Annotated in this window: 129 protein-coding genes and 1 tRNA gene (1 of these 130 running past the window's edge); 77 read left to right on the top strand and 53 right to left on the bottom strand. The window is 72.0% G+C overall.

Annotated features, from left to right (window positions below):
• The first annotated feature begins 19 nt into the window (after positions 1-19).
• From F0L17_RS14670 to F0L17_RS14635, 9 genes are all read left to right on the top strand, one after another.
• Positions 20-796 carry a hypothetical protein gene (locus F0L17_RS14670; RefSeq protein ID WP_155071431.1) on the top strand — a complete coding sequence of 259 codons (777 nt, stop codon included), beginning with the start codon at positions 20-22 and terminating at the stop codon, positions 794-796.
• Positions 793-1,218, top strand: a complete 426-nt coding sequence (locus tag F0L17_RS14665; RefSeq protein ID WP_155071430.1) for a hypothetical protein — start codon at positions 793-795, stop codon at positions 1,216-1,218. The genes F0L17_RS14670 and F0L17_RS14665 overlap by 4 nt, the downstream gene beginning before the upstream one ends.
• Positions 1,215-2,120 carry a hypothetical protein gene (locus tag F0L17_RS14660; RefSeq protein ID WP_155071429.1) on the top strand — a complete coding sequence of 302 codons (906 nt, stop codon included), beginning with the start codon at positions 1,215-1,217 and terminating at the stop codon, positions 2,118-2,120. Before F0L17_RS14665 ends, F0L17_RS14660 begins: the two co-directional genes overlap by 4 nt.
• Entirely contained in the window at positions 2,117-2,308 is a 192-nt protein-coding gene (locus F0L17_RS14655; protein ID WP_162466207.1) for a hypothetical protein, read from the top strand. Before F0L17_RS14660 ends, F0L17_RS14655 begins: the two co-directional genes overlap by 4 nt.
• A gap of 72 nt (positions 2,309-2,380) precedes the next feature.
• Complete coding sequence (locus F0L17_RS14650) at positions 2,381-2,731, top strand: hypothetical protein (protein WP_155071427.1); 351 nt, start codon at positions 2,381-2,383, stop codon at positions 2,729-2,731.
• A 210-nt stretch (positions 2,732-2,941) separates the two neighbouring features.
• On the top strand, positions 2,942-3,433 hold the full coding sequence (locus F0L17_RS14645; protein ID WP_155071426.1) for a hypothetical protein: 492 nt from the start codon (positions 2,942-2,944) through the stop codon (positions 3,431-3,433).
• Positions 3,434-3,745: 312 nt separating this feature from the next.
• Positions 3,746-4,066 (top strand): hypothetical protein, encoded by a 321-nt coding sequence (locus F0L17_RS14640; protein WP_155071425.1) that lies wholly within the window; start codon positions 3,746-3,748, stop codon positions 4,064-4,066.
• A 159-nt stretch (positions 4,067-4,225) separates the two neighbouring features.
• Complete coding sequence (locus F0L17_RS26835; RefSeq protein ID WP_162466206.1) at positions 4,226-4,486, top strand: hypothetical protein; 261 nt, start codon at positions 4,226-4,228, stop codon at positions 4,484-4,486.
• A 92-nt stretch (positions 4,487-4,578) separates the two neighbouring features.
• Positions 4,579-5,106, top strand: a complete 528-nt coding sequence (locus tag F0L17_RS14635) for a WhiB family transcriptional regulator (RefSeq protein ID WP_162466205.1) — start codon at positions 4,579-4,581, stop codon at positions 5,104-5,106.
• A 154-nt stretch (positions 5,107-5,260) separates the two neighbouring features.
• Here the strand turns inward: F0L17_RS14635 and F0L17_RS14630 are convergent, their stop codons facing one another.
• On the bottom strand, positions 5,261-6,040 hold the full coding sequence (locus F0L17_RS14630; protein ID WP_155071423.1) for a GntR family transcriptional regulator: 780 nt from the start codon (positions 6,038-6,040) through the stop codon (positions 5,261-5,263).
• 363 nt (positions 6,041-6,403) lie between these two features.
• On the opposite strand from F0L17_RS14630, the gene F0L17_RS14625 reads away from it, so the two are divergent.
• The 58 genes from F0L17_RS14625 to F0L17_RS14340 all read left to right on the top strand — a co-directional run bounded on the left by F0L17_RS14625 (position 6,404) and on the right by F0L17_RS14340 (position 57,386).
• Positions 6,404-6,580: a hypothetical protein gene (locus F0L17_RS14625; RefSeq protein WP_155071422.1), complete on the top strand. Its 177-nt coding sequence runs from the start codon at positions 6,404-6,406 to the stop codon at positions 6,578-6,580.
• A gap of 144 nt (positions 6,581-6,724) precedes the next feature.
• Positions 6,725-6,895 (top strand): hypothetical protein, encoded by a 171-nt coding sequence (locus F0L17_RS14620; RefSeq protein ID WP_155071421.1) that lies wholly within the window; start codon positions 6,725-6,727, stop codon positions 6,893-6,895.
• 217 nt (positions 6,896-7,112) lie between these two features.
• Positions 7,113-7,331, top strand: a complete 219-nt coding sequence (locus tag F0L17_RS14615; RefSeq protein WP_238420978.1) for a hypothetical protein — start codon at positions 7,113-7,115, stop codon at positions 7,329-7,331.
• A gap of 85 nt (positions 7,332-7,416) precedes the next feature.
• Positions 7,417-7,875 carry a hypothetical protein gene (locus tag F0L17_RS14610; protein ID WP_155071419.1) on the top strand — a complete coding sequence of 153 codons (459 nt, stop codon included), beginning with the start codon at positions 7,417-7,419 and terminating at the stop codon, positions 7,873-7,875.
• A gap of 159 nt (positions 7,876-8,034) precedes the next feature.
• A complete protein-coding gene (locus tag F0L17_RS14605) occupies positions 8,035-8,217 on the top strand; it encodes a hypothetical protein (protein WP_155071418.1) in 183 nt (60 codons plus the stop codon).
• A 26-nt stretch (positions 8,218-8,243) separates the two neighbouring features.
• Positions 8,244-8,411, top strand: a complete 168-nt coding sequence (locus tag F0L17_RS14600) for a hypothetical protein (RefSeq protein WP_155071417.1) — start codon at positions 8,244-8,246, stop codon at positions 8,409-8,411.
• 45 nt (positions 8,412-8,456) lie between these two features.
• Positions 8,457-8,774, top strand: coding sequence for a hypothetical protein (locus F0L17_RS14595; RefSeq protein WP_238419384.1), 318 nt, complete (start codon positions 8,457-8,459; stop codon positions 8,772-8,774).
• Between the two features lie 51 nt (positions 8,775-8,825).
• Entirely contained in the window at positions 8,826-10,565 is a 1,740-nt protein-coding gene (locus tag F0L17_RS27605; RefSeq protein WP_238419383.1) for a DUF2637 domain-containing protein, read from the top strand.
• 326 nt (positions 10,566-10,891) lie between these two features.
• Complete coding sequence (locus F0L17_RS14585) at positions 10,892-11,332, top strand: hypothetical protein (RefSeq protein ID WP_155071416.1); 441 nt, start codon at positions 10,892-10,894, stop codon at positions 11,330-11,332.
• Complete coding sequence (locus tag F0L17_RS14580) at positions 11,329-11,676, top strand: hypothetical protein (RefSeq protein ID WP_202917880.1); 348 nt, start codon at positions 11,329-11,331, stop codon at positions 11,674-11,676. The genes F0L17_RS14585 and F0L17_RS14580 overlap by 4 nt, the downstream gene beginning before the upstream one ends.
• 91 nt (positions 11,677-11,767) lie before the next feature.
• Positions 11,768-13,753 (top strand): hypothetical protein, encoded by a 1,986-nt coding sequence (locus tag F0L17_RS14575; protein WP_155071415.1) that lies wholly within the window; start codon positions 11,768-11,770, stop codon positions 13,751-13,753.
• A 12-nt stretch (positions 13,754-13,765) separates the two neighbouring features.
• Complete coding sequence (locus tag F0L17_RS14570) at positions 13,766-14,185, top strand: conjugal transfer protein TraB (protein ID WP_155071414.1); 420 nt, start codon at positions 13,766-13,768, stop codon at positions 14,183-14,185.
• A gap of 173 nt (positions 14,186-14,358) precedes the next feature.
• Positions 14,359-16,452 carry a chromosome segregation protein ParM gene (locus F0L17_RS28075; protein ID WP_162466204.1) on the top strand — a complete coding sequence of 698 codons (2,094 nt, stop codon included), beginning with the start codon at positions 14,359-14,361 and terminating at the stop codon, positions 16,450-16,452.
• Positions 16,453-16,567: 115 nt separating this feature from the next.
• Positions 16,568-16,807 (top strand): hypothetical protein, encoded by a 240-nt coding sequence (locus tag F0L17_RS14560; RefSeq protein WP_155071413.1) that lies wholly within the window; start codon positions 16,568-16,570, stop codon positions 16,805-16,807.
• Between the two features lie 160 nt (positions 16,808-16,967).
• Positions 16,968-17,579 (top strand): ParB/RepB/Spo0J family partition protein, encoded by a 612-nt coding sequence (locus F0L17_RS14555; RefSeq protein ID WP_155071412.1) that lies wholly within the window; start codon positions 16,968-16,970, stop codon positions 17,577-17,579.
• Between the two features lie 12 nt (positions 17,580-17,591).
• A complete protein-coding gene (locus F0L17_RS14550; protein ID WP_155071411.1) occupies positions 17,592-17,993 on the top strand; it encodes a hypothetical protein in 402 nt (133 codons plus the stop codon).
• A gap of 6 nt (positions 17,994-17,999) precedes the next feature.
• On the top strand, positions 18,000-19,412 hold the full coding sequence (locus F0L17_RS14545; protein ID WP_155071410.1) for a phage terminase large subunit: 1,413 nt from the start codon (positions 18,000-18,002) through the stop codon (positions 19,410-19,412).
• Complete coding sequence (locus tag F0L17_RS14540) at positions 19,409-19,750, top strand: hypothetical protein (RefSeq protein WP_155071409.1); 342 nt, start codon at positions 19,409-19,411, stop codon at positions 19,748-19,750. Before F0L17_RS14545 ends, F0L17_RS14540 begins: the two co-directional genes overlap by 4 nt.
• A gap of 94 nt (positions 19,751-19,844) precedes the next feature.
• Positions 19,845-20,216: a hypothetical protein gene (locus F0L17_RS14535; RefSeq protein ID WP_155071408.1), complete on the top strand. Its 372-nt coding sequence runs from the start codon at positions 19,845-19,847 to the stop codon at positions 20,214-20,216.
• 166 nt (positions 20,217-20,382) lie between these two features.
• The gene (locus F0L17_RS14530) at positions 20,383-20,880 is read left to right on the top strand and encodes a hypothetical protein (protein ID WP_155071407.1); all 498 of its coding nucleotides are present in this window, start codon (positions 20,383-20,385) and stop codon (positions 20,878-20,880) included.
• A gap of 77 nt (positions 20,881-20,957) precedes the next feature.
• A complete protein-coding gene (locus F0L17_RS14525; RefSeq protein ID WP_155071406.1) occupies positions 20,958-21,098 on the top strand; it encodes a hypothetical protein in 141 nt (46 codons plus the stop codon).
• Between the two features lie 255 nt (positions 21,099-21,353).
• Positions 21,354-21,653, top strand: a complete 300-nt coding sequence (locus tag F0L17_RS14520) for a hypothetical protein (RefSeq protein ID WP_155071405.1) — start codon at positions 21,354-21,356, stop codon at positions 21,651-21,653.
• Complete coding sequence (locus F0L17_RS14515) at positions 21,650-22,498, top strand: hypothetical protein (protein ID WP_155071404.1); 849 nt, start codon at positions 21,650-21,652, stop codon at positions 22,496-22,498. Before F0L17_RS14520 ends, F0L17_RS14515 begins: the two co-directional genes overlap by 4 nt.
• Positions 22,488-22,895 (top strand): hypothetical protein, encoded by a 408-nt coding sequence (locus F0L17_RS14510; RefSeq protein ID WP_155071403.1) that lies wholly within the window; start codon positions 22,488-22,490, stop codon positions 22,893-22,895. The genes F0L17_RS14515 and F0L17_RS14510 overlap by 11 nt, the downstream gene beginning before the upstream one ends.
• Before the next feature lie 425 nt (positions 22,896-23,320).
• Positions 23,321-23,659 (top strand): DUF1360 domain-containing protein, encoded by a 339-nt coding sequence (locus tag F0L17_RS14505; RefSeq protein WP_162466203.1) that lies wholly within the window; start codon positions 23,321-23,323, stop codon positions 23,657-23,659.
• A complete protein-coding gene (locus tag F0L17_RS14500; protein WP_162466202.1) occupies positions 23,656-25,347 on the top strand; it encodes a hypothetical protein in 1,692 nt (563 codons plus the stop codon). Before F0L17_RS14505 ends, F0L17_RS14500 begins: the two co-directional genes overlap by 4 nt.
• On the top strand, positions 25,344-25,529 hold the full coding sequence (locus F0L17_RS14495; RefSeq protein WP_155071401.1) for a hypothetical protein: 186 nt from the start codon (positions 25,344-25,346) through the stop codon (positions 25,527-25,529). The genes F0L17_RS14500 and F0L17_RS14495 overlap by 4 nt, the downstream gene beginning before the upstream one ends.
• Positions 25,522-28,665 carry a phage head morphogenesis protein gene (locus tag F0L17_RS14490; RefSeq protein ID WP_338018086.1) on the top strand — a complete coding sequence of 1,048 codons (3,144 nt, stop codon included), beginning with the start codon at positions 25,522-25,524 and terminating at the stop codon, positions 28,663-28,665. The genes F0L17_RS14495 and F0L17_RS14490 overlap by 8 nt, the downstream gene beginning before the upstream one ends.
• Position 28,666: 1 nt before the next feature.
• On the top strand, positions 28,667-28,852 hold the full coding sequence (locus F0L17_RS14485) for a hypothetical protein (RefSeq protein ID WP_155071400.1): 186 nt from the start codon (positions 28,667-28,669) through the stop codon (positions 28,850-28,852).
• 155 nt (positions 28,853-29,007) lie between these two features.
• Complete coding sequence (locus F0L17_RS14480) at positions 29,008-30,669, top strand: major capsid protein (protein WP_155071399.1); 1,662 nt, start codon at positions 29,008-29,010, stop codon at positions 30,667-30,669.
• 78 nt (positions 30,670-30,747) lie between these two features.
• On the top strand, positions 30,748-31,575 hold the full coding sequence (locus F0L17_RS14475) for a cupin (RefSeq protein WP_162466201.1): 828 nt from the start codon (positions 30,748-30,750) through the stop codon (positions 31,573-31,575).
• Positions 31,569-31,979, top strand: a complete 411-nt coding sequence (locus F0L17_RS14470) for a hypothetical protein (protein ID WP_155071398.1) — start codon at positions 31,569-31,571, stop codon at positions 31,977-31,979. The genes F0L17_RS14475 and F0L17_RS14470 overlap by 7 nt, the downstream gene beginning before the upstream one ends.
• Before the next feature lie 3 nt (positions 31,980-31,982).
• Entirely contained in the window at positions 31,983-32,693 is a 711-nt protein-coding gene (locus F0L17_RS14465) for a hypothetical protein (RefSeq protein WP_155071397.1), read from the top strand.
• Entirely contained in the window at positions 32,690-33,439 is a 750-nt protein-coding gene (locus tag F0L17_RS14460; RefSeq protein ID WP_238419382.1) for a hypothetical protein, read from the top strand. Before F0L17_RS14465 ends, F0L17_RS14460 begins: the two co-directional genes overlap by 4 nt.
• Positions 33,440-33,482: 43 nt before the next feature.
• Entirely contained in the window at positions 33,483-36,623 is a 3,141-nt protein-coding gene (locus F0L17_RS14455; RefSeq protein ID WP_155071396.1) for a hypothetical protein, read from the top strand.
• Positions 36,624-36,682: 59 nt separating this feature from the next.
• Positions 36,683-37,372 (top strand): hypothetical protein, encoded by a 690-nt coding sequence (locus F0L17_RS14450; protein ID WP_155071395.1) that lies wholly within the window; start codon positions 36,683-36,685, stop codon positions 37,370-37,372.
• Between the two features lies 1 nt (position 37,373).
• Positions 37,374-38,015 carry a hypothetical protein gene (locus F0L17_RS14445; RefSeq protein WP_155071394.1) on the top strand — a complete coding sequence of 214 codons (642 nt, stop codon included), beginning with the start codon at positions 37,374-37,376 and terminating at the stop codon, positions 38,013-38,015.
• Positions 38,012-38,506 (top strand): hypothetical protein, encoded by a 495-nt coding sequence (locus tag F0L17_RS14440; protein WP_155071393.1) that lies wholly within the window; start codon positions 38,012-38,014, stop codon positions 38,504-38,506. Before F0L17_RS14445 ends, F0L17_RS14440 begins: the two co-directional genes overlap by 4 nt.
• Complete coding sequence (locus tag F0L17_RS14435; protein WP_155071392.1) at positions 38,506-38,979, top strand: hypothetical protein; 474 nt, start codon at positions 38,506-38,508, stop codon at positions 38,977-38,979. The genes F0L17_RS14440 and F0L17_RS14435 overlap by 1 nt, the downstream gene beginning before the upstream one ends.
• A 14-nt stretch (positions 38,980-38,993) precedes the next feature.
• Positions 38,994-40,982, top strand: a complete 1,989-nt coding sequence (locus F0L17_RS28070; protein ID WP_162466200.1) for a glycosyltransferase — start codon at positions 38,994-38,996, stop codon at positions 40,980-40,982.
• Between the two features lie 97 nt (positions 40,983-41,079).
• Positions 41,080-41,781 (top strand): hypothetical protein, encoded by a 702-nt coding sequence (locus tag F0L17_RS14425; protein WP_202917879.1) that lies wholly within the window; start codon positions 41,080-41,082, stop codon positions 41,779-41,781.
• Positions 41,782-41,783: 2 nt separating this feature from the next.
• Entirely contained in the window at positions 41,784-42,491 is a 708-nt protein-coding gene (locus F0L17_RS14420; protein WP_155071390.1) for a hypothetical protein, read from the top strand.
• Positions 42,491-43,297, top strand: a complete 807-nt coding sequence (locus tag F0L17_RS14415) for a hypothetical protein (RefSeq protein WP_238419380.1) — start codon at positions 42,491-42,493, stop codon at positions 43,295-43,297. Before F0L17_RS14420 ends, F0L17_RS14415 begins: the two co-directional genes overlap by 1 nt.
• Complete coding sequence (locus F0L17_RS14410; protein ID WP_162466199.1) at positions 43,288-43,878, top strand: hypothetical protein; 591 nt, start codon at positions 43,288-43,290, stop codon at positions 43,876-43,878. Before F0L17_RS14415 ends, F0L17_RS14410 begins: the two co-directional genes overlap by 10 nt.
• Positions 43,875-44,258, top strand: a complete 384-nt coding sequence (locus tag F0L17_RS14405) for a hypothetical protein (RefSeq protein ID WP_238419378.1) — start codon at positions 43,875-43,877, stop codon at positions 44,256-44,258. Before F0L17_RS14410 ends, F0L17_RS14405 begins: the two co-directional genes overlap by 4 nt.
• 178 nt (positions 44,259-44,436) lie before the next feature.
• Complete coding sequence (locus F0L17_RS14400; protein ID WP_162466198.1) at positions 44,437-44,871, top strand: hypothetical protein; 435 nt, start codon at positions 44,437-44,439, stop codon at positions 44,869-44,871.
• A 279-nt stretch (positions 44,872-45,150) separates the two neighbouring features.
• Positions 45,151-48,183, top strand: coding sequence for a hypothetical protein (locus F0L17_RS14395; RefSeq protein WP_155071389.1), 3,033 nt, complete (start codon positions 45,151-45,153; stop codon positions 48,181-48,183).
• A 103-nt stretch (positions 48,184-48,286) separates the two neighbouring features.
• A complete protein-coding gene (locus F0L17_RS14390) occupies positions 48,287-49,612 on the top strand; it encodes a hypothetical protein (RefSeq protein WP_155071388.1) in 1,326 nt (441 codons plus the stop codon).
• A gap of 57 nt (positions 49,613-49,669) precedes the next feature.
• Entirely contained in the window at positions 49,670-51,364 is a 1,695-nt protein-coding gene (locus F0L17_RS14385; protein WP_155071387.1) for a poly-gamma-glutamate hydrolase family protein, read from the top strand.
• 221 nt (positions 51,365-51,585) lie between these two features.
• Positions 51,586-51,846 (top strand): hypothetical protein, encoded by a 261-nt coding sequence (locus tag F0L17_RS14380; protein WP_155071386.1) that lies wholly within the window; start codon positions 51,586-51,588, stop codon positions 51,844-51,846.
• Positions 51,847-51,940: 94 nt separating this feature from the next.
• Entirely contained in the window at positions 51,941-52,657 is a 717-nt protein-coding gene (locus F0L17_RS14375; RefSeq protein WP_338018261.1) for a glycine-rich domain-containing protein, read from the top strand.
• Between the two features lie 18 nt (positions 52,658-52,675).
• Positions 52,676-53,812: a hypothetical protein gene (locus F0L17_RS14370; RefSeq protein ID WP_155071384.1), complete on the top strand. Its 1,137-nt coding sequence runs from the start codon at positions 52,676-52,678 to the stop codon at positions 53,810-53,812.
• Between the two features lie 8 nt (positions 53,813-53,820).
• On the top strand, positions 53,821-54,123 hold the full coding sequence (locus F0L17_RS14365) for a hypothetical protein (RefSeq protein ID WP_155071383.1): 303 nt from the start codon (positions 53,821-53,823) through the stop codon (positions 54,121-54,123).
• Positions 54,123-55,190 carry an N-acetylmuramoyl-L-alanine amidase gene (locus F0L17_RS14360; RefSeq protein WP_155071382.1) on the top strand — a complete coding sequence of 356 codons (1,068 nt, stop codon included), beginning with the start codon at positions 54,123-54,125 and terminating at the stop codon, positions 55,188-55,190. The genes F0L17_RS14365 and F0L17_RS14360 overlap by 1 nt, the downstream gene beginning before the upstream one ends.
• 24 nt (positions 55,191-55,214) lie before the next feature.
• Positions 55,215-55,589: a hypothetical protein gene (locus F0L17_RS14355; protein WP_202917878.1), complete on the top strand. Its 375-nt coding sequence runs from the start codon at positions 55,215-55,217 to the stop codon at positions 55,587-55,589.
• Positions 55,586-55,888 (top strand): hypothetical protein, encoded by a 303-nt coding sequence (locus tag F0L17_RS14350; protein WP_155071381.1) that lies wholly within the window; start codon positions 55,586-55,588, stop codon positions 55,886-55,888. Before F0L17_RS14355 ends, F0L17_RS14350 begins: the two co-directional genes overlap by 4 nt.
• A gap of 114 nt (positions 55,889-56,002) precedes the next feature.
• Positions 56,003-56,908: a tyrosine-type recombinase/integrase gene (locus F0L17_RS14345; protein ID WP_162466197.1), complete on the top strand. Its 906-nt coding sequence runs from the start codon at positions 56,003-56,005 to the stop codon at positions 56,906-56,908.
• 172 nt (positions 56,909-57,080) lie between these two features.
• On the top strand, positions 57,081-57,386 hold the full coding sequence (locus F0L17_RS14340; RefSeq protein ID WP_155071379.1) for a hypothetical protein: 306 nt from the start codon (positions 57,081-57,083) through the stop codon (positions 57,384-57,386).
• Positions 57,387-57,655: 269 nt separating this feature from the next.
• Here F0L17_RS14340 and F0L17_RS14335 read toward each other — a convergent pair whose 3' ends face one another.
• Positions 57,656-57,919 (bottom strand): GntR family transcriptional regulator, encoded by a 264-nt coding sequence (locus tag F0L17_RS14335; RefSeq protein WP_238419376.1) that lies wholly within the window; start codon positions 57,917-57,919, stop codon positions 57,656-57,658.
• A gap of 177 nt (positions 57,920-58,096) precedes the next feature.
• Here F0L17_RS14335 and F0L17_RS28525 point away from each other — a divergent pair, with 177 nt between their 5' ends.
• Positions 58,097-58,672, top strand: coding sequence for a DUF6415 family natural product biosynthesis protein (locus F0L17_RS28525; protein WP_420802418.1), 576 nt, complete (start codon positions 58,097-58,099; stop codon positions 58,670-58,672).
• A gap of 390 nt (positions 58,673-59,062) precedes the next feature.
• A complete protein-coding gene (locus F0L17_RS14325; protein ID WP_162466196.1) occupies positions 59,063-59,596 on the top strand; it encodes a tyrosine-type recombinase/integrase in 534 nt (177 codons plus the stop codon).
• Between the two features lie 109 nt (positions 59,597-59,705).
• Here F0L17_RS14325 and F0L17_RS14320 read toward each other — a convergent pair whose 3' ends face one another.
• The 26 genes from F0L17_RS14320 to F0L17_RS14195 all read right to left on the bottom strand — a co-directional run bounded on the left by F0L17_RS14320 (position 59,706) and on the right by F0L17_RS14195 (position 75,228).
• Positions 59,706-60,074 (bottom strand): VVA0879 family protein, encoded by a 369-nt coding sequence (locus tag F0L17_RS14320; protein WP_155071375.1) that lies wholly within the window; start codon positions 60,072-60,074, stop codon positions 59,706-59,708.
• Between the two features lie 69 nt (positions 60,075-60,143).
• Entirely contained in the window at positions 60,144-60,515 is a 372-nt protein-coding gene (locus F0L17_RS14315; protein ID WP_155071374.1) for a hypothetical protein, read from the bottom strand.
• Positions 60,515-60,868, bottom strand: a complete 354-nt coding sequence (locus F0L17_RS14310; RefSeq protein WP_155071373.1) for a hypothetical protein — start codon at positions 60,866-60,868, stop codon at positions 60,515-60,517. Before F0L17_RS14310 ends, F0L17_RS14315 begins: the two co-directional genes overlap by 1 nt.
• Before the next feature lie 103 nt (positions 60,869-60,971).
• Positions 60,972-61,160: a hypothetical protein gene (locus F0L17_RS14305; RefSeq protein WP_155071372.1), complete on the bottom strand. Its 189-nt coding sequence runs from the start codon at positions 61,158-61,160 to the stop codon at positions 60,972-60,974.
• The gene (locus tag F0L17_RS14300) at positions 61,157-61,615 is read right to left on the bottom strand and encodes a hypothetical protein (protein ID WP_155071371.1); all 459 of its coding nucleotides are present in this window, start codon (positions 61,613-61,615) and stop codon (positions 61,157-61,159) included. Before F0L17_RS14300 ends, F0L17_RS14305 begins: the two co-directional genes overlap by 4 nt.
• On the bottom strand, positions 61,612-62,391 hold the full coding sequence (locus F0L17_RS14295) for a hypothetical protein (protein WP_155071370.1): 780 nt from the start codon (positions 62,389-62,391) through the stop codon (positions 61,612-61,614). The genes F0L17_RS14300 and F0L17_RS14295 overlap by 4 nt, the downstream gene beginning before the upstream one ends.
• Entirely contained in the window at positions 62,388-62,834 is a 447-nt protein-coding gene (locus F0L17_RS14290) for a MazG-like family protein (RefSeq protein WP_338018085.1), read from the bottom strand. Before F0L17_RS14290 ends, F0L17_RS14295 begins: the two co-directional genes overlap by 4 nt.
• Positions 62,831-63,232: a hypothetical protein gene (locus F0L17_RS14285; protein ID WP_155071369.1), complete on the bottom strand. Its 402-nt coding sequence runs from the start codon at positions 63,230-63,232 to the stop codon at positions 62,831-62,833. The genes F0L17_RS14290 and F0L17_RS14285 overlap by 4 nt, the downstream gene beginning before the upstream one ends.
• 84 nt (positions 63,233-63,316) lie before the next feature.
• Positions 63,317-63,922, bottom strand: coding sequence for a hypothetical protein (locus F0L17_RS14280; RefSeq protein WP_155071368.1), 606 nt, complete (start codon positions 63,920-63,922; stop codon positions 63,317-63,319).
• Complete coding sequence (locus F0L17_RS14275; RefSeq protein WP_155071367.1) at positions 63,919-64,302, bottom strand: hypothetical protein; 384 nt, start codon at positions 64,300-64,302, stop codon at positions 63,919-63,921. Before F0L17_RS14275 ends, F0L17_RS14280 begins: the two co-directional genes overlap by 4 nt.
• Positions 64,303-64,366: 64 nt before the next feature.
• Positions 64,367-64,726 (bottom strand): hypothetical protein, encoded by a 360-nt coding sequence (locus F0L17_RS14270; RefSeq protein ID WP_155071366.1) that lies wholly within the window; start codon positions 64,724-64,726, stop codon positions 64,367-64,369.
• A 205-nt stretch (positions 64,727-64,931) separates the two neighbouring features.
• Positions 64,932-65,645, bottom strand: a complete 714-nt coding sequence (locus F0L17_RS14265; protein ID WP_155071365.1) for a hypothetical protein — start codon at positions 65,643-65,645, stop codon at positions 64,932-64,934.
• Positions 65,646-65,796: 151 nt separating this feature from the next.
• Entirely contained in the window at positions 65,797-66,261 is a 465-nt protein-coding gene (locus tag F0L17_RS14260; RefSeq protein ID WP_155071364.1) for a hypothetical protein, read from the bottom strand.
• A 95-nt stretch (positions 66,262-66,356) separates the two neighbouring features.
• Positions 66,357-66,758, bottom strand: a complete 402-nt coding sequence (locus tag F0L17_RS14255) for a hypothetical protein (protein WP_155071363.1) — start codon at positions 66,756-66,758, stop codon at positions 66,357-66,359.
• Positions 66,759-66,836: 78 nt separating this feature from the next.
• Positions 66,837-67,355 (bottom strand): helix-turn-helix domain-containing protein, encoded by a 519-nt coding sequence (locus tag F0L17_RS14250; protein ID WP_155071362.1) that lies wholly within the window; start codon positions 67,353-67,355, stop codon positions 66,837-66,839.
• Positions 67,356-67,447: 92 nt separating this feature from the next.
• The gene (locus F0L17_RS14245; RefSeq protein WP_155071361.1) at positions 67,448-68,257 is read right to left on the bottom strand and encodes a hypothetical protein; all 810 of its coding nucleotides are present in this window, start codon (positions 68,255-68,257) and stop codon (positions 67,448-67,450) included.
• Positions 68,254-68,556: a GIY-YIG nuclease family protein gene (locus tag F0L17_RS14240; RefSeq protein ID WP_155071360.1), complete on the bottom strand. Its 303-nt coding sequence runs from the start codon at positions 68,554-68,556 to the stop codon at positions 68,254-68,256. Before F0L17_RS14240 ends, F0L17_RS14245 begins: the two co-directional genes overlap by 4 nt.
• Positions 68,557-69,506: 950 nt before the next feature.
• Complete coding sequence (locus F0L17_RS14235; RefSeq protein ID WP_155071359.1) at positions 69,507-70,025, bottom strand: hypothetical protein; 519 nt, start codon at positions 70,023-70,025, stop codon at positions 69,507-69,509.
• A complete protein-coding gene (locus F0L17_RS14230; RefSeq protein ID WP_155071358.1) occupies positions 70,022-70,996 on the bottom strand; it encodes a DNA cytosine methyltransferase in 975 nt (324 codons plus the stop codon). Before F0L17_RS14230 ends, F0L17_RS14235 begins: the two co-directional genes overlap by 4 nt.
• Positions 70,993-71,364, bottom strand: a complete 372-nt coding sequence (locus F0L17_RS14225; protein WP_155071357.1) for a hypothetical protein — start codon at positions 71,362-71,364, stop codon at positions 70,993-70,995. Before F0L17_RS14225 ends, F0L17_RS14230 begins: the two co-directional genes overlap by 4 nt.
• A gap of 164 nt (positions 71,365-71,528) precedes the next feature.
• Positions 71,529-72,263, bottom strand: a complete 735-nt coding sequence (locus F0L17_RS14220; protein ID WP_238419375.1) for an exonuclease domain-containing protein — start codon at positions 72,261-72,263, stop codon at positions 71,529-71,531.
• Complete coding sequence (locus F0L17_RS14215) at positions 72,260-72,766, bottom strand: hypothetical protein (protein WP_155071356.1); 507 nt, start codon at positions 72,764-72,766, stop codon at positions 72,260-72,262. The genes F0L17_RS14220 and F0L17_RS14215 overlap by 4 nt, the downstream gene beginning before the upstream one ends.
• Positions 72,767-72,830: 64 nt before the next feature.
• The gene (locus tag F0L17_RS14210; RefSeq protein WP_155071355.1) at positions 72,831-73,943 is read right to left on the bottom strand and encodes a Rad52/Rad22 family DNA repair protein; all 1,113 of its coding nucleotides are present in this window, start codon (positions 73,941-73,943) and stop codon (positions 72,831-72,833) included.
• Entirely contained in the window at positions 73,940-74,563 is a 624-nt protein-coding gene (locus tag F0L17_RS14205; protein ID WP_155071354.1) for a hypothetical protein, read from the bottom strand. Before F0L17_RS14205 ends, F0L17_RS14210 begins: the two co-directional genes overlap by 4 nt.
• Positions 74,560-74,934, bottom strand: coding sequence for a hypothetical protein (locus tag F0L17_RS14200; protein ID WP_155071353.1), 375 nt, complete (start codon positions 74,932-74,934; stop codon positions 74,560-74,562). The genes F0L17_RS14205 and F0L17_RS14200 overlap by 4 nt, the downstream gene beginning before the upstream one ends.
• 87 nt (positions 74,935-75,021) lie before the next feature.
• Positions 75,022-75,228: a helix-turn-helix domain-containing protein gene (locus F0L17_RS14195; protein ID WP_155071352.1), complete on the bottom strand. Its 207-nt coding sequence runs from the start codon at positions 75,226-75,228 to the stop codon at positions 75,022-75,024.
• Positions 75,229-75,429: 201 nt separating this feature from the next.
• On the opposite strand from F0L17_RS14195, the gene F0L17_RS14190 reads away from it, so the two are divergent.
• Positions 75,430-76,089: a hypothetical protein gene (locus F0L17_RS14190; protein ID WP_155071351.1), complete on the top strand. Its 660-nt coding sequence runs from the start codon at positions 75,430-75,432 to the stop codon at positions 76,087-76,089.
• Positions 76,086-77,402, top strand: coding sequence for a tyrosine-type recombinase/integrase (locus F0L17_RS14185; RefSeq protein WP_155071350.1), 1,317 nt, complete (start codon positions 76,086-76,088; stop codon positions 77,400-77,402). The genes F0L17_RS14190 and F0L17_RS14185 overlap by 4 nt, the downstream gene beginning before the upstream one ends.
• Before the next feature lie 96 nt (positions 77,403-77,498).
• On the opposite strand, the gene F0L17_RS14180 is transcribed toward F0L17_RS14185, so the two are convergent.
• The 4 genes from F0L17_RS14180 to F0L17_RS14165 all read right to left on the bottom strand — a co-directional run bounded on the left by F0L17_RS14180 (position 77,499) and on the right by F0L17_RS14165 (position 80,388).
• Entirely contained in the window at positions 77,499-78,410 is a 912-nt protein-coding gene (locus F0L17_RS14180) for a hypothetical protein (protein ID WP_155071349.1), read from the bottom strand.
• A gap of 81 nt (positions 78,411-78,491) precedes the next feature.
• Complete coding sequence (locus F0L17_RS14175) at positions 78,492-79,526, bottom strand: helix-turn-helix domain-containing protein (RefSeq protein WP_155071348.1); 1,035 nt, start codon at positions 79,524-79,526, stop codon at positions 78,492-78,494.
• Positions 79,527-79,563: 37 nt separating this feature from the next.
• Positions 79,564-80,070, bottom strand: a complete 507-nt coding sequence (locus tag F0L17_RS14170; RefSeq protein WP_155071347.1) for a MerR family transcriptional regulator — start codon at positions 80,068-80,070, stop codon at positions 79,564-79,566.
• Between the two features lie 69 nt (positions 80,071-80,139).
• Positions 80,140-80,388, bottom strand: coding sequence for a hypothetical protein (locus F0L17_RS14165; protein WP_155071346.1), 249 nt, complete (start codon positions 80,386-80,388; stop codon positions 80,140-80,142).
• A gap of 141 nt (positions 80,389-80,529) precedes the next feature.
• On the opposite strand from F0L17_RS14165, the gene F0L17_RS14160 reads away from it, so the two are divergent.
• Positions 80,530-80,703, top strand: a complete 174-nt coding sequence (locus tag F0L17_RS14160) for a hypothetical protein (RefSeq protein WP_155071345.1) — start codon at positions 80,530-80,532, stop codon at positions 80,701-80,703.
• 72 nt (positions 80,704-80,775) lie between these two features.
• Here the strand turns inward: F0L17_RS14160 and F0L17_RS14155 are convergent, their stop codons facing one another.
• From F0L17_RS14155 to topA, 6 genes are all read right to left on the bottom strand, one after another.
• Positions 80,776-81,393: a hypothetical protein gene (locus F0L17_RS14155; protein ID WP_155071344.1), complete on the bottom strand. Its 618-nt coding sequence runs from the start codon at positions 81,391-81,393 to the stop codon at positions 80,776-80,778.
• Between the two features lie 383 nt (positions 81,394-81,776).
• Positions 81,777-81,850, bottom strand: a tRNA-Thr gene (locus F0L17_RS14150).
• A 77-nt stretch (positions 81,851-81,927) separates the two neighbouring features.
• On the bottom strand, positions 81,928-83,529 hold the full coding sequence (locus F0L17_RS14145; RefSeq protein ID WP_155071343.1) for an alpha/beta hydrolase: 1,602 nt from the start codon (positions 83,527-83,529) through the stop codon (positions 81,928-81,930).
• A gap of 120 nt (positions 83,530-83,649) precedes the next feature.
• Entirely contained in the window at positions 83,650-84,858 is a 1,209-nt protein-coding gene (locus F0L17_RS14140) for a DNA polymerase III subunit delta' (RefSeq protein WP_155071342.1), read from the bottom strand.
• Between the two features lie 109 nt (positions 84,859-84,967).
• Positions 84,968-88,261, bottom strand: a complete 3,294-nt coding sequence (gene tmk, locus F0L17_RS14135) for a dTMP kinase (RefSeq protein WP_155071341.1) — start codon at positions 88,259-88,261, stop codon at positions 84,968-84,970.
• A gap of 133 nt (positions 88,262-88,394) precedes the next feature.
• The gene (gene topA / locus F0L17_RS14130) at positions 88,395-91,301 is read right to left on the bottom strand and encodes a type I DNA topoisomerase (protein ID WP_155073638.1); all 2,907 of its coding nucleotides are present in this window, start codon (positions 91,299-91,301) and stop codon (positions 88,395-88,397) included.
• A 307-nt stretch (positions 91,302-91,608) separates the two neighbouring features.
• Here topA and F0L17_RS14125 point away from each other — a divergent pair, with 307 nt between their 5' ends.
• Both F0L17_RS14125 and F0L17_RS14120 read left to right on the top strand, forming a co-directional pair.
• Positions 91,609-92,007, top strand: a complete 399-nt coding sequence (locus tag F0L17_RS14125; protein ID WP_155071340.1) for a TM2 domain-containing protein — start codon at positions 91,609-91,611, stop codon at positions 92,005-92,007.
• A gap of 7 nt (positions 92,008-92,014) precedes the next feature.
• Entirely contained in the window at positions 92,015-92,539 is a 525-nt protein-coding gene (locus F0L17_RS14120; protein ID WP_162466195.1) for a DUF2752 domain-containing protein, read from the top strand.
• A 133-nt stretch (positions 92,540-92,672) separates the two neighbouring features.
• Here F0L17_RS14120 and F0L17_RS14115 read toward each other — a convergent pair whose 3' ends face one another.
• The 6 genes from F0L17_RS14115 to bldG form a co-directional block, all read right to left on the bottom strand.
• Positions 92,673-92,870 carry a hypothetical protein gene (locus tag F0L17_RS14115; RefSeq protein WP_155071339.1) on the bottom strand — a complete coding sequence of 66 codons (198 nt, stop codon included), beginning with the start codon at positions 92,868-92,870 and terminating at the stop codon, positions 92,673-92,675.
• A 164-nt stretch (positions 92,871-93,034) separates the two neighbouring features.
• The gene (locus F0L17_RS14110) at positions 93,035-94,639 is read right to left on the bottom strand and encodes a DUF7059 domain-containing protein (RefSeq protein WP_162466194.1); all 1,605 of its coding nucleotides are present in this window, start codon (positions 94,637-94,639) and stop codon (positions 93,035-93,037) included.
• Between the two features lie 84 nt (positions 94,640-94,723).
• The gene (locus tag F0L17_RS14105; RefSeq protein ID WP_155071338.1) at positions 94,724-95,317 is read right to left on the bottom strand and encodes a small secreted protein; all 594 of its coding nucleotides are present in this window, start codon (positions 95,315-95,317) and stop codon (positions 94,724-94,726) included.
• Between the two features lie 171 nt (positions 95,318-95,488).
• Positions 95,489-97,933 (bottom strand): sodium-translocating pyrophosphatase, encoded by a 2,445-nt coding sequence (locus F0L17_RS14100; RefSeq protein ID WP_155071337.1) that lies wholly within the window; start codon positions 97,931-97,933, stop codon positions 95,489-95,491.
• Between the two features lie 352 nt (positions 97,934-98,285).
• Positions 98,286-98,717 carry an ATP-binding protein gene (locus F0L17_RS14095; protein WP_155071336.1) on the bottom strand — a complete coding sequence of 144 codons (432 nt, stop codon included), beginning with the start codon at positions 98,715-98,717 and terminating at the stop codon, positions 98,286-98,288.
• Between the two features lie 142 nt (positions 98,718-98,859).
• Positions 98,860-99,201, bottom strand: a complete 342-nt coding sequence (bldG, locus tag F0L17_RS14090) for an anti-sigma factor antagonist BldG (protein WP_093657489.1) — start codon at positions 99,199-99,201, stop codon at positions 98,860-98,862.
• A gap of 156 nt (positions 99,202-99,357) precedes the next feature.
• Here bldG and F0L17_RS14085 point away from each other — a divergent pair, with 156 nt between their 5' ends.
• On the top strand, positions 99,358-101,823 hold the full coding sequence (locus F0L17_RS14085; RefSeq protein ID WP_155073634.1) for a DEAD/DEAH box helicase: 2,466 nt from the start codon (positions 99,358-99,360) through the stop codon (positions 101,821-101,823).
• Here the strand turns inward: F0L17_RS14085 and F0L17_RS14080 are convergent.
• From F0L17_RS14080 to ssd, 7 genes are all read right to left on the bottom strand, one after another.
• Entirely contained in the window at positions 101,747-102,172 is a 426-nt protein-coding gene (locus F0L17_RS14080; protein ID WP_155071335.1) for an Rv3654c family TadE-like protein, read from the bottom strand. The genes F0L17_RS14085 and F0L17_RS14080 overlap by 77 nt on opposite strands.
• On the bottom strand, positions 102,156-102,470 hold the full coding sequence (locus F0L17_RS14075; protein WP_238420976.1) for a TadE family type IV pilus minor pilin: 315 nt from the start codon (positions 102,468-102,470) through the stop codon (positions 102,156-102,158). Before F0L17_RS14075 ends, F0L17_RS14080 begins: the two co-directional genes overlap by 17 nt.
• 64 nt (positions 102,471-102,534) lie before the next feature.
• Positions 102,535-102,744, bottom strand: a complete 210-nt coding sequence (locus tag F0L17_RS14070; RefSeq protein ID WP_162466193.1) for a DUF4244 domain-containing protein — start codon at positions 102,742-102,744, stop codon at positions 102,535-102,537.
• A gap of 196 nt (positions 102,745-102,940) precedes the next feature.
• Entirely contained in the window at positions 102,941-103,360 is a 420-nt protein-coding gene (locus tag F0L17_RS28325) for a type II secretion system F family protein (RefSeq protein ID WP_338018084.1), read from the bottom strand.
• Positions 103,361-103,812: 452 nt separating this feature from the next.
• Complete coding sequence (locus tag F0L17_RS14060) at positions 103,813-104,676, bottom strand: type II secretion system F family protein (protein ID WP_238420579.1); 864 nt, start codon at positions 104,674-104,676, stop codon at positions 103,813-103,815.
• 125 nt (positions 104,677-104,801) lie between these two features.
• Positions 104,802-106,001, bottom strand: a complete 1,200-nt coding sequence (locus tag F0L17_RS14055) for a TadA family conjugal transfer-associated ATPase (RefSeq protein WP_338018259.1) — start codon at positions 105,999-106,001, stop codon at positions 104,802-104,804.
• 152 nt (positions 106,002-106,153) lie between these two features.
• Positions 106,154-107,257, bottom strand: a complete 1,104-nt coding sequence (gene ssd, locus F0L17_RS14050) for a septum site-determining protein Ssd (RefSeq protein ID WP_162466192.1) — start codon at positions 107,255-107,257, stop codon at positions 106,154-106,156.
• A 440-nt stretch (positions 107,258-107,697) separates the two neighbouring features.
• Between ssd and F0L17_RS14045 the strand changes: the two genes are divergently transcribed.
• On the top strand, positions 107,698-108,552 hold the full coding sequence (locus F0L17_RS14045) for an HAD family hydrolase (RefSeq protein ID WP_155071331.1): 855 nt from the start codon (positions 107,698-107,700) through the stop codon (positions 108,550-108,552).
• Positions 108,553-109,056: 504 nt separating this feature from the next.
• Here the strand turns inward: F0L17_RS14045 and F0L17_RS14040 are convergent.
• The gene (locus F0L17_RS14040; protein ID WP_155071330.1) at positions 109,057-109,911 is read right to left on the bottom strand and encodes a Fic family protein; all 855 of its coding nucleotides are present in this window, start codon (positions 109,909-109,911) and stop codon (positions 109,057-109,059) included.
• A 105-nt stretch (positions 109,912-110,016) separates the two neighbouring features.
• Between F0L17_RS14040 and F0L17_RS14035 the strand changes: the two genes are divergently transcribed.
• Positions 110,017-111,018 (top strand): ATP-binding protein, encoded by a 1,002-nt coding sequence (locus F0L17_RS14035; protein ID WP_155071329.1) that lies wholly within the window; start codon positions 110,017-110,019, stop codon positions 111,016-111,018.
• Between the two features lie 90 nt (positions 111,019-111,108).
• On the opposite strand, the gene F0L17_RS14030 is transcribed toward F0L17_RS14035, so the two are convergent.
• Positions 111,109-111,983: the 3' portion of a polysaccharide deacetylase family protein gene (locus tag F0L17_RS14030; protein ID WP_155071328.1), read on the bottom strand. 373 nt of this gene lie beyond the right edge of the window; the window shows 875 of its 1,248 coding nt (coding positions 374-1,248); its start codon lies off the right edge, out of view; the stop codon is at positions 111,109-111,111.

Raw genomic sequence — 111,983 nt, 5'->3', positions numbered from 1 at the left:
ACCCGAAGGAGCCCCGCCCGTGACCCTCCCCGCCGCCGCCCCGCTGCGCCACGGCTACAGCCTGGCCGACCTCGACCGCCTCGCCCGCGCCGTGACCACCAGCAACCTCGTCTGGTGGGCCGCTGGCGACCGCGACGACCTGTACGCCGCCGCCTGGCACGGCATCGTCGAACACCTCTACACCGCCGACGAGAAGCCGTCCCGCGCCGACCTCAGAAATGCCGGCCTGAGCGCGCTGGAATACGACACTCGCGACACCATGCGCCACCGCGGCGCCATCCACGACGGCCGCACCGGACAGCGGTACGCCGCCTACTGGGAGTGGGCCGGCCGCGCCACACCCGGCCCCGAGGCCACCGTCATCGACCGGCACGCGCTCCACCAGATCTGGCCCCGGCTCTCCCCCCGACACCGCCAAATCCTGACAGCGCTCGCGGCCACCGACGACCACACCCAGGCCGCCGCCGCGCTCAACCTGGCGGCCGGCACCTACAGATCCCACCTGTTCGCCGCACGCCGCACGTTCCTCGCCCTGTGGCACCAGGGCGAGACCCCGTCCCGGCTGTGGCGCAACGACCAGCGCGCAGCCCGCTCCGGAGACGGGCCCCGGGGCAGCCGCCGACTGACCGTCTCCCAGGTGGAGGCGTACCGGCGGCGCTGCCTGGCCGGGGAGCCGCGGGACGCCCTCGCCGCCGAGGCAGGCGTCCACGTCAAAACCCTCAACGCCCTGCTGCGCGGCCGGTCCAAGCCGGCCCCCGACACCCGCCCGGCCCGCACCCAGGAGGTGGCGGCATGACGTACCACCAGCGCAGGGAGCAAGCCGCCGCCGAGGCCACGGCGTTCCTCCGCGAGAACGACGACCGCACCTCCGCCGAGCGGGCCGCCATCGACGCGATCGACCAGCGCATGTGGATCCTGTGGCACGCCAACAACCGGGACCTGGGCGTGATCCTCGTCCTCTCCCGCGCCGGCCTCCTGCGCGACCCCGCCGACGAGGCACGCCGGGCGCAGGCGGACTTGGTGATGGGGCGTGCCGCCGCCCGTGAGCACCGCGCCGACCGGATCGCCGCCGGACGGTACTGCGCCCTGATCGAGGAGGCCGCGGACCGGCTGGAGGCGGGTGAGGACCCCGCGCTGATCGCCACCCGGATGCGGGCCGCACGGAACGAGATCGACCGCCGCCGCGAGAAGGACCGACGAGACGAGGAGCAGCCGTGACCGCCCACCCGACCCCCAGCACCCCCGAGGAGCCCGCAGGCGGCCCGCTGGGCGCCGAACAGCCCGCCCCGGCCCCCGAGTTCGAACCGGCCCGTCCCGGCGCCTCAGACGGGCGGACAGCGACTTCACCGACACCGCTGGAGGAACCGACGATGACCGACCACGACGCACTGCCTGCGGTCCCCTGCCTCGACTGGGGCCTGGACCGGCCCCACGACGCGCACACCTGGACCGCCCCTGGTGGAGAGACGGCCCGCTGCCCCGGCTGGATGCCCGGCGACGGCACCCGGCCCGAGCCCGCCGCGGCCGAGCCCGTCTGCTGCTGTGGCGAGCCGAGCACCCCGCACGTCGTACACCGCACCGATGGCCCGTGCGACGCTGGACACTGGTTCGACGGGGCCGAGAACGTCTGCGCCCGCTGCGGGATCAGCCACACCGAGTGGCAGGCAGCCGGAGCCCCTGTGTGCCCGGTCTACCAAGCGATCGTGGAAGACGGACAGAAGGGTCCCACCGCCCCGGCCGACGAGGACCGTCGCCAGCAGTACGCCCGCGCCCTCGGAGGGTTCCTCCCCGCTGGCGCACCGCTGATCGACGCCGTGATGGCCGTGGCCGACGCCGAGACCGCCCAGCTCCGCCAGCAACTCGCCGACGCCCGCGCCGAGATCGACTGGATGAAGCGCTTTGTGGCCGCGTCCAGCGAGCCCGGCCACGCAGTCCGCCTGGCCGCCCTGCGCGAGGCCGCCCTCGACCGCGTCCGCGCCCTCCACCAGCCAGTCGAGTACCGCGGTCACGCCATCTGCGCTCACTGCTCCGGCTGGGGCGGTGACAGCACCGACAACATCCCCGAACTCCATCCCTGCGCCACCATCCGCGCCCTCGACACCGACAGGAGCCGGTCGTGACCAACCGCTACCCGCACCGGATCCGCCTGCACGGCGGTCGGAACACCCACGCCGCCGAGCAGCTCGCTGTCTCCGGCGACCTGCTGACCGCCTGCAACTACGACGCCGGGGCCGTCTACCACCGCATGCCGCCGACGGCCGTCGTCACCTGCCGCGCCTGTCGGCGAGTCCTCGACCGCCAGCAGTAGCCCCTCGCCCGGCCGCCCCACCGGCCGGGCCCCGCGCCGCCAGATCCCGCACGACAGCACCGAGGAGCCACCATGGACACCGCCCCCGCCGAACACGTCTGGGAGGACGCGCGGGAGAACCGCAAGCGCTGCACCGGCTGCGGCCTGGTCGCTGTCCGACACCTCGTCGGCGGAGGCCCCCGCTGGTGGGTGGAGTGGATCCGCGACGGGCGAACCTGGAGCCAACTCGACGGCGAGCAGGCTCCGGCCTGCACGCCCGCGCCGCGGGAGGGGAACCGCCCGGTCGACGCGGCCGTGCGGCCGGTCGTGGTCCCCTACACCTGCTCGGCCGGCAGCCCCCGCTGCGGGAAGAAAGCGAGACTGTTCCCCTGCGGCTGGCGCTGCCACGACCACCGGCCGGGGCGCCCCAGAGAGGACGAGTGAGGGGCCGCCGTTGACGGGGGCACCCTACACAACGCCGCGCAAGTGCCTCCACATACTTGCACAGCTTTCAACAACTCGCTACGGTTCACGTACTCGGAGTCACTTACCCGGAGAACCGGGCCACTCCACGCCACCCCCCACATTCCAGAAAGCGACCACCGACAAATGCCCCCTCCGACTTGACCGCACCACCAACGGGAGGACCGAGCCATGCACCGCCCCGCCGAGGACTGGCCGTTCGACGCCGACCCCGCCGACCCGCTCGCCGAACTCCGCATCCCCGTCACCACCGCACGACCGCGCCAGCCCTACATCGCCTGTTTCGACCGCGACTCCCCGGCCCGCCCCACCGACACCGAGGCCCAGATGATCGCCTCGTTCATCCAGCAATACCTCCACGCCTGGCACACCGAGGACGAACGCGCCCACCTCGCCCGGCAGCCACTGGACACCGACCCCGGCAGCATCCCGGTCATATTCCGCAAATGGGGAGACGGCGACTGGTCCTACCGGCGTGACAGTTGGGACTACGGCCGCATCTGGGTGCCATCCGACCCCGCAATCCGCGGCACCACAGGCGACCCCCGCGGCCTGTCCGCACACACCCTCCTGCAGGTCATGGACCGCGCCCACGGCGACGGCCACCACGCCCCTGGCTGGGAGGAATGGAAGGCCGCCCACCCGGACGTCTTCGACACCTGACGTCCTCGCAGAAGCCGCCGCCCCGCCGGTCACCACACGGAGGGGCGGCGCAGTCGTCCAGGGGCCCACCCGCTCCACCTCCGCGAGTAACCGCCTCCACTAGCTTGCGCGGCCAACTGCGGCCCACTACGCTCCCGAGCAGTCGGCTCCACCTACTCGAAACCGGAGCCCGACCCATCGAGCCGGAGCCCCCACGCACGGCACCCCAAGACGGCAACAACACCCCAAGAGCAAGCGCCTCCGCCTGCTTGAGCGGCCAACACCGCCCACCTACGATTCGAGCATCCGCCACCACGTACCCACGGGGAACCCATGCACCTCTTCGAACCCGGCGCCCGCGTCTGGATAGCGCAAACAGCGGACGCCGAGCTGGGCGCCGTCGACTACGTCGGCGAAGCCACCGTCACCGCAACACTGCCCTGCGTTAACTGCTACAACGAGCTCCGCTCCGCCCACGACGCAGCCTCCCAACGCCGCCTCGCCCCCAGCGAAATCGCCGTCGTCGGAGCCGTCTGCAGACACCCCCTGGGTTTCCTCGCCCTCACCGACAACGACGAACCCATCCCCGTCATCGCCGACTATGCCGGCGCCGTCGCCATCCCGATCAAACCCGAACCGACCGGCGCCACATGACTCTTCAACCACACGCCCCCACGCACCGCCCCTACGACCGCTTCCAAAGCGAGGAGACCACCCAGTGACCAGTACCGACCTCGCCGCCATCGGCGTCATCTGCCTCACCGTCATCGTGTGCGTCATTCTGTGGGCCGCCGTCAAGATCGGGGACCGCCGGTGAACCATCCACCCGCCAAGCCTCGCCTCACGCCCGAGCAGACCGAACTGGCCGCCACGAGCCTCGCCGAGGCCGCCGACACCCTGCGCCGCTTCTTCGAAGCGCTTCTGCCCGTCACCCGCGCCGCCGCCGAGAGCATGTCCGCCATCTGCCGATGCCTCCAGGACACCGATCTCACCCCGCACGCCGGCCGCCCGACCCGCCCCGGCGACCGGCCCGCCTGGCAGTCCCCCTACGGACCGCCCCAGCGGCTCCGGTAGACACACGAAAGGGCGCCCCCACCAGTCCGCCAGACCGAACAGGGGGCGCCCCTCACGGCGATCCAACGGTAACCGATCACTGGAGCCCCGTCTTGATCGCCGACATCCCCGACTTCCTCCGCCGCCTCCCCGACGGCCACCAAACCCCCTGCTACGGCCACGGACGCCTGTTCACCAGCGACACCCCCGCCGACCAGAACACCGCCGCCGCCCTGTGCGCCGACTGCCCCATCCGAGAAGGCTGCGCCGACCACGCCACCGACCGCGGCGAACCCGAAGGCGTCTGGGGAGGACTCACCCCCGACGACCGCGCCGCCCGCCGCGCACCCGCCTGCGGCACCGAAGCAGCCTGGCGCCGCCACGCCCAACTCGGCGACGCCTGCACCACCTGCAGCGAAGCCCACGAAGCGCGACTACGCGACAACCGCCTCACCCGCCTCGCGGCCGAGCACGCCCGCCCCGAAGGCGGCTCCCTCGCCGGGTACCGCCTGGAGCTGCTACTGGGCCTGCCGACCTGCGCACGCTGCCGCGCCGTGCGCCGCGCCTACTACGCCGACCGGCCCCGCACACCACGCTGGTACCGGCGCGGACAGGTCCGGGAGGTCACGACAGCCGCTTGACCACACCCATCCGGCGACACCAGAGCGTGAGCCCACCCACGTCACGGCCCCGCCCGGCATCCGCCGGACAGGGCCGCCGCCGTTTCACCGGCGCCCCCGGACACGGAAGCGCCCCCGCCGAACCTCGGCGGGGCGCTTCCGTGCTCTCGGTCGGTCAGTCGTGGACGATGTCCATCGTGATCCGGTGATGCAGCGGGATCGTCGTCACCGTCACGAACACCGTCTCACCGCCGGCGTTCCGGGCGACCGCCAGCAGCCGGTACGCGGGCACGCCCTCCTCCATACCGAGCGCCTGCGCGGCCTGCGCGGTCATCGGCTCGACGGTGATCTCCCACGGGGAATGCACCACCCCCCAGCCGAGCCACTTCGCCATCGACACCCCGGCCGGCGGCGTCACCGGTTCGGCACCGACCGGCACCAGCATCGGCGGGACACCGTCGTAGCCCTCGGGCCTGCGTGACGCGACGTCCATCGGCAACAGCGTCACCTTGTGCTGCACCGGCACGCCGTCCACGGTGCGGACCAAGGCCCGCTCGACGACCTCCCCACCCGCGGGCAGCCCCCACGCGACCATCTCGCCAGTGGCGGGCATCTGCCGCACGCTGATGACCTCCTTCCCGGCCACGCCGTTGCCCTCGGGCTTCCACGCCTGGGCCGCGGACAGGTCCGGCGGGGAGAAGTGCCCCAGGTGGGCGGACGCCGCCGGGCCGGCGACGACGGTCGTGCCCTGCATGCCGCGCCCGACGCGGACCATGCCGATCGCCTCCAGCGAGGCGTAGGCGGCGGCTGCCGTCTGCTGGCTGACGCCGAACTCTTCGGCGAGGCCGCGGACGCTCGGCGCGCGGTCGCCACGCCGGTACCCCTCCTCGCCCGCGCCGATCCGGCGCCGCAACTCGGCGGCGATCTGACTCGCGGTCATGGGCTCACTGCTCACGTCGGTTCCTCCTGGCTGGTGTCGGCTGGAGACGCCACCATACCAAAGTCAAGCCATCCCGCTAATGTCTTGACATTAGAAGGTGACGCGTCTACGTTCACACCAACAGCGCCTGGAGCGACCGTAGTTGGCCGCGAAAGAAGCGCAAGCAGCCCACGCCACAGGGCCTTGAGAACTCGACACGAGGGCCACCGCCTCCCCGACAAAAGGCGGCAGGTCGACCTCTCACCACAGACGACGTCGACCGACAGCACCACCCCACGAGCCACCCACAGGCACGAGAACCAAAACGGCCCCGGCCAGGAGCCTTACCTCCCGGACCGGGGCCCGACGGAACCACCCTGAACAGGCAGGAGATCCGCCATGGCCCACCGTACCGAGCAGCGGCACCACACCGGCGACCAGCCGAACCTCGACGACCAGCTCGCAGAACTGTGGGCGGACATCGAATCCGCCGTCTACGCCTACGCCACCGCCCGCGGCATCGTCCCGCTGGACGCCGCCGACGCTCTCGCCTACCTCTTCGACGACCTGCGCTGACGGCTGCCTCCCCCGCCCGGCCACCACGTCCGGACGGCGGAGGGGAGCCGGACAGACCGGCCCGACGAAAGACGGCCCTCGGGTGCGCTGGCACGCGCCCGAGGGCCTTGCACGTCCTGAACCGATTCCACTCAGGAGGACGCAATGCGGAACCCTATCTCGCTCCCTGGGGCCGACGACGCCTGCCCGCTGTGCGGCTACTGGCGTTGCCGCTGCGCCACGACGTTCGCCCCGCCCCTGCACGTGACGCCGACCGACTCCGACCCCGACATGGACGAGGCGCTGCGCCGGGTCCGGGCGGGGGGAGCACGGTGAAGGCCCCGCGTGACTTGCGGCCCTGCCGGTCGTTGTCGGATGACCTGAAGAAGCTCAACGACGAGTCCCGCCGGTCCGCAGCCGGCAAGGGAACCCGCCGGTAGGCCACCCCGATAGTTGTGCGACGCCCCCGTCGATCGACGGGGGCGTCGTCATGCGACCGACACCATCCTAAAAGGGGGGTTGTATATAAGGGGGGTTTGATACAATGGCGGGCGTGAACACCAAGCCCGAAAGGACTTGGCTCGACCGCGTCCGCGAGGAGGACGAGCTGCTGCAACGGCTCACCACCGAGACGGAAGAAGCACTCAGACGGCGAGCCGAAGCACTCAAGGAAGGAAAGACCGAGACCGGCAGCATCTACCAAGTCGCCAAACTCACCGGCCACACCTGGCCAACCGTCAACAACGCCATCAAGAAGTACACAACCACATAAGACAGGCCCGACCGCCGCCACCCGGTGCTGCAACACCAGGCGACACCCAACACGGCCGGGCCCCGAACCAGGAGATGAGCCCTCCATGGTCCACTACGACCCTACCGCCGCACCCACGGCCAACACCACGCACCTCCCGGCCGTCATCCGGCCCACCGCCGTCGAGCAGCACCACCACGACCAGCCCGTCGTCTACGTGCCCCACGCCGTCGACCCCGACCTCATGATCCCGGTCCGGCGCGAGCACCTCCCCGCCACCCCGACGGCCCCCACGCCCCACCACCCCGCCCCGCGCCCGGCCATCGACCCGGCCGCACAGCGCCTCGTCGGGGTCGGCGTCGCCGCCGCCGGCATCGGCATCGGCGGCAGCTTCTTCTTCGGCGCCCTCGCCGCCGCCACCCCCGCCCTCGCCCTCATCGTCGCCGGACTCCTCCTCACCAAGCTCGGCGGCCGAAACAGCGGCAGCACCCACACCCACCACGAGACCCACATCAAGGTCACCAACGTCGCCCGCTGGTGGGGACACAACACCACCCGCCTGTGACCGCTGCCCGATCCGCCGGACCCAACCGCCGGCGGTGAAGGGGAGCCGTCACACGCCCCGACGTGAGCAACCGGCCCCACCACAGCAGGCAACCGGCCCCACCCACCCGATCACAACCGCAAACCCATCCCGCACCGCCAACCCCGGAAGGACCCGCCGATGACCGCCAACGACTTCGCCACCACCCACGGCGACCCCGCCACCTGGACCACCAACCACATCGAGACCCAGCAGAACCTCGCCCTCGCCGACTCCGCCGACGACAACCACGCCGCGGTGACCGCCATCCACCCGCAGAACACCGACCGCACCCCGAGCCCCATCACCTCGACCGCCGCCTGACCACCCTCAGAAGGACGCCACTCGCCGTGAACCCGCCCCAGCCCAGCTCCGACCTCATCGCCGACATCGAGACCGCCGACACCGGCCACCTCCTCGACCCCACCCTCACCGCCATCGCCCAAGCCCCCTACCAGCCCGGCCTGCTCCGCACCCTCGCCCACATCCGCGAACTCGACCAGACCCCCACCGACTGACCCCCGCCAGCCCGCACCACGACCGCAGGAAGGACACCGACCGACATGGCCCTGCTGGACCTCTTCACCCGCCGCACCGACAAGGAGACCCCGATGCCCCAGACCACCGAGCCGACCGCGACGACTTGGCCCGAAGGCGTCATCGCCCGCTACCTCACCGTCGGCGGCGCCACCGTCGACATCTCCCAGAAGCCGAACTCGACCGCCGCCACGGCCACGTGCCGCGGCTGCACCCGTGACCACTACGACACCTTCACCTGCAAGGTGACCCCCGAGACGCAGCGCGCGATGGCCCTCATCGTCGGCAAGTGGGCGCAGTCCCACGCCGAGACCTGCCGCGCCCTGCCCCGCCCCACCGCCTGACCCCGACAGACCACCGACCCGCACCACACCCCAGGAAGGAACCGACCCCAGATGACCACCGCCCCGGCCGCCCCGCCGGCCCAGGACACCCCCGAGGGGGAGCCCCAGCACCAGGCCGGGGCCACCCCCACCCCCGACCCCATCACCCTCAACCGCTGGCAGACCATCGTCATCGGCGTCGTCGCCGCCGGCGCCGTCGGCATCGCCGCCCTCGGCTTCATCGGCTCCTACAACGCCGTCGCCGACCTCGCCGCGCAGAAGGGCTTCCACGGCTTCGCCGACTGGTTCCCCATCGCCGTCGACCTCGGCATCGCCGTTTTCCTCGCCCTCGACCTCGTCCTCACCCGGCTCCGCATGCCCTACCCGCTCCTGCGGTACGGAGCCTGGCTACTGACCGCCGCCACCATCTCCTTCAACGCCGCCGTCGCCTGGCGCCCCGCCGACCGGCCCGCAACCGACGGACCGGACTACCTCGGCGCCGCCATGCACGCCGTCATCCCGCTCCTGTTCGTCATCGCCGTCGAAGCCGCACGCCACGCCGTCGGCCGCATCGCCAACATCACCGCCGACAAGCACATCGAGTCCCCGCCCGTCTCCCGCTGGATCCTCGCCTTCCCCTCCACCTTCCGCCTCTACCGGTGGATGCGGGTGTGCGGCATCCGCGCCTACGACACGGCCCTGCACATGCAGCGCGACATCGACCTCTACATCGCCGAGCTGAAGAAGGAGCACGGCCGCTGGGCCTGGCGCCGCAACGCCGACCCCGACGCCCTCCTCGTCCTCCAGTTCGCCCGCGAGGGCATCCCAATGGACGAGGCACGCAGGAAGCCGGCCGAGAACCGCGCCACCGTCGAGCAGATCAAGCACGACGAGGAAGAGGCCCGCAAGGACGCCGAGGAGAAGCGGCGCCGCGCCCGCGAGGAAGCCGACCGCAAGCGCCGCGAAGCCGCCGAGCAGGAGAAGCGCGACCAGGAGGAGACCGAGCGTCAGCGCCGCCTCGCCCAGGAGGAGGAAGCCCGACAGCGCCGCCTCGCCGAGGAAGAGGAAGCCCGACAGCGCCGCCTCGCAGAGGAGCAGCAGGAAACCGAACTCGCCCGACAGGAGGCCGAACGACGCCGCCTCGCCGCCGAGACCGAGGCAGCCGAGGCCGCCGCGCGGGAGACGGCCCGCATCGAGGTCGAGACCGCCCAGCGCATCGCCGCCGCCCAAGCCGCCGCCGCCGAAGCGAAGGCCAACGCCGAGAAACTCGCCGCCGCCGCCCGAACCGACGCCGAACGCGCCGCCGCGCAGGAAGCGGCCCGCGCCGCGCGAGCGGAGGCAGACGCCGCCGAACGCCTCGCCAACGCCAAGGCTCAAGACGCCATCCAGCGGATCGAGGCCGACCGCAGGGAGCGGGAGCGGCATGCGGCTGCCAGCCGCCGCGCCAGCGGAGCTGCCAGCCGACCTGCCAACGGGGCTGCCAACGGGGCTGCCAACGCTGCCAGCGGAGCTGCCAGCCGACCTGCCAACGGGGCTGCCAACGGGGCTGCCAACGGAACTGCCAGCCGACCTGCCAACGCTGCCAGCCGGCCTGCCAATGCTGCCAACGGAACTGCCGGCACGGGCCGGGCCATCGGCATCGACGAAGTGGTAGCCACCTACCGCCAACTTGCCAGCAAGCGGGGGAAGGCCCCCTCCGACCGCGAACTCGGGGAGGCCCTGGAAGTCTCCCGGTCCCGCGCCCAGCAGCTCCGCACTGAGGCCATCGAGGCAGGTCACACGGATCTCGCCAAGCCTCTCCGCGTGGCCTGACAGGCGCCGGCGGGTGGCAACTCGAAGCGGCTGCCACCCGCCGGCAACCCGGCTGCCATTGGCAGCCGACTGCCAACCGACGACCTGCCAACCGGCGCTTGCCAACCGACGACCTGCCAGCGACCGGCTACCGAACTGCCGACGCTCCCGCTGGCAACTGGCAGCCATCGACCCCGCCGGCTGGCAGCCACTGAACCCACCGGCTGGCAGCCGACCGGCGACCGACTGGCAGCCGGTTGGCAGCAGACCACTGGCAACCAGCAACCCCAACCGCACACCTGCCAGACCGGACCGCTGGCAGAACCGCCCCCGAAGGAGAACCCGAAATGGAACAGCAGCCGACCCCGCTCCGTGACGTCGCGCGGAACCCCGACGCCTACGTCCGGTACCTGCAGGACGTTCAGCGCGTCGTCCTCGACCTGGAACACAACCTCGCGACCCTCGCCCGCGAGGTTCGCGTCCACTGCCGCGGAACCCACGTCGAGGGCGACCGCCGCTACCACGCCTACCTGCGGGCCCGACCGGTCGAGAACGCGCTGGCTGACGCCCTGCGGAACCTCACCAAGACCGCCAAGAGGCTGGAGGAGGCTGGTGTCCGCCGCCGCGAGCACGACGACAAGGTCAAGGCGGTCGCCGCGCAGCGCCAACAGAAGGCGCTGGCAGCCGGCCCCGCCGCCCCGCAGCTCAAGGCCGTCCCCGGCCAGGGCGCCCCCTCCGCCAGCGCCCCCACCTCGGTCTACGACCTCGGCAAGGAGCGATCGGCATGAACCGGCCTCTGACCAGGGAAGAACGCGCCGCCGAGAACCGGCACAACTGGTACGTCGAGGAGGAACGACGAGCCCGCGAAACCCGCGGCGAGAAGGGCGTGGCCGAGTTCTGGATGCGCCTGGCCCGCTCCCAGCTCGAAAAAGCCGCACCGACCATGCCCGACGCCTACCGCGGTCTTGCCCTGGTCTGCCGCCTGTTCGGGACCGCGCTGCAGCGCCGCCTCAGCGGCGACCGGCGGGTGTGGGACGACTTGATGCGGTACGCCGACGCGGTCGTCTCACCCCGCCAGCAGACCACCACGGACGTCACCGAGCGTGACCGCCAGGAGCGCCGCGCAGCCTGACCCGGCCTCGCGCGCATAACGCGTGCACGCGTGCCCGCGCACGCGTGCACGCGAGAGTGACTCTCCGTCAAGGGTTTGGAGGAAGAACCCCATGGCCGATGACCGCCGCGGCAGCCGCGACGGCAGGGGCGACGACGCGGTCGTCGTCCCCTTCCCGGGAGAGAGCGACCCCACCTACGTCCCCCCGCCCATCCCGCCCTACGCCGATGTGGCCCCCCCTCCGGAGACACCGGAGGAGACCACCCTCGAACTCCCCGCGATCCCCGCCCCGCCGAACCCCGGCGACGCGTTGACCGCCACGGCGCCCCCCGCCCCGCCCACGGCCCCCACCCCCGACGGCGGCCAAGCGGCCCCGGACGAGACATCCGCACCGCGGGCGTCCCTGGCCGAGCGACTCGCCGACTGGATCGACCACCGCATCCGAGCCGGACAGGCCCGCCACGAGGTCGAAGCCCCGCTACGGGAAGCGGAGATCGCGGACAAGGTCGCCCGCCTCAAGGCACGCACCGCCCACGAGAAGGCACTGGCCGAGCAGAACAGCAAGCTCCAGCAGGAGCGGCTCAAGGCGCGGGCCGACCTCATCGCCGCCAGGGGGAAGGCCGCCGCCGACCGGGCCAAGCACTCCGGAGCAGGCGGCCGGCACTCGTCGCCCTCCGGAGCGGGCGGCGGGAGGAACGGCGGGAAAGGCGGTTCCGGCGGGCAGTCGCCGAAGCCGACGCCGTCGAAGCCCGACCCGCGCAAGCCGAAGCCGACTCCGGACCCGCGCAAGCCGACACCGCCGAAGCCAGACCCGAAGAAGCCCAAGCCGGACCAGCCCAAGCCGACGCCGTCGAAGCCCGACCCGCGCAAGCCCGACCAGAAGAAGCCCAAGCCGACACCGGAGCAGCCGCACAAGCCCAAGCCAGAGCAGCCCAAGCCAGGCCCGAAGAAGCCCAAGCGGCAGGACGACAAGTCGCTCGGTAAGAACCGCAATCCCCGGACGCCAAGCGAGAAGGACGCCGCCAAGGCCAACCGGGAGCGGCTGCGCAAGGACGGCGACGGCAAGCACCGCGACGGCAGGTCGACCTCCGGCCGGGACCGCGACCGCGCGTCCAAGCAGGACCGGAAGATCCCCGGCCCCCACAACGACTGGAAAGTCCCCGGCGCCCCGCACGGCACCGTCGAGGGCTACGACGTCCACGAATGCCGCTGCAAGCGGTGCACCCGCGCCAAACGGAAGGCCCCCGCCGACGACCGCCGGAAGGAGAAGCAGAAGACCCCGAAGGACACCGACCCCAAAGAGCCCCCCGAAAACGGCCCTGACGGCCCCTCTGACGGACCGAACCGGCCCGGCGCGACCGACGAGCCGGAAGGGGGGCGGAAAGGCCGCGAGAACGGCTCTGACGGCCCCAAGGGCGGTGCCGGCTTCCGAAGCCGCTTCCGCAAGCACGACACCAACACCGACAGCCCCCCGAACGAGGCATCCCCCGCCGGCGACCACGGCATCACCGTCACCCGCGCCGACCGCCCCGACAACACCCCCCGCCAAAGCGACCCCCACGGAATCACCCCCGGCACCAAGGGACTGCCACCCGCACCCGAACCCCACACCCAACGCCCCGGCACCACCCGCCCCACCCAACGCAACACCCCGAAAGGCGACCGCATGACGCCAAACGGCCACAGCACGACCCCGGCCGCACCGCGGCAGGCGATGGCCCCCCAACACCAAGCAGCCATCACGATCTACGAGTACATGGACGAACTGGACGCCATCGCCGAACAGGCCGTCCAGGACCAAGCCCTCGCCGGGACCCTCGCCGAGGCACTCACCCGCATCGCCCGCGACCTCCGACAAATCTCCGCCGACCTGGTCAGCGACGACAACATCGACCAGTCCGTAGTCGACGAAGTCATCCACCTGTCCGACAACGCCGCCGAGATGGCGATCCTCGCCGAACGCTTCTCGGAGGGCTGCGCGAAGGCCACCGAGTACGCCGTCACCGGATACCGGTGGGTCGAGCAGGTCTACGGCGAAGACGCCCGCGCAATGCAGGACTCCGGACTGACCCAGGCATCAGCCGCAAGCCACCACTGACAGGAGAACCCCGTGGGAGAGATCCAGCCCGCACGGAACACCGCCCCCACCCCCGGCGGCGACGGAGCCCGCTACACCACCCTGCAGAACCGGCTCACCGCGTTCGCGGAGGATCTAGGGCGAGCCGACGCCCTGCTGGCGCAGCTCGCCAAGCGCATCGAAGGCAACGCCGAGAGGGCCACCGGCATCGCCCGACGGGCCGCCGAGAGTGATTTCGACAGCAAACCCGTCAGGCTGGCCGAGGCCGTCGGCCTCGCCCTGGGCGGCAACGTCCCCGACGTCCGCCGCCTGGCGAGGATGGCCGCCGCAACCGCACAACAGGCCGACAACGCGCGACACACGCATCAGCGCCTGTATGGCCGACTCCACAACGTCCGCTCCCAACGCACGGCACGCACCCCCAAACCCGGCGCGTTCAACCGGCCCACCTGACCCCCGCCCCTCTCCCCGCCATCGGCCCCGCCCAGGACACCGGGCGGGGCCGACGCATTCCACCACCCCACACGAGCAACCGTCTCCACATACTTGTGCGCACCCCGGCACACCGATACGCTTCCGTGAGCACCCGGAACCACCCACCCGCACAAAACACGAAAGGACCCGCCGTGTCCGCCGCGTACCGCACACCACGCTCCGTAGCCCTGGAGCGCTGGGGCTACGCCCTGACGGCCCCAGCCCTGGTCATCGCGCCCAACGCATCCCCCGACGGCACCATCAACGGCGCCGTCCTCGCCGCCGGCGCCGCCGCCACCGCCCTGGCCGCCAAACGCCTCCACGACGGCGACACCGGCACCGGCCGCACCCTCCTCCGCCTCTCCCCCCTCATCACAGCCCTCGCCGTCGACGTCACAGCACTCCACACCAACGGCTGGCTCCTCGACACCCTCCTCGCCACCGGCTGGGCCGCCGCCCTCGCCGCCCTCGCCCCCCTCTCCCGCACCGCCAAACGACGCGCCCTCACCGCCCCGAACACCACCGCCCCCGCCCTCACCACCGACACCACCGCGCCCCCGGCCGCAGCCACCACTGGTGTCGGCGACGACTTCACCCGCGGCGTGCAACACCTATGGGAACGCGCCGGCAACCCCGGCCGCACCGTCATCGTCCACGTCGACCGCCACCCCGGCACCGCCCACGACTTCACCATGCTCCTCCGCGCCGCAGAAGACGGCCGCCCCATCACCAACCTCAACGAAGTCGACATCGCCGCCGCCTTCGGAGTCCGCCCCGACCCCAACGTCGTCAAGATCCTCGACGTGGCCACCACCAAGGGCCGCCAATGCGGCCCCGGCTGGCGCGAAGTCCGCATCACCCCCGACGCCGCCACCGCCCCCCGCGAAACCCAAAGCGACGCCCAATGGTGGGAAACCAAGATCGGCCACGCCCACGGGCCGATCCCCGGCACCAAACTCGTCGACAAAGGCCGCGACCCCCGCGGCTTCACCTACTGGATCGCCCGCACCACCGACGGCACCGAACCCGCCTGGCGCACCGACGACGTCTGCACCGCCATGGGCGCCAAACCCACCGACGGACGCATCCACCTCTTCGAGGACGGCGACCGAGTCATGATCCAGGTCTGGGACGAATCCCCCCTCGCCCGCATCTACGACGCCACCCGCGACCTCCTGACCCCCGACACAGGCGGCTGGTTCACCATCGGCTACAAGGAGAACGGCCAGCCCGCCCGCCGCCGCGTCCACACCGACCGCGGCGCCGCCCACGGCATGTGGGTCGCCCCCTCCGGCGGCGGCAAGTCCGAGGGCCTCGTCGCCGACGCCGCCGCCTACGCTCTCTGGGGCGCCGTCGTCTGGGCCGCGGCCGAAGCCCCCGACGAGAAGATCGGCGCCCTCGCCCCCCACGTCGACCGCCAAGGATTCGGCGCCCTCTACATCGTCCGCATGCTCCGCGCCATTGAAGCCCTCATGGACATCCGCGGCGACATGACCTGGGCCGACGGCAAACGCCACGACTGGCGCCCAGGCGCCAAGGGCTGCCCCTACAGCCCGCTCCAAGCCATCGTCGATGAGTTCCTCTCCGCCGCCGGACACCACCTGTACGGGGCCGAAATCACCGACCTCGCCGCCCGAGCAACCGTCAAGGGCCGCAAGTACGGCATCGGCGTCACCTTCGGCACCCAGTCCGCCGAAGTCCAGGACGGTTTCACCCGCCTCATGGCCGAGAACATCCGCGAGAACTCCATCCCGATCATGCTGCGCACCCCGCCCGGCCGCATGGTCGACGAGTTCAAAGCCCTCGGCTTCACCCGCGACCAGATCCCCGACCCACTCCCGCGGGCCCTGTCCTCCACGAAACCGACCGGACGCCTCGACCGCATCATGAAAGGCGAACCCGAACCCCCCGCCGCCTCCAACCTCGGCGGCGTCGGCTGGATCATCGAAGGCAAGGAAGCCCCCCGCCTGCGCACCCTGCGCGTCTTCCGCCCCGGCCACACCATCGACGACCTATTCCCCGACCTCGTCACCCACCTCACCGACCACGAAATCCGCGAACTCCAAGCCCGCGACCTGTGGGGCGACTGGAACGCCCCCGACGACACCGACCCCGACGACGGCGAGGAGACCAGCCCCCGCGGCGGCTCCAAGCAGACCGGCAGGAAAGGCCGCGGCGCCCGAACAGCCGGCTCCTCCGCCCTGGACGAGGCCGAACGCATGCTGAACACGGTCCTCACCGACTGACGCCCTTCCCGAAACCCCCACACCGCACCCGCACCCGCCATACACTCCACCCGAAGGTCCCGCCGACCCCCGACGGCGGGACCTTCACCACGCAGCCACCAAAGGAGGACACCCCATGAGCGGCCTATCCCACACCGAGCACCTCCACGGCACCGTCTACATCGTCGCCACCGACGCCACCTCGGCGAAGGTGCAGCTCGGCCGATACCTCAAGGGCAGCACCTCCCACTACAGCGTCCACAACGACGCAGAGACCGCCCGCCAGGAAGCGAAGAACTACGCGTCCCCCCGCGACGTCTTCACCGCCACCGTCGACATCCGCCGCGGCGTGGCCACCGACCAGAACGAAGACTGACCCATCGCGCCACCCGCACCACGACGGCCCCCGGCCCGGCAACCACCGGACCGGGGGCCTTTCGCGTACACGCCCCTAACCTGCACCCCTGACGCGAGTAACCGACACCGCATTCCCGACCACACCGGGCCGCGGAGCCAACGGGAGGGGCAGCAACACCATGACCACCAGCAACGGTGCCGCCGTCTACGTCGGCACCCGCGACATCCCCACCGAACAGCTCGTCCCGTTCCCCGGCAACGCCAAGCACGGCGACGTCCACGCCATCCGCGCCAGCATCGACCGCAACGGCCAGTACAGGTCCCTCGTCGTCCGCGAGACCGACGACGACCGGCTCGCCGTCCTCGCCGGCAATCACACGTTGCAGGCACTCATCCTCGCGGGTCACCCCACCGCACGTTGCGAGGTCATCCACTGCAGCGACGACACCGCCCGCCGCATCAACCTCGCCGACAACCGCACCGCCGACCTTGGCGACTACGACCGCGACGCCCTCGCCGAACTGCTGTCCTATCTTGACGGCGACTACGACGGCACCGGCTACACCGACGACGACGTCCAAGCCCTCATTGCCCCGCCCCTCACAGCCGACGAACTCGCCGATCTCGCCACCCCAGGCGACGATGACTGGCCCCTCCTCCGCATCCGCGTCCCTCCGCACGTCCGCGACGACTTTCACGCCCTCACCCGCGACACCGGCAGCGACGACGACAGCACCCGCTTCCAGCACCTCGTCCGGCTCGCCCAAGGAGCCGGACAGGCCAACCAATAGGGACACGCCAACATGCCCGCTTCCAAAGCGCAGCGAGCGGCCACCGCTGAACGCCGCTCTAAGGCGATCGCCATGAGGATCGGCGGCGCCGACTGGCAGACCATCGCTGACGCTCTCGACTACTCCGACCGTGCCGCCGCGCATAAGGACGTTACTCGCGCGTTGGAAGCCAACCGCAAGGCCGAGGCCGCGCAAGTCGAAGAGATGCGGGACATCGAGACGCAGCGCCTCGACCGGCTCCAGGCAGCGTTCTGGCCCAAGGCCCTCAAAGGCGACACCAAGGCCGCCGAGATCGTCCGCCGCTGCATCATGGACCGCGCGAAACTACAGGGCACCACCACGCCGGAGAAGGTTGAGCACACCGGCGGGCTGCGCTACGAGATCGTCGGCGTCGACCCGAACGACCTCGCCTGAGACGCCATGGCTGACGACGTCGTCCGGTACGAGCTGCGGGGGGCCGCTCTCAAGCTGTTCCACTGCCGGGACAACGAGGTTCTGATGTCCGGCGCGGCCGGCACCGGCAAGTCCGTCGCCGCGCTCGCCAAGGTCCACCTCACATGCCTACACGTCCCAAAGACCCGCGCGTTGATCGTCCGTAAGACCCACTCGTCGCTGACCGCGTCCACGCTGGTCACGTTCCGGCAGAAAGTCGCAGCCGAGGCCCTCGCCCACGGGGTGGTGCACTTCTACGGCGGGTCCGCGCAGGAGCCCGCGTCGTTCCGGTACGCCAACGGGTCCGTCATCGTCGTCGGCGGTCTCGACCGGGCGACTCGGCTGCTGTCCACCGAGTACGACCTCGTGTTCGTCGACGAGGCAGTCGAAACGACCCCGGAGGATCTCGACACGCTCGTCACCCGACTGCGGAACGGGCGCCTGTCCTACCAGCAACTGATCATGGCGACGAACCCCGGCCCACCCAGCCACCACCTCAAACTCCGCGCCGACGCCGGACGCTGTCGCATGCTGTACAGCAGCCACGAGGACAACCCCCGCCTCTACCAGAACGGCGAATGGACCGACTACGGCCGGGACTACCTCGCCCGGCTCGACAGCCTCACCGGACCCCGCTACGAGCGGATGCGCTGGGGGAAGTGGGTCGCCGCCGAGGGCCTGATCTACGAGGACTGGAACGAGGCCGTTCACCTCGTCGACCGGTTCGACGTCCCCCACGATTGGCCCCGCTGGTGGGTCGTCGACTTCGGCTACACCAACCCGTTCGTGTGGCAGGACTGGCGGCAGGACCCCGACGGGCGCCTCTACCTCGTGCGGGAGGTCTACCACACCCGCCGCCTCGTCGAGGACCACGCCCGGCAGATCAAGGCCGTCGCCGCCGAGCACCCCGACGAGCCCGCCCCGCAGGCCGTCATCTGCGACCACGACGCCGAGGACCGCGCCACCCTGGAGAAGCATCTCGGCATGGCGACCGTCCCCGCGAAGAAGACCGTGTCCGACGGCATCCAGGCCGTGCAGTCCCGCCTCAAGACGGCGGGGGACGGCCAGCCGCGGCTGTACGTGATGCGGGACGCCGTCGTCGAGCGGGACCAGGCCCTCGCCGACGCAGGGAAGCCCGCCTCCACGGCGGAGGAGTTCACCAGCTACGTGTGGGCCGTGAAGCCCGGCGCCCACGGCGGCCTCAAGGAGCAGCCGCTGAAGGTCAACGACCACGGCATGGACACGACCCGGTACCTCGTCGCGGGACTCGACCTCGTCGGCACCGGCACCATCCACACCCCCGCACGGCCGCCCCGCGGCACGCCAAGCCCGGCCGTGTCCCGCTACGCCCGCACCCTCGGCAACCGCACCGGCCCCGCCACAGGAGGACGCAGACGATGACCACCCCCGCCCGGCCCCCGCAGTGCGGCGAGGAAACCGACGAACTACGGCAGGCGGTCCGCGACGAACTCGCCAGCCTGTGGCACGACCTGGAGGCGGCGCAGCGCTCCGCCCACGGCCACCGCGAGGGACTGCCCTGGTCCATCCACTGCGACGACTTGGAGGAACGCATCAAGGCCCTCACCACGCTCGTCGAGCCGACACCGTGGCAGAACGTTCCGCCGTCACTGGTGGACAACGGCGTCTACCAGCGCATCCACGGCGAGCTGCGGATCCCGGTCCGTGTCGCCCCGGCCGCGGTCGCTGCCGTGCGAGCAGTACCGGACGGGCCCCGGTGACCTCCCCGGCGGTCCGGTTTCGCCGTGCCCGGTCGCACACGTGCACTACTGTGGCTGACCTTCTGCACGCCCGACCGACCGGAGGAGGCCGCTCGTGCCCGCCGACGAGCTCGATCCGATCGAGGCAGCCACCGCACGCATGTCGAGCGACGAAACCGACCGGCTGGGGTGGCCGGACGCTGCGGCCCAGGCGGTGGAGTTGCCGCCGTTGACGACGATCCCCACACCGGACTACCGGCCCGGCTGCGTCATCCGCTACTGGTGCCCTCTCGGGTGCGGCTGGTGGCACGACGAGATGGTCGGCGCCGAGCCGCCTGCGCCGCCGTTGATCCTGCCGGCTGGCTTCACCAGCGCCGACATCGCCCGCGCGGTCAGCGAGCAGGCCGCTGCCCGTGAGCGTGCCTACGTTGCGCGGGTGGAGCAGGCCATCGCCGGGCACTTCGAGGCGGCCCACCCGGACCGCTGACCCCTTCTCTTCCTGAGGCCCCCGCCAGCGTCTCGCCGGGTCGGGGGCCGCGATGTTTCCGCACCCACCGGCGAGCAAGTGTCTCCACATACTTGCGCGACCCTCGGCGACCCGCTACAGTCGTAGACGTAAGCAACCGGGAACACTTGCCCACCAGGAGGACCCCATGGCCCGCACCGTCGAGACCACCACCATCCACTCCCTCGACACCACCGTCCTCCTCGTCCGCATGAACCACGCCCAGCTCCGCCAGTGGGACTGGATCGCCACCTCCGACCACGAGGAAGGCACGCTCGCCCACCTCATCGAGACCGACGCCCAGACCCCCATCGAGGGCTACGAGGTCCGCGACGCCAACGGCGCGCTCCTCGGCGCCATCCTCATCCGCCGCCGCGGCACCATCCACGCCGAGATGTACGACCCCACCGCCGACGACTTCTTCTCCCTCGGCGACACCCCCAACTGCGTCACCTCCCAGGGCATCGCGTTCATCCTCCACGCCCACCGCCAGGCCGGCCACGCCATCCCCACCGGCGACAACCTGGTCACCCCGACCTACAGCAACCGCCCCGGCATCTGCCACTGGCTGCACTGCTCCGACGCCGAGTGCGTCGACCACGGCCAGACCACCGCCCCGGCGAAGGAGCCCGCCCTCGCCGCCTGACTCACCCACGCCCGGCCGCCGCCCCCCCCCTGGAGCGGCGGCCGGACCACCCAGACCGCCCCGAAGGAGCCCCGCCCATGACCACCACCAGCCACGACGAGTGGACCAACGACAACAGCGACGAACCCCCCGCCTGGTGGTGCGGAGTATGCGGCGAATCCGGCGACGCCAGCGACCCCCGCATCTGCCGCTGCCCCGACAGCCGGCCCCGCAACTAACCCCCGACGCCCAGAGACCCACCATGGCCAACCCCGACACCGACCCTCCCGTCCAAGGCCGCTGCCCCGCCTGCCGCAACCACGCCCTGACCCTCACCCCGACGGACACCTCACCTGCGGCCACCTCCGCTGCCTCGCCCCCGAAGCAGCCGACGCCCTGCTGGCGGACCCGCCCCCCGCGCCGTATACCGCCGACATCGGGTTCTGCTCCGTTCACGGCTACCACCGTCACCCCGAGCCCAAGGAGGCCCGCCCATGACCACCACCGACCGGGACCGGATCGCCGACGTCCTCGCCCGCCACTACGACGGCCGGTCGCTGGCCGACCTCCGCGACGAACACGCCCAGCATCACCTGGAGGCCGCCGACGCCCTCATCCGTGACGGCCAGGACATCAACCGCACCACCCCCGGTTTCGAACAGCAGAGGCTGAAGCGGGTGTTGGCGGAGTGCGACGCGATGGAGCAGGCGATGGTCCGCGGGCACGCCAGCTTGAGCGTCCTGCGAGAACACATCGACCGGATCCGCGCCGCAGCCGAGGAGACCCGCCGGTGACGAAGCTGAGCAGCGTCAAGCCGCCCACCAGCGACCACGACCGGCCGCACCGCTCCTTCGCCGAACTCGTCCAAGCCATCTACGAGGACCCCCGCGTCGGCCACGAGACCCGGGAACTCCTCCTCGCCGTCGCCTACGCCGTCGACCTCGCCAAACGCGAAGACGACGTCAGCCCCCTGCGGATCGCCCGCCGTAAACTCGGCGTCGAGCACGGCCGGCAGGCCCGCTACGACCGGCTCATCGCCGACGACGCGCCCCGCTACGAACTGCCCTGGCAGGCGCAGGAACGCTGCGGCCTCGGCCCGGCGTGCGAGGCGCCGCGGCTGCGCCCGTACCGACCCCGCCCGTACAAGCCCAGGAAGGAGCCCGCCCCGCCCGACGTACCGGTCCTGAAGGACGAAGCGGTGGCACGGCGGCTCCCGCCCCCGATCGTGCACGTGCCGCCCGGCTACACCCCACCCCGGGACTGGCGCACCGAAGACGGCGTCTGCGGCGCCGGATCCCACCACCGCGTCCTCGAGAAAGACCCCCGCACCGGCTGGGTGACCGCGCACTGGTTCTGCAAGCGCCACAAAGACCACGCCGAGCGTGTCGCCGAACAGGTCCGCGCGCAGAACGAGACCGCGCCCGAGCCGATCCCCAACCGCGGCGGACTGCTGCCGTGCTACTTCAATGCGGACTGGGAGCGCGTGTACCGGCACTACCGGCCCGGCTGGGAGCCGCCCGTGTATGGGCTGTGCGCGGACGACTGGCCCACGCCCGACCAAGCCCCGACCCTGTCCCGTTCCCGGCTGCGCCTGATCCCGGGCGCCGACCCACTCGAGGAGGCCCGACGTGAGCGTTGACGTCCACTACGGCGACAAGCAGGGCCTCGACCGGACCCGCCGCTACCTCGTGCCCGTCGCCCGCCTTCCCCTCCCCGACGAACCCGACCTCGTCCACCTCGCCCTGTACCAGTGGCTCCCGCAGTTCGACGCGTGGGCCACCGGACCCAGCATCTGCGGACGCTCCACCACCCAAGGCCCGCTCCCCGACGGCACCGCGATCACCTGCCCGGCGTGCGAGGAACACCGCCCGGACTACGAACGCCACCTCGCCGGACACGGGCAGTCTCCGGAGCAGCAGCTCGCCGAAGTTTGCCGTCTGCTGTCGCAGTGGGGGCCGCGGCTGATGGAGACCCAGCCTGTGCTGTTCCGCAAGCTCGACGACCTGCTCCAGCTCTCTGGGCCGAAGGAGCCCTGAGCGCCCCCGTCGTGCCCCCTCTGAGGCTGGTTCGCGCCCTTGCCCGGCCCCTGTGCCGCCCGCACCCTGAGCGGGCGGCACACGCACGTCCACGACCACCGAGGGGGAACACCATGGGCAAGCGACGGCTCCCGCCCCGCGACAACCGCGGACGCTTCACCAAAGGCGGCGGACTCCCCCTCTGGGCCGGGCTGCTCATCGTCGCCGCACTCGCCTGGACGATCATCCGCTGAACCCACCCCCAACCTCCGACCGGCCAGCGCACTGCCGCCCATGATCGGCACCAGCCGGACCGGGGGCCGCGACGTACCCACGAACGCCCGCCACACGGTCACACAACCCCGACGCGAGTAACCGGCACCCCCTGCCCGTACTCGCCCCTACGCTGACGCCTCGACCGGAGGAAACCACCCGGAGGGGCCGACGTGATCACACTGCTGGAGCTGGGCATACTGGGCGCCGCCGCCTACCGCGCGACGCAACTCGGCGTGCACGACAGCATCCTCGACCCGCTACGGGACCGCGTGTTCGCCTGGCACGCGAACCGGCCCGACTCCAGGCCCCGCGATTTCGTCGTCACCCTGATCTCCTGCACCTACTGCCTCGGCTGGTGGATCTCCGGCGCGATCCTGCTGACGTACCTCCTCGCAACCGGCCAGTTCGACGACGCGCCCCTCCCGGTGCACGGCATCGAATGGTTCGCCGTCGCCGGCGTCCAGGCCCTCGGGAACCGGCGTGACGACACCTGGGGCCGTGCCTCGTGACCGGACGCAGCCTCTCCGCCGCAGCCGCCCGCTACACCGCCCGCAAGGGCAACAAGCAACGCTCCAACAGCAACAACGGCGCCGACTGGCAGGCTCGCGCCTGGGAGATGTACAACAACGTCCCCGAGGTCCGCTTCGCCGCGACCTGGATCGGTAACGCCATGGCCGGCGCCCGCCTCTACGCCGGCTACCGCGCCGACGACCGCACCATCCAGCCCGCGCCCGACGGCCACCCTGCGGCCGAAGCCGTCGCCCGCATCGGCGGCGGCCCCGACGGGCAGGCCGCGATGCTCGGCCGGTTCGGCAAGTACCTCATCGTGCCCGGCGAAGGATGGATCGTTGTCCTCCCCGGCGAGTTCGAGGAGCAGTGGCACACCCTGTCCACCGGAGAGATCCGGCAGCAGTCCGGGAAACTCGTCGCCGAGATCGACGGCGAGCAGGTCGAGGTCCCCCCGCACGACCCGGATAGCCCCTACGACGACGCGCCGGTCGCGATCCGCGTGTGGGAGCCCCACCCCGAGAAGCACATGGAAGCCGACTCCCCGGTCCGCTCCAGCCTCCAACTCCTCGAAGAGCTCCAGCTCCTCAACTCGGCCGTCGCCGCGATAGCCCGCTCCCGCCTGACCGGCCGCGGGGTGCTCCTCGTCCCCAAAGGCACCCGGTTCCCCACCACGCCCGGATCCTCCGACGCCGAAGACGACCTCATCGAGGTGTTCATGGAGGTCGCCGAGACCGCGATCCGTGAGCCGGAGTCCGCCGCCGCGACGGTGCCGATCATCCTGGAAGTCCCCGGCGACGCGATCGGCCAGATCCAGCGCCTCACCTTCGAATCCGACTTCGACGAACTCGCGATCAAACTCCGCGAGGAGGCCATCCGCCGCTTCGCGACCGGCCTGGATTTTCCCGCCGAGATCCTGCTCGGCCTCGGCGACGTCAACCACTGGGGCACCTGGGCCCTCACCCAAGAAGCGATCCGCCTCGGTGTCGAACCCCGCCTGCGGACCGTCGCCCACGCCTTCACCACCCAGTGGCTCCGCCCCCTGCTGGAAAGCCAAGGCGTACCCGACGCCGAACGCTGGCTCGTCTGGTACGACACCAGCCCGCTCCGCGTCCGCGCGAACCGCTCCCAGACCGCGATCGACCTGTTCAAACTCGAAGCGATCTCCGACACCGCGGTCCGCCGCGAAACCGGCTTCGACGAATCCGACGCCCCCCACGCCACCACCGCCACCGACGCCGACCAGGAGCAGGAGCCCAGTGTGACCCCGACAACGCGTCTGCCGGTCGACGAGAACCCCAGCGAGCCCAACACCCTCCCCGCTGCAGCCCCCAGCGACGCCCTCATCGCCGCCGTCGACGGCATCGTCTGGGCCGCCCTGTCGTCCGCCGGGGAGAAACTCCGCAAGACCCCCGCCTGCCCCCGCTCGGAGAGGGCCCGCGCCCGCGAGATCACCGCCGCGTCCCTGCACAGCGCCCTCCCGGTCGAGGCCGACCAGATCGACCGGTGGAAACTCCTCGACGGCGTCTGGGTCCGCGTCCCCGAGATCGCCGCCCGCTACGGCCTCAACGCCGACTGCCTGACCTCCACCCTCGACAACTACACCCGCGAACTGATCGCCGCCGGCGTCGAGCACGACTACAAGCACGTCCCGGCCGTCGTCGCCCCCTGCCTGGCAGGTGCCGCGTGACCACCCTGCCCGGCCACAGCACGGCCGCCCACCGCGCACACGGCTGGTGCTCCCACTGCCCCGGCCGCACCGTCGAGGAAGAGGTGATCGCCTGGCGGTCCGAGGAAAACGACCGGCACAGGCTCACCACCCACCACAGGGTCGCCCCCCGCCCGGCACGGGGGGTGGCGCAGCGTGCCTGACATCGAGGAGAGGCTGACAGCCGCCGAGACAGACCTCGCGCGGCTCGTCGACCGTATCCTCGGCGAGATCGCCGCCGAGTTCGCCCGCGCCGTCACACGCGCAGACGACCTGACCGCGGCGTCGTTCTCGGTGTCCCGCATCGCCCGCATGTGGGGGCGCCGGGTCAGTCGGATCACCCGACGGCTGCTGGGCATCACCGAGCAGGGCGCCGGGCAGGCCGCCGACGCCGCCGGTGTGCCGCTGCCCGACGACTGGCGCAACCTCCGCGACCGGCACAACCGCCCCGACCTGCTGCCCCCGGCCGTCGCCGCGTACCTGGACACGACACGAACCCTGCTGGACGGGGTCGGGGACCGGCTCGCCGAGCAGGCCCGTACCACGCTCGCCGAGGGACTGGCCGACGGCGAGGACACCGAGCAGCTCGCCGACCGGCTCCGCGCCGTGTTCGCCGCCGACGGCACCCAACTGGGGGAGACCCGCGCCGAGCGGATCGCCCGCACCGAAGCGACCCGCGCCTGGAACGCCGGCGCGGTCGGCGCCGCCCGTGACCTCACTGGCCCCGACCGGCCCCTGGTCAAGCAGTGGACCACCCGCCGCGACAACCGCGTCCGGCACGCCCACGACCTCGTCGACGGGCAACTCCAGCTCCTCGACGACCCGTTCCAGGTGGCCGGTCACGCGATGGACTACCCCGGCGACCCCACCGCGCCGCCGGAGTTGACGGTGAACTGCCGCTGCATCGCCGTCGTGGAACGCGCACCCCGCACCGCAGCCTCTGAACCGAAGGGCCAGACGCGGGGCGGTGTCTTCGAAACGCAGGCCGATCCTGCCGAACACCTCGACAACGAACGCAACAGCCTTCCCCCCGGCACTGCGCAGGAGGTAACCGTGACCGCAGACGCCATCGACCCGGAGCAGCCCCGCCGCTGGCACACCCCCGGCGATACCGCGCTCGCTTTCGAAAACCAGCAGACCGGCGACGGCAGAGTGTTCTCGCCCGGCGCCCTGTACTGGGAGAACGGCCCCTGGCCACTGCAGTACGCCGACGAGATGCTCGAAGGGCACCGCGGCGCCGAACTCGCCGGAGCGATCGAATACATCAGCCGGGACAACGACCGAATCCCCGGCGCCGGCGTGCTCTACCCGACTCAGTTCGCCGGAGCCTCTTCGATCCGGCTCCTCGAAGAGGGCGCCCCGCTCGGCGTGTCCATCGACCTCGACGACGTCGACATCGCCGTCGTCGCCCGCCCCGAGAAGCTGGAGGAAGACGACAACGAGGAGGAGCCGGTACTGCTGGCGTCCCTCGCCTCCGCGTCCGTCCTGCAGCACCCCGACGGGCACTGGACCGTGCACGCCACCAACATCGTCGACCTCGCCGCATCCGGCGACGGCCCCGCAGTACGCGCCTCCCACACCGTGCAGTGGACCATCGGACCGGACGGCTCCGTCCACGCCCCCGAGCTGCACGCCGCGCTCACCGCCGCCGGTGTCGAGACCGCCACCGAACTCAAGGCCGCCGCAGGCGACCCCGACGACACCACCGGCGAAGTCATCCACACCGAGAACGCCGGCGACTTCCTCATGCGGATCACCCGCGCCCGAGTCCGCGGGGCCACGCTCGTGTCCATGCCCGCGTTCGCCCGCGCCCGCATCGTCCTCAACAACGACACGACCGCGTCCGCCGACGCCCCCGCGCCCGGCCAGCGCATGCGGGACGTCGTCATCTACGTCTCCACCAGCCCCATCCCCGTCTCCGCCGCCGACGTCGCCAAAGCCCTCGACATGACCGTCTCCCAGGCCCGCGACTACCTAATCCGCGCCACCGCCGCCGGCCGCCTGGTGCGCCTCTCGCCCGGCCGGTACGTCGGCACCTCCACCCTCCCCGAGGGGGAGATCACCGCGTCCATGTCCGGGGACCTCGACCTGCCCATCCACGACGACTACGACGCCGACTGGGACGGCGACGCCGCGGCGTCCCGCGTCCTGGACTGGGCCACCACCGGCGACACCGGCGACCCCGATCGGCTCGGCGCCGCGTTCCTCTACCGCGACCCGGACGCCGACCCCGCCACCCTCGCCGCGTACAAGCTCGGTATCGCCGACGTCTACGACGGAGAACTCCACATCGTGGTGCGCGCCGTGTACGCCGTCGCCAACGTCCTGGAAGGCGGACGAGGCGGCGTCGACATCCCTGCCGGAGAACAGGACACCCTCCGCGAACGCGTCACCGCCCTCTACGACCGCATCGCCGACCACTTCGACCGCGACATCACCCCGCCCTGGGACCGTGAGGAGGCCGACGAGTTGGAAGCGTCCGCGTGGCAGGAGATGCAGGCCCTCCCGCCGATGCCCGCGGCCTGGTTCAAGGAGCCCACCGCCGAGGAGTTGCCGCCCGGCTCCGGCGGCGTCCACTACGCCGACGGCCGCATCTACGGCTGGGTCGCCCAAGCAGGCGTCCCCCACGAGGCGTACCCGGGCAAGAACCTCACCATCGAGTCCCTGGGGGAGATCGACACCACCGCGTTCCTCCGCACCCGGTTCCGCCTCGACGACGGCACCACCGTCAAGGTCGGGGCGTTCACGATGAACGCCGGGCACCACCGCGACGGCGCCGAATGCGAGACCGCGGCCTGCCAGTTCGACGACACCCGCACCGTCGCCGGGATCGTCACCGTCGGCATCAACGCCGGCGGCATGTGGTTCTCCGGCGCCGCCGCCCCCTGGCTGTCGGAGTGGGACCGGGCCGTGTTCGCCGCCTGCCAGCCGAGCTACCACATGCGGCAGGAGAACGGCCGGTGGGCGCTGCGCGCGGTGCTGTCCGTGCCTGTGCCCGGACACCCCTCCCGGCTCGCCGCGTCGGCCGTCATCGACCGGGCGAACATGGCGCTCGCCGCGTCCGCCACCCCAGCCCCGGCTCCGGCCGAGCAGCCGGCCACCGGGACGGACGTGAAGTCCCTCGCCGCCGCCCTGGCGGCCGAACTCCGCACCAGCGGCGTCCTCGCCACCGTCGTCGGCGAGGAGATCACCCGCCAACAGCAAGCCCGAGCCGAAATCGAACGGCTCGCCCAGCAGCTCGCCCCCGCGCGGGCCGAGGTCGCCGCCGGTATGGCGGCCAGCATCAAGGGAGAGAACTGACATGGCGTGCGGCTGCCAGAAGAACCGTAAGCAGTACGAGGTCGTGCTCGACGGCGGCTCCGGCCGCGTCGTCTACACCTCCACCTCCAAACCGACCGCGGAGTCGGTCGCCAAGCGCTACACGAAGGCGGCGGAGAAGGACGGCACGACACCGCCGATCGTCCGGGAGAAGGGCACGGCGTCCTGACCGCCTGACCCTCCCGCCAGACCCCCGCGGCGGCGGTGCACTCTGCCCCTCAACGCCCACCGCCGCCGCGGGCTAAAATCACCTCAACAACTTCACACACGTTCGACTGCTGGTTGTGGGCCGGGTCTCTCCCTCTGGACGACGGAGAACCCTCAATGCCCGAGCAGCAGCCCGAGATCCCCGAGAACATCCGCATCCTCAACGACGACGAACTCGCCGACGCCCTCAACGAGGCCGTGTCGCAGTTCGACGCCAAGGCGTCCTCCAGCATCGTCACCTCCGACGACCTCAGCGAACTGCGCGAGCTGGCCGCGACCGTCGACCACATCCGGCAGGAGCAGCAGGCCCGCCACGAGGCAGCGCAGCAGGCCGCCGCCGAGATCGACGCCCTCGCGGCGAAGGTCCGCGGCGGCGAGGACACCAGCAACGACGACGACACCGAGGACGACGACACCGAGGACGGCGACGAGGCCGAAGCCTCCTCCGACCCCGAGCCCGAGCCGGCCGCGCAGCCCGAGCAGGTGACCGCGTCGACCGCCATCACGCGCCGCTCTGTCCCTCTGAACCTGTCCTCGGTGCGGTCCCGTCAGCCGCGGGTCCTGCCCGAGCCGCCCGCGCCGGGCACCACCATCACCGCCGCCGTCGACGTGCCCGGCTACACCCCCGGCGCCCCGCTCGACTTCGACGACGTCACCCGCGGCATCATCTCCCGCGCGACCGCACTGAAGACTGCCGGCGGCGGCGTCGGCCAGGTCATCTCCTACCGGCACCCCTTCGAGCGGGACCTGATCGTCACCGACTCGTCGTCGGCGCCGGAGGGCACCACCGTGTCCCTCGCCGCGTCGAACCAGCGGCGGCTGCCGCAGCAGGACTTGGTCGCGTCGGGCGGCTGGTGCGCCCCGTCCGAGACGCTGTACGAACTCACCGACGTCGCGTGCCCCGACATGCTGTGGGACGCCCCGGAGATCCAGCTCGCCCGCGGCGGGCTGCGCTACTACAAGACGCCGTCCCTGGATGTCGGGCAGCTCACCTGGGTCCACACCGAAGCCGACGACATCTCCGGCGCCACCAAGCCCTGCTTCAAGATCCCCTGCCCGGACCCGATCGAGGTCCGCTGTGACGCCGTCGGCGTGTGCCTGGAGGCGGGCATCCTCACCCAGCGGCACTTCCCGGAGCTGGTGTCGTGGTACCTGCGCAACACGATGGTCGCGCACGAGATCCGCATCCGGCAGGAGCTGTTCAACCGGGCCGTCGCGACCGCCACCCCGGTCACTCTCGCCCCCACCTTCGGCGCCCTGTCCGCGATCTACGCCGCGGTCGCGCTGCAGGCCGCCGACATGATCGAGCGGCACAGCCTGTGCGAGGGCACCGCCCTGGAGGTCGTTTTCCCGTGGTGGTCGCGGAACCTGTTCCTCGCTGACCTCGCGCGTCGTAACGGCTGCTGCGCCGAGGAGGTCACCCCCTCGATGGTGCAGGACGTGTTCAGCCCGCTCGGTGTCCGTATCCAGTGGGCGCGGGGCCTGACCCCCGCCGTGCCGACCGACATCGGCGGCCCGACTCCCGCCGCGGAGTGGCCCGAGCAAATCCAGTTCCTCATCTACCCGTCCGGCAGCCTGCAGATCGGCCGCGGCGAGGAGATCAACCTCGGCGCGATCCACGACTCCACGAAATTCCAGACGAACGACTACACCGCCCTTTTCGCCGAGGAGTGCGTGGCGCTCGTCGACCGGTCGGTGGACACCCGGATCGTCACCGTCCCGGTCTGCCCGAGCGGCGAGACCGGCGCGCAGTCCGTACTCACCTGCGCCACGTCCTGACCACGGCCCCCCTCGCGGTCGGCCCGGCCACCTGCCCGGCCGGGCCGACCGCACCCCCCTGGATAGGAGGCGAGGCAGGTGCCGTCCGCAGGACTGCGTAAACGCGTCGAAGCGATCCCCGGAACCCCGGCCCCGCACGGCATCCTCACCGGCTGCACCGAGATCGTCGACGTCCCCGACGTCCACGAACTCCTCGGCACGGAGTGGATGCCGCTGTCGTGCATCGACGCCCACGACTGGGACTGGTGCCCCGACGGCGACGAGTCGCCCGGCGGGCCGGTCGTCAAAGACTTCGCCCGGCCCGGCGTGTGCTCGGCCGCGCCGATCACCATCTACGCCGGCGTCACCTGCTCCACGATCGGCTGGCAGTACACCGAGGCCGTCCGGCAGGCACGCGAGGCACTCCGCATGGGCGAGCAACGCGCCCTGGAAGAGTGGTTCATGCGGGACGTGCTGTGCCCGATGGCCGACGACCTCACCCCCGCCGAAGGCGCCGTGTCCATCGCGCAGGGCATCGCCACGCTGGAAGGCTGGCTCGCCTCCACCTACGGCGGGCGGGGTGTCCTCCACGTCCCGGCCGGTGCCGCCGCGCTGCTGGGCTGCTGCAACGTCGTCGCCCTGCAGGACGGCACGCCGCGGACCCTGATGGGGAACTGCGTCATCATGGGCGCCGGCTACAGCGTGAACGTCGGCCCCCCGGACTGCTCCCAGGCACCTTCCGGTGAGGCGTGGCTGTACGTCACCGGCCCTCTGCGGGTCCGTCGTGAGGCACCCGAGGTCGTGCCCGACACGGACGCCGCGTCCGTCCGTATCTCCACCAACGACCGTTTCGTACTGGCCGAGCGGTCCTTCGTCGTCGAGGTCGCCTGCTGCGAGGCGGCCGGAATCCGGGTGACGCTGTGCTGAACATCATCCGTATCGAGCCCGCCCCGGCGCGACGCCGCGCATTCGCCGCCTGGGCGGTCGCCCAGGAGCCGAAGGTCCGCACCTGCTCGGCGACCGAGTTCGCCGTCCCCGCAGACCTGTACGCGTCCATGCCGGAGGACATCCTGATCGGCTCGACCGTGGACGGCCACCGGTACGTCTCTCCCGAACTGGACGCGCCGTTCACCGAGCCCGCCCTCGAACCGGCCCGAGAGCCCGCCCCGGCGCCTGTCTCCGACGACGACAGCAGCATCCCGGACGACACCAGTACCGAGCCCGCAAGCGGCGGCGGCAGCGGCGGCTACGCCTGCCCGCACTGCCCCCGCGAGTTCACCACAAGGCGCGGGCGGGACACCCACACCCGCGCCGTCCACAACGAGGGGTGACCCGTGGCCGTCGAGCCCCTTCCCTGCGCGCCCGGCGGCGGGACACCAACCGACCCGCCATGCGGGGCCGCCACCGTCCTCCCCCTGTGCGACCAGACCCCCGACGGGTGTGTGCCGTTCCTGCGGCACCTCGCCCACGACTGCGACGGGCAGGTCACCGCCGTCACGGACACCGAGCCCGACGGCGTCACCCCCTACACTCCGGTCGGCGTGGTCGGGGACTGCGACGACTGCCCGTGCGAGGACGGCACGAGGGTCGTCCCGCTGTGCGACTACCAGCCCGACGGCACCTCGACGCCGTTCCTGCGGCACCTGACCTACGACAGCACCAGCGGGCAGGTCACCGAGGAACGCGACACCGAAACGGACGGCGTCACCCCCTACACCCCCGTCGGCGAGGTCGGGGAGTGCGGGCAGTGCCGGCCCACCCCGATGTGCCCCCAACTGGTCGGGCTGTCCGGGCCGGAGACGTGGGACATGCCGGAGGGCACCGAGTCCCTGTCCATCACCGTCGCGTGCGGCCCCGTGACGGTCACCGACTGCGCCGGGAACTCCACCGTCGTCAACGAATGCAACACCGCCTTCCGGTGGTCGGCTCCGCCCGGCGACTGTGCTCCCGGCCGCCTGTGCGGCCCGTTCACGGTGGACGTCCCCGACGGGGCGGCCGTCTACATCAACTTCCTGTCCCCGTGTGATCTGGGAGACGTCTCGTGAGCTGCAACCAGTGCTGCCCGCCGGTCATCGTCAGCGGCGGGTCCGCGACGCCGTGCCTGTCCACCGACCCCGGTAACGCCATCACCACGGGCACGGACGGCTGCCTGTACGTGCCCCCCGTGCCGGACCTGGCCCCGGACGCGTGTAACTCGGCGCAGAACACCCCCGACGGTCTCCTCGTGCCGCGCACCGACCTGACTGCCGTGACCGGAGCGGCCCCGGCCGCGACCGGCACCGACCGGTCCGTGGACGTGGACGTGGTCCAGACGCCGGGCTGCCCCACCGTGTGGGCGGTCGGAGCCCGCCTCACCCCGCCGTCCGGGTTCCGGAACGCCGAGCGTGGCCACGCCGACCTCCTCGCCGCGCAGGGGACGGACGTGCCCGTGCCCGAGTCGGACATCGTGCTGCCGGAGGTCGGCACCTACCACATCGACACCGATGTGCGGTACGCGCTGGGCACCGACACCGGCGGCTCCGGCTACATCATCGGTCACCTCCGCGACGAGACCGCCGGAACGCTCCTGGCGAGTTTCACGCAGATCGCGGCCATCAACTCCCCCAGCGCCCAGGAGCACCAGGGCGGCACGACGCACATCATGACCGAGCACACGATCACGTCCGCGCCCCGCACGGTACGCCTGCACCTGATGTTCGTGTGGACCGGCGGCACGATCTCCGCCGCCGCGGCCGGAGGCACCGACAGCAACGGCGCGACCCGTATGCGGTTCCTCAAGGTCCGGGACTGACCGGCCGTGAGCGACGTCAACACCGGACGGAAAGGGGTGGCGCGTGCCCTCCGGAGGTAACTTCACCAACTGCGGCTGCGGGCCGGACGCCGAGGTCTGCGACTCCCCGACTCAGCCGGTCGCCACGGTCGGGCTGTGCCTGGCGGACGGCACACCGATTGCGGTCACCGTCGTGCGGGACTGCGCCGGGGCCACCATGTCCGAGGGGTGGCTCAACCTCACCACGGGAGTGTTCTCGCCCGGCGCCCCGCCGGCCGGAGTGCAGGCGTGCGGCGACGCCAGCGCGTTCGAGCTGGCCGGGGTGCTGTGCGACACCGACCCGGCCACCGGCGACGTCCTGGGCCTGGTCCTCCTCCAGTACGCCTACAACTCGGACGGCTCCCTGGCGTCGGTCACGCTGCTGGACGCCGCCACCGGCCAGCCCTACACCCTCCAAGGGGAGTTGCGGCACTGCCCGGCCGGCATCGAGCAGCCCGAGCAGGACGTCCTCGAACTGTGCGACACCGCGGCTGACGGTACCGTGACCGCGTTCCTGCGGGACTTCCGGCGGGACGAGAGCGGCGCCATCGTCGGGCACAGCGACTACACCCTGGACGGGCAGCCCTACACCCCGGCCGGCACCGTGGACCGGTGCGGGACGCCGTGCCGCCACTGCCAGACGCACATCCTGTGCGACGTGGACCCGGCCGACCTGGAGTCGGTGCCGCAGATGACCGCCGTGAGCACCCTCCCCAACGGCGTCCGCTACGCCGTCACCGGGCACATCCTGTCGTTCGGGGAGCCGTGGTGGGTCAACAGCACCCCCACGCAGATGTGGGAGTTCAGCGAGCCGGTCCGCGCGGAGTGGAGCGCGCGGGTGGCTCGCGCCGGGGACTGCTACGTCATGCCGGAGGGCACCGTCGCCGGCACCATCGCCCCCGAGCACTCGTGGGACCCGGACACCCGCACCCTGTGCGCGACCACCTCCAACACCGCGGCCACCTCCACGTTCTCCCACCCCGGCGCGGCCTCCCTGGAGTTCACCGCGCCCGAGCCGACGCCGTACAACACCCGCAGGGTCGGGCTGATGGCCGTGGCCCCGGAGCGGGTGCCGTTCGCGCGGACCCTGTGCCGGGACTGCGACGGGCAGGTCGTGGAGGTCACCGACACCGGCCTGGACGGCACCACCCCCTACACGCCGTCCGGCACCGTCAGCGTGTGCCAGCCCGCGCCGGAGGACCCGGAGCCGTGCCGGGACGCCACCACGCTCATGGTGTGCGACCTCCCCCAGGACGGGGAGCCGGACCCGACCGTCACCGACACCCCGCCGGGCCCCTACGAGACGCAGGCCGGGACGGAGGCCGTCGCGGGTGGCGCCGCCGCCCTGTGGTCCGGAGGCACGCTGACCATCCCCGCCGACACCGCGCCCCCGCCGGATGGGAGTCCGCAGTTCCTCCGCACGGTCGCCGCGACCGTCCAGGCCCCGCGGCCCGGATGCGACACCGGCACGGCCACGGTCACCGCCACGCTCCGCGCCGAGCGGACCGGCCCTGACCCCGCCTGCCTCGGCTCCGGGTACATGCAGCTCCTGGCCGGCGGGACCGCTGTGGATTCGGCGTCGGTGGTAGAGAGCACCCCGGTCGGGAACGTGGAGACCCTGACCCTCACCGCGCAGGTCCCGGCGGCCGACCTGGCGGCCGGGAACGTGGCCCTGTACGGCGTGTGGGAGACCTACCAGATCGGCGCCTCGTGCCCCGACGGCACCAACGCGGACGGCGCCCAGGTCGGCGGCTGGACCCTCGACCAGTTCACCGCCGATGTGGTCTACGACCAGGCTGGCTGTGAGACGCAGTTCCTCCGCACCGTCACCGTGGACTGCGAGACCGGGCAGGTCGTCTCCACCCACGACACCACGATGGACGGGCAGCCGTACACCCCCGCCGGCGAGATCGGCCAGTGCACGGCCGCCGGAGGCAGCACGCCGCCGGAGCCGTGCCGGGACACGAGCACGCTCCTGCTGTGTGACCTGCCCTCCGAGGGCGAGCACGACGGCGCCCCCACCGCGACCGACGACACCGCGTCCCTCACCTACAACCCCGGCCCCGGCCACACCCCCCTGCCCGGAGGGGCGCCGCCTCTGTGGGCCGGCGACCCGTTCACCATCCCGTCCGACTCGGACGGCAGCGCGGGCTCCGGCGATCAGGTCTACCGGATGGTGTCCGCGCGGCTGACCCCCTCGGCGGCGGTCCCCGACTGCAACGACGGCACCGTGACCGTCACCGCGGCCATGGACGTCACCAACGACGGGCCAGCGGCGGGCGGCGGCTACTCCGGCCGGCTGCTGCTCCTGTCCGGCGGCGCCCAGGTCGACGAGGACCCGCTCACCAGCAGCAGCCCGGTAGGCGTCACCCAACACCGGACCGTCACGGCCCAGGTGCCGCTGACGGAGTTCGAGGCCGGCGCGGTCGAGATCATCCTCATGGTCGAGACCTGGCAGAGCCAGCCGAAGTCCTGGACGGCGGAGAACTTCACCGCCTCCTACGAGATCGGGCAGCCGCCCGAGGGGTGCCAGCCGCAGTTCCTCCGCACGATCGTCACGGACTGCGAGAGCGGGCAGATCGTCTCCAGCACGGACACCACGCTGGACGGGCAGCCGTACACCCCCACCGGGGAGGTCGGGCAGTGCGTCCCGGCCGGCGGGGGCGGGGAGTGCTGCCCGCCCCCGGAGCCGTGCCCGGCCCAGTCCGTGATCGAGGCGTGCCGGTGTGACGACACCGACGGCGACGGCGCCGCCGACACCGAATATGTGGAACTCCTGGGCGTGGACTGCGACGGCGTCCTGACCAGCCTCGGCACCTACACCCCGGACCTGTCCGGCCCGTACACGCCGGTGGCTCCGGTGGAGTGCGGGACCGGCGGGGGCGAGGCGCCGTCTGTGGCGGTGGTCCAGGCCCGCCGGGTGCAGCTCGACCCCGGCGCGGTGTGGGATGCCGCCTCGGTGCCGCTGCTCCAGTCCGTGACCGCCACCGCGCACGGGGGCACCGGCACCATCACCACCGCCGACGGCGACAGCACCCTGTTCACCGGCGAGTCCGTCACGTGGTCCGTGGTCCGTGACGGGGACACGTCCCTGACCGGCCCTCTGGTGATCGCGGCGGACACCGGGACCGTGACCGTGGCGTTCACCCGCGCGACCACCCCGTAACCACCGGCCCGGCCCGCCTCGGCGAGGGGGCGGGCCGGGCCTCTACTCCTGGAGACCTCATGGCAGGCACCGTAGGCAGCGCGGGCGGCTCCGGCGGCCCCGAGCGTGAGCTACTGCTGCTGTGCGACACCGACCCGACGGGTGCGGTCACGCCGTTCCTGCGCCGGTACACCGTCGCGGGCGACGGCACGGCCACCGCCGCCGACACCGCCTTGGACGGCACCACGCCGTACACCCCGGCCGGGACGGTCGGCGTGTGCGAGACCACGGACCCGTGCACGCGGACCGTGATCGAGCGGTGCGGCTGCGACGACGCCGACGGCGACGGCACCGGCGAGGTCCCCTACACGGAGTTGTGGGCCATCGACCCGTGCGACGGGCAGGCGCCGGTCCTCCTGGGCACGTACCGGGACGGGGACTTCACCCAGCCGTACACGCCGGTCGCGCCGGTGGAGTGCACCGCGTCCTCGCAGGACCCGGCCCCGGTCCTGACCGGGGCGAGGCGCCTGACCGGGGACACGGTGCTGGACGTGGCTGGCCTCTACCCCGGGCTCCAGTCGGTGACGCTGACCGTCGTCGCCGGGGAGGGCACCGCCACCACCAGCGACGGCACCGTGACCGTCCCGGCCGGTGCCACGCTGACATGGAGCGTCACGACAGACAGGGACGAGGCCCTGGCCGCCTGGTCCGGCGGCAGCACCGGAGCCGGGTCCGATGTGCTCCTCCACTACACCTACAAGGGGGCGTGAGGTGGCCGGTCCCTGCGGTCGGGTGTACCGCATCGACCCGCGGATCGCGGCCTCGGAGTGCAACGCCCTCAAGGAGACGACGGGCGGGCTCCTGGTGCCGGAGGTCGTGATCGAGGCCGAGCCCGGTATCCGTGTCACGCCCCCGGCCGAGGGGGCGTGCCCGGCGGTGTGGCGGGTCGGTGTCGACGGGTCGTGGATGCAGACACCGGTCATGAACTTCGGGCACACCCTCAGCGGCGCCCACCGCGCGTGGGAGGTGGTCACGCCGGTTCCCGCGATCACGGTCCCCCGAGACGGGGTGTGGGTGGTGGACTTCCAGGTACGGGGCGCGGTCAACATTCCGGCCAGCGCCTCCACCAACCAGGCCGCCGGCATGACCGCCGGGCTCTACAAAGACGGCGTCCTCATCGGCGGGTCGGAGCTGCTGGTGCTCCATCACACGCTGAACGCCGGGGACCAGAACACGGCCGCGCAGACCACAGCCTGCCGGCAGTTCGTCCACGGTTTCACCGCCGGGCAGACGGTGCAGCTCGCCGCCGCCCGTCTGGGCACCACCGGGTCCGTGTCCATCTACAGCACCACGGACGGCCGGAGCTACATCACGATGCACTGGATCGGGCCGACAGGAGACACAGCGGCATGACCGGCACCCACGCGCACCTCCACCCCCGGCCCGCCCTCGTGAACGGGCTCGCCGTCATGTCCGTCAACCCGCTGCCGTTCGCGGCGGACCAGGCCAACACGTGGATCGACCTCCCGGGGACGGACGCGGTTCTGCCGGAGGCCGGGACGTACAACCTGGACGCCACATGGCGGGCGCAACTCCAGGGCGTCGGCCCGATCCACCACTACGTCACCGGCCGGATCTGGGACGTCACCGCCGGGACGGTCGTGCCGGACAGCGGAGCGTGGGTGTGCACGATCATCGAGTACCGCAGCATCGCCGGGCAGACCGGCGATGACCGGACCGCCGACGCCCACGTGCCCTACACGATCCCCGGCCCGCGCACGATCCGCATGCAGGCCATGTGGGTGCCGGACCCGGACCCGGCTCTCAACCCGCCGACGATCGCCCGCATGCTCTCCGCCCCGAGCGGGCCCACGCGTCTGCGGTGGACGAAGGTGGGCGGCTGATGACCGGCACAGCGGCCTCGCTGCGGATCACCAGGCACGGGTTCGCGGTGCTCCCCGCGAACGTCAGTCTCCAGGCCACCGGGTCCGGCGCGTGGACGAACACGGGCCTCCAGGCCACGCTGCCGGAGGCGGGGGTCTACCACCTGGACGCGTCGGTGCGCGGACTCCTCAACGGCGCGTCCAACGTCAACGCCTACGTCCTCGCCCGCCTGCTGGACGCCACCACCGGTCTCCTCGTCCCGGACAGCGAGGTACTGGTGCACCAGATCGCGATTGCTCACGGGGCCGGCGATACGTCCGTGGCCGTGGGCGGGAACCGGTCCGCCTCGATCAGCGTCCGCTACGCCGTCCCCGCGCCGCGCACGGTGCGGCTTCAGGTGGCGCGGGTCACCGCGACGGGCGCCACCACCAACGCGGCCGTCTACTCCGACGGCAACGGCCGCACGACGCTGCGGTATCTGCGCGTCGCCTGACACGAGAGGACACGATGAGCCACATGCGCGTGCTGGTGGCCCTGCCCCTGTACGACCAGGAGCCGCTTCCTGCCGGCGCGTTCGTCACGACCCGCGAGTACGTGCGCGGGCTCGTCACGGCCGGCCACGCGGTGCAGGTCGTGACCACCGTCCGCGACGACAGTGAGCCGCGCACCGTGGACGGGGTGCAGGTGTGGCCGCTGCGGTACTGGCGGCGCGCGGTGCGGGCGGCGCGGCCGGAGCTGCTGATCACCCACCACGGAGACCGGAAAGCCGCGCGGATCGTGGCCCAGACCCCGGGTGTGGCGCACCTGCTGATGGTGCACGGCATGTCCGAGAACCGGGAGTTGGGGTCGCCGGGCCTGGTGTGGTTCCCGTCGTGGGCGTGCCGGTCCCACTACCCGGCCTACCGGGGGCGGGTGCTGGTGCTGCCGCCTCCGATCGACCCGGCCCGCTACCGCACCACGCCCGGACGGCTGGTCACCCTCACCGGCACCACGGACGCCAAGGGCGTGGACGTCCTGGCTGCCGTGGCCGAGCGGATGCCCGGGGACCGGTTCCTGGCGGTGCGGACCGCCGGGCGCCAGGACCCGCCGATGCCCCGGAACGTGGAGTTCGTGGACCGCACGGACCCGAGGGCGGTGTACGCCCGCACCCGGGTGCTGTTGATGCCGTCGGTGACGGAGTCCTACGGGCGGGCCGGGGTGGAGGCCATGCTGTCGGGTATCCCGGTGCTGGCCGCCCCGCTGCCGGGGATGCGGGAAGCGTTCGGGGACTCGGCGGTGTACGTGCCGCGCGAGGACACCGGCCGGTGGGTGGAGGAGATCCGCCGCCTGGACGACCCGGGCGTCTACGCCGCCGCGTCCGCCCGTGCCCGCGCCCACGCCGACGCCCTGGACCACGAGGGGAGTCTCGCGGCGTTCGAGGCCGCCTGTGTCGGCCTGCTCCCGGCCCCTGTGCGGCCCCGCGGCCCGCGCAGGGCCACCGCCCCGGCCGCCCCGCCGGTCGGGGCCCTGCGGCCCGCCCAGGTGGTGGCTTGGGTGCACTTCGGGGTTCCCTACCGGCGCGCGGGCTCGGAGACGATGCTCCACACGATGATGCGGGCCCTGGCGGACGCGGGCCGGGACGTCCTGGTGGTGTGCTCCGCGATGGAGGAGGCGCCGGCCACGTGGCACGTCGACGGTGTTCCCTACGCGTCGTTGCCGCCCGACGCGGCCGAGGCGGCGATCCGGGCGGGCCGTCCCCGCGCTGTGGTCACCCACCACGATTTCGCCGAGCGTGCCATCACCCTGGCCAGGGGCATCGGCGCGCGGTCGGTGCTGCTGGTGCACTCCGATTTCGACCTCCCGGCCCGCGCGCTGGCGTTCGGCCCGGACCTGTGCGTCTACAACACCGAGTGGGTTCGGGCGTCCCTGACCGGCCGCTACCCGGAGACCACACGAGGCGAGTCCATCGTGGTGCGTCCGCCGGTGCTTCCCGGCGAGCACCGGGCCCCGGTCACCGGCGACCGCGTCACGCTGGTCAACCTCAACCGGGACAAAGGCGTCGAGACCTGGAGGGGGGCGGCTGCCGCGCTGCGGCGGCTGCCGTTCCTCGGCGTGCAGGGGGCCCACGGCCGGCAGGTTCTCCGCCCGATCCTGCCGAACATGCGGATCATTCCGCAGACCTCGAACATGCGGCGGGACGTGTGGGCCCGCACCCGCGTGCTGCTGATGCCCAGCGTCTACGAGTCCTACGGCATGGCCGGGGTGGAGGCCCTGGCGTCCGGTATCCCCGTCATCGCCCACCCCACCCCGGGCCTACGAGAAGCGCTCGGCGAGGCCGGGGTGTTCGTGGACCGGGCGGACGTCCCCGCCTGGGCCAGAGAGATTCGGGCGCTGTACCGCGACGGGGACCGCCGCGCGGAGGCGTGCGCGGCGGCTGCGGCGCGCAGCGCGTTCCTCGCCGACCAGGCCCGCACGGAACTGGACACGTGGGTGCAGGCCGTGGAGGGGCTTCTGTGATCCCGTCTGCCCCCGCCCCCGGTAGAGCCGCGCGGATAGACTGATGTGAGAGCCGCTGGTTTTGGGCCGGGCCTCCAGGAACTTGGAGGTTCACGGCATGAGCTGTCCCCTGATCGCCAACGCCGACACCGTCCGCGTGACCCGCCTGGACCAGTGCGGCCGGCCCGTGTGCGGCGAGGACAACGGGTTCGTGTTCGATTGCTTCGCGTCGCTGTCGATGAACCCGAACATCGAAGAGGGCGAGGACGTCGAATACCGGGCCGCGAACGGGCGGGTGTGCGGCTTCAAGCGGGGCTGCCCCAGCTTCCGCGGCTACGACATCGAGCTGAACTTCTTCTCGGTGTCGCCGGAGTTCATCGAGATCACCACCGGCAACCCCGTCGTCTACGGGTACGACGGGCAGCCGATCGGCTTCGACGACTGCTCCGTGAAGTGCGACACCGGTTTCGCTCTGGAGCTGTGGGCGGAGGTGCTCGGCGAGGACGTCTGCGAGGCCGAGGGCGGCGACGGCGCCTGGGTCTACTTCCTGCTGCCGTGGGTGACGAACGGGATGCTCGGCGACATGGAGATCGGGTCGGAGCAGGTGTCGCTGACGCTGTCCGGCGCGACCCGCTCCGGCGGCGGCTGGGGTGTCGGCCCCTACGACGTCATGCCCGTCGACGCGGCCGGTACGCCGGGGCCGCTGCTCACCCCGCTCGGGTCGAACTGCCACCGCCGAACGTTCGTCACGAACACCGCGCCGCCCGAGCCGGTCTGTGACTACACCCCGGTCCTCGGCGACATGTGCCTGGCGTCCTGACCATGGAGGCACCAGACATTGTCGTGCCGGTGCGGGAGTTGTCCGTCAACCAGCCGCTGCGGTACGCGCTGCGGTCCTGGGCGGCGAACCTCCCGCACCGGCGGGTGTGGATCGTCGGCTACCGGCCCACCTGGGCCGCCGGTGTCGAGCACATCCCCACCGTGCAGGACGGGACGAAGTACCAGAACACCACGGCCGCGGTGCGGGCGGCGTGCGAGCACCCGGAAGTCAGCAGCACGTTCCTGCTGTGCAACGACGACTTCTTCGTGATGGACCCGGTCGAGGAGATGCCGGTGCTGCACCGCGGGCCACTGCGGCAGGTCGAGGCGTACTACGCCACCCGCGGCAACGGCAAGTACCTGCGGGGGCTGCGGGAGACCCGTGACTGGCTCACCTCGCTCGGCCACACCGACCTGTTGTCGTATGAGCTGCACGTGCCGCTGCCGGTGGAGAAGAAGGCGATGCTCGCCGTCCTCGACGCCGGCGCGCACCTGGACGTCCTCCACAAGCGGACCGCCTACGGCGTGATCAACGGCCTCGGCGGCGAGCAGGTCGAGGACGTCAAGGTCATGCACCGCGGACCGAACTTCCCCCGACACATTCCGTTCCTGTCGACGATGCCCGACAGCTTCTCGAACGGGTCAGTGGGGACGCTGATCCGCCGCAGCTTCGCCCGGCCGTGCCGTTACGAGCGGCCGGGGAGCCGCTGATGCTGCACCCCGGACCGTGCGAACCGTGGCCGATCGACCCCTCGTGCTGTGACCTGCCCGAGGATGCCGACCCGGCCGAGGTGGAGCGGTGGCAGCGCGTCGCCACGAGCATCCTGTGGGCGCTGTCCGGCCGCCGCTGGGGGCCGTCGTGCCCGCTCACGGTCCGGCCGTGCCGCCGGACATGCTTGGACTCCTACCCGCTGGCGGTGCGGTGGGGCACGGTCGGCCCGTGGATCCCGTACCTGGGCTCGGACGGGCAGTGGCGGAACGCGTCGGTGTGCGGATGCAAGTCGGACTGCTCCTGCGGGGAGTTGTGCGAGGTCCGCCTTGAGGGCCCGGTCCACGACGTCGTCGACGTCACGGTCGACGGGGAGCCGCTGGTGCCGGAGGCGTACCGCGTCGACTCGGCGAATCTGCTGGTCCGTACCGACGGGGAGTGCTGGCCGACCTGTCAGGACATGGCGGCGCCGTGTGACGCGCCGGGCACGTTCTGCGTGACGTACCGGATCGGGCTTCCGCTGGACGAGGCGGCGATCGCCGCGGTGTCCGAGTTGACGTGCCACTACGTCAAGGGCTGTGGCGGGAACTCCTGCGGGTGCGGCAGCAACCGGAAGAACCTCACCCGGCTCAATCGGCAGGGCGTCACGATGGAGATGGCCGACCCGACGCTGATCTACTCCGAGGGCCGGACCGGGCTGCCACTCGTCGACATGTGGCTGACCGCGGTCAACCCCTACCGGCAGATGTCGCCTTCCAGGGTGTACTCGCCTGATTTCAAGCGCCCGCGGAGGACGACGTGGCCCTGACTCCGCTTGCGATTCACGACCTCGCCGAGGCTGTTCTCGGCTGCGTCTGCGAGGCGCTGGACCGCACCGCGATGGAGGTCGACGACTACCCCGGCTGTCCGACGTGCCGGGTGTGTGTCGTGCCGGGGCAACCGGCGTGGGATGGCTGCGAGGATCCCTGCTCCGGCGACGAGGTCGGCGGGCAGCTCTCCGTACACGTGGCGCGTATCTACCCGTCGACGTCGTTCCCGGTCGAGGACCAGCAGGTGCGGGACCTCCGCGAGTGCGTGCCGCCGCCGGTGACCGCGGTCGAGTTGGTCGTGACGCTGCTGCGGTGCGCCCCGTATCCGAGTGAGGAGGGCTGTCCGCCGTCGTGTGAGGAGCAGGCGGCGGCAGCGCGCACACTGCACATCGACGCCGCGACGGTGTTCAACGCGTTGCTGTGCTGTCTGCCGTACACCGGCGGCGGCCGGCGTGGACGGCGGTTCGTCCTCGGGCAGCAGCGCACCATCGGCCCCGAGGGCGGCTGTGTCGGGATCGAGCAGCGCGTGACCGTGGCCCTGCCCGGATGCGCCCCGTGCCCCCCGTTGGAGGACTCATGAGCATGGACGTGTCCGTCACGATCGAGCGGTCCCGGCTGGAGCGGCTGCTTCGCTTGCCGGGCGGGCTGGTGGAGCGGAACCTGCGGCGCCGTACCGAGCGGGTCGCTGCCAGGGCCCGCCAGTTGGCCCCTGGCAGCATGGGCCGCTACATCACCACCGAGGTCGGGCGCGGGCCGCGCGGCCTGACCGGGTCGGTGATCTCCAACCATCCGGCGACCGTGTACGTCGTCAACGGCACCCGGCCGCACATCATCCGCCCTCGCCGGGCGAGGGCACTGCGGTTCCAGATGGGAGGCCGGACGGTGTTCGCGAAGATCGTGCACCATCCGGGCACGGATGCGAACGACTTCCTCTCCAGGGCGCTGCGCGAGGTGCTGTAGGAGGGGACCGGTGGGCAGTGACGGGCCCGCCGGGCGACGTGGCCCCGCCCAGCGTCCTGGGCGGGGCTGCTGCCGTACCGCGAGGTCCCCGAAGGGCGCGGGCTCGGCGGATAGCCTCGTTGCGGGGACGCCGCTGGTTGTGGGCCGGGCCGAACGCGCTGACCGGGGAGAGTGCCGGGTGGCCACCAAGAAGATCGCGCTCAACGTCGAGCCGCACGTCGCCGAGATCGGCGACCACAGACTGCTGTTCCTGCCGGAGGTCATGGGCGACGAGTTCATCGACGCCTACGCCGAGATGCAGGAGGTACACCGGCGCCTCAGCGTCGACACGGAGGATCTCGCCGGAACGGACCCGGAGACGCTGCGGGAGGCGTCGGCCGCGACCCGATCCTTCCTCGCCCGGTTCATGCTGCCGGAGTCGGCGGAGGAGTTCACCGGCATGCGCCTGCCCGACCGGGTGCACGTCGAGCTGCTGGAGTGGGTGGTCGAGCTGTACGGAGGTGGCCGCCCTCCTACGTCGTCGCCCGCCTCTGCGCCAGCATCGCCGAGGGCTGGGACGCGTGGGACGGGCACCTCGCGCTCCAAGGCGTCGACCCGCACACGTGGCCGCTGAGGCGGATGCTGTCTGCGGCTGAGGCGCAGATGGATGCGGCGGCGGAGGACGACGCGGAGCGGGCACGGAACCGGGCGCGGCTGTATGCGCCGCCGAAGGGCGCGCGACGGCCGAGGACGCCGCAGGCCGGTGTGATGACACGGTCGCAGGCGATGAGGCTCGCGCAGCAGGTCTCCGCGGAGGACAGCATGCTCCAGCACGGTCGAACATCTGGCCGATAGCCTTGTAGATGCCGCTGGTTCTGGGCCGGGCAACCCGCTTGCGTGAAGGGGTTGTCCAGTGGCCGACGACGACGTCGTCGGAGGGGCGCGGATCCGCATCACCCTCGACGACACCGGTGTGCAGGCCGACGCGTTCGCCCTGGGCCGGCGGATCAAGGAGTCCCTGGAGCGCGGTGCCCGCGGGGTCGGCAACACGATCCGGCAGGACATCCAGCGCGCGTTGCGACGTGCCGTCAGCGTCAGGATCGAACCGGACCTCAGCCGGTTCGATGCGCAACTCCTCAACGGTCTTCGGCACATCGACTCCCTGGATATCCCCGTCGCGCCGGACCTGTCCGACTTCATGGTCAGGCTTCGGGCCGCGCTCGCCGGTGAGGAGGTCTCCATCCGGGTCGTCCCCGACCTGGACGACTTCGACGCCCGGATCCGGGCGCACCGGCCTCCCCCGGTCACGGCGCAGGTGGACGCCGACCCCGATTCCACGAACCGCCTGGCGGGGGCGCTGGGCTCTCTGAGGTCGGCGCTGCGGATCGTGGGGGGCACGGCCGCGCTGACGTCCGCGATCGGGCTTTTGGGGGCCGCGGCTGCGACGGCGGCCGGGCAGATCGTCACCCTGGTGGCGGCTCTGGCGCCGGCGGCCGGGATCGTGGCCGCGCTCCCGGCCGCGATCACGGGTGCGGTCGTAGCGTTCGGCGCGTTGAAGCTGGCGCTGATGGGCGTGGGCGACGCGTTCAAGGCCGCGCTGACGGAAGACCTGAAGAAGTTCAAGAAGGAGTTGGACGGCCTACCGTCGGCGGCGCGTGCGGCGGCGTGGGAGGTACGCAGCCTCAAGCCCGCGTTCGAGGAGCTGCGGAGCGAGGTCCAAGCGGCGTTCTTCGAGCCCCTTGAGGGGCAGATCAGGAAGACCGCCAAAGCGTTGGGCGGGCCGCTGCGCAAGGGCCTGTCGGGGGTCGCCGGCCAGTTCGGCGCGGCAACTGCGGAGGTGGCCAAGTTCGTCGCCTCGGCGCGCGGGGTGAAAGACGTCGAGGCCATCCTCGCGGGCACGCAGCAGGTCACCAAGGGCCTCACGGCCGGGTTGGTGCCGGCGGTGGAGGGGTTCACCGACCTGGCTGCGGCGATCCAGACGGCGTTCGGGGAGCGGCTGGGGGATGCGCTGGCCGCGCGGGGCGAGCAGCTCGGCGCGTTCATGGAGCAGATCGCCTCCGACGGGCGGGCCGTGGCGTGGGTGGAGCAGGCACTTAGCACATTCCGGCAGCTCGGCACGGTCCTGGAGAACTTGGGGTCGATCTTCGACAGCGTCCTGGATGCGGCCCGCACGGCAGGCGGCGACATTCTGGGCGTGTTCTCCCAGGTCACGGGCCGGGCCGCGAGGTTCTTGGAGAGCGACGCCGGGCAGGCATCCCTCGTCAACATCTTCCGCACGCTGGGGGAAGTCGGGTCCGCGCTCAGTCCGGTGATCACCGAACTGGTCAAACAGGTCGGCGCGTTGGCGCCGGCGTTCGTGCCGATCGTCCAGGTGGCGGGCCCGACCCTGACCAGGCTCCTGGCACAGCTCGGCACGGCTCTCCAGGCGATGATGCCGGGGCTACAGGCGTTGACGTTCGGGCTCGCCGTCGGGCTGTCCGAGCTGGGCCCGGCCCTGGAGCCGCTGGGGTCCGCGCTGGGCGCGCTGGGCACGGCGCTGACGCCGCTCCTGCCTCTGGCCGGGCAGATCGCCGCGACGCTGGGGGCGGTCCTCGCCCCGGCTCTGCAGGCGCTGGCCAGTGTGCTGGGGCCGGTGGTGGAGGCGTTCGCCGCGTCCCTGGCGCCGGTGCTGCCGCAGATCGCCGCGCTGTTCGGGCAGGTGGCCGCGGCGACGCTGCCGCTGGTGGCGGTGATGGGCCAGCAGCTCGGCACGGCCCTCCAACAGTTGCTACCGCCGATCCTGGCGCTCATCCCGCAACTGATCGAAGGGTTGCTGCCCGCGTTTCAGCAGATCCTCACGGCCGTGATGCCGCTGCTGCCGCTCCTGGTCCAGCTCGGGCTCCAGGCCCTCCAACAGCTCCTTCCGCCGATCGTGGCGCTCATCCCGCAACTGATCGAAGGGTTGCTGCCGGCTTTCACGCAGCTTCTGACGACGCTCACGCCGCTGCTGCCGATGATCCTGGACCTGGCGATGGTGGCGCTCCAGCCGCTGATCGCGATCCTCCCCCAGGTCGTGGACCTGGCCGTCTCCCTCCTGGGCCCCCTGCAAGAGTTCCTGCCCGTGCTGCAGCAGCTCCTGCCTCCGCTGCTGCGTTTCGGAACGATCGTTCTGGGCTGGGTCAACTTGGGTGTCGTCCTGCCGATGCTGCAACTGATCGTCGGCGGGCTGAAGCTGTTGATGACGACCGTGACGGCCGTGGTCGGCGTGGTCGCGAGCATGGTCGGCACAGTGATCGGATGGTTCAAAGACCTCTACAACGTCCTGGTCGGCAACAGCATCATCCCGGACCTGATCAACGGCATCATCAGGTGGTTCGCGCGGATGCCGGGCTCGGTGATCAACACCGTGGTCACGATGGTGAGCAACGTCATCGCCCGGTTCGGGGAGATGCCGGGGAAGGCGGCGCGGGCGGTGGGGGACTTGGGGCGGCGGCTCGGCGGCGCGATCTCGGATGCCACCGGCTCCGCCCTGTCGGCGGCCGGTGACCTCATGGCCAGCATCGCGGCCAAGTTCGCCGGCCTGGGGGATGCGATCCTCGCCGCAGTGGGCGACATCGGCGGCCGGATCATGGGCCGGGTCCGCAGCAGTATCCCGTCCGCCGTCCGGGACTACATCCCCTTCCTGGCCAACGGCGCGATCGTCACCGGCCCGACGCTGGCCGTGGTCGGTGAGGCCGGGCCGGAGGTCGTCATTCCCCTGACCCGGCCGCAGCGGGCCCGTGATCTGGCGCAGGAGTCGGGGCTGCTGAGCGTTCTCGCCGGTAAGGCGCCGTCGTCCGGTGCGGGTGGCGGAAGCCGGCCCGCGGCGGCGGGGGTGAATGTCACGTTCAACGTGACCGCGTCGGAGGATGCGGAGGCGACCGCGCGTCTGGTGCTGCGCCGGCTGGCGCAGGTGGGTATCGCCTGACGGGCGGGCGGACCCGGTGCGCGCCGTACCCTGAGAGGGTGTGTCGCTGGTTGTGGGCCGGACGCGGCAGGCCGGCCGTGCCCAGACCACGCAGAGGTGCCTCTTGCTCAGCGACTACATCGCCATCGGATCCAACGAGGTCGCGAACACGGCCCGCCTGGCTGCGTATCTGGAGTCGATGGGGTCGCCTCTGACCAGCGGCTCCGATATCTGTACCTGTGCCACCCTCACCGCGGACGTCCTGGACCAGCCGGAGTACACCACGGCGGACGACCCCGACAGTCCCGCCCCCTGGTACGACCCCGACATTCCCGAGTCCGGGGATTTCCTGGGGTTCCTGCCGCTGGCCGTGGAGGGCGTAGACGACTATCCGGTGACGCGGACGGTGACGAACGCGGTGGTGGGGGGCGGCGCCATCGGGCCGGCGCGGGCACGGCCCCGCACGATCACCGTCAGCGGCATCCTCTTGGGCCTGACCTGTTGCAGTGTCGGCTACGGGCTGCACTGGCTGGCGGAGACCTTGCAGGGCTGCACGGGCGCGGGGTGTGGCGGGGACTGCATGACCCTCTACACCTGCTGCCCCGGCGAGGACATGACGGCGGAGGAGTTCAACGACCGCTACCGGCGCACCTACCGGCGGGTGTCGCTGGTGTCCGGGCCGACGGTGACGGGCCGGGTAGGGAGCGGGGATTGCCAGGCCGGGCGGTGCGCGTCGGGCGCGGACATCGTGACGGTGGAGTTCACGCTGGTGGCCGCGACGCCGTGGCCGTGGACGGACACGATCCCGCTCATGGACGTGGCGCTGCCTCTGGACGACAGCGACGCGTGCATCACGTGGTGCGTGTCGGGCAGCAGCGACCCGGCCTGTGCCGGCCCGTGCCCGCACGCGGAGTGTTTCGACCCGGAGTCGCCGTGCGCGGATCCCGGGTGCGCGCCGCCGGCGCCCCCTTCCCCGGCGCTGCCGGAGACGTGTTTCTGTCTGCCGCTGGCGGTGGAGCGCGACTGCTACGACCTGGACCTGTCGGACCGCCCGCAGTGGTCAACGGACGTGCCGATGATCACCGTCCGGGCCGGCGCCAACGAACTGCGGGGCGTCACGGTCGCCTTCTACGAGAAGGCCGGGGCGCTGGAGGGGCTGCCGTGCGACCAGGTTGCGGACATCAACCGCTGTGGGCCGCATTCGGAGTACACGATCGACTACGTCCCGCCTGGTGGGGTGGTGACGATCGACGGGCAGGTGGGCCGGGCGGTGCTGGAGTGCGGCGGCGAGTGCCGGACGGCGCCCAACGTGTTCGGCCGGGACGGCGCCCCGCCCTCGTTCCGGCCGCTGGACTGCGCGTCGTACTGCGTGTGCATCTCCTCCTCCGCGATCGACCCGCCGGGGCCGGACGCGACGGTGTCCATCGGTGTCAGCGGGCGCGGCTACTGAGCGGGCCGCGTCGTAGACTGGGCGCGAGCTGCTGGTTCTGGGCCGAGCCTTCACTACGTGAAGGGCAGCCCGTTGGCCGACGTCTATTCCTCCTACGCGGATCTCGCGGCGCACGAGACCGAGGGAGTCGCCTACGAGCGGCGGCAGATCCCGGTGTCCGGCAGCATGTGGGCATCCATCGCCATCCACGGCGGCGGCATCGAGCCCGGCTCGGGCGAGGTGGCCCGCGCGGTCGCCGCGGGCCTGATGAACCACTACGAGTTCGCGGGCATCCTGCCGTCGGACAACTACCGCCTCCACGTCACGTCCACGAACTTTGACGAGCCGATCGCCGAGGGCATCGTCGCCGCCTCCGAACGCACCCTCAGCTTCCACGGCTACACCGGTGACGGCACTCCGGTCACGGCGCTGGGCGGCCTGGACACGCCCCGCATCGAGGCGATCAGGGCGTCGCTCACCGCGGCCGGCTTCACGGTGATCGACGCGCCGCCGGAGATCGCCGGCGTGAACCCGAACAACATCGCGAACCGGAACCGCATCAGCGCCGGCGTCCAACTGGAACTGTCCCGGCCGCAGAGGGCCGCGTTCTTCCCCGGCGGGGACCTGTCGCGGTCGATGCGGGACAGCGGACAGCGCACGGACCTCTTCTACCGGTACGTGGAGGCGATCCGGCAGGCGATGCTCAACTACACCCCCTCCCCCGGCCCCGGCGGCGGCGAGGAGGACGGGTGCGCGGTCGAGTACGCGGCGCGGATCGTGGACCGTGACGGCGCGGTCGTCACGGACGCCACCTATCTCACCGAGGTGGAGTGGAACCGCATCCTGAACGACACGAGCACGGGCCGGGTGGTGATCAACCCGGATGGCGACTGCTGCGAGCAGATGGGAGAGGTCCGCTCGTGGCGGCACCAGCTCCACATCTACCGCAACGGGACCTTCGTGTGGGGCGGGCCGATCCTGTCGGTGGAGTGGTCCCACGGCCAGGTCGAGGTGTTCGCCGCGGACCTCTCGGCGTGGCTGTCCCGCCGGGTCCCGCACGACACGATCCGGTTCACGGACCTGGACCTGACGCAGATCGCGGCGTGGCTGATCGCGGACGGGTTCGCCCCGGACGACCCGGGGCACGAGGTGCAGATCGTGGGCGAGGCCGGGGTGACCGGCGGACGCGAGTACCGCAGGCACATCGGGCAGACCTTCGACCACCTCCTGGACCTCGCGGACACCGGCATCGACCTCACCGTGGTCGGCAACAAGTTCGTGATCCTGCCGGAGGACTGGTCGCAGACCGTCGGCGCGCTGACCGACGCCGACATGCCCGACGGGGTGATGGTCGCGGAGGACGGCGCCGCGCTGGGCACGCGGTGGATCGTGGTCGGCGGCCAGGACGGCGACCTCATCGGCACGGCCGGAGGCACCGACCCCTATTACGGGCTGCTGGAGCGCTATGTGGAGCAGTCCTCCATCCAGACGCTGAACTCGGCGAACGCCGCGGCCAGAGCGAAGCTCCGCGCGGCCATGCCGGTGCCGGTGTTCATCGACACGCAGGAGGTGACGCTGAACCCGGACGCGGACGTGGACATACCCACCCTGACACCGGGGTGGTGCCTGGACGTGGCGAGCGTCGCCACCTGCCGGGACATAACCCAACGGTTGAAGATCGTCGGAGTGAGGGCGCTGGTGCAGTCCTCCGGGGCCGTGCCGGGGCAGGAGCAGGTACAGGTGCAGGTGGCGGCGCTGGGGAGTGGTCGGTGATGGCGATGCGTGGGAGCCCGTCCCGGCGGGTGATCGGCAACCCGATCGGTGGCGTGCTGCGGGACCTGGACCGGCGTGCCAGGTCGACCACGAGCCGGGCGGGCAGCCAGGGGCCGGAGGGCCCGCAGGGTCCGGCCGGCCCGCCGGGACCGGAAGGGCCCGCCGGAGCGACTGGCCCCGCCGGGCCGGCCGGTCCGCCGGGGGCGTCGCCGGACGCGTCGGTGGAGGTCACGGACGCTGCGGGCCGGGTGGTGTGGACGTTCCCCTCCGCCCACGCGGTGCCGCCTGTGGTGTCGGCGCTGCCGGTCGATCCGGCGCCGGGAGACGCGACGACCGTGGTGGCGGTGCTGGAGTCGGTGACGGCGACACAGGCGACGATCCGCGTGTGGCAGACGCAGCCACCGGCCGCGCTCGGGGACCAGCCTGCCGTGCCAGCCGGTGCGGGCCTGGCCGTCCATGTGGTCGCGGTTGCCCGAAGTTGAGGGGGCGGCAAACCGCTACCCTTCTTTGTAGCTGCTGGTTCTGGGCCGAGCTTGCCATATGTCCCATTCAGGATGGTGAGCCGCTTTGGCCACAGTGTGCGTCGACGGGGACTTCTTCGAGGTCGGGCCCGACGGCCGGCTGACGATCATCCGCGGCGAGCTCGGGCTCCGTAACCGGGTCATCTACCGCGACCCCGGCAACCACGTCTTCCGGAAAGCCGACTACCCGTGGCTGACCAAAGTCTTCATCGAGGTGCAGGGGGCCGGGGGCGGGTCGGCCGGCGCGAACGCCCGCGACGGCGAGTGCATCGCCCGGCCCGGCGGCGCGGGCGGCGCCTACGCCAACATCATCCTCGCCGCCAGCAGTCTCGGCGCGACAGAGGCCGTGGTGGTCGGCGCGGGTGGTGCTGCCGGAACGTCCAACGGGGCGGGCGGCGCGGGCGGCGCGAGCAGTTTCGGCGGTGTCGCGGTCGCCCAGGGCGGTGACGGCGGCACCGTGTTCATGACGTCGGGTACCTCTCCGGACGTCACGTCCGGTGTGCCCGGTGCGAGCGCGCTGGGCGGGACGGGTGGCCTCACGGCAGGCGGCGGCGCGTCCGGCGGCGCGTTCCGCCTCAACGGTACGAACGGCATGGCCGGCGCGGGCGGCGACTCCCGCATGGGGCAGGGCGGTTTCCCCCGAGCGTCCGAGGGCGACGGAGGCGTGCCGCGCGGGCGTGGCTCCGGCGCCGGCGGCTCCCTGTCGTATGGCGAACCGGTCAACGGCCAGGACGGCGCCGACGGCCTGGTCATCGTCTGGCTCTACGGCTGAAAGGGATGGGTGGTTGACATGGCTCGCTGCGGATGCGGCGGTAGCTGCGGGTGCGCGGTCGCGGCCGGGGAGAACGTCACGATCACGGGCTCCGGATCGCAGGCAAACCCATGGATCATCCACGCGGGCACGGACTGTGCCGACGTCCGCGCCTGCCTCTCGGGTGGTCAGGGCATCGACTACGAACCGGCCACGGGCGTGGTCCGCACGTGCCTCTCCACGGACCCCGACAACCGGCTGGTCTACGGCACGGACGGGTGTCTTCACGTGCCGCCGCAGCCCGTCACCTGCGACGAGGTCCGGCCGTGCCTGTCCGCGTCCAACGGCGCGACCTACGACCCGGCCACCGGCGAGATCGGCACCTGCCTCTCCGTAGATGCGGGGAACCGTCTGGTCTACGGCACGGACGGGTGCCTCCATGCGCCGCCGGTGAGCTGCGACGAGGTTCGGCCGTGCCTGTCCGCCGGGCCGGGCGCGACCTACGACCCGGCCACCGGCGAGATCGGCACCTGCCTCTCCGCGGACGCGGGGAACAACATCACCTACGGGTCGGACGGGTGCCTGTACGTTCCGACCGGTGCGGCGACGGTGACGACCGGATGCGGTGTCACCGGCGACGGGTCCGCCAGCGCCCCCGTCGCCGTGAACGCGGGCACCTGGCCGTACCCGTGCGATATCGCCACCAGCGGCGGCGTCATCGCCTGCGACCCGGCCACCGGCCAGCTCTACAGCGAGCCGCGCGGGCAGGCCACGTTCCGGTCGTTCAACGACGAGCGCACTTACAACAACCTGCCGGTGCCCGCCGCGGCCGACACCCCCGTGGACACGTTCACGGCGTCGATCACGAACCCCAGCACCTGCCGGCCGGCGCTGGTGGTGGTCACCCAGGAGACCGACGTCTACATGACGCTGCCCCCCGGCTCTCAGGCCGCGTGGGGGCAGGGCGGCGACGAGTTCAGCCGGACGTACAACACGGGCAGCTCGACGATGGGGAACTACCACGCCCAGAGCATGAAGCACTACGCGGCGACGGCGAACTTGGCGCCGGGGGCGACCTACACCCACAGCTACGACGTGACGATGGGGCACGGCGCCGGCGGCAGCACCTACTACCGGATTTTCTCCAACATTCGTTTCCTCGTGATCAGCCTGTGAGGGGCGTCATGGCCACGGCATCCGACGAACAGACCTACTACGTGATCTATGACGACGGCTCTGTCGGCCGCATCGTCACCGACACCGGCACCGAGCCCGACCTCGCGAAGGCGGGCCGGTTCGTGTCGCAGGCCGAGTACCAGGCAGCGGTGGACGCGCTGGACGCGGAGCGCGAGCAGCAGCAGGCCGAGGAGGAGGCCATGCGGTCCGCGCAGGCCAAGGCCGACTACGAAGCGCTGGTGGCGGCCGGTGTCCCGGAGGACACCGCGGCCCGCATGTCCGGCTACGACCCGACCGAGGAGTGGTCCTGATGGCCACCCCGATCGGGGCGTCCGCGCTGGTCGCGGCCCTCAAGAAGGAGGGCCTGCGGGTGGTGGAGGTCGGCGGGTGGCGCACGCACAACCGCAACCACAAGGGCGCGTGGGGGCCGGTACACGGGGTGGAGATCCACCACACGGTCACCTCCGGATCGGCCGCCACGGTCCGTATCTGCCGCGACGGCTATGCCGGTCTGCCCGGCCCGCTGTGCCACGGCGTCATCACCAAGGACGGGACCGTGCACCTGGTGGGGCACGGGCGCGCGAACCACGCGGGCCTGGGCGACGACGACGTACTGCGCGCGGTGATCGCCGAGCGCTCTCCCCTCCCCCCGGCCAACGAGACCAACACCGACGGCAACCGCCACTTCTACGGCTTCGAGTGCGAGAACCTCGGCGACGGCCGTGACCCCTGGCCCGCCGCCCAGCTCGACGCCATCGAGCGTGCCGCCGCGGCCCTGTGCCGGCACCACGGCTGGAAGGCCGAGTCCGTGATCGGCCATCTGGAGTGGCAGCCCGGCAAGGTCGATCCCCGCGGCTTCTCCATGACCACCATGCGGGCCCGCATCCGCGAGCGCCTGGACCACGCCCCCGGATGGGACCGGGGTGAGGGAGCGGCCGAGCCTGCGGCCGGAACGGAGGACGAGTTGCCGGAGTACCTGAGCATCGGCCAGACCAGCGCCAGGACCCTGCCGCCCGGCCGGTGGTCGGCGCTGACGTGGGATACGGAGTGGACGGACACCGCAGGTGTTCACCACGAGGGGTACCAGACCGTGCTGACCGGGCCCGCGTCCTACGTGGGGGATCTGCGGGTGCGGGTGGACGGCCTGACGGCAGGTGCCGAGCTCCAGGCCCGCATCGTGCTGGACCGGGCCGACGGGCGTCGCTCCGATCTGCCGTGGGACGAGGCGCCGGCCACCAGCGGCACGACGACGCTGACGATGCCGGTCACCGGCCGGGTCGGGCAGGGCACTCGGCTGCGGCTGATGGTCTGCCACTACGGCGACGAGCCGGTGCGCATAGAGCGGGCCGAGCTCAAGCTCCACGTGTGGCGTGGCTGATGGAGAAGCAGAGGAAGGTCTGACATGCAGAACCTGTACGTGAGTTTCATGCGGACGGTCGTGCCGCTCGTGGCCGGTGTCCTCCTCGGGTGGGCCGCGCGTGTCGGGCTCGACCTCGACGCGGACGCCGCCGCCGGCTACGTCGAGGCCGGGGCGACCGCCGTCTACTACGCCGTGTTCCGTGCCGTGGAGGCGTGGGCCGGGCGCATGGAGTGGGAGCCGCTGCGGACTGTGGCCGGTGTCCTGCTGGGGTGGGCGCGGCCCCCGCGCTACGAGGCTGGCAGGGAGGACGTCGTCAGTATCCGCCTCCGCTTGGACGCCGACCACCTGACCCAGCAGCTCCAGACGGCGACCGCGTTGACCGAGCAGGCGACCTCCGGGCCGGACGGCAAGCCGTGACATCGCCGGACGCCCTGCACGAGCTACAGGCGCTGCGCGACGAGGTTTTGCGTGTCGGCCGGGACGTCGGTGAGATCAAGACGTCGTGTGCGGTGCTCGTCGAGCGGTCGATGCGGACCGAGCAGGACGTCCGGGACCTCCGGGAAGACCTGGAGAGCGAGGTCGGTGCTCTGCGGGACGAGCATGCCGCTGTGCGGACCGAGTTGGAGGACGTGAAACGGCGGGTGTGGATGGCGGTTGGTGGGGTGATGGTCGCCGGTACCGGTCTGGGGTTCCTCGTGCAGTTCCTCGCCAAGTAGTTCCCTCGACCTATGCGGGTATTTTGACGGGCCACGAAACCCCAACACAATGCCTGTTATGTTGGGGTGATGGACCTCTCCCCCCGTTCTTCCGATGAACCGACTTCCCGTGTCGTGTCCGGTCGGATTGTCGACACCCTTCCCGACACCGCGCACTGGCCCGGCGTAGTCGAGGCGTGGCTGTCGTCCCGCCGCTCCCCCCGAACCCGTGACGGCTACCGACGCGAGGTTCGACTGTGGACCGACCACTGCACCGCCTACGGCCTCGACCCGCTCCGCGCGGACCGCACGGTTGTCGAGGCGTACCTCCGCCGGCGCGAGGAAGCCGGCGACTCCGAACGGACCCTCGCCCGCCGCCTGTCGGCGATCACCAGCGTCTACCGGTACGCCGTGTCACTGGGGAGGGTCGCGACCAACCCGGTCGAGCACGTGGACCGGCCGCGGATCGACGCGACGCAGTCGCCGACCGTCGGCCTGAGCCTGGAGGAGGCTCGGCGGATGCTGGAGGTGGCCGAGCGGGAGTCCCCGCGCACGCACGCCTTGGTGGCGTTGCTGTTGTGCGGTGGGCTGCGGGTCTCCGAGGCCCTCGCCGCGCGGGCCGAGCACCTCGGCGTCGACAGCGGCCACCGGTTCCTCCAGGTGGAGGGCAAGGGCCGTAAGCAGAGGCGGGTGCCGGTCACGCCGTTGATGCAGCACGCGATGGATCGGGTCCTCGACGGCCGGGACGGCGGCCTGCTCCTACGCACGGCCAGCGGCCGGCCGTGGGACCGGTCGGAGGCGTGGCGGGCGGTGCGGCGCGTCGCCAAGGCGGCCGAGGTGGCGGAGTCGGAGAAGACCTCTCCGCATTCGCTGCGGCACACCGCGGCGACGCTCCTGCTGTCTGCAGGGGTGTCGCTGGCGCGGGTGCAGGCGCAGCTCGGGCACGCCGACCCGCGGACGACGCAGCTCTACAACCGGCGGTTCGGTGAACTGCGGGGCGCGGCCGGGTACCGGCTGGACGATCTCCTGTCCGGTGGGTGACCGTTCGCTGCGGGTGTGGCGCCGGTTGCTCACGCGTAAGGGGTAATGTCCTACAACCTCCTGTCAGCTCCTGCAATTTCAGGGGTAGGCAGTGACCGACGGGAGGGGATAGCGTGCACAGGGCAACGGTATATGCCAGGTCGGCTATCAAATCCCGCGGCAGGAGGCTGTCATGCGCGCGCACGAGATTGAGCTACTGGGGGGACCTGCAGATGGACAGCGGATTACCGTGCCGGAGAACGTCCAAACGCCGCCGCAGACGGTGGAGCTGCAGGAGTTGCCGATTACCGCGCTGCGCGGCGCGCTGTCGGACGCCCTTGACGAGAGTGGAGTTCCGGCGAGCGTTCTGGAGCGGGCGTTTTCGGTGGACGTCGGCGAGCCGGAGCCGGTGCAGTGCGCCGTCTACCGGCTGGATTGGAGATCCAGGGAAGACGACGGGTCTCCGTGGCGGTACTTCTACGAGGCGGCGGCGTCCTGACTGCGCTTCGGTGAGGTTGCGGGACCCCGTCCTATGTCGAGTAGGGCGGGGTCTTTCGCTGTTCGGAGGCCGGGGCCGCGGCCTCCGGTGGCGTATGTGGTGCCGGTTACTCGCTTAAGCGGGCTGCGCGTGCCACACTGGGGTTGTCCTTATCCAATGTGCTGGCTGGCTGTTGGTGTAGGTGCGGTGTGTCCCCGTCTTCGTGGTGCGGGCGGGGCGGCCAGGGTGCGGCGTTTGCCGGTACCGCTCTCCCCCGTCTTCTGCCTCTCTTATTGGGAGGTGGAGGGCGGGGGCGTGTCGTTTTGGGGAGTGGGTCGGCGGGAGCGGATGACGAAGCTCCCGGCTCCGGTGAGGGTGGAGATCAGTCCGCGTTCGCGGAGCAGGCCCATGGCGCGGCGGACGGTGCCCAGGCTGACGCCGTGGATTTCGCGCAGTTCGTGTTCGCCGGGTAGGCGTCCGCCGACGGGTAGCCGTCCGGTTGTGATTTCCGCTTCGAGGTCGTCCGCGAGTTGCTGGTACCGGTACCGCGGCATGACCGGCTCCTCCGGTTCTCCCATGAGGTGAGGGTCGCGCGTCCGGGTGTTCCTCACATCCTGGGGGCGCGTCTCGGGTATGCAGGGGTAACTCTGTAGAGCTGGGTACAGGTGGGTAGAGGTCGGGTACATTGCGTAACGATGTAACCCCCGGATCGCTGGCTGCGGTCCGGGGGTGTGGTCGACCTGATAGGAGCAGGCGACGTGAGTCAGAGTACCCACAGCGCTTTTCCAGCGTCTCCGGCCGTGCAGTGCGGGCATCCGACGGCGGCGCCGGTGCTGGTGGCCGTTGCGTTGGCCGTTTCCGGTCCTGGTGGGAGGAGTCTCTATCGGTGCCCTCCGTGCGCGCAGCGTCGCCTTGAGGGGCATCTGGGGGCGTGTCGTCGGTGCGTGGAGGAGTCGCCGCCGTACTGCCGGGAGGCGAGGGAGGATCTCGCGGCCATCCATTTGGCGGTCACCCGCGCGGCCGAGGGGGGCGTGCCGCTTCGTGGGGACGAGTTGCAGGCGTTGATCGTGTTGCTGCGTGGGCACGTCGAGTTGCTTTTGCCTGCTGTGTCTGCGGGGGTGGGGAGGCTCTGGCGCGGTGGTATCGAGTGGTACAACGCGGATATGCGGCTGGCCGCGGTCCGACGGCGGTTGGAGAACGGGCCGGGGTCCGGGCTGTCCTCCGCCCAGCAGCATGTTGTGCAACTGGCCCGTGACGTCGCATGGATGTTGGAGGTCACGGCGGTTCCGGAGGGTGATTCCTGGTGACGTGTCCGGCGTGTGCGCGGTGTGGTGAGGCGGGCCCGGATCTGGCGCGGGTCGATGAGGACGTTGATGCCCCGGTGGGGGTGCCGGTGATGTGGTGCGGGCCGTGCCGGCAAGAAGGGCTTGCCAGGGTCTGGGAGGGCGGTTGCCTTCCGGGGGTCTACTACGTGCCGCTGCGGGATGAGCGGCGTCCGCGCGGTACGTGATGGCGCGCTCGGTCTGGCCTTCGGGTTTCGTCTCGGTGGAGGCGGACGGCGTCGGAGGCGTAGGGCCGGGTGCTTGGGTGCCCCGTTCGCCGTTCCATCCCCCGTTGGGCGGCGGGCGGGGCTCTCGTTGTGTCAGATCGTGTCTTTACGGTGGCCTTGGCGGGCCGTCCAGTCGTCGGAGGTTGTCGTGCTCGATCCCACGCGCAGGGTTCTGTCTCCGGAGCAGGTGCGGGCGTTGCTCGCCGAGGCGGCGCGGGAGCCGGCGTTGTACGCGCGGGTGGCGCTTGTGGCGTTGGCCGGTGCCAGGCCGCGGGAGGTTGAGGGGCTGCGGAGGGGTGACTTCGATGCGGATGGTTCGCGGTTGCGGCTCGGTCGTGGGGCTCTGGAGCGGACGGTGCGGGTGGCGCCGTCGGCGGCGAAGCTGCTTGGGGAGGCGGCGGGCCGGGTAGCTGCGGGGACGAGGGGGTGTTTGCTGGAGCCGTGGTCGCCGGTGCGGCTGGTGCAGTCGGTGCGGGGGGCGGCGCGTGCGGCGGGTGTTGAGGCGGGGGTGCACGAGTTGCGGCAGTCCGCTATAGCGGTGGTGTGGGAGGACGGTACGCCGGTTCAGCACATCGAGGCGTATTTCGGGGTCTCCCGGCCGGCGGCGCGGCGGGACCTGGTGCCGGTTCGGGATGGGTACGACGTCGGGATCGCGGATGTGCTGCAGGAGGCGTTCGGCTGAAGGGGTCATGCCGAACGACGGAGGGCCGCCCCGAGGGGGCGGCCCTTTCGTGTGGGTGGTCCGGCCGCCGCCGGGCGTGGGTGGGTGGCGGCGGCCGGGGCTCGGTGGGTCAGGCGAGGGGGAAGCTGTAGGCGATACGCCCGTTCGGCAGTTCGATCTCCCAAGGGCCCACGAACAGGCCGTATGCGGCCCAGTCGCAGCCGCGGCCGGTGTACTTACCACGCCCCTTGTCGAGGGCGCCCAACGTGCGGCCGATGCACTCCCGGCCGAGGACGTCTGAGGCGATGACGGGCTGGTTGGTGCGCAGGTTGGTGCGGGGGTGGTCGGTGAGCGCCTGGCGGAAGTCGGCGCCGGTGACGACGTCCTTGCAGGAAGGGCACTGGAAGGCCCAGTTGAGGGGGTTGTCGCCGAAGCGGTCGCGGGCTTCGGCGACCAGGTCGGCCTGGGTGAGCTTGCGGTGGGCAGTCGCAGTGGTCACGTGCTTCTCCTGGGGTCTTGGTGCGCCTGCCGCCGGGCCGGTGTCATCCCGGCGGCAGGCGGTCGGGGGTTAGGCGGCGTGGTTGTCGCGGGCCTGCGGGGCGAGGCGGTGCCGGCAGGAGCCGGTGAGGCAGGGGCGGGCGCGGCGGTCCCACTCGTCGCCGTTGACGCGCTCGTGGCGGTAGCCCTCGGCGGTCTCGCGGCGCCGGTCGGCGGCGCGCGGGGTGAACTCCTTGTGCGCGGCCTCGGCGGTGTCGCTGTCGAGCGCGGACGGGTAGACGGAGCCCTCGACGCAGCCGGCAGGGTTGATGCGGATCCAGAACCGGCGGGCGGCGCGGCGTTCGGCGCGGACGGCCGCGAGGCAGGCGTCGTGGACGGGCGGCCGTCCACTGGCGGCCTGCTTCCAGCAGTCGGCGCAGGCGGCGGTCGTGGCGGTGGTCATCACGCGACTCCCTTCCGGGCCTGCGGGGCGGCGTGGAGCGGGGTGACGGGCACGACGGGCCGCACGGTGGTGATGCGGGCGGCGCAGAACCGGGCGGCCTGCCCGGCGGCGAGGTCGGCCCACAGGAAGTGGCCCGCCGTCCGATCCTTGCTGGCGATGAAGGCGCAGTCGGCCAGCTCAGGGCGGCCCATCTGCTCCAGCGCGGGCCGCAGGTGCGGGATGGCGTGCTCGGCGACGGCGGTCTCGAAGGCGGTGCCGCGCGGGTTCTCGGCTGCCGGGTCGTAGTCGAGAGTCAGGTCCGGGACAGGGCGACTGTCGCCGAGGTGTCCGAACTCGACGTGGTAGGTGGTCACGGTCGGCCTCCTTTCTGGAGGTGTCGGGCGAGGGTGAGGAGTGCGATGCCTGCGGTGGTGAGGGCGATCGCGCCGGCCGGGCAGGCGAGACGGGCCAGGGCGGTCACTGGGCGGCCTTGCGGTGCTCGGGGCACAGGTCCCGTCCGTCGCGGGTCCGTCGCCAGCCGCGGGTCTTCAGCAGGCGGCGCAGCTCGCGGTGGGTGTGCGGCTCGAACCGGACCGGCCAGTGGCCCTCGGGGTACTCGCAGCTGGGGTGGTCGCAGAGGAGGATCAGGTAGGCGTCGGCGCTCATGACGCCTCCCGCTGCTGCTGTGCGTGGGTGATGAGGTCGGCCGCGGTCTGTTCGGTGACGCACAGCCGTTCGGCGATCTGCGCGAGGGGCATGCCAGCGGCGGCATGCTCGGCGGCCGCTCGCGCCCAGGCGTCCGCCCGCCGGTCGGTGGGCACGTAGTCCCGGCCGACGGTCATCGCGGCAGCCTTGCGCCGGTCCGCCGACCACTTCCGGCGCGGGGTCGGCTTCGGCTCGGGCTGGCCTTCGCGGGCCGGGGGCATCCAGTCGGGCTCCAGCAGCACCAGCTCGCGCGGGCCGCTGTCGGCGGTGACCTTCTCCGGGCACGGGGCGGGGCATCCGGCGCACAGGGCGGCGGCGCGGTGCACGGCCTGCTGCCGCTGCCGGGGGTCGGCGTCCTCCTCGAAGAGCGCCAGGTCGTACAGGGCGGAGCGGCCGACGCAGGGCAGGGCGGTCACGACGCACCGCCCTCGGTGCTGTGGTGCCGCATCTCGGCGATTTCGTCGGGGCCGAACCCGTCGCGGCGGAGACTGGCGGCCATCTCGTCCACGTCACCGGGCTCACCCGACTCGGCGGCCATGCGGCGCAGGGTCTCGACGGCCTCGTCCCATGCGTGCGGCGCGGACGTCAGCGACTCCACGGGGCCCAGGCAGGCGAGCGCGTTGGCGGCCTCGCTCAGCGTCTCGGCGCGCACGGTGGTGGTGTGCTGCTCCAGCTCGGCGATCCGCGCCCGCGCCTCGTCCCGCTCGCGCTGCGTCGTCTGCAACTGGGCGAACAGCTCGGCGACGTGCCGCTTGTTGCCCTTGGCGACCTCGGTGAGGGTGTCCACGCGGTCGCAGAACTCGTCCCGCTCGGCCCGCAGCCGTTCCACCTCGGCCAGCAGCGCGGTGACCGGCCCCTCGTCGCCCAGCAGGAAGTCCCGCAGGTGCTCGGCGAGGTAGGTGCGCATCTGGGCGTGCTGGAGACCACCAAGCTGCGCGGCCATCTGGAAGGCATGGATCGAGTCGTAGAGGGCGCTCGTCCAGCGCTCACGGATCTCGGCCTCGCGCTCCGCCGTCAGCGGCTCCCGGGCGGGAGCGTTGTCCTCGCGCTCCGGCAGCAGCGCACCGGACGGAGACAGGGACCGCGACGCGTCGCAGTACCCGCACTTGACCGTCCCGTCGCCGTTGTCGCGCCAGTCGTGGCTGGTGTCGAACGGGGGACGCGTCGTGCACACGGACCGGGGGGCGCTCATCGGGCACCGCCCTCGGAGCTGGCGCGGCGGGTGACCTTGGCGAGCTTGGCGGCGAGGATGTCGTCCGGGGCGCGGTCGGCGATCGAGACGAGCGCCACCATCGCCGTGATGATCACGTCGCACAGTTCGTCGGCCACGTCCTGCCGGGTGTGGGTGACGCCCTTGCGGGGGTTCTGGCCGACCGTGCCGATGTACGCCTGAGCGACCTCGCCAGCCTCCTCGACCAGCTTCAGCAGCCGCATGCTGATCTCGTGGTCGGTGCGGCCGTTCTGCCGGTCCAGCCAGCCCACCAGGCGGTAGATCGGCGTCCAGGGGTCGCTCTGCGGTGCGGTGTCCAGCGCGGCGTCGGCGATCTCGCGGGCCACCTGCTCGGGGATCTGGCCGGAGTAGATCGAGTTCAGCTTGGCGACCGCCGCGTCGTAGGCGGCCTCGCGGGCGCTCATCGGGCACCGCCCTCGGAGTCGGTGGTGCAGGTGCAGTTCGGGCCGATGCCGGAGGCGTAGGCGCACAGGTCGCCGTGGCCGCCGCGCGGGGTCCACCAGGGGTCGCACTCGGGGTTGTTGATCAGGCGGGCGACGGCGAGGGCGTGGTCGCCGCTCCGGTCGACGGCGATCTCCTCGTCGTCGTGCTCGGTGAGGCGGGCGGCGATGACGTCGGCCTCCAGTTCCAGCCAGTCCGCCAGGACGGTGCCGAGGCGCGGGTTCATCCAGGCGTCGGCGACCCACGGGCCGTCCGTCGCGTGCTTGAGGTGCTTGCGGAGCTTCTCGACCGCCGCGCGGATCTCGGTGACGGGTGTGGTGTTGGGGTTGCTCGACGGTGTGGATGGGGTGGTGGAAGACACTTGCCTTTCCCTTTCGTCGGGTGTGGTGTGGGTTGGGCGTCTGCCGCCGGGCCGGTGTCGTCCCGGCGGCAGGGTGGTCGGGGGTCAGGCGGCGCGCTGGTGTTCGGTGAGGTTCGGGTGGGGGCTGGGCTGGGTGGCCTTCGGGTTGAAGCGGCCCAGGCGGTTGATGACGGTGTCGAGTTCGTCGCGGAGTCGCATCGCGTGGTGCAGGGTGAGGTCGGTGGTGGCGTCGCCGGTGGTGGTGTCGTCGATGTCCTCGACGAGGGCGTCGCGTTCCTCGGGGGTGACGTTGTTGATGAGGGCGTCAGCGAGGGCGGCGAGGGCGGCGGTGACGCCGTTGGGGTCCTCGCGGTAGGCGTCGGCGAGGTCGAGGATCGTGTTGTAGCGGATGGTGTCGGCGCGGAGGATGCCGCGGGTCCAGGCTTCGTCGGTGCGGATGGACAGGCCGGGGTTGGTGGTCTGGTGCTTCGTGGGCATGGTCTGGGTCTCCGTTGTCGGGGTGGTGAGGGTGAGGTGGTGGCTGCAGCGGTTTGTGCCGCGGGGTATGGGGCGGGGGCAGGCTGTGCAGGTGTCGAGGGCGGGTGGGGTGCGGGTGGGGCCGGGGTCGGTGGTGAGGTGGTCGAGGACCGTGCCTGCGGCGATGGCGGCGGGGCCGGCGGTGCCGAGGAGCACGATCAGCGCGGTCGTCACCGGGAACCACCCGCCTCGGCGGCCATGCGGCGAAACTCGGCCGCGACTTCCAGCTCCACCGCGCAGTTCTGGCAGTCGGAGATCCACTGCGCGGCCACGTCGGCGGCCTCGCGGAGCGTCTCGGCGCGGGCGGTGGTGGTGTGCTGCTCCAACTCGGCGACCCGCGCCCGCGCCTCGTCCCGCTCCCGCTCGGCCTCCAGCGCGGCGGTCCGCCAGCGGTCGCGACTCTTCTCGGCGAACTCCGCGTCGGCATACGCCGCGTCCCGCTCGGCCCGCAGACGCTCCACCTCGGCCAGGCGCTCTGCCGCCAGCGGCTCCCGGACGCTCTCCTCGGTGCGCTTCGGTGACAGGGCGGTGGGGGTGGGGTTGTCGATGCTCATCGCGTGTCTCTCTTTCGCGGGTGGGTGGCCCGGCCGGTGGTGGCCGGCCGGGCGGGCGTGGGTGTCAGGCGGCGAGGGTGAGGTGGGCGGTGCGCTTGTAGGAGGCGACGGCGGCGGTGAGGGCGGGGTCGTTGGGGGCGTAGACGAAGACGTGGATCCAGCGGCCGTCGCGGTTGATCCAGCAGCGGCGGGGGTCGTGGCCGGCGCGGTTGCGGTAGTGCTTGGCGGCGTGGCGTCCGAAGGGGGAGGCGTAGCGGTTGGTGAAGTCGTCGTCGAGGCCGAGCTGCTGGAGGTAGGTGGAGATGCGGATGAGTTGTCCGGTGGTGAGGGCGGTGAGGGTGGCGCCGGAGAGGGTGGTGTAGCCGAGGGTGCGGGTGGTGTTGATGGCGGCGGTGATGGTGCGGCGGGTGCGGTTGATGTTCATGGGTTGGCCTCTCCGGGTCCGTTCGGTTCGAGTAACCGTCTCCGGTTGCTCATGACTATAGGGGGCCGCCGGGGGTCGTGCAAGTAGGTGGGCGCAGTTACTCGCTTTGGGGTGCGGGTAAGCGAAAGGGCCGCGCACCGCAGGGGGTGCGCGGCCCTCGGGAAGGGGTGGCTGGGCTACTGGGTGGCCGGGGGGTGGGGTCGGGTCAGGGGCAGGTCTCTCCCACCTTGACGGCTGTCAGCTCGACGGGTTCGCCGTCGAACGCGGTGCCTGCGGCGGGTGTTTGGGTGCACACGGTCCAGTTGGCGCCGTTGATGACGATGCGGTCCTGTCCGGAGGCGTCGGTGGTGGTGATCGACGCGTTGGAGGGGAGGGTCTGGTGGGCGATGCGGACGGAGTCGCCGACGAGGTCGGGCATCGTTCCGTCGTCGGCGGGTTCGATGATGCCCTTGTCGTCGGCGGGGCAATCCTCGTCGAGTTTGACCACGCCGAGGTCGATTTCGGTGTCGGTGGGGTGCTCGCCGGGGGCGGGCGCCTGGAAGCAGACTTTCCAGCCGCGGTCGGAGATTTGCATGCGTCCGCGGCCGGTGGCGTCGTGGGAGGTGAGCTGGTAGAAGCCGGCTTCCTGGGCCTGGTCCTGTGCGGCTTGGAGTCCCTTGCCGACGAGGTTCGGGAGTTCGGCTGCCGCGGGGGCGTCGTCGGTGTCCTGCGCGGGGGCGGCTGGGGCTGTGGCGGTGTTCGGGCTGGGCGAGGCCAGGGCCGGGGTGGTGGTGTCGGTGGCGTTGCTGGTGGTGTCGTTGTTGTCGAGGGCGGATCCGATGGCGCCGAGGACGATCAGGCCGGCGACGACGGCGCCGATGACGACCTTCTTGTTGGGGCCGGTTTTGGTGGGTGGCGTCGGCGTCGGCTGGTGCTGCATGGGGTCCCCCCTTGTGGGCGCGTGGTGTCGAATCCCAGGGAATGTATGGGGGTTGTGACGGTGTGTGCAAACGCCGCGCCGGAGCTGGAAACGGCCCGGCGCCCGCGCGTCGAATGCGCGGGCGTCGGGCCGGTGGGTGCCGGGGTGTCGGTTAGGAACGGGTGGAGGCGGCGAGCGAGGCGACCAGCAGGATGCCCTTGTGGAGGGCTTGGTCGTAGCGGTAGCCGGCTTGTGGGTCGCGTTGGAGCCACTGGCCCTTGCCGAGTCGGTGGGCGGTGCGGACCAGGGCGGTGGTGGGCTGGGTGTCGGGGTCCTCGGCCCAGCGGCCGCCGGATCGGTCGATGGCGTAGTGGGTGGCGGCGGACAGGGCGAGGGCGGCGGCGATACCGCGGGGGGTCAGGCCGAGGCGTAGTGTGTGGTTCACGCCGGCGAGGGTGAGGGCTTGGGTGGCGGTGTAGGTGGCGACGTGTCGGGCGCAGGCGGCGCGGCCTTCGGTGCCGGGGAGTCCCTTGCGGACGGCGTCGTGGTCGAGTTGGACGATGTGGTCGCCGACCGTGTGGGAGGCGTTGAGGGCGGCGTAGGCGGCGGCGAAGCGGGCCGCGGCGGACGCGGGCATCGGGTTCCTCTCGTCGGGTGGGTGGAGGTCGGGTGTCTGTCCGGCTCCCCTCGCCCCGCCCGGACGGCGGGCCGGCCGGGCGGGGGAGGCAGCCGTCAGGCGGCGCGGGCGTGGTCGTGGCCGACGTAGCGGGCGTAGACGGTGTCGGTGTCTTGGCCGCGCTCAACCCTGGCCTCGAAGGCTCCGGCGGGCCGGTAGACCGCCGTTTCTCCCTTGGCGATACGGCGGGCCAGATACCGCGAGTAGCTGGGGCCGGGGCGGGTCTCGGCGACGACCTGCCACTGTTCGGGGTTGGCGCGCAGTCGTGCCGCGATGTCCCGGTGGTTGAGGAATCGACGCTTCGCGGTGCTCCTTCCGTTGGTGGCGTTGGCGCCGGGGACGAGGGCGGCGGGCGCGGTGTCGGCGGGGTCGGGGATGTGGCGCTGTTCGGCGAGTTGTCCGGGGGTGGCTGCCGTGGTGTGGGCTCGGGTGGTGCGCTCGGGGTGGCAGGTGGCCATGGGGTCCTCCGTGAGGTCGGTCTGGCGGTTCCTCGGCCCCGCCCGGACGGCGGGCCGGCCGGGCCGGGGAGGCAGCCGTCAGGCGGCCTTCTGCAGTTGCGGCTTGGGGGTGGTTCCGTGGTCGGGGTTCTGCTGCCGCTTCCAGAGGCGGATCTCCCAGGGGTGGACGTCGAGCTGTTCGCTGATCTCGCGCTCGGTGTGGTGGTGGTCGAGCATGAGGAGGACGGCTTCGCGCTTCTCGGCGGGGTTCAGGGCGGTGGGGTCGTAGGTGCCCTGGGTGGCGCGTTCGACGTGGCTGTAGTTGATGGCGGTGGAGTCGGAGCGCCAGCGGGCGATCTGTCGGCGGTAGACGCTGAGGCGTTCGCTGATGTCGCATGCGGTGTAGCCGTTGCGGTCCATGAGGAGGACGGCTTCGCGCTTCTCGGCGAGGTTCAGGGCGGTGGGGTCGTAGGTGCCCTGGGCGGCGCGTTCGACGGCGATCCAGTCGATGTCGCGGGCGTCGTCGTAACTGTGGGGGGTGTGGGTGATCTGGAGGGGGCGGGTGTCGTGGAAGGCGCGGGTGCGGGCTGTGATGCGGGGGTGGCGGGGGGCGGGCATGGTGTTCCTCCTTGCCTTTCAGGTAGGTGGTGTCGGTTGCGCGTTGTTCAATCTAGCGACCCGCCCCCCTGCGCGCAAGTACGTGGGGGCGCTTACTCGTTCACGGGGGTGCGCGGGGGATCGAGGCGTGTTGTGCGGAGTGCCGCCGCGGTGTCTCTGACCCGGCGCACGCTCATGCCCAGTCGCCGGGCGATCTCCTCGTCGCTCTCCCCGAGCGATTTCAGGTGCGCGACCTCGGCGGCGCGGTCCGCGGGCCCGCTGTCCGGCGGGTCCTGGATTTCCTCTTCCGGCGTCGCCGTGGGGTCGTCGATGGTGGCGGCGTCCCATGCGAGGGGGCTGTGCCAGCCGTGGCGGGCGGCGATGGTCCGTGCCCGTTTCGATGCGCCGGGTCTGCGGGACATGCGCCGGTAGACGACCGCGACCGTGTCTGCGGTCGTGGCCCGCACTGCTGTTTTCGCGCCGCGGGCGATCCGGCCGATCGCGTCGACGCCGACGCCGACTTCGCGGGCGATGTGGGCCATGGGGTGGCCGATCGCGACGAGGGCTTGGATGCGGCGGCGGGTGCCGGTGGCGTCGACGTCTCGGCCGCGTGGGGGCGGGCCGGGTGGGACGGCGAGGATCCGCTGTTCGGTGGTGCGCGCGACGGTCGGCTGTTCGCCGGTGGTGATGTGGCTGATCTGAGTGTGGTCGACGCCGGCGGCTGCGGAGATTTGAGATTGGAGCCAGCCTGCGTCGAGGAGTGCGCGGATGTGGCTGCGGCAGGTGTCGGCGGGGACGCGCCGCTTGTGGCCGCGGGCGTGGTCCAGGTTGAGGCGGGCCATGTACCGGTAGTTCGCCTCGGAACATTCGGGGCAACGGCACCCGGCCAGGTAGCAGGGGCGGGTGCCGTGTCGGTCGGTCAAGACGCGAACCCAACGCCGGGCGTCGGGGTCTCCCGCGGGGAGTTGTCGACGAGGTCGAGGACCATCGGCAAGACGCGGGCCGGATAGTACTCGCGGCCCCGTATCGGCTGCTCACCGGCGTCACGGAGGGCAGCAAGGATTCGCCGCTCCATCTCGCGGGCGTCGGGCAGGTCGGTGACGAGACGGGCCACGGTGTCGTAGCCATCGCGGGCGTGAACGGCGAGACGCGGGCGCGGGTCACCGGAGGTGATGCCGAACTTTACGGCGTCGTGCACCTCGTCGACGACGACGTACAGCACATCCCACGCCTGCCCGGCGCAGAAGCGACACAGTCCCCGCCCCTGCTGGATACTGCTCGGCCAGGGTCGGGTCTCGTGCCCGGCCGCGCACCGAACCCGGTGTGGTACGTGGTTGCCGAGCCACTCCGGTTCCAGAACCTCGCCGCCGGCCTCGGCGATTCGAGCACGAAAGGCTTCCCAGGCTGCCTGTGAATCGCGGCCCGCACAGATCCCGCAGACGCCCCGACCGCGTCGGACGCTGTTCGGGCGCGGCGAGCACTCGTGTCCGGCTGCGCACCGGACTCGGTGTGGTGTGTGCGTGCCCAGCCATTCGGGTTCGAGGAGGGTGGCCCCCAGTTCGACCAGGCGGTCCCTGAACGCCTGCTCCGCCGCGTGTGGATCCCGACCAGAACACACCCGGCAGATGCCTCGCCCTGAGCGGATGTCGTTGGGTCGTGGGGTCCCCTCATGCCCCAGAGCGCATCGCGCTCGGTGCGGTGTCATAGCGCCCAGCCAAGTCGGTTCGAGGACTGTCCCGCCAAGTTCGGCGATTCGAGCACGAAAGGCTTCCCAGGCTGCCTGCGGGGCCCGGCCAGCGCACGAGGGGCAGATCCCTCTTCCCTGCTGAATCTTGTACGGTAGTACCTCGTTTTCGTGCCCCGCGGCGCACCGGACGCGGTGTGCCTTCATCGCGCCTTTCCACGCGGGTTCGAGGACTTCTCCGCCGAGTTCAGCGACGCGGGCCCGGAACGCGGTCTCGGCGGTTCGCGGGTCCCGCCGGGAGCAGATACGGCAGAGTTTCGTCCCCCGCATGACGTCGGCGGGCCGGGACGTACCCTCATGCCCGGCCGCGCATCGCACCCGATGTCTCTTGGCGTTGCCGAGCCATTCGGGTTCGAGGACTTCCCCGCCGAGTTCAGCGACCCGAGCACGGAACGCCGCCTCGGCCCGGAGGGATTTCGCCTGACGGCTCACAGTGCACTCCCGGCGAGGGTGAGGTGCTGGGCGGTGTCCCACTGCGCGTCGGTCAGAATCTCGCGGACGCGGAGCACAAGCTGCCCCTTTTTCACGACCGGGCCGAGGCGCATGTCGGGCCCGATGACGCGGGTGTGGTCGTCGTCTTCCAGGACCCCCGCGTCGACGAGGCCATCGACGCAGGCTTTGAACGACGGGTACCAGTTGGCGGGGTCGCGACGTCCGCCGCGGGCGGGGTGGAGGATTCCGACGATGTGGGCGCGGTGCATGACCGGGCCGGGGTTGGCGGCGGCGAGCGCGGCGCGCATCGCCGGGTCCTCCGAGCAGGCTTCCTGTGCGACGCCCCGAAGCTCGGCGGTCACCTTTGCCCGCTGGTGGTGGAATATGCGCTCGTTGGCGTTGAGTAGGGGCAGGCCGGGCGGGAGGGTGATGGTGAACGTCCGGCCGGCGAGCACGACTCCGGGGGCCGCCCCCGTGGTGGCGGGGGCGGCGCCGGCGGTGGTGGGGGCGGTCATGCGGCCACCGCCTCGGGGAGGGCGGGGAGCAGCATCCGGGTGGGCGAGGCGGTGGCCATCAGGAGCCGGTACCCCGCGACTCCTTGCAGGGTGACGACCCCGTTGCCGCACAACTTGATCTGCTGCGAACGCGGCAGGTCCAGATCCGTGACCCAACCGGCGGGGTAACCCATCAGCCACTCCCCGAACCGGGGGCTCAGGCGGAGATTTCCGCGACGGTCCGGGGACGTCGGCGTCGGGGCGGGGCGTCCCAGGATGCGCTCCCAGCGGCGGATCGCCAGCCCGTAGTCGTGGCCCAACTCCGGCGCCCGCCACTGGGTGTCGAGCCGGACGGCGATGCCGGGCAGGTAGTAGTTCCCCGCCCCGTCGCGCTGGTTCGGCCCGCCGTTGGGGCCGTCGGAGGCTTTGGGGGTGGGCAGCAGCCGGGGAACCGCCTCGACGGTCGGAGCCGGCGCCGGCACCTCGACCGTGATGCCCCGGCCGGGCACGGCGTAGCCCAGGAATCGGGGCCGTGTGTGGGCGGCCCCGACGTCGCCGGCGCGGGTGATCGTCCAGTACAGGTCGTAGCCCAGCTCGTTCAGGTGCGCCGAGACGGTGGACAGGCCGCGGGTTCTCAGCGCGGCGACGTTCTCCAGGAACACCCGCTCGGGGCGGAGGGCGGCTATCGCTTGGGCGACGTTCCGCCAGATCCCCGAGCGTGGGTCGTCCAGGCCCAGGCGGTGCCCGTTGTGGCTGATGCCCTGGCAGGGCCAGCCGGCGACGAGGGTGCGCACGTCGGGGTGGCGGGCTGCGATGGTGGCGTAGTCGATACGGGTGATGTCGCCGAGGTTGGTCGCGTGGGGCAGTCGCGCGGCTAGTACCTGGCAGGCGTAGGGGTCGGTCTCGGCGTACAGGGTGGTGCGCTCGCCGGTGACCTCTTCGGCGGCGGCGTCCAGAGCGGCCACGCCGGTGCAAAAGCTGACGATACTCATGCGGCACGCTCCTGGAGGACGGCGTCGGTGCCGATCCACTCGCGGCAGGCGCTGTGCCGGGTGGTGACGCGCTTGGAGGGGGCGTAGCCAACCGGGCGGATAATGCCGGCGGCGCGGGCGGCGCCGAACCTGGCGCCCCACATGTTGTAGTGGGGCGGTTCGTCGACGAGGCCCTCTCGGATGCAGTCGCTGGCCTGGAAGGGGGTGCCGCGGCGGGCGAGGGTGAGTATCGCGGCGTCGGCGGCGGTGGCCCAGTCGACGGGGGTGGCGGCGTCGGCCTTGGCCATGCCGCGCTGCTTGGCGGCGGCGGCGGCGACTTCGTTGATGACGCCTTGGACGGGTGTGGGTATCTGGAGCTGGCCGGTCATCGGGGGCTCTCCTGGTGGCTGTGGGCTGGTGTCTCCACCTGCTCGCGTTCGGGTGTGCGTCGGGGCGGGGGGTTACTGTCCGTCGCCTTGGATGCTGCGCTGGAGGAATCGGGCGTAGGCGGTGAGGGCGGCGGCGGTGGCGAGGGCGGTGAGGGCGAGGCGGGTCATGAGTCCTCCTGGTGGGGGACGAGGGGCCAGTCGGTGCGGACGTCGGCGGCGTCGGTTGTCTTGCCGGCGCGGGTGAAGTAGTTGCGCAGGGACGCGGCTTGTTGTGCGTGCCAGTGGGTTTGCTGCTCGTGGAGTTCGTCGAGGGTGAGGGCGGCGAGCTGCGGGTGCCGCTGGGCGATGCGCCATGCGACGCGGCAGGCGGCGAGGGCGTCGGCGTCGGCGGTGTGGGCGTCGCCAAGCTTCACGTCGTAGTGGTCGCACAGGTCGGTAAGGGTGCGTCCGCCGCGCCGGTAGCGGTCGGCGTGCTTGTCGAGGACGCGGGGGTCGATGACGCGGAGCCGGTCGCCTGCCGTCTCGGACAGGGGGGTGATGCCGTGGCGGCGGGCTTCGTGTTCCAGTAGGCCGAGGTCGAAGGGGGCGTTCATGACGACGATGGGGATGTCGTGGTCGGCGGCCTGGTCCAGTTCGGTGACGAGGTCTCGGATGACGCTGGCCGCGGGCAGGCCCTCGCTGTGGGCTTTGGCGGTGCTGACGCCGTGGACCTTGGTTGCTTCGGCGGGGATCTCGACGCCGTCGACGTCGGACAGCCAGGTTGTGGTTGCGGTGTCGCGGCCGGTTCCGCAGTGGACGAGGCAGGCGGTGACGATCCGGTCGGTGGTGATGTTGGTGCCGGTGGTCTCGGTGTCGAAGCCGAGGAGGGGACCGTTGTGCCATCCGGTCATGCCGGTCATGACTCGCTCCCGTTGGTGATCTCGGGGAGTGGGAGGGCCCGGTTGCGCCATGCGGTGGCGATGGCGTCGAGGGCGCCGTCGGTGTGCTTGACGGAGTGGTAGGAGGGGCGCTCTCGCATCTCGACGCCGGGGACGTCGATGATCTCGCCGTCCTCGTTGACGATGTGGGGGGCGCCGTGCTTGGTCATCTGCTTGAGGAGGGCGTCGCGGTAGGCGGGCCGGACCTCGGTGACCAGGCGGGTGACGATGTTGTCCTCGGACTGGGCGCGGGCCCAGTTGAGGAATGCCTGCTCGTCGACGATGTGGGGGGCGGGCTTGGGGTTGGTCTTGGTGATGGTGGCGACCTTGACGCCGTCGGGGAGGCTGGCGTCGACGCGGCCGACGCCGGAGGCTTCGAGTTCGGCCTGCATGGCGGCCTTGGTGGTGTCGAGTTGCTGCTTGACGATCTCGGCGAGGGCTTTGAGGGCGGCTTCCTGCAGCGCGAGTTCGGAGATGCTGGGCATGTGCTGCTCCTGGCTGGGCGGGGCCGCCCCGGTGGGGGGCGGCGGCGGCCCCGGCTGGTGTCGGTCAGGTGGTGTGGCCGGTGAGGAGGGCGGTGAAGCCGCGGATCTGGTCGGCGGTGGCTTGGCCGAGGGTGGTTCCGGTGTTGTCGCGGAAGTCCCGTTCGAGGCTGTTCAGGCCGATGGTGTCGGCGAGGTCGCGGAGTTCTTTGAGGGCGGTGGTTCGGTCAGGGTCGCCGTGCTGGCCGGGGGGCGGGAGGGCGGCGACGGCTTCGGGGGCGGGGCGCTGTCCTGCCGGGGGCGTGGTGGCGGCCTGGGGGGCGGGGAGCGCGCCGGCCTGGGCGGGGATCTTCGGCTGGTCGAGGGTGGCGGCGAGGCGTGTCAGGTAGCCGCCGAGGACGTCTGGTTGCCCGGTGTCCGGGGCGGTGATGGGCGAGTTGAGGACTCGCGCCTTCGCGCCCTGGCCCCACCATGTGCCTTTGACGTCGGCCTTGGTCTTGGCTTGCCGGGCGGCGCCGTCGGCGATGGCTTGTGCCTGGGGGTGGGGTTCGATGGGGGGCCGGTCTGCCGCGGGGGCGTCGTTGCCTGTTTCGGTGGCGGCGCGCTGGGCGGCCTCGTCTTCCGGGTCCGACAGGACGGTTTCGTCGGCCGGCAGGTCGGGCTGTTCGACGGTTGCGATGTGGGGCAGGGACCGGATGACGACGGGGTTGAGTTGGCCGCCGTTGTAGAGGCCGAGGCCGAACTGGTCGCCGAGGTTGGTCGCGGCCCGTTTGAGGGCTTGCGATTCGGCGGTCTTGATGGCGAGGTCGTGGGCGTCGGCGAGGTTGGGCTGGTTCTCGCCGGCACCGACGGCGCTTCCTTCCCACGTGCCGAGGACAACGCCGCCGACTCTGACAGCGAGTTGGACGGTGGCGCGGTAGATGACGGTCCAGGCGGTGTACGGGTCGCCGTACTCCTTGCGGCGCTGTTCGCCGTGCTGGTGGACGAGTTCCAGGTCGGTGAGCCGGACGTCGTAGCCGCCGAATCCGAAGACGCGGATGAGGGTGCGGCGGATGTCCCATGCCTCGACGTGGGAGAAGCCCTTGCCGTCGCGCTTGACGCGGCCGGGGTGGATGCCCTGGAGCAGGTAGTCGAGCTGCTCTTTGGTGAGGAGGGATTGGGGGTCGACGGTGTCGGTCATCGGGCGCCGTCCAGGTGGGGCGAGGGGATGTAGCAGCGGCGGCCGTCGGTGTCGCGTTTGATGAACAGTCCGGCCCGGTTGAGTTCCTGGAGGATCCGGCGGGCGCGGGTGCGGGCCACGCTGCTGTTCGGGGCGGTGGCGGTGATCTCGGGGACGGCGCGTAGGACGCGGGAGGGTGTCCACTCGTCGCTGCGGTTGGGTCGGGCGGTCTGGGCGACGTGGCGTGCGAGGTCGGAGAGCTGTTCGACGCTGGTGGGTCGGTGGCGTTGGGTGGTGGCCCCGTTCCAGGCGGTGAGGTGGTTGCCGTTGGCGTGCCAGGTTTGGGCGGTGGTCCAGTCGGCGGTGGGGAAGGCGCCCTGTAGGAGGTCGACGACGCGGTCGATGGTGCCGGGCGTGTGGGGGATGCGGTTGCCTGATGTGTCGTAGGCGACGAGGACGTAGCGTGCGGCGGGCCGGCCGTTGTCGCCGAACCAGGACACGGGGGTGGTGAGGATCGTTTGTGCGTCGGGGAGTAGTTGCCGGAGGCGGTGGGGCAGGCGGCGGTGGTGGTGTCGTCGGGTGCTGGCGGATCCCTTGCGGGGGCGGGTGGTGTGTGTCGCGGTTGCGGTGGGGGTGCTCATGCGGCGGCCTCCTTGGTGGCCTCCTCGTCGGTGACGGTGGCGAGGGTGGCGATCTCGACGGGGACGTTGTGGTAGGTGGTGTCGAGTCGCTGGTCGCGGACGAGGTGGTCGCCTTCGGTGAAGGCGCGGCCGATGCGGATCGTTCCGCCGAGCCGGTCGGCGTAGGCGTTGAAGGCGGCGGCGTCGCGGTCGTGGATGTAGCCGTACAGGCGCCAGCCGGTGGAGTCGATGATCCAGGTGATGCGCGGGAGTCCGACGGTGTCGGCGAGGAGTTTCTTCAGCGCGTCGGCGGCGTCGATCTGCTGCTCGGTGTCGGAGCGCTGTGGTGTGGCGGGGTGCGGTGTGGCGGTCGGGGGTACAGTGGTGGTCACGAGAGAACTCCTTGGCTTCCGTGCGAGGATTCGGTCCGGCCCCTCACTGGTGTGGCGTCACCGGTGTGGGGCCGGTTGCGTTTCGGGTCAGCTCGCGTTGGCCAGTTCCGCCGCTTCGCGGGCGGCGATGTAGGCGTCGAGGGCGGCGGCGGAGACGCGTCGGGAGCGGCCGATGGTGAAGGACTTGATGGGGCCGCCTTCGGCGGTGAGCTCCTTGGCCTTGGTCAGGCTGACGCTGAGTTGTTCCGCGACTTCGGAGATCTTGTAGGCGCGGCGCTTGGTGACGTTCTGCATGGTTATCCTCCGAGCAATCGGGAGCGGGTACTCGGTACCGCTTGCTCGTTGGATTCTAGGGGGCCGTCCAGGGTCGCGCAAGTAGGTGGGGGCGGTTGCTCGCAGGCGGGCTCGTTTCGGTCATCCGAGTAGGTGACTCCGGGTGCGCGAGATGGCGTGACCGGTTGCCCACGGTCGCTGCGGGCTGCCATGCTTCAAGCCATGACCCCCGACATTGATAACTGGCGAGTGGATACGAGGCCCGGCGGTTGGCTGCGTCTGCAGCAGCCCGACGGTGAACGCGCGACCGTCTACCTGCGGTACAGGCTCTCGGGCCCGCCGGGCGAGGAGAGGTTGACACTACAGACCATCATCGTCAAGGACGAGGACGGCGAGGGCCTGAGTGGGCGCGTCTGGCGTCGCGTTCCCCTGTCGAAGGTCGAGCGGGCGCTGGCGCCGCTGACCGCTACGAATCTCCCGGCCCCGCAGGCGCAGGCGGTAGCCGAGATGCGTGAGGCGTTCCGTCCCACGGAGGAGACGACGTCGCTCACCGTGGAGCAGTTGGACGAGTATTTCGAGGAGGGCAGCCCGGTCGACGACTTGATCGACCGCATTCGTTCCGAGGTCCCCGACACTCCCAGCAGTCCTCCCGTCCTGGCGGAGCCGGACGCCGCGTCCTTGCGTCCTCCCGAGGGCAGGTTGACGGACGCCTTCCTACGGAAGGTGGGTGACGCCTACAAGTATTACGCCAGCATCGGCAACGCTCCCGCAAGGGATATCGCGGAACAGGCGAACGTTCCGGTGCGGACCGTGCACCGCTGGGTACTCAAGGCGCGTGAGCGTGGCATCCTGCCGCCGGCCCGATCGGGAAGGGCCGGATGAGCGGACGACGCGGCAACGGCGAGTCCTCGATCTACTACAGCGAGCGCGAGGGCTGCTGGCACGGCTGGGTGACCGTCGGGACTCGTCCCGACGGTCGCCCGGACCGGCGTCAGCGTAAGGGCAAGACGCGGGCCGAGGTGCAGCGCAAGGTCAAGGAGTTGGAGAAGCTCCGCGCGCAGGGGTCCGTACCGAAGCCGGGCAAGCCGCCGACGGTCGCCCAGTGGCTGGAGACCTGGCTTGACACCGTGTGCGCCCGGAAGGTCCAGGACGGCACGATGGCGCCGCGGACGCTGGACGACTACCGGTCCAAAACGACCCTGTACCTCGTGCCGGGTGTCGGGCAGCACCGTATCGACCGGCTCGCCCCGGAGCATCTGGATGCGCTCTACCTGGAGCTGCTGAATCGGCCGCTGGCCGCATCGACGGTCCTGAAGGTCCACCGAATCATCTCGCGTGCGTTGAAGGTCGCCCACCAGCGGGGGATCGTCGCCCGGAACGTGGCGACGCTGGTGGACGCGCCGTCCGCGGCCGAGACGGAGATCGAGCCCCTGACGCAGGAGCAGGCCCGCGCCGTCCTCGCCGAGGCCGACCGGCGCCGTAACGGCGCCCGCTGGTCGGTCGCGCTGGCGATGGGGCTGCGGCAGGGCGAGGCGCTCGGGCTGCGCTGGAAGTACATCGACCTCGACGAGGGCACGATCCGTGTATGGTGGCAGCTTCAGCGGCTCACCTGGCGTCACGGCTGCGACGACCCGCACAAGTGCGGCGAGCGTCTGCACCGCAAGCCCTGCCCAGGGAAGGGCCGAACCCACGCACTGCACCAGCGTGGCGAATGCCCGAAGCCCTGCCCGCCCGGTTGCACCGGCCACGCGAAGTCGTGCCCGCAGAGGACGGGCGGGGGGCTGGTCTTCCGTGAGCCGAAGGGCCGCAACAAGCGTGTCGCGCCGATCCCGCCGCCGTTGATCCCGCTGTTGCGGGCCCAGCGTGAGGCGCAGGCCGTCGAGCGGGAGACGGCCGGGGAGTTGTGGCAGGAGCACGACCTCGTTTTCGCGCAGCCGAACGGGCGGCCGGTCGACCCGCGCGCGGACTACGACGAGTGGGTGGAGATCCTGGAGGCGGCGGGGGTGCCGTCGAAGCGGGTCCACGACGGCCGGCACACCGCGGGGACGCTGCTGATCGAGGCGGGGATCAGTCCTCGCGTGGTGATGGAGATCCTCGGGCACTCGCAGATGCGGGTGACCCAGCGGTACACCCACGTTGGGTCGAAGTTGGCGGAGGAGGCTGCGGCGCGGATGGGGAGGGCGCTGTTCGGCTGACGTCGCTCCGGACGTGTGAGGGCCCTCGCCAGCGGTCACCGGCGAGGGCCTTCGCACATGGTGGGGAGGGGACCACCTAGGAACGTTCCTACCTGATCAGCGGCGCAGCACGTTCACCCGCTCCCCGCCCAGGATCGGGGCGTCCTCGCATCCGGCCGGCACCACCAGGTACGGCCCCCGCCAGATCGTCTGATGCTCGCCCCGCGACGGGTAATACTGACGGGCCCGGTGCGCCTTCACGAACCAGCGGTGCCGGTAGATCCGCCGCGCGTGCTCCCCCGCATCGTGCCCGCCCCCCTCGGGCCGCAGTGACTGCCGCAGCGTCACATACCGCACCGCCTGTGTCGGGTCACCGCCGGCCCGGCGGATCCGCTTCTGCGACGCCCGCGACGGCAACACATCCTCCACCTCATGCAGCGATCGGCGGGCCTCCACCGGCTGCCGAATGAGGATGAACGTAGCCAGCAGCGTGCGGATGGTCTCTTCGTCCGGTCCGCAGCCCAGTCGTTCCCATGGCGTGTCCGGTCCGTCCAGCAGAAGCCTCGGCCCGTGCCCGCGGTACACCAGCCTGCCTGCGGTGACTGATGGTGCCGACCGGGCCGCTTCCAGCGAGTGGGACGCGCACCAGTTCCGGTAAGCGGCAGCCGGAACCAGCAGCGACACGAACAGCCGACCACCGTTCGACATCCACGCCACTGCGGTCGGTGCCGCGCCAGCGTGTTCGCTGCTCGCCGGGCCGTCCCATACCAGCAGGCCGTGCGGGGCGGGCAGGTCATCGGCGGCGAGGGCGTACACGTCCAGCCCTTGGCCGATGGTGCGGGCGAGGCTGGCCATGTCGGCGGTGATGTAGAACAGCTCGGCATGTGTGGCGGACGCCGCGAGGGCGCCGCTGAGCTCCGGCCGGCCGCGCTGGGCGAAGACGCGCTCGCCGGGGCCGGTGGACCAGTCGATGAGGTCTTGGCGGGCTTCGGGTACGTCCCGGGCTGTCAGCCCGCTGTAGCTGGTCACGTCGTGGCCTCCCGTGTGGGCCTGGGGCGGCTTCCGCCCCGACCGTAGCGGCCGGGGGCGGAAGCCGTGGGGCGGATCTGGTCAGGCGTTGTCCTCGTGGGTGTCGTCCTTGAGGTCCGCGTAGTCGATGCGGGCTCCGGTCTGGGCGGCGACGCGGGCGCAGACCTGCCGGTGCCAGCCCGCCGACCAGCCGTGCCAGCCCTCCGACCAGGAAGTGCCGCGCACTCCGGCCTGGTACTCGTCGTCGTTGCGGTAGGTGATCAGCGTGTCGTCGTCCGTGCCCTCCAGGCTGGCGACCAGCCTGGCGACGGCGGCGTCCGTGGCGGTCTTCAGTTCGGCGATCTCGGGGCGGATGCGTCCGGGGATCGGGTCGCGGCCCTGCTCCCAGGAGCGCAGCGTGCGCGGGTTGACGCCGAGTTTCTTCGCCATCGCGTCGCCGGTCAGGCCCAGGTACTCGCGGGCGGTCCGTAGCTCGGCTGGTGTCAGCGGGTCCTCCTCCGCCAGCTCGTCCCGCAGGCCCTTGAGGTAGTCGTCCAGGCCGTGGCAGACGGCGACCGTGCTGCCGTTGCAGGCGGCGAGGTCCGACAGGATCTCCTGCGCGATCTCCTCCAGCCGGGCGTCGGGGGTGTCCGCGGTGATGCCGTACTCGGTGACCTCCTCGCCGTTCACGGCTCCGTCGATGTCCCACACGGCGACCAGGTCCCGCTCGGGGAAGCCCTGGTTGGGCTCGTCGCCCCAGCCGCCGTCCTGCGTGGGCAGGCCCAGGTGCTTCTCGATCTCCTCCTCGGCGGCCAGGGCGTCGTCGTCGAGCCGGGCGACGGTGTTGCTGCCGTCCCACTCGGTCTCGGTGCCGGCGATGATCCGGTCGGCGAGCGGGGCGATCTCGCGCATGACCCGGTTGGCGGCGGCGGCGGTCAGGATCGGGATGCGGTAGCGGCGGTCCAGACCGTAGTGGACGCTGAACGGGATCGCGTTGCCGATCTCGGCGTTGTAGGTGGCGGACAGCGTCTCGCTCTGGGTGTCGAGTTCGATGTAGGCGTCCTGCGGCTCGGACTGGCCGTCGTAGTGCCGGTACAGCTCGGTCGGGTCGGTGCACTCAATGATGCGAACGCTCATGGCGGTTCCCTTTCGGGGAGGCTGTGGGTGGGTGGTCTCAGAGAGCGGCGACGGCGGCGCGGACGGCAGCGAAGACGCGGGCGGCGATCTCGTCGCGGTCGAGGCTGCGGGGGTTGCCCCAGCCCCACTTGATGTAGACCTTGCCGTCGGCGGCGTCGAAGTAGACCTTGTCGACCGCAGTGGCGAGCCGGCCGCCCTCGGCGTTGGAGACCTTCTCGCCGTCGAGGGTGGCGGAGCTGATGTTGCCGCTCTTGTAGTGGTCCAGTTCCAGGCCCGGGACGGTCTCGAAGCCGTTGAGGTAGACGCGGTCGTGGCCGTTCTTCTGCCAGCGTCGGCCGCCGATCGCGGTCATCGTCTCGATCGAGTAGACGACCTTGGGGGCGGGGCGCTTCATCTTGCCGATGGCGATGCGGTGGGCGAGGGAGGCGGTGTCGATGATCCAGCGGCCGGCGCGCTTGGTGGCGGCGACGACACCGCGGCGGCACCAGGTGCGGATGGTGTCGATGCTGACGTTGGCCTGGGCGGCGGCGAGGGCGGTGTTCATGTGGCTCTCCGAGTGTCTTACGGAGTGGGCTGGGGCTGTTCCCCTGCCTCACAACACCTACTCTGCACCCTAAATTAGGGTGCGCAAGGGGTGATGAATCCAAAGTCGGAAGGCCCGGTCGAGAAGCGCCGGATGATGCCGGAGCCACAGCTCGTACAACTCCACGGCGCAGGCGTGGGCGTCGCGCTGGTCGTCGGCGGGGATGTGGTCACTGAGTCCGAGGGGCTTGTGCTGGTCGGCGTGCCCGGTCCAGGTCACAGCCCAGCCGGTGGTGCGGCGGTGCTGGATACGGCGCGGGGATGTGGTCGCGGTGGTCATTGGGACTCCTCGGTGTTGCGGCGTATCAATGGCGGTATCAATGGCCCGGCCGGTGGGGCGCGGATGAGGTGGCCGTGTGGTTCGCGGCGAATCCGAGCGGCCTGGCCGGCGCACGACCTCGCCTCAGACCAGGGAGTAGACATGATCGAAGGACAGATGGGGTCGCAGCCCCTGAACGGAAACGACGCCCGCGCGATCCTCGGAATCGTGTGGAAGCGGGTCGAAGACGCCAACAACGGCCTCGGCTCGGACGTCGGCGACCTGATGCACGAGCTGGAGCAGGCGGGCTACGGGCCGCCGGCCGACGGCGAGTAGCCGCAGACGTGACAAAGGCCCTCGCCCGGCTGGGCGGGGCCTCCGCCATGCCTTTGGGGCGGGGTGGATGGTTCAGGACGCGATGCCGCACACCGGTCGCGGCTCGTGGATCGCCGCCTCGTCGGACGCGTAGCGGACCCACGGCTCGCGGCCGGTGGTGGTGGCGCCGGCGGGGAGGTGGGGGCGGATCTCGTCGGCCAGTGCGCGGTCGGTGGCGGTCGGGGCCAGGGGGGTGGCGGTGAGGTGGTCGGTGATGTCGGGCCCGTACAGGCAGTAGGCGACTGCGGCGAGGGCGGGGTTGCCGATGCGGGTGGCGGCGGCGGTGAGGCGGTCGGTGCGGGCGTCGGACTCGGCGATGGCGTCGAGGGCGTCGGCGAGTTCGGCGGCGGTGTGGTCGAGGCCGCGGAGGACTGTCTCGCGCCAGCCGAGGAGGTTGTGGAGGTTCTCCCAGGTGCCGATTCGGTGGCGGCGGTGGGTCAGGTCGTAGTCGATCTGGTGGAGTTCGGTGAGGTAGTGGCGGGCCTCGGCGGTGAGGGTGGGGAGGAGGTCGAGTCGCAGGGCGGCCCTGAACCGCTGGCGGTGGTCCTCGTCGGCCGGGGCGGGTCGGGCCGGGTGTCGTTCCCGCTCGTGGCGGTCGCAGGGCTCGCCGGGTCCGGTCTGGAAGCTGCACGGGCTGGTCTGGTCGGTCATAGTCGGTTCCTCCGTCGTCAGAGGTGGGAGCGGGTGCGGCGAGGGCCATCCACGCGGGGGGGGGGTGAGGATCAGCACCGCGGTGAGGACGCTGTCGGCGATCGGGCCGACCACTGCAAAGGGAAGGGCGAGTCGGACCCGAGCGGCCAGGGCGGCGGCGGTTGGGTGCTTGTGGGTGGCGACGACTTTAGGAGGACGCAGAGGGCTTTGCAAGTAGGTGACGCCACTTGCTTGCATCGAGTGGCGGCACTCGCCTCGCCGGTCGGGTCGCGTCGGGGCGCAGAGGGTTATGGAGGGCCGCAGGGGTGCAATCGCTGGCGAGATTGCTGGCGACGCGAAAAGACCTGCGGTCTCCCCGAAGGGAAACCGCAGGTCAGATGCGGAGCCGCCTAAGGGAATCGAACCCTTGACCTACGCATTACGAGTGCGTCGCTCTGGCCGACTGAGCTAAGGCGGCAGTGCGTGCGGGGGAACCGCAGCGCGCCCAAGTCTACACAGTGTCCGGGGGTGCCCCGTACCGGGTTGCGGCGCGGGTCACGAGCACCGCGTCCCGTCCTCGGGCACCTTGCCCCGGAGCAGGTAGTCGTTGACCGCCGAGTCGACGCAGTCGCTGCCGCGCACGTACGCGGTGTGACCGTCGCCGTCGTACGTCAGCAGGGTGCCCGAGGAGAGCTGCTCCGCCAGGCCCTCCGCCCACTTGTAGGGGGTGGCCGGGTCCCGGGTGGTGCCGATCACCAGGATGGGGGCGGCTCCCTTCGCCTCGATGCGGCGGGGCTCCCCGGTGGGCGGGTGCTGCCAGTAGGTGCAGTTCAGTGCCGTCCAGGCGAAGTTGCGGCCGAAGACCGAGGAGGCTCGGCGGAAGTCGGCCACGGCCTTCTCCGCCTCGTCCGGCCCCTTGAAGGGGGCCGGGAGGTCGAGGCAGTTCACGGCGGGGTTGGCGTACATGATGTTGCCGTACGAACCGTCCGCCGCACGGTCGTAGTACTCGTCGGCCATCGTCAGCAGCTCCGCGCCGTCGCCGTCCCGGGCGGCGGTGAGCGCCGAGCGCAGCCTCGGCCAGTAGTACTCGGTGTACATGGCGTTGAGCACGCCGGTCGTGGCCAACGACTCGGTCAGCTTCCGGGAGGTGCCGGTGCCGATCGGCCTGGCGTCCAGCTCCTTGAGGAGGTCGTCCAGTCTCCCCGCGGCCTCCTCCGTGCTGCCGCTGCCCAGCGGGCAGTCGTCGCGACGGACGCAGTCCTCCAGGAAGGCCCGGAACGCGGTCTGGAAGCCCGCGGTCTGGTCGAGGTTGAGCTGTCGGGAGCCGAGCGAGGGATCCATGGCGCCGTCCAGGACGAGACGGCCGACGCGGTGCGGGAAGAGTCCGGCGTAGGTGGCGCCGAGGAAGGTGCCGTAGGAGGCCCCGACGTAGGTGAGCTTGTCGTCGCCGAGGACCTCGCGCAGGATGTCCAGGTCACGGGCCGCCTCGATGGTGGAGACGTGGCCGAGCAGACCGCCCTCGCGCTTCTCGCAGCCCTTGGCGAACTCCTCGAAGGCGCCCACCAGTTCCTCGACCTCGCCCCGGTCGTCGGGGGTGACGTCGGTCTGGACGTAGGAGTCCATCTCGTCGTCCGTCAGGCACTCGATGGGTTCACTGCCGGCCACGCCGCGCGGATCCATGCCCACGATGTCGTACCGGGCACGCACGGGGGCCGGGTAGCCGACGCCCGCCGCGTTCTGAACGTAGTCGACGGCGGAGCCGCCGGGTCCACCGGGATTGACGTGCAGGGTGCCCAGACGCCTGCCCGGCCCGGTGGCCTTCTTCCGGGTGACGGCGAGCTTCAGCTCCTCGGTCCCCTCCGGCTTGTCGTAGTCCAGCGGTACGCGCAGTTCCGCGCACTGGAAGCCGGCGACGCCGCACTCCTTCCAGTCCGGCTTCTGCTCGTAGTACGGCCTGAGTCCCGCCGGGATCTCGCGGGGCAGCGGTTCCAGTGCCCTGGCGGCGCCGGTCACGCGGTTGTCGGAGAGAGGCGCCGACGAGGAGGCGTCCGGCCGGTTCTCCCGGTCGGGGCCGCCCGAATCGGAGCAGCCCGACAGGAGGAGCGCGGCGGCCGCGAACGCGATGCCACCGGTACGGAGCAGACGCCTGGTGTCCATGCCTCCGGAGCGTATACGGGGCGCGGCCCGGTGCGACGGAGCCGCCACCGTGCCGTACCGGCGCGCCACCGTGGTGGCGGGCCGGCCGAAGGGCGGCGGGCGGGCCGCACGCGGGCCGGGTCAACCGGCCCGCAGGGCGAGCGTCATCGCCTCCACGGCCAGCAGCGGCGCCACGTTGCGCTCGATGGCGCCACGGCACTCCAGTACGGCCTCCATCCGGCGCAGCGTCTGCTCCGGACGGGTGGCGGCGGCGATCCGCTCGACGGCGTCGCGCACGTCCTCGTTCGCGATCGGTACGGAGGAGCCGAGCTGTCGGGCCAGCACGTCGCGGTAGAAGGAGGTGAGGTCGGTCAGGGCGAGGTCCAGGGAGTCGCGCTGGGCACGGGTGGCGCGACTCTTCTGCCGCTTCTCCAGGTCCTTCATCACCCCGGCCGTACCGCGCGGCAGTCGGCCGCCCTCGGCGGCGCCCAGGGCGGCGCGCATCTCCTCCGTCTCCCGGGTGTCCACCTCCTCGACGGCCTCCTTGGCGTCCTCACCGGCCGCCTCCACGAGTTGCTGGGCGGCTTTGAGAGCGTCTCCGACGTCCGCGATGCGGGTGGGGAGGGCGAGGACGGCGGCGCGGCGGGCGCGGGCCCGCTCGTCGGTGGCCAGCCGACGGGCCCGTTCGACGTGGCCCTGGGTGGCGCGGGCGGCCGCCACGGCGAGCTCCGGCTCGATGCCGTCGCGCCGGATCAGGGCGTCGGCGACGGCGTCCACCGGCGGCGTGCGCAGTACCAGGTGGCGGCAGCGGGAGCGGATCGTCGGCAGGACGTCGTCGGCCGAGGGCGCGCACAGCAGCCACACCGTACGGGGAGCGGGCTCCTCGACGGCTTTCAGCAGGGCGTTGGCGGCCTGCTCGGTGAGCCGGTCGGCGGTCTCGTGGACGACCACCTGCCAACGGCCTCCGGACGGGGAGAGCTGGGCGCGGCGCACCAGGTCGCGGGTCTCGTCGACGCCCGTGCTGAGCCCGGCCGCGCGCACCACCTCGACGTCGGCGTGGGTGCCGACCAGGGCCGTGTGGCAGCCGTCGCAGAAGCCGCAGCCGGGAGCGCCGCCCAGCGCCCGGTCCGGGCTGACGCACTGGAGGGCGGCGGCGAAGGCGCGGGCGGCCGTCGCCAGGCCGGAACCGGGCGGGCCGGTGAACAGCCAGGCATGGGTCATCGACGAGCCGGCCGGCTCCGGCTCCCCGCCGGACACCGCGGCGGCGACGTGGGCGTCGGCGTCGCGCGCGGCGGCGGTGAGCTGCTCCGTGACCCTGTCCTGACCGATCAGGTCGTCCCATACGGCCATGGCCCTCGGTGCCCTCCTCCCGCTCGTCGTCCGGCGGCTCCATTGTTCCGCATGCCACCGACAGTCCCGGACGGAGCGGGCCGGGGCGGCCGGTCGGGACGGCCGGGGGTCAGCCGCGGGGGCCGCGGCCCCCGCGGCGGCCGTCGTCGTCCTCGTCGAACCCCTCGGCCCGGCCGGTGAGGTCCTGGTGGGGACCGAGCAGTTCGTCCGCGAGGGTGGGCAGGTCGTCCAGGGGGGTCTCCTCGGCCCACTCCGGCCGGCGCCGGGGCCGGCCCCGCTCGTCCACCTGCGGCAACTCGCGCGTGCGCTCCTCGCCGGCCGGCGGGGCGGCCGTCCGGGACTCCTCCGGTCGGAACACCCACGACGGCACCCGGTCGGCCGGTTCCACGCCGGCCCCGCCGCGTCCGGGGGCGGGCTCGCCGGGCCGGACCTGCGGCAGGACGGTGGTCTCGTCCTCGGCGGAGACCTCGGACGGCGGGGCGGACCGTCCGGCCTGCGGCAGGGTGACCGTGTCCTCCGCGTCCGGCGAGACCTGCGGCAGGACCCTGGTCTCCTCCTCGTCGGCGGGCACCGCCCCGGCACGCTCCTGGGGCTCCTTCCGCAGCGAGTGCCCACGTCCCCGCTCCCCCGCGGGGCCGGCGGCGCCCTCCGGGGCAGTCGGGGCGCCCGGGACGTCGGACTTCCCCGGTCCTTCCGGGTCCTTGCGCAGCGAGATCCTCCGCTCCTCGTCGCGGGCGGCCTCCGCTTCGGCGGCCTTGCGGGCCTCCTCCGCGCGGAGCAGCGCCTCCTCCGCCTTCCGCTGCTTCTCGCGACGGCGCTCCTCGGCCTCGGCCCGCAGCCTGGCCTCCTCCTCGGCGAGGCGACGCCTGCGCGCCTCCTCCTCGCGGCGGACCCGCTCCTCGGCCTCCCGGCGCTCGCGCTCCTCCTCCGCCAGTCGGCGGGCCTCCTCGGCGCGACGCTTGGCCTCCTCGGCCTGGCGCAGTTCCTCGCGGCGGCGGGCCTCTTCCTCCTCGCGGCGCCTGCGCTCCTCCTCTTCGGCGCGCAACCGGGCGAGCCGCTCCTGCCGCTCGCGCTCCAGGCGCTCCTCCTCCGCCTTGCGCGCGGCCTCCTCCTCCGCACGCCGCCGGGCCTCCTCCTCGGCCTTCCGACGCGCCTCCTCGCGGGCGGCGATCTCGGCTTCGGACAGCGGCAGCATCCGGTCGAGCCGGTGCCGTACCACGGTGGTGACGGCCTCGGGCTCCTGACCGGCGTCGACCACCAGGTAGCGCGTCGGGTCGGAGGCGGCCAGGGCGAGGAAGCCGGCGCGGACCCGTCGGTGGAACTCGGCGGACTCCGACTCCAACCGGTCGGGCGCCTCGGTGAAGCGCTCGCGGGCGGTCTCGGGCGAGATGTCCAGCAGCACCGTCAGATGGGGCACCAGTCCGTCGGTGGCCCAGCGGGAGATGCGGGCGACCTCGGTGGGCGACAGGTCGCGGCCGGCGCCCTGGTAGGCCACGGAGGAGTCGATGTAGCGGTCGGAGATGACGACGGCGCCGCGCTCCAGGGCGGGGCGCACCACCGAGTCGACGTGCTCGGCGCGGTCGGCCGCGTAGAGCAGGGCCTCGGCACGGTGCGACAGGCCGGCCGAGGAGACGTCCAGCAGGATCGAGCGCAGCCGTTTGCCGATCGGGGTGGCGCCCGGTTCGCGGGTGACCACGACCTCGTGGCCCTTGGCGCGGATCCACTCGGCCAACGCCTCGACCTGGGTGGACTTGCCCGCGCCGTCACCACCCTCCAGGGCGATGAAGAAACCGTTCGGCGCCGGGGCCTGGCGTGGTTCGGCTCCGCCGCCGAACGCCTCGCGCAGGTCGCGCCGCAGCGGCACACCCTGCCGGTCGTCGAGGCGGACCAGGACCAGGGCGGCCACCGGCAACAGCAGCGCGCCCACCAGCATCAGGGTGAAGGCCGCACCACCGTGGGCGAAGACGAAGTCGCCGCTCTCGACGCGGTGCGGACCGACGAGGGCGGCCGGCACGGGCGCGAGGACGGCGGCCAGCCCGATGCCGAGGCGCACCACCGCGTGGAGGTGATCGGTCATCCGGGCGCGACGGGACTCCTCGGTCTCCTCGTCCAGGAGGGTGTGCCCCGCGTGCGCGGCGACCCCGGACGCCAGGCCGGCGAGGAGGAGGAGCAGCAGCACGGTGGTGGTGTCGGGGGCCAGCCCGGCCGCCAGCAGCGCCAGACCGGTCAGCGCGACGGACAGGGCGAGCAGCCGCCGCCGGGAGAGGGCGGGCACCGTGCGCGGGGCCCTGCGGATACCGGCCGCCGTGCCACCGGTCAACGCCAGGACGAACAGTCCGAAGAGGACCGGCCCGCCCCCCAGGTCCGCGGCGTGCAGGGAGGCGAGGGCCACGGCCGCGGCGATCGCGGCGGAGACGCAGGCACAGGCGAGGACGAGCAGCGGGACCGCGCCGGTGCGGCCCTTGTCCACCGGCCTGCGGGTGCCCTTGGCGCCCTTCTCCCCCCGGGGGGCCGTCCCGTCCGTGCCGTCGGCCCGCTCGGGCCGACCGAGCCGGGGGCGGCGCAGCCCCTCCAGCGGGGAGCGGGGGCGCGGGGTGTCGCCGCCGGGCAGGTGCAGGAAGTACAGCTGGGTGATCGACGCGGCGAACAGACCGGCCGCCGCGTACGACGACAGCGCCGCCTGGTGGGTGGTGAACCACTCGACGCCCGCGCCCAGCAGATTGCTCAGCAGGGTCACCACGACCAGGGCGGCGGCGGCCAGCGGAACGGCGGCGAATCCCGTCCGCAGCCACAGGCGGCGCAGTGCGTCGTGGTGGTCCGGCAGGGGGCGTACGGCGGCGCCCTCGGGCGGTGGCGCGGGCAGCAGTGTGGGGGCGGCACTGTCCTTGGCCACGGTTCCGAAGCGCTCGGCGACCCCGATGAGGAAGGCGGTGGCCAGGAGGAACGCGAACGCCTGGTCGGGGGTCCACTCGATCCACAGCGGCGCGACGATCATGAGCGCCAGCCGCAGGCCGTCCGCGCCGATCATGGTCCAGCGGCGGTCGAGGGCGCCGGAGGAGTCGGCGGTCAGCGAGGAGAGCGGGCCCAGCAGGACGGCGCCGAACAGCACGGTGGCCAGCATCCGGACCGCCAGGACGGCGGCGACGGCGAGGGCCACTCCCCGGTAGCCGCCACCGAGGATCGACTCGCCCCCACCGGCGGGCACCATGACAGCCGCCTGGAGCACGAGCAGGACCAGGACGAGCAGGGCGAGGACGTCACCGGTGCCGGCGGCGAGCCGCGCGCTCCACAGCCGCCGCAGGGGGGCATGCCTCAGCAGGGCCCGTACGGCGCGCTCGCGGGAGTCCGCGGCCAGGGCTTCGGAGGTGGGGTTCACGACCGGTGGCTGGTCTGCACGCGTCATTCCGCCAGCCTAGCGGGCGGCGGCGCCGGATCGACGGAGCGGCCGAACAAACGGACGGACGCGCTCCGGACGGTGCGTGGCAGCAACGGGGCGGGACGGACGGCCGGTGCGGCGCGACGCCCCGCCCCGCCCCTCACTCGGAGTCGGAGGGACCGCTCGTCGTCCTCGCGGCCGTCTTCTTCCCGGTGGCCGTCTTCTTCGCGGCGGTCTTCTTCGTGGCCGTCTTCTTCGTGGCCGTCTTCTTCGTGGCCGTCTTCTTCGTGGCGGTCTTCTTCGTCGCGGTCTTCTTGGCCGCCTTCTTGGCCGTCTTCTTCGCCGGTCCCTTGGCGCGCTTCTCGGCCAGCAGCTCGTACGCGCGCTCCGGCGTGATCGTCTCTACGTCGTCGTCACGGCGCAGCGTGGCATTGGTCTCGCCGTCGGTGACGTACGGGCCGAAGCGGCCGTCCTTGACGACCACCGGGCGCTCGCTGGTCGGGTCGGTGCCCAACTCCTTCAACGGCGGCTTGGCGGCGGCCCGGCCACGCTGCTTGGGCTGGGCGTAGATCGCCAACGCCTCTTCGAGGGTGATCGTGAGGAGCTGCTCCTCGCTCTGCAACGACCGCGAGTCGGTGCCCCTCTTCAGATACGGGCCGTAGCGGCCGTTCTGGGCGGTGATCTCCTCGCCGGACTCGGGGTCGGTGCCCACCACGCGCGGCAGGGAGAGCAGCTTCAGCGCGTCGTCGAGGGTGATGGTGTCCAGGGACATCGACTTGAACAGGGAGGCCGTGCGCGGCTTGACCGCGTTCTTCCCCGTCTTCGGGGTGCCCTCGGGCAGCACCTCGGTGACGTACGGTCCGTAGCGGCCCGCCTTGGCGACGATGGCGCGGCCCGTGTCCGGGTCGGTGCCCAGCGCGACCTCGCCGCTGGGTCGATCCAGCAGCTCCCTGGCGTACTCCACCGTCAGCTCGTCCGGCGGCAGGTCGGCGGGCACGTCGGCACGCCGGCCGGTCTCGCCCTCGGTCTTGGGCTGCTCCTCGACGTAGGGGCCGTAGCGGCCCACCCGCAGCACGATGCCCTCGCCGACGGGGAAGGAGGAGACCCCACGGGCGTCGATCGCGCCGAGGTCGGAGACCAGCTCCTTCAGACCGCCCAGGTGATCCCCGTCGCCGTTGCCCGCGTCGGCCGCGGCGGCGGTGCCGGCGCCCGGCTCGTCGGTGCCGAAGTAGAAGCGGCGCAGCCACGGCACCGCGTCGGCCTCGCCCGCCGCGATGCGGTCGAGGTCGTCCTCCATCTTCGCGGTGAAGTCGTAGTCGACCAGCCGGCCGAAGTGCTTCTCCAGCAGGCCGACGACGGCGAAGGAGAGGAAGGAGGGGACGAGTGCCGTTCCCTTCTTGAAGACGTAGCCGCGGTCGAGGATGGTGCTGATGATCGACGCGTACGTCGAGGGGCGCCCGATCTCGCGCTCCTCCAGCTCCTTGACCAGCGTGGCCTCGGTGTAACGGGCCGGGGGCTTGGTCGCGTGGCCGTCCACCGACATCTCGGTGGCGGTCAGCGGGTCGCCCTCGGTGACCTGCGGCAGGCGGCGCTCGCGGTCGTCGAGGTCGGCACCGGGGTCGTCGGTGGACTCGACGTAGGCCTTCAGGAAGCCGTGGAAGGTGATGATCTTGCCGGAGGCGCTGAACTCCGCGTCCCGGCCGGCCCACTGCCCGCCATCGGCGGCACACCGCCCGCCGACCTTCACGGTGACGGACCGGCCGGTGGCGTCCTTCATCTGAGAGGCCACCGTCCGCTTCCAGATCAGCTCGTACAACTTGAACTGGTCGCCGGTCAGCCCCGTCTCGGCGGGGGTGCGGAAGCGGTCGCCGGAGGGGCGGATCGCCTCGTGCGCCTCCTGGGCGTTCTTGACCTTGCTCGCGTAGGTGCGGGGGCGGTCGGGCAGGTAGTCGGCCCCGTAGAGCTGGGTGACCTGGGCCCGGGCGGCGGCGACGGCGGTGTCGGACAGGGTGGTGGAGTCCGTCCGCATGTAGGTGATGAAGCCGTTCTCGTACAGCTTCTGGGCCACCTGCATGGTCACCTTCGCGCCGAAGCCGAGCTTGCGGCTCGCCTCCTGCTGGAGTGTGGTGGTGCGGAAGGGCGCGTAGGGCGAGCGACGGTAGGGCTTGGACTCCACCGAGCGGACGGTGAAGTCGGCGCCCTCCAGGGCGCCGGCCAGCGCGCGGGCGGCGGACTCGTCCAGGTGCAGGACGTTCGACTCGCCCTTCAGCCGCCCGTCGGGGCCGAAGTCACGGCCCTGCGCGACGCGGCGGCCGTCCACGGTGGTCAGCCGAGCCGTGAAACCCGCCGGGTCACCGGCGGTGGGCGCGGCCGGGTCACCGGCGGTGGGCGCGGCCGGGTCACCGGCGGTGAAGGTGCCGGTCAGGTCCCAGTACTCGGCGGAGCGGAACGCGATGCGCTCGCGCTCGCGCTCGACGACCAGACGGGTGGCGACGGACTGCACGCGGCCCGCCGAGAGCCTGGGCATGACCTTCTTCCACAGCACCGGGGAGACCTCGTAGCCGTAGAGCCGGTCGAGGATGCGGCGGGTCTCCTGGGCGTCGACCAGGCGCTGGTTGAGCTCGCGGGTGTTGGAGACCGCGGCCCGGATGGCGTCCTTGGTGATCTCGTTGAAGACCATCCGGCGGACCGGGACCTTGGGCTTGAGCACCTCCTGGAGGTGCCAGGCGATGGCCTCCCCCTCACGGTCCTCATCGGTGGCGAGGAACAGCTCGTCCGACTCCGCCAGGAGCTGCTTGAGCTTCTTGACCTGGTCCTTCTTGTCGCTGTTGACGACGTACAGCGGCTCGAAGTCGTGGTCGACGTCGACGCCGAGCCGGGCCCAGGACTCTCCCTTGTACTTGGCGGGAACCTCGGCGGCGCCGTTCGGCAGGTCGCGGATGTGCCCGACGCTGGCCTCGACCACGTAGCCAGGACCGAGGTAGCCCTTGATCGTCTTGGCCTTGGCCGGCGACTCGACGATCACGAGTCGGCGCCCGCCGTGTGCGGTCTCGCTGGTCGGGGACAACTTCTTCTCGCTCTTCTCCGGTTGGTGGTTCCGGTCTGTCGGGTCGGCTCTGGTGTGCGGTCGCACGGTCGCGCCGCCCGGTCGTGCGGCCACCGTACGGCCGTGCGGTCGTGCGGCGGTCGTACGGCTGCCGCGATCGCGCTCTCGCTGCGGAGTGTGACGGTACCTCCCGCCCCCGTGTCAAACGGTAAAAGTCCACAACGCCACTCGAACGGTAACCCGACAACCACCATTCCTGCCGCCCGGTGCCGACTGGCAAGATGTGGCCACCTGTCCATCCCGCACAACCACCACGGGGGAACCTTCCATGTCCGACCCGTACCAGCAGAACCCGTACGGCCAGCCGCAGCAGCCGGAGAAAAACCCCTACGCCCAACCGGGCCAGCCGGGCCAGCCCGCGTACGGCTATCCCCACCAGGCCCCGCCGCCGGCCGCTCCGGGCTCCTACACCGGGGACCCGAACGCCCCGTACGGCTACGACCCCTACGGTCGACCGTACTCCGACAAGTCCAAGGTCGTCGCGGGCGTGCTCTCCCTCTTCCTGGGCTACCTCGGCATCGGACGCTTCTACACCGGCCACACCGGTCTGGCCCTCGGCCAGCTGTTCACCTGCGGGGGCTGCGGCATCTGGTCGCTGATCGACGGGATCATCCTGCTGACACAGGACGGCGCCACGGACGCCCAGGGCCGCGTGCTGCGGAGCTGAGCGCGCCGTGTCCGGAACACCGACAGGTCGGCCCGGACCGGCGGACCGGCGGCCCGGCGCGCCGGACGCGTCCGGTCGGCCGGCCGGTCCGTCCGAGGCTCCCGGCCCGTCCGGAGCCCTCGCACGGGCCCGCCGCGCCGTACGCACCGCCCGTGCCCACCCCGCGGCGCCGCCGCTGGGCACGCTCGCGGCCGCGGCCGCCGCGGCCGCCTACCTGTGGGGAACGAATCCGCACCAGCCGGGGCAGTGGCTGCCGCGCTGCCCGTTCAACCTGGTGACCGGACTGCTCTGTCCGGCGTGCGGCGGGACACGCATGGCGTACGACCTGCTGCACGGCGATCTCACGGCCGCCTTCCACGACAACGCCCTGTTCCTGGTGCTGGGCCTCCCGGTCGCGGCGTACTTCGGCGGCCGCTGGCTCGTCGAGGGGCTGCGCGGACGCCGCTACCGTCCCTCACCGGGGAAATGGGGCACCACGGCGATCCTGGGGACCGCGGTGGTGTGGGCGGTCGTACGGAACGCCGTCGGCTGATTCCCGTCCGTCCCTCCGCCGTTTTGGTGGCCGAACCGGACCGGCCCCCACGGAACGCGCGGACATCGCGCGCCACCGCGCTCCTGCTCCCGCTCCCGCGTCGGCACGCTGTGCGTGCCGACGGGGAACGGTCCTACAGACGGGCGAACGTCCAGACCCCGGCGGCCAGGAAAGCCGTACCGAAGAGCGAGGCGAGCACGGTGGCGGCGAGCGGGCTCACCCCGTCGGCCACGGGCGCGCGCAGCCGCACGCGCATCGACGTCCACAGCAGCAGTCCGGCGCCGAACAGGGTGAAGGCCGCCCCGGCGAAGACGGCGGGTCCACTTTCCACGCCGGCACGGTGGCACCCGTGGGAGGCAACCGGGCGAACGCCGAGTGAACGCCCTCGAACAACAGCACGGCATCCCCGCCCCATGTCCCGCGCCCCGCACACCCGCGAGACGTTCGGGGTGCCGGGGTGCCGGGGTGCCGGGGTGGCGGGGTGGCGGAACGCGCCTACGCGCCCCGCCCGTCCACCACGGGCAGCAGGAACCCCTGCTCGACCAGCAGCCGGATCGACTCCGGAGTGCGGTCGCGCAACTCCACCGGATCCTCACCGAGCAACTGCGCGATCGCGTCCAGGATCCGCCCCGCCGGGAGCGAACCGTCACACACACCGGCGAACCCCGCCCCGACCGTGTCCACCGTCGTCGCCCGCCGCATGCCGCGGTTCTGCCGCAACACCACGTACTCGGGGTCGTCCGCGCCCGGCTTGCCGATCTGCTCCTGGACCACCTCGTCGGCCAGGACGAACCGGGTGGCGAGCAGGGCCGCGTCGTCCGTGGCGCGCAGGAAGTCCCGACGCTCGAAATGCTCGCGCACCGCCTCGCCGAGCGGCTGCTCCACGGGGTGCGGCCACTCCTCGACGACGACCGACGGCCGGTCGGAACCCGACTTGCGCAGGGTGATCCAGCCGAAACCGACGGCCGTGGTGCCACGCGCCTCGAACTCCTCCAACCAGGCGTCGTACCGCGCGGCGTACACCTCCGGGTCGCCCAGGTGGTCACCTCCGTCGCGCAGCCACAGCTCGGCGTACTGGGCCACGTCCTGCACCTCGCGCTGCACGATCCACGCGTCACAACCGGACGGCACCCAGGAGGCCAACCGCTCGCGCCAGTCCTGGCCCTCGACGTGTTGCCAGTTGGCCAGCAACTGGCAGTAGCCGCCGTCGGCGAGGTGGTCGACCGAGCCCCGCACGAGGGCTCGGCACAGATCGTCACCGCCCATTCCGCCATCCCGGTAGGTGAGACGGGCCCCGTCGGCGGGCCGGGGGGAGATGACGAAGGGCGGGTTGGAGACGATCAGGTCATAGGGCTCCTCGCCCTCGACCGGCTCGAAGAGCGAGCCCTGACGCAGCTCGGCCTTGGGCGCCCCGGACAGCGCGAGGGTGAGACGGGTGAAGCGCAGGGCGCGGGGGTTGAGGTCGGTGGCGGTGACGCGGGTGGCGTGCCGGGCGGCGTGCAGCGCCTGGATGCCCGAGCCGCTGCCCAGGTCCAGGGCGCGGGCCACCGGGGTCCGCACCGTGATGCCCGCCAGCGTCGTCGAGGCGCCGCCGACTCCGAGGACGAGCTGCGAACGGTCGGCCGCGCCGGTGGCCGGGTCCGCGCCACCGCTCGGCTCGGCGGCCTCACCGGTGTCGCCGGCGGTGCGGATGCCACCGGCGCCCCCCACCGCGCAACCGAGGTCGGAGACGATCCACCAGTTCTGCCCCTCGGGACCGCCGTAGGGCCGGACGTCCACCGTCGCCCGCACGGCGTCGACGTCCGGACCGGTCGCGGGCCGCAGCCAGCCGTCGGCGAGCGCGCCGTCGACGGGCAGCGCGGCACGGGCCCGTTCGTACGGCACCGGCTGCTGGAGCAGGAACAGCCGCACCAGCGTCCCGAGCGGCCCGTCGCCGCGTGTGGCACGCAACGCGGGGACGGTCTCGTTGCGCGCGAGGGCCGCGTACGCGGGCGCGCCGAGCAGGTCGAGCAATCCGTCGGGGGTGAAGTCGGCGGCGAGGAGGGCGTCGCGCAGTCGGGGAAGGGCGGGGCCGGGGGTGGGGAGGGGGTCCGTACTCACCTCCCCATTGTCGCGCGGGGCCGAACGGCGCACGGCACCCCACCGCCCCTCCGGGCGCGCCCCGGCCACCCCGGCGGCACGGACCTACGCGGCCGAGGCAGCGGGCGAGGCGGCGGGCGACTCCGCCTGCTTCCGGCAACCCTCCTGCGCGGATATCGCGTCCCGCAGGGCGTCCTCCTCGCCGAACGCGCTCAACGCGTCCTTGGCGGCGTTGACCTGAGCGGGCAGCTTCTCCATCTCGTCGGTGATGTCCTGGAGGCCGTCGGCGAACTTCCCCTGGTCCTCGGTGTCGAGCTTCTCGGCACGTTCCTTGAGATCGGCGTACTCGTCCGACACGGCGTCGAGCTTCGCCATGGCGTCCTTCCGGAGCTCGGCGCCCTTGTCGACCGGTGGGACACCCGCCTTCCGCACGCCGTCCGACAGCGCCTCGAAGGCAGCGGAGAGTTCACCGAACGCCTCGGTGTCGGTCTTCTTGACCTCCTCCGGGGAGCTGTCGCCCTCGGTGATCCGATCGAGCTTCTGGTTGGCGCCGGCTATGCGCGCGTTCTGCTTCCGCAGCGAGTCGCAGTACTGCCCGGCCCACTTCTCGGCCTCCTCGTTGCCGTCGTCACCGCACCCGCTCAGAGCGAGCACGAGAACCGCACCGCCGGACAGCACCGCCGCAAGCTTCTTGTTCACTCCGGACCGATCCCTTCGTGGGTGTTCGGCCCGGAACATACACGCCAGGGGTTCACCGACCGCGAGCCAGGGGGCACTATGGGCGGTTTTGCAGGTGGGTGGGGTGTTCGGATCGAACGCTTCCCACCCGGTCCGTCCGCCCGTCCGCCGCCCGGTCGCGGGGCCGTGGCACTACGGGGTCTTCACCGGTGCCCCCGGCTCCGAGGAGCCGTCCGGCCCCGGTGTCCCGGGCGCGGAGGTGCGGCCCGCCGTACCGTCGCCCTCGTCGCTTCCGTCACCGACCACGATGCCGCGCCGCTTGGACACGTACACCGCCCCGACGACGATGGCGAGCGCGAGGGCCGCGATGGCCAACCGAGTCCCGACACTGGCGTCGTCGCCGTAACCGAGCTGCACCACCGCGGGCGCGATCAACAACGCCACCAGGTTCATCACCTTCAGCAGCGGGTTGATCGCCGGGCCCGCGGTGTCCTTGAACGGGTCGCCGACGGTGTCGCCGATGACGGTCGCGGCATGGGCCTCGCTGCCCTTGCCACCGTGGTGACCGTCCTCGACGAGCTTCTTGGCGTTGTCCCAGGCGCCGCCGGAGTTGGCCAGGAAGACCGCCATCAACGTGCCCGCGCCGATGGCGCCGGCCAGGAAGGAGCCGAGCGCGCCGACCCCCAGGGCGAATCCGACGGCGATGGGCGCCATGACGGCCAGCAGACCGGGCGTGGCCAGCTCGCGCAGCGCGTCCTTGGTGCAGATGTCCACGACGCGGCCGTACTCGGGTTTCTCCGTGTAGTCCATGATCCCGGGCCGCTCGCGGAACTGGCGCCGCACCTCGAGGACCACCGAGCCCGCCGACCGGGAGACCGCGTTGATCGCCAGCCCGGAGAAGAGGAAGACGACGGAGGCGCCGATGATCAGGCCGACCAGGTTGTTCGGCTGTGAGATGTCCAGGCTCAGGCCCAACTCCCCGGCTCCGGCACCCACGTCCGCCACGGCGGTCGCGATCGCGTCGCGGTAGGCGCCGAAGAGGGCGGCGGCGGCCAACACCGCGGTGGCGATGGCGATGCCCTTGGTGATGGCCTTGGTGGTGTTGCCCACGGCGTCGAGGTCGGTGAGCACCTGGGCACCCGCGCCCTCCACGTCCCCGGACATCTCCGCGATGCCCTGGGCGTTGTCGGAGACCGGGCCGAAGGTGTCCATGGCCACGATGACGCCGACGGTGGTGAGCAGGCCCGTGCCGGCCAGCGCCACGGCGAAGAGCGCCAGCAGGACGGACGCGCCGCCCAGCAGGAAGGCCCCGTAGACGCCGAGCGCGATCAGCAGGGCCGTGTAGACGGCGGACTCCAGCCCCACGGAGACACCGGAGAGGATCACGGTGGCGGGTCCGGTCAGTGACGTCCTGCCGATGTCGCGCACGGGCCTGCGGTCGGTCTCGGTGAAGTAGCCGGTGAGCTGTTGGATCAGCGCCGCGAGGACGATGCCGATGGCGACCGCGACCAGGGCCAGGACGCGTGGGTCGCCGTCGTGTCCGGCGATGGCGGCGTCGGTGACGCCGCCGAGTTCGTCGTAGCTCGACGGCAGGTGGACGAACGCCACGACGGCGACGAGGACCAGCGAGATCACCGCGGAGACGAAGAAGCCCCGGTTGACGGCCGTCATGCCGCTGCGGTCGGCGCGGCGCGGGGCGACCGCGAAGATCCCCACCACGGCGGTGACCACGCCGATCGCCGGGACGAGCAGCGGGAAGGCCAGCCCGGCGTTGCCGAAGGCGGCCGTGCCCAGGATGAGCGCGGCCACCAGGGTGACGGCGTAGGACTCGAAGAGGTCGGCGGCCATGCCGGCGCAGTCGCCGACGTTGTCGCCGACGTTGTCGGCGATGGTGGCCGCGTTGCGCGGGTCGTCCTCGGGGATGCCCTGCTCCACCTTGCCGACGAGGTCGGCGCCCACGTCGGCCGCCTTGGTGAAGATGCCGCCGCCGACCCTCATGAACATCGCGATCAGCGCGGCGCCCAGCCCGAAGCCCTCCAGCACCTTGGGGGCGTCGGCCGCGTAGACGAGCACCACGACGGCGGCCCCCAGCAGGCCGAGGCCGACCGTGAACATCCCGACGACGCCGCCCGTCCGGAAAGCGATCTTCATTGCCCGGTGGGAGACATCGGCCGGATCCTTCGCGGGCTCCCCCGCCTTGGGGGTCGCCTCCCGGGCGGCTGCCGCGACCCGCACGTTGCTGCGCACCGCGAGCCACATGCCGATATAACCGGTGGCCGCCGAGAATCCGGCCCCCACCAGGAAGAAAACGGATCGGCCGATTCGTTGACCCGCACCGTCCGCCGGCAGCAACATCAACAGGAAGAAGACCACGACGGCGAATACGGCGAGGGTACGCAACTGCCGGGCGAGATAGGCGTTCGCGCCTTCCTGTACGGCTGCCGCGATCTTCTTCATGGAATCGGTGCCCTCACCGGCCGCGAGCACCTGCCGTACCAGCACCACGGCGACGGCCAGGGCCGCCGCGGCGACGAGTGCCACGACCAGCACCAGACCGCGGTTGCCGTCGGTGAGTACGGCCTCGGCCAACCGCAACCGGTCCGGTGAGGGGATTCGAGTGTGGTGGTGCCCCGCCATTCGTCCTCCTTGACGTTTGGCACATGGGCGCGCGCAAGCACGCTCAGGCGTCCTGCTGCAAAGATGTGGACGGATTGTAGGGAGGTGGTTCGGTTCGCGACAGGGTGCGGTATTCGTTATGGGTCAACACCCGGAAAGATCGAATAGCGGTCGCCGAAAACAATTCCCTCGAACGGCCGATGAGATCGACCGACCGACCCCCGGAAAAACGATCTCGAAATGCCCGGGGGCACCGTACGGGCCGAAGGACGGGCGGGCGGGCGGAGGGCCCGGACGGGAACGGCCCCCGCCTCCGTGGGGTACGGAGGCGGGGGCCGTGCGACGAAGAGCGCGGAACCGCGTGGGCGCCGGCCTAGGCGAGGGAGTCCGGGGCGGTCGGCCAGCTCATCCTGATGAGACCGCCGTGTCCGTCCGACGCCACCTCGACGTCGTCCACCAGGCCGCTGATCACCGCGAGCCCCATGTCGGCCTCCTCGCCCTCACCGAGGTCGATCCCCTCCGTCGGGGAGCCGTGGGCCGGGCCGGGCGCCAGGTGCGGAACGTCGTCGCCGACCTCGACGCGAAAGGATTTCTCGTCCTCGGTCAGCGCCACCCGAACGGGTGTGTCGAGGCCGTGGCTGTTGTGGAGCCCGACGGCTCTGCTGCACGCCTCGCCGACCGCGAGCCGTACCTCGTCGAGTACGGCCTCGTCGACGCCGGCACGCCGCGCGACGGCGGCCGCCACCAGACGGGCCGTTCTCACGTGCTCCGGCAGCGCGCTGAAACGCAGTTCGACGGTGGCCATGCGATCCCCCTCGGTAGTGCGTGCGGTCACCCGACGGCGCTGTGCGGGCGCCGTCCGAAATCGTCCAGGGGCACCGGGCCGACACGCGTCGGGACCCGGCACCCCTGTGGCCGCCCGGTACGGGCTTGCTCGGACGCGATTCTCAGTCGGTGGCCGCCACGGCCTCGTCCACCGAGGTGTGGATGGGGAACACCTTGGTCAGGCCGGTGATACGGAAGATCTTGAGAATGCGCTCCTGGTTGCAGACCAAACGCAGCGAGCCCTCGTGGGCACGCACCCGCTTGAGTCCACCGACGAGCACACCCAGGCCGGTGGAGTCGAGGAAGTCGACGCCCTCCATGTCCACGACCAAGTGGTAGCTGCCGTCGTTCACCAGCTCGACCAGTTGCTCACGCAACTTGGGCGCGGTGTACACATCGATCTCGCCACCCACCGAGACGATCGTGCGATCGCCGACGGTACGGGTCGACAGGGACAGGTCCACGGATCCTCCAGCACCTTGCTATCGAGCGGTCCGCCCCCTGGTTCTCCCCCGAGGGCGGGGATTGGGTTCTCCCCACCGGCGGTGGGGATCTTCTCCCCGCCGAAGGTAGAGGACGGATCGGCAGCCGCAGCAGCATTCAATCACTTACCCGGGGGGCTGCACGACGCCTTGCGGGCATTGTCCGTCGAGCCGGTGACACACTCGGTTCCGATGGCCAGCAACCAGCACGCGGCGTCCACCGGCGCACACCCCTCGTCCCCGTCCCCCCGTACGGTCCTCGAAAGCCTTGCCGCGGGAGCGGACAGGGCCGTGCGCATCACCCATGTGGAGCACTTGCCCCCACGGGACGGGCGTCATGCCGACTGGCCGGACGGGATTCGGCCGGAAGTGATCGACGCAATACGGGCGACGGGCGTCGCCCGTCCCTGGGAACATCAGGCGCGCACCGCCGAGCACGCCCTGCGCGGCGATTCGGTGGTCGTCGCCACCGGCACGGCTTCGGGCAAGTCCCTGGCGTACCTGGCGCCGGTGCTCAGTTCTCTGCTGGACGGTGCGGAGACCCCGAACGGGCGCGGCGCCACCGCCCTGTACCTGGCCCCGACCAAGGCGCTCGCCGCCGACCAGCGGCGAACGGTGGCCGAGCTGGCCGCACCGCTGGGGAACGCGGTGCGACCGGCCGTCTTCGACGGGGACACCCCGGCCGAGGAGCGCGAGTGGGCCCGACGGTACGCCAACCACCTGCTCACCAATCCCGACATGCTGCACCGCGGGCTGCTCCCCGCCCACGCCCGCTGGTCCTCCTTCCTGCGCGCGTTGCGCTACGTGGTCGTCGACGAGTGCCACACCTACCGGGGGGTGTTCGGCTCGCACGTCGCCCAGGTGCTGCGCCGACTGCGGCGGGTGTGCGCCCGCTACGACTCCGCTCCCGTCTTCCTGCTGGCCTCTGCCACCGCCGCCGAACCGGGCGCGGCCGCGACACGTCTCACCGGGCTCCCCGTCACCGAGATCACCGAGGACGCCTCTCCACGGGGCGAGGTGGTCTTCGCCCTGTGGGAGCCGCCACTGACGGAGGTGCGGGGTGAGCGCGGCGCCCCCGTGCGGCGGACCGCCACCGCCGAGACCGCCGACCTGCTCACCGACCTGGCCGTGCGGGGCGTGCGCACCGTCGCCTTCGTCCGTTCCCGGCGCGGCGCCGAGCTGATCTCGGTGATCGCCCGGGAGCGGCTGGCCGAGGTCGACCGCGGCCTGGCCGGGAGGATAGCCGCCTACCGCGGCGGCTACCTGCCGGAGGAGCGCCGGGCCCTGGAGCGGGACCTGCACTCCGGGCGGCTCCTGGGGCTGGCCACCACCACCGCCCTGGAACTCGGCATCGACGTCTCCGGTCTCGACGCCGTGCTGCTGTCCGGCTACCCCGGCACCCGGGCCTCGCTGTGGCAACAGGCCGGCCGGGCCGGGCGGGCCGGCCAGGGTGCGCTGGCCGTTCTGATCGCCCGGGACGACCCGTTGGACACCTATCTCGTCCACCATCCCGACGCGATCTTCCGGCGCCCCGTGGAATCCACCGTCCTGGATCCGGACAACCCCTACGTCCTCGCACCCCATCTGTGTGCGGCCGCCGCGGAGGTCCCGTTGACGGAGACCGACTTCGACCTGTTCGGGCCTGCCGTGCCCGAGCTGATGCCACGGTTGGAGCGGCGCGGGCTGCTGCGCCGGCGGGGAACGGGCTGGTACTGGACCCGTCGCGACCGGGCCGCCGACCTCACCGACATCCGGGGCCGGGGCGGCCGGCCCGTGCAGGTGGTGGAAGAGGGCACCGGACGGCTGCTGGGCACGGTGGATGCCGATGCCGCCCACACCACCGTCCACGAGGGCGCCGTCCACCTCCACCAGGGCCGTACCTACACCGTGCGCCGCCTGGACCTGGAGGACTCCGTGGCGTTGGTGGAGGAGGCCTCCCCACCCTGGACCACCATGGCTCGGGACACCACCGCGATCTCGGTGTTGGAGACCGACGTCGAAGTGCCCTGGGGCGAGGCCCGACTGTGTTTCGGCTCCGTCGAGGTCACCAACCAGGTCGTCTCCTACCTGCGCCGCAAGCTCGTCACGGGCGAGGTGCTCGGTGAGACCAGGCTCGACCTGCCGCCACGCACCCTGCGTACCCGGGCGGTGTGGTGGACGGTCACCGAGGACCAGCTCGACGCCGCCCGGATCGGGCCGGAGACACTGCCGGGCGCCCTGCACGCCGCCGAACACGCCTCCATCGGCATGTTGCCCCTCTTCGCCACCTGCGACCGCTGGGACATCGGCGGGGTCTCCGTCCCGCTGCATCCCGACACCCTCCTTCCGACGGTTTTCGTCTACGACGGGCACCCCGGCGGGGCCGGCTTCGCCGAGCGCGCCTTCCGCACCGCCCAGGAGTGGCTCACCGCGACCCGGCGGGCCATCGCCGCGTGCGAGTGCGACAGCGGCTGCCCGTCGTGCATCCAGTCACCCAAGTGCGGCAACGGCAACGATCCACTGCACAAAAGCGGCGCCGTCCGGCTCCTCACGGAGTTGCTGAGGCAGGCCCCGCCCGAGCCCGCGCCACGGCGGCGTACGGACCCGCCCGCACCCGCACCGTGACGTCGGCGACCGCGCCCTCCAGCCGGCAGCGCACCACCCGCGCCCGCTGGGCCCCGGCCACCCGCCGAGCGGCGGCGCACGCCTCCTCCGCGCTCCACAGGGCGTGATCGGCGGCCGCGAGGGCCGCCGTGTCCGCCACCGCACCGGCCCGGTGCCGGGCGGCCACCGCCTGCCCAAGGCCCAGGACGGCCGCCGCCACCGCACACAGCGCGAGCCCGCACAGCACCGCCCAGACCGTGGCCGACCCCCTGTCCCACGAGGACGTCCGGCGGTGGGGGCGGGGGCATGCGCCGCGGCCCCACCGATGCGCCCACCACCCGGCTGTCGGGCCGTCACCGCGGTTCCGCATGCGCCACCGCTTCCGCCTCCAGATCCACGCCCAGCAGCCCGGGGCCGGCCGCCCGCGCCGTCACCCGCACCCACACCAGATCGCCCTCGCGTCCCGTCTCCACCACTGCTCCGGACGGTGCGACCGTCCTCACCGCCTGTCGGATCCGCTCCGGCGGCTCGTCGCGGGCCGCGGCACGTGCCCCCGCCCCCGCCGCGTCCACACAGCGGATCTGCGCCACCGAAGCCGTCACGCCCCACAGCAACAGTCCGAGCAACGCGACCAGGGAGGGCACCACCACGGCCGTCTCCGCTGTCACGTGGCCCCGCTCCCCCGCCCCGCCCGCCCCGGAGCCGGACGGGGCGGGGGAGCCGGTGGCGGGGTCAAAGGCCCGCATCGAGCGCCCTCTCGATCAGGCCGCGCATCGCCTCGGCCACCGGCCCGCTGGTGACGACCTTGTAGAGCACCGCCGCGAAACCCGCGGCGGCGATCGTGCCCACCGCGTACTCCGCGGTGCTCATCCCGGCCTGCGCGTCACCGCTCCGAATCCGACGCGTGAACTCGCGCGTTCGCGCACTCGTCCCTACCCACACGGTCCTTCTCCTTGTCTCGTCGTTGTTTCGTCGGTCCTTCGCCGGTCCTTCGCCGGCGCCCCGAACGCCGTCGGGCCGCTCCGTCCCGCCCGGTCCCACCACGCCCCTTCCGTGCGGCCTCGCCTCCGGCGCCCCTTCCGTCACCGGGCCACGCCGCGTTCGCACTCCCCTCTCCGTCTCCGGGCGTCGGCGCGGCTCACCACAGCGACCGCGCCAGGCCGATGACCACGGGCACCACCCCCGCCAGTAGGAAGGCGGGCAGGAAACACAGCCCCAGAGGTCCCGTGACCAGGACCGCGGCCCGCCGGGCGCGCTCCGTGGCCGCCCGCGCGCGGCGGGCCCGGCACTCGGCGGCCAACCGACCCACCGACTCCACCGCGGGCACCCCGGCCGTCCCGGCCCTCTCCAGGCAGCGCGCCAGTTCGGCCGCCCCGGGCAGCTCCCCCAACCGCCCCCAGACCACCGCCGGGTCACCGCCGAGCCGTAGCTCGGCCGATGCCCTCACCAGCCCCTCACCGAGCGGTCCGCCGACCGCTCCGCCCACCGCGCCGGCTGCCTCGCGCGGTCCCGAGCCCGCCGTCAGGCATGCCGCCATCAGATCGGCGATGATCGGCAACTGTGCGTACGCCTCCGCATCCGGTCCTGAACAGCCAAATTTGTTATCTTTCGTTCCGCGTGGTGCGGCAGCGCTCGATCCGCGACCGCCCCGCCCCCTCGCCCCGTGGAGGGCACAGGCCACGAGCGGACCGAGCAGACAGCCCACCGGCCCACCCGCCAGGGCGAAGCCCAGACCGGCGCCGCCGAGAGCCGCCGCCACCCCCGTCGCCGGCCGGCGCCACCGCGTCCCGACCGATCGAGGAGGCGGACGCACGTCGACTCGGGGATCCCTCAACGCCTCCAGCCGTCGACGCCGGGACCGACCCGCCATCAAGCTCCCGCCTACCGTGCACACGATCCCCGGTGACAGGACGAGAGCGGGCAGCACGGACCACGGAAGCGTCCGGTTCGGCAGCGGAAGCTCCAGGAGCGACACCAGCCCCGTCCACAGCCTGTGGACGAAATCGACGCTCATTCCCGCCCTCCCCTCTCCGCCGTCCGGACGATCCGGGCGACCCAGGCGAGTCCGGCCCACTCCAGGAGGGCGGCCGCCGCCAGACAGCCCCATCCGACCGGGCTGTGCAGCAGCACATGCAGGGGACGTGCCCCCATCGCCCCGCCCAGCAGCAGCCCGAAGGCCGGCAGCAGGGCCAGCACCAACGCCGTGGAACGCGGTCCCGCCAACTGGGCGCGCAGTTCCTCCCGCCGATCGCGTTCCGCCCGGAGCCCACCGGCCAGCCGGTCCAAGCCGTCCGCGAGCCCCGCTCCCCCGTCCACCGCGACCCGCCAGCACGCGGCCACTCCGCGCAGTCCACCCGCGCCTTCCCGCCGGGACAGTCGCCGCAGCGCCTCCGGCACGTCCCCACCGAAGCGGGCCGCCGCCAACACCGCCGCGCCCCCGGCACCGAAACCGGGCATGCCCACCGCCAACAGGGCGCGTTCGGGCGTTCGACCGGCCCGCAACTCACCGGCGACCGCCGAGCACAGATCGGCGACGGCCACCTCCCTCGACTCCCCCGCCCGCCGCCGCTCCCGCCGCCGCAGCGCGCGTCTCGTCAGCGGAACGGCCACGGCACCGGCCGACAGCGGCAGCACCGACTCTCCCCACAGGGCGAGCAGCACCCCACCGGCCAGGCACCACCACTCACGCCCCACTCGGGCCCCGAGGCGGTGCCGTACGCGCGCCGCGGCCGTCATCGCCCAGCCTTCCGGCCCGCCCCCTCCGGGCAGCGGCGCGGCACCGTCCGCGCACAGCAGTCGCGCTCTCCGTGCTCCCTCCCCGGCACGCCCCCACAGCCGGCCCGTCACCACCCCGCACGCCAGCGCGCACGCCAGCGCGGCACATGCCGTTCCCGCGTACAGCGCCTCCGGCCGCGTACCGGCCCAGAAGACGATCCGGCTCCCGAGATCGGCCCCGAGGTGAAGTCCCGTCTGGAGCCCGAGCCGGGGGTACGACACCGTCACGGCACACCACCACCCCGCGCGCACAGCCGCTCCAGCCGCGGCCAACCCCGCTCCCTCACGAAACCGTTCGGCGCCCAGATGGCGGCCGGTACCGTCGATACCAGGCCGTACCTGTCCTGCTCCAACACGTGGAGTTCGGCGACCCGTCGTCGTCCCCGGCGGTCCCGGACCAGGTGGAGCACCACCGACAGCGCCGCCGCGAGCTGACTGTGCAGGGCGGTCCGATCGAGCCCGGCCGTACCGCCCAACGCCTCCAGCCGAGCGGGCACGTCCGCCGCCGCGTTGGCGTGCACCGTGCCGCAGCCGCCCTCGTGGCCGGTGTTCAGGGCGGCCAGCAGATCCGTCACCTCCGCCCCGCGCACCTCGCCGACCACAAGCCGGTCGGGGCGCATCCGCAGCGCCTGCCGCACCAGATCCCGCAGGGACACCCGGCCGGCGCCCTCCTGATTGGCCGGACGGGTCTCCAACCGCACCACGTGCGGGTGGTCGGGGCGCAGTTCGGCGGAGTCCTCGGCCAGGACGATCCGCTCCCCCGGTCCCACCAAACCCAGCAGCGTCGACAGGAGCGTGGTCTTCCCCGTGCCCGTACCACCACTGACCAGGAACGACAGCCGGGCGTCCAGAACCGCCCGCAGGAGTCGGTCACCGTTGGGTGGCACCGTACCGGCCGCCACGAGTTCCGACAGTCCGAACGCGCGTGGGCGCACCACCCGTAGGGACAGACAGGTACAGCCGACCGCCACCGGCGGCAGCACCGCGTGCAGCCGTGTGCCGTCCGGAAGCCGGGCGTCCACCCAGGGGTGCGCGTCGTCCAGGCGCCGCCCCGCGGCGGTGGCCAGCCGTTGGGCTAACCTGCGGACCGCCGACGCGTCGGGGAAACGGACTCCGGTGCGCTCCACTCCGGCGCCCCGATCCACCCAGACCGCGTCCGGGCCGGTCACCAGCACGTCCGTCACGTCCGGTTCGGCCAGCAGTGGTTCGAGGGGGCCGGCACCGACCATCTCCGACCTCAGCGCCTCCACGATCCCCAGCACCGCGCTGTCACCCAGGAGACGCCCCTGGGCCCGCAGCGCCGCCGCGACCCGGGCGGGTGTGGGCTCGGCCCCTGCCTCCGCCAGTCTCAGCCGCACCGCCTCCACCAGTGCCCGCGGGGCATCGGACCGCGGGGCCCTCGACGGCTCGGACGGCGACGCCACCGTGGGCACCGCCGGAGGTTTCGATCGTTGTCCGGGCGGCGCCCCGGACAGGGCGACGGGCGGCGCCCCGACCGCCGCACCACCCCCGAAGGAGGCGAGCACTCCCGCCCCCACCGGCCCGTCCGGGACGGGTTCGATTCCGATGCGCCCCCTCATACCGCCACGCTCCCCCGACCCTCGGGAGGCGACGCCCCGTCGCCCGCCGGCAGGGCACGGGCCCAGAACTCCGCGCAGAACCGGGCCAACGGACCACGCGCGTCCGAGCCGGGCGGCCGCCCGGCGTCCACCGCCGCGAGGAGTCCGTGCTCGGTGGGGAGCTCGCCGGCGAGCCGCAGCCCGAGCAGCCGGGCGACCTCCTCGCCGTCCAGCCCGGAACCGGTGGAGCCGCGCACCACGGCTCGCACGTCACGCAGCACCAGGCCCACCCTGGACGCCACCCGCTGCGCCGCGGCGACCGCCCGAAGCTCGGCGGGCACCACCAACAGGCCCAGATCCAGTTGGACCAGCGCCTCGGCGACCGCGTCGTCCGGCCGCCGCGGGAGATCCACCACGACCACCCCGCCCCGTCGTCTGGCGGCGCCCAGGACCGCCCGCACCGCCTCGGGCGGCACGGTCACGCTCTCGCCCCTGTCCCAACTGAGCACTCGCAGGCCGTGCAGTCGAGGCAGGGCCTCCTCCAGCGCCACGCCCCCGACCCGACCGCGCGAGTCGGCGAACGCGGGCCAGCGCAGGCCCTCCACGCGCTCTCCGCCGAGCAGGATGTCCAGCCCGCCGCCGAACGGATCGCCGTCGACGAGCACCGTGCGGTGCCCGGCCCGCGCGGCCGTGACCGCCAACGCGCAGGCCAGGGTGGACGCTCCCGCACCGCCCCGGCCGCCCAGCACGCCAACGGTCAGCGCCTGCCGCCCGACGCCCTCGACCGCGTCGGCGATCCGTCCGGTGAGCCAGGGTTCGCCGTCCGGGAGGAAGACCACGTGTTCCGCGCCGATTCCCACACCGCGTTGCCAGACGCCGGGGTCGTCCAAGTCCCGACAGACGAGCAGCACCCCCGCTCGACGGGTGGGCGCCCCGGCCGTCCGGGAGAGCGGGCCGGCCCGATCGTCGCCCACCAACACCAGCGGAGCGCTCTCCCAGGACCCCGGCCCCGGTGGCGGGCCGTGCACCACCTCCGCCTCGGTGCCTGCCGCCGCGCACAGGCGCAACAGGTCGTCCAGCAGTTTCTCGTCCTCGGTGACGATCAGAATGCTTCCGGTCACGTCCCGTTCCCTTCCGGATTACGGCTCTCCAGCTCGCGGAACCGCCGCGAACGCCGTGCTCAATCACGGTGACGGGGAACGGAAAAACTCGATGATCTTGGTCTAAATGCGTGGACAACTCGGCAGTTGTGAATAACTTGCTCACTCGAACGGGCGCCTCCGTGGACGCAGCCTGACGAACACTCTGCGTGACGGATCTTGGAAGGGGGCACGAGGGCACCCGCGAGGGCCGAAGAGGGCCAGAGGAAGGGGCCCGACGCCGGAAAAGGGCCCCGGACATGCGACGACCCCCGCCGGGGGGGAGAGCGGGGGTCGTCCCCACGGCCGACTCGGGGGGGGGAGGAGCCGGACCGGGGTGGCACGGTCGCGAACGATCCGTGACTTCCATGGTGTACCCGAGAGCCTTCTCAGGCAAACCCACGCGCCCCACCTTACGCCGAATGGCGGGCGCATATGCTCGCCCCGTGGAAAACCACTCGCTGCCGCGCACCGCTGCCTTCTTCGACCTGGACAAGACGGTCATCGCGAAGTCGAGCACGCTCACCTTCGGGAAGTCCTTCTATCAAGGGGGACTGATCAACCGGCGTGCCGCACTGCGTACCGCGTACACGCAGTTCGTGTTCCTCGTGGGCGGTGCCGACCACGACCAGATGGAACGGATGCGCGCCTACCTGTCCGCGCTCTGCCGGGGATGGAACGTCCAGCAGGTCAGGGAGATCGTCGCCGAGACGATCCACGAACTCATCGACCCGATCATCTACGACGAGGCCGCCTCCCTGATCGAGGAACACCACCTCGCCGGACGGGACGTCGTGATCGTGAGCACCTCCGGCGCGGAGGTGGTCGAACCGATCGGCGAGCTGATCGGCGCCGACCGCGTCGTGGCGACCCGCATGGTCGTCGAGGACGGTTGTTTCACCGGCGAGGTGGAGTACTACGCGTACGGGCCGACGAAGGCCGAGGCAGTGCGCGAACTGGCCGAGTCCGAGGGGTACGACCTCTCCCGCTGCTACGCCTACAGCGACTCGATCACCGATGTCCCCATGCTGGAGGCGGTCGGCCATCCGCACGCCGTCAACCCCGACCGCGCGCTGCGCCGGGAGGCCCAGGCACGGGACTGGCCGATCCTCACCTTCCAGCGTCCCGTCCGCCTCAAGCAGCGCTTCCCCACCTTCTCCATCCCCCGGCGGCCGGCCCTGGCCGCCGCGGTGGCGGTCGGCGCGGCGGCGGCCACCGCGGGGCTGGTCTGGTACGCGAGTCGACGCAGGACCCGCCTCGGCCTCGCGGAGGCCTGACGCGTACCGGCACAGGCCTCCGGGGGTGTTCGTCCGGTGGCACCACGGGCGCCGACGAGCACCCACGGCGGGCGCCACGCACGGCACTACGCTTCTTGTACTCCTTTTGCACCTTGCGTCGGACAAGCGAAGCTTGAGAGGAAAAGCAAAGAAACGCGAGAAAGGTTCCGCTCCGACGCCGAGGGGAGTACAAAGGAATCAAGCGGCCCGCGAGACCTGAACCGACCGCTTCCGGCGGGAAGTCCGGTACAGGCGAAGGCCCCACGGACCGAGCACGGAGACCGGGAACCCACGCGCAGGAGACCCGCGACCGGGCCGGCCGCACCAGGGTCGGGCGAAGTCCCCCCTGATGACGGCGCCAGAGATGCACGCCTGGTAACCCGGTGGACGTGCCGGCGGCGACACCGACTCCACGCCGGTGCCGCCGCTTTCTCGTGTACGGGTTTTTCGTGTACGAGCCGCGCCGGACACGCTTCCGCGCCCCAGCCGTCGGGCGCTCCGCCGTCAGGCCGCCCCGCGCTGCAACGCCTCGCAGACCGCCGTGCTCTCACGCGCGCCCAACTCCACCGCACGGCCGCAGTGCGCGATCCACGCCGCCATCCCCTCCGGGGTGCCGGACAGGTATCCCCGCAGTCCTTCGACGTAGGCTTCGGCGCCCTGCTCGGCGTGGCCGACCTCCGCCGGACAGACGGACTTCGGATCCAGGCCGCCGGCGATCAACACGATCCGCTCGGCCGCCCGGGCGACCACCCCGTTGTACGAGCCGAAGGGCCGCAGCGCCATCAGTTCGCCGTGCACCACCGCCGCCACCACCAGGGCGGGCGCGGAGGTGCCCGTCACGACGGTGCGGGCCAGCCCGTCCAGACGGGCCGAGACCTCGGCGGCGTCCGGCAGCGGCAGTCCGTCCGCCAGCGGCTCCGTGACCGGCTCGCCCGCCAGGCGCGGCCGTCCCACCCGCTCCCCGGCGGGGGCGGACGGCTCCCGGTCGAGCTCCGTCACGTCGCCACCGGCCGCCACCAGGTGCATCCGGGCCAGGACCCGCAGCGGCGACTGCCGCCACACCTCCAGCAGTTGCCCGGCCTCCGCCGTCGCCCGCAGGGCCGCACCGACCGTGCGCGCCTCGGCGTCCACTCCGAAGTCGCTGCGCCTGCGCACCTCCTCCAGCGGCCAGTCGGCACCGCCGAGGGCGGCCGAGGCGCGGGCCCCGCGCAGCACCGCCTCGGCGGTGACCTCGCTGCTGCGGCGCCGCATCACCCGGTGCCCGTACACCCGGTCCACGGCCCCGCGCACCGCTTCGACGGAATCGGCGACGCCGGGCAGCGCGCCCAGCGCGGCGAGGGGATCAGCAGTCGTAGGCATGCCTAGACCCTACGCACCGTCGGTCGACGCCCGTGCCCCACGTTCGAGTGGTCTTCTTCACGCGATCCGGTACCGCACCGCCGGGCCGCCACTACGCTTCCGACCATGAAAATCGCTTTCGTGGGAAAGGGCGGCAGCGGAAAGACCACCCTGTCGTCGCTGTTCGTCCGTCACCTCGCCGCCCTGGGCGCACCCGTCGTGGCCGTGGACGCCGACATCAACCAGCACCTGGGCGTGGCGCTGGGGTTGGACGAGGCGGAGGCGGCCGCCCTGCCGGCGATGGGCGCCCACCTCCCGCTGATCAAGGACTACCTGCGCGGCACCAACCCGCGGATCGCCTCCGCCGAGACGATGATCAAGACGACTCCGCCCGGAGAGGGTTCCCGGCTGCTGCGGATCACCGAGGACAACCCGATCCACGACGCCTGCGCGCGCCGCGTCCGCCCCGGTGGCCTCACCGACGGCTCCGACGTGCGGCTGCTGGCCACCGGCCCCTTCACCGAGGCGGACCTGGGCGTGGCCTGCTACCACTCCAAGGTCGGCGCCGTGGAGCTGTACCTGAACCACCTGGTCGACGGACGGGACGAATTCGTGGTCGTCGACATGACGGCGGGCTCGGACTCCTTCGCCTCCGGAATGTTCACCCGGTTCGACGTGACGTTCCTGGTCGCCGAGCCGACCCGCAAGGGCGTGGCCGTCTATCGGCAGTACAAGGAGTACGCCCGGGACTACGGCGTCCGGTTGTGCGTGGTGGGCAACAAGGTGCAGGGGCCCGACGACCTGGAGTTCCTCCAGGCCGAGGCCGGTGACGACCTGCTGGTGACCATCGGACACTCCGACTGGGTACGGGCCCTGGAGAAGGGCCGCGCCGCCCCCTTCGACACGCTGGAGGACACCAACCGCAAGGCGTTGTGCGTGATGCGGGAGGCCGTGGACGCGTCGTACGAGCTGCGCGACTGGGAGCGCTACACACGGCAGATGGTCCACTTCCACCTGAAGAACGCCGAAAGCTGGGGCAACGCGAAGACGGGCGCCGACCTGGCCGCCCAGGTCGACCCCGCCTTCGTGCTCCGGCAGGACGCGGCACCGGCGTCCTCGTCCGTCTGACGGACGGACGGCGCCTCCGCTCGGACGGCGTCCGTTCGCCCCGGTCCCGGACCCCACGACGTCACGGGACCGCAGGCGCCGCGGACGCCGTCACGAGGCCGCCGTCACACCCTCCCGGCCGGTGGCCAGGAACTCCCGCCAGCCGTTCTTCGGCGCCTCGCCGACCCCGAGGGTGCGCAGCTTCTCCAGGACCTTCGGGTCCTGCCGGTCGAGCCAGTCGACGAGCTGCCGGAAGGAGACGCAGCGCACGTCCTCCATGGGGCAGACCTTCTTGACGACGTCCTCGACGGCCTTCATGTAGACGCCGCCGTTCCAGTTCTCGAAGTGGTTGCCGATGATCAGGGGGGCCCGATTGCCGTCGTAGGCGCGGTCGAAGCCCTCCAGCAGGCCGTCGCGCATCTGCCGCCCCCACGCCTCGCGCTGCGCAGGATCGCCGTTGACCGTACCGGACTGGTTGGCCAGGAAGTTGTAGTCCATCGCGAGCGTCTCGAAGGAGCGTCCGGGCATCGGAACCTGCTGCAGCGGCAGGTCCCACAGGCCGCCCTCCTTGTCGGGCCAGACCTGGGTGCCGTTGCCGGAGGAGTCGTAGCGGAAGCCCATCTCCTTCGCGGCGGGGAGGAGGTTCTCGCGCCCCTCCAGGCAGGGGGTGCGGCCACCGACGAGCTCGCGGTCGTAGTCGAAGGGGAGGGGCTCCTCGTCCTTCCAGCCGGTCGTGGTCTTCCAGTTCTTCACGAACCACTTGGCCTGCTGGATCTCGCTCTTCCACTGTTCGGGCGTCCAACTGCCGACGCCGCCCGGGCCGCAGAAGTGGCCGTTGAAGTGGGTGCCTATCTCGTGGCCGTCCAGCCAGGCACCGCGGAGCTGTTCCAGGGTGGCGCGTATGTTCTCGTCCTTGAGGTAGCCGATGTCGGAGGCACCGCGGCTGTGGCCCGGCGGTTCGTATCGGTGGGCCTCGGACTCCGGGA

Origin of the sequence: Streptomyces taklimakanensis, assembly GCF_009709575.1 — a bacterium.
Classification (GTDB): domain Bacteria; phylum Actinomycetota; class Actinomycetes; order Streptomycetales; family Streptomycetaceae; genus Streptomyces; species Streptomyces taklimakanensis.
The sequence above is the reverse complement of the archived record's forward strand: the minus strand, read 5'-3'. Positions and strand labels throughout refer to the sequence as shown.

Coding starts and splice junctions, on each gene's coding strand:
- F0L17_RS14290 (WP_338018085.1), bottom strand. CDS start 62,834: ATGAGCGCCCGCGAGGCCGCCTACGACGCGGCGGTCGCCAAGCTGAAC.
- F0L17_RS14040 (WP_155071330.1), bottom strand. CDS start 109,911: ATGCCTACGACTGCTGATCCCCTCGCCGCGCTGGGCGCGCTGCCCGGC.
- F0L17_RS14225 (WP_155071357.1), bottom strand. CDS start 71,364: ATGACCGGCCAGCTCCAGATACCCACACCCGTCCAAGGCGTCATCAAC.
- F0L17_RS14170 (WP_155071347.1), bottom strand. CDS start 80,070: ATGAACACCGCCCTCGCCGCCGCCCAGGCCAACGTCAGCATCGACACC.
- F0L17_RS14260 (WP_155071364.1), bottom strand. CDS start 66,261: ATGCCCGCGTCCGCCGCGGCCCGCTTCGCCGCCGCCTACGCCGCCCTC.
- F0L17_RS14100 (WP_155071337.1), bottom strand. CDS start 97,933: ATGGCGGGGCACCACCACACTCGAATCCCCTCACCGGACCGGTTGCGG.
- F0L17_RS14530 (WP_155071407.1), top strand. CDS start 20,383: ATGGCCCGCACCGTCGAGACCACCACCATCCACTCCCTCGACACCACC.
- F0L17_RS14250 (WP_155071362.1), bottom strand. CDS start 67,355: ATGCCCGCCCCCCGCCACCCCCGCATCACAGCCCGCACCCGCGCCTTC.
- F0L17_RS14335 (WP_238419376.1), bottom strand. CDS start 57,919: ATGCCGCGGTACCGGTACCAGCAACTCGCGGACGACCTCGAAGCGGAA.
- F0L17_RS14035 (WP_155071329.1), top strand. CDS start 110,017: ATGAAAATCGCTTTCGTGGGAAAGGGCGGCAGCGGAAAGACCACCCTG.
- F0L17_RS14420 (WP_155071390.1), top strand. CDS start 41,784: ATGGAGGCACCAGACATTGTCGTGCCGGTGCGGGAGTTGTCCGTCAAC.
- F0L17_RS14155 (WP_155071344.1), bottom strand. CDS start 81,393: ATGACCGACCAGACCAGCCCGTGCAGCTTCCAGACCGGACCCGGCGAG.
- F0L17_RS14520 (WP_155071405.1), top strand. CDS start 21,354: ATGACCACCACCGACCGGGACCGGATCGCCGACGTCCTCGCCCGCCAC.
- F0L17_RS14365 (WP_155071383.1), top strand. CDS start 53,821: ATGGCCACGGCATCCGACGAACAGACCTACTACGTGATCTATGACGAC.
- F0L17_RS14525 (WP_155071406.1), top strand. CDS start 20,958: ATGACCACCACCAGCCACGACGAGTGGACCAACGACAACAGCGACGAA.
- F0L17_RS14145 (WP_155071343.1), bottom strand. CDS start 83,529: ATGGACACCAGGCGTCTGCTCCGTACCGGTGGCATCGCGTTCGCGGCC.
- F0L17_RS14625 (WP_155071422.1), top strand. CDS start 6,404: ATGGCCCACCGTACCGAGCAGCGGCACCACACCGGCGACCAGCCGAAC.
- F0L17_RS14555 (WP_155071412.1), top strand. CDS start 16,968: ATGACCACCAGCAACGGTGCCGCCGTCTACGTCGGCACCCGCGACATC.
- F0L17_RS14580 (WP_202917880.1), top strand. CDS start 11,329: ATGAACCGGCCTCTGACCAGGGAAGAACGCGCCGCCGAGAACCGGCAC.
- F0L17_RS14165 (WP_155071346.1), bottom strand. CDS start 80,388: ATGACCACCGCGACCACATCCCCGCGCCGTATCCAGCACCGCCGCACC.
- F0L17_RS14185 (WP_155071350.1), top strand. CDS start 76,086: ATGAGCGGACGACGCGGCAACGGCGAGTCCTCGATCTACTACAGCGAG.
- F0L17_RS14305 (WP_155071372.1), bottom strand. CDS start 61,160: ATGAGCGCCGACGCCTACCTGATCCTCCTCTGCGACCACCCCAGCTGC.
- F0L17_RS14140 (WP_155071342.1), bottom strand. CDS start 84,858: ATGGCCGTATGGGACGACCTGATCGGTCAGGACAGGGTCACGGAGCAG.
- F0L17_RS14450 (WP_155071395.1), top strand. CDS start 36,683: ATGGCAGGCACCGTAGGCAGCGCGGGCGGCTCCGGCGGCCCCGAGCGT.
- F0L17_RS14265 (WP_155071365.1), bottom strand. CDS start 65,645: ATGCAGCACCAGCCGACGCCGACGCCACCCACCAAAACCGGCCCCAAC.
- F0L17_RS14295 (WP_155071370.1), bottom strand. CDS start 62,391: ATGAGCGCCCCCCGGTCCGTGTGCACGACGCGTCCCCCGTTCGACACC.
- F0L17_RS14190 (WP_155071351.1), top strand. CDS start 75,430: ATGACCCCCGACATTGATAACTGGCGAGTGGATACGAGGCCCGGCGGT.
- F0L17_RS14315 (WP_155071374.1), bottom strand. CDS start 60,515: ATGACCACCGCCACGACCGCCGCCTGCGCCGACTGCTGGAAGCAGGCC.
- F0L17_RS14095 (WP_155071336.1), bottom strand. CDS start 98,717: ATGGCCACCGTCGAACTGCGTTTCAGCGCGCTGCCGGAGCACGTGAGA.
- F0L17_RS14270 (WP_155071366.1), bottom strand. CDS start 64,726: ATGAACATCAACCGCACCCGCCGCACCATCACCGCCGCCATCAACACC.
- F0L17_RS14210 (WP_155071355.1), bottom strand. CDS start 73,943: ATGACCGACACCGTCGACCCCCAATCCCTCCTCACCAAAGAGCAGCTC.
- F0L17_RS14235 (WP_155071359.1), bottom strand. CDS start 70,025: ATGACCGCCCCCACCACCGCCGGCGCCGCCCCCGCCACCACGGGGGCG.
- F0L17_RS14405 (WP_238419378.1), top strand. CDS start 43,875: ATGAGCATGGACGTGTCCGTCACGATCGAGCGGTCCCGGCTGGAGCGG.
- F0L17_RS14080 (WP_155071335.1), bottom strand. CDS start 102,172: ATGCGGAACCGCGGTGACGGCCCGACAGCCGGGTGGTGGGCGCATCGG.
- F0L17_RS14230 (WP_155071358.1), bottom strand. CDS start 70,996: ATGAGTATCGTCAGCTTTTGCACCGGCGTGGCCGCTCTGGACGCCGCC.
- F0L17_RS14215 (WP_155071356.1), bottom strand. CDS start 72,766: ATGCCCAGCATCTCCGAACTCGCGCTGCAGGAAGCCGCCCTCAAAGCC.
- F0L17_RS14275 (WP_155071367.1), bottom strand. CDS start 64,302: ATGAGCATCGACAACCCCACCCCCACCGCCCTGTCACCGAAGCGCACC.
- F0L17_RS14425 (WP_202917879.1), top strand. CDS start 41,080: ATGAGCTGTCCCCTGATCGCCAACGCCGACACCGTCCGCGTGACCCGC.
- F0L17_RS14620 (WP_155071421.1), top strand. CDS start 6,725: ATGCGGAACCCTATCTCGCTCCCTGGGGCCGACGACGCCTGCCCGCTG.
- F0L17_RS14160 (WP_155071345.1), top strand. CDS start 80,530: ATGATCGAAGGACAGATGGGGTCGCAGCCCCTGAACGGAAACGACGCC.
- F0L17_RS14415 (WP_238419380.1), top strand. CDS start 42,491: ATGCTGCACCCCGGACCGTGCGAACCGTGGCCGATCGACCCCTCGTGC.
- F0L17_RS27605 (WP_238419383.1), top strand. CDS start 8,826: ATGACCACCGCCCCGGCCGCCCCGCCGGCCCAGGACACCCCCGAGGGG.
- F0L17_RS14360 (WP_155071382.1), top strand. CDS start 54,123: ATGGCCACCCCGATCGGGGCGTCCGCGCTGGTCGCGGCCCTCAAGAAG.
- F0L17_RS14485 (WP_155071400.1), top strand. CDS start 28,667: ATGGCGTGCGGCTGCCAGAAGAACCGTAAGCAGTACGAGGTCGTGCTC.
- F0L17_RS14440 (WP_155071393.1), top strand. CDS start 38,012: ATGACCGGCACCCACGCGCACCTCCACCCCCGGCCCGCCCTCGTGAAC.
- tmk (WP_155071341.1), bottom strand. CDS start 88,261: ATGACGCGTGCAGACCAGCCACCGGTCGTGAACCCCACCTCCGAAGCC.
- F0L17_RS14220 (WP_238419375.1), bottom strand. CDS start 72,263: ATGACCGGCATGACCGGATGGCACAACGGTCCCCTCCTCGGCTTCGAC.
- F0L17_RS14650 (WP_155071427.1), top strand. CDS start 2,381: ATGGACACCGCCCCCGCCGAACACGTCTGGGAGGACGCGCGGGAGAAC.
- F0L17_RS14195 (WP_155071352.1), bottom strand. CDS start 75,228: ATGCAGAACGTCACCAAGCGCCGCGCCTACAAGATCTCCGAAGTCGCG.
- F0L17_RS14480 (WP_155071399.1), top strand. CDS start 29,008: ATGCCCGAGCAGCAGCCCGAGATCCCCGAGAACATCCGCATCCTCAAC.
- F0L17_RS14370 (WP_155071384.1), top strand. CDS start 52,676: ATGGCTCGCTGCGGATGCGGCGGTAGCTGCGGGTGCGCGGTCGCGGCC.
- F0L17_RS14540 (WP_155071409.1), top strand. CDS start 19,409: ATGACCACCCCCGCCCGGCCCCCGCAGTGCGGCGAGGAAACCGACGAA.
- F0L17_RS14045 (WP_155071331.1), top strand. CDS start 107,698: ATGGCGGGCGCATATGCTCGCCCCGTGGAAAACCACTCGCTGCCGCGC.
- F0L17_RS14605 (WP_155071418.1), top strand. CDS start 8,035: ATGACCGCCAACGACTTCGCCACCACCCACGGCGACCCCGCCACCTGG.
- F0L17_RS14340 (WP_155071379.1), top strand. CDS start 57,081: ATGCGCGCGCACGAGATTGAGCTACTGGGGGGACCTGCAGATGGACAG.
- F0L17_RS14125 (WP_155071340.1), top strand. CDS start 91,609: ATGTCCGACCCGTACCAGCAGAACCCGTACGGCCAGCCGCAGCAGCCG.
- F0L17_RS14205 (WP_155071354.1), bottom strand. CDS start 74,563: ATGAGCACCCCCACCGCAACCGCGACACACACCACCCGCCCCCGCAAG.
- F0L17_RS14545 (WP_155071410.1), top strand. CDS start 18,000: ATGGCTGACGACGTCGTCCGGTACGAGCTGCGGGGGGCCGCTCTCAAG.
- F0L17_RS14560 (WP_155071413.1), top strand. CDS start 16,568: ATGAGCGGCCTATCCCACACCGAGCACCTCCACGGCACCGTCTACATC.
- F0L17_RS14645 (WP_155071426.1), top strand. CDS start 2,942: ATGCACCGCCCCGCCGAGGACTGGCCGTTCGACGCCGACCCCGCCGAC.
- F0L17_RS14640 (WP_155071425.1), top strand. CDS start 3,746: ATGCACCTCTTCGAACCCGGCGCCCGCGTCTGGATAGCGCAAACAGCG.
- F0L17_RS28070 (WP_162466200.1), top strand. CDS start 38,994: ATGAGCCACATGCGCGTGCTGGTGGCCCTGCCCCTGTACGACCAGGAG.
- F0L17_RS14550 (WP_155071411.1), top strand. CDS start 17,592: ATGCCCGCTTCCAAAGCGCAGCGAGCGGCCACCGCTGAACGCCGCTCT.
- F0L17_RS14435 (WP_155071392.1), top strand. CDS start 38,506: ATGACCGGCACAGCGGCCTCGCTGCGGATCACCAGGCACGGGTTCGCG.
- F0L17_RS14355 (WP_202917878.1), top strand. CDS start 55,215: ATGCAGAACCTGTACGTGAGTTTCATGCGGACGGTCGTGCCGCTCGTG.
- F0L17_RS14610 (WP_155071419.1), top strand. CDS start 7,417: ATGGTCCACTACGACCCTACCGCCGCACCCACGGCCAACACCACGCAC.
- F0L17_RS14595 (WP_238419384.1), top strand. CDS start 8,457: ATGGCCCTGCTGGACCTCTTCACCCGCCGCACCGACAAGGAGACCCCG.
- F0L17_RS14255 (WP_155071363.1), bottom strand. CDS start 66,758: ATGGCCACCTGCCACCCCGAGCGCACCACCCGAGCCCACACCACGGCA.
- F0L17_RS14665 (WP_155071430.1), top strand. CDS start 793: ATGACGTACCACCAGCGCAGGGAGCAAGCCGCCGCCGAGGCCACGGCG.
- F0L17_RS14585 (WP_155071416.1), top strand. CDS start 10,892: ATGGAACAGCAGCCGACCCCGCTCCGTGACGTCGCGCGGAACCCCGAC.
- F0L17_RS14575 (WP_155071415.1), top strand. CDS start 11,768: ATGGCCGATGACCGCCGCGGCAGCCGCGACGGCAGGGGCGACGACGCG.
- F0L17_RS14175 (WP_155071348.1), bottom strand. CDS start 79,526: ATGAGCGTTCGCATCATTGAGTGCACCGACCCGACCGAGCTGTACCGG.